Below are 99,794 nucleotides of genomic sequence, written 5' to 3'. Positions count from 1 at the left end.
CGTTCAAGTTCCTGTCAAATTGACCGGACTTGCTCGACTTGCGGAAATTAAGACCCGCCCCGTTTCCGGGACAACCCCTCTAACTTACCAGCCCACAGAACCAGACGCGCACGTCTCGCACCGAAGTGGAAGGGAGGTTGCCCCCGAGTGAGATCGACGATCAAGCGCCGCCCTCGCGGGACTGGTGAACTCTATGTACGCCTCCGGGAACCGTCAAATCGATGGTGCGCGCGCCCGCCAGGGGTACGTACCGTCCGTGCGAGACCAACCGGCGCCAAGGGCGCTCATCATCCTGGTGGGCATCGCGGCCGCCTTGATCGTCCTCTACGGGATCCGCGAGGTCGCGTCGATCGCCGGCCCCATCGTGCTGGCCCTGGTGCTCGTCATCGCCGTCTCCCCGGTGCGTCGCAGGCTCGCCGCCTGGCGCGCGCCCACCTGGCTGCAGGTCGCGGTGCCGTTCCTCATAGTGGTGCTCGTGCTCCTCGGCATGGTCGGCATCCTGGTCATCTCGGCCGCCCAGCTCACCGCGCTGCTGCCCTCGTACACCTCCCAGTTCCAGCACCTTGTCACCGACGCACAGCACTGGGCGACCGCGCACGGCCTCAGCGGCGACGTGCTCAACAAAGGGCTGGCCGCGTTCGACCCTGGCAAGATCGTGGAATTCGCGCAGGCTCTGCTCGGCAGCTTGATCGCCATTCTGTCGTCGATGTTTCTCATCGTGGTTCTGCTGCTGGCGATGTGTCTGGACGCGCCGGTGACCGCGAGAATACTCGCCTCCGGCGCGGGCAACGGGGCGCAGATCGTCCCCGCCCTGTCCACGTTCGCGCACAAAACGCGGCGCTATCTGATTGTCTCGACCGTCTTCGGCATCATTTACGCGGTGCTCGACGTGATCGCGCTGTCGCTGCTGGACGTGCCGCTCCCGCTGCTCTGGGGGGTGCTGGCGCTCATCACCAACTACATCCCCAACATCGGTTTCATCATCGGCCTGCTGCCGCCCGCCATGCTCGCGTTGCTGGAGGGCGGGGTGCAGAAAATGTTGCTCGTCGTCGCCGCGTACACCGTGACCAATGTCGTCACGCAGTCGTTCATTCTCCCCAAATTCCTGGGGGACGCCGTGGGATTGACGACGACGATGACGTTTCTTTCGCTGATCGTGTGGACTTTCGTGCTGGGACCTCTGGGGGCACTTCTCGCCATTCCGCTCAGCCTGCTGGCGCGGGCGCTGTTCATCGACAGCGATCCTGCCGCCGGGTGGGCGCGGACGCTGGTGTCGGGCAAGCTACCCCGCGGGTGAGAGCAGGTGGCGCATGGACACCCCGCTCAGCCGCTTGACGTCGTGTGACAGGTGCGCCTGGTCCGCGTAGCCCGCCGTGACCGCCACCTCCGCCAGCGAGACGCCCGCGCGGGCCAGGGTCAGCGCGCGCTGGAAGCGGACGATGCGCTGGAGGATCTTGGGCGAGTAGCCGAACGTGGCCAGGCTGCGGCGGTGCAGGTGGCGCTCGCTGAACCCCAGGTCCCACGCCACCTCGCCGACCGTACGGCCCTTCCTGAGCGCGCCGGCGATGGCCGCTCCCGCGGGATCGGCGGGGACGCCGTGGGCCAGGCGATCCCTGACCGCCGAGAGCATCGCGTCAAGCCGCCGGGAGGACACCGCGGAAGACACGGCGGAAGGCACGGCGTCCGCGACACGCGGCGATGGGATCCCGGACGCCGGAAGCCCAGACGAGGGGAGGTCTGACGGCGCAAGCTCTGACGACGCGAGCCCAGACAACAGCAGGTCGGGCGGCGCAAGCCCAGACAGCGGAACCCCAGACGACGGGAAGTCGGACGGCGGAAGGTGCTGGTCGCGCAGGGTCGGGAGCGGGAGGTCGGACAGCCGGACGCGCTGGTCGCGCAGCTCCTGGAGGGGGACGCCGAAGAGGTCGCCCACCGCCCCAGGCTTGAAGCGGACGCCGACGAACGTGGCGCCGGAGGCCATCGGGGTCGGCATCGGCCCGGTGTCCGGACCGGCCACGAACAACCCCTCCGGCCCCCAGATCAGGTCGACGCAGGCGTCGGGCACCACGAGCTGCGTGGCGTCGGCCTCGCTGACCTGATGCCACACGCAGGCGAGGCGGCCCGCGAGGTCGGCGGTCGGAGGCCGTTCCACGTACATGCCTCCAACGTACTCCGCCCCACCGACAGCCTCACGGGGAGAAGCCCGGCGGCCTCACAGGGAGAAGCCCGGCAGGCTCACGGGGAGAAGCCCGGCAACCTCCCGTACGCCCGCAGCGTCTTGAGCCGTCCCACGGTGAGGTAGCCGCCCCATTCGTGCTCCACCACCGGCGTCCACATCAGCCAGTTCCCGCTCCAGCCCCCGTCGTCGGACTGCGCGCGGATCAGGGCGTCGAGGTGGGCGTCCAGGACGTCCTGCGTGAACATCGGAAGCCGCAGCGGCGAGGACGCGAAGTCCAGGGGGAAGTGCGCGTCCCCGGGCGCGCCGGGATCGAACGAGACGGTCGCGAGCAGAGCGTCACGCAACCGTGCGAACTCCGCCTCCGCGCGGGAGCGGTCCGGCACCAGGTCCAGGAAGGTCACGACGGCGCGGGCCTCGTACGGGCTGGTCTCGGTGAGGGCGGCGATCCGCGACCAGCAGAAGTCGGTGGCGGCGGCGAGCCAGGGATGCGTGCTGCCGTGCTTGTGCAGCAGCCCCGCGATCGACGCGGTGGGGATGAGGTTCCCCGGCGGGTCGTCGGGAGTCTCCCACCACGGGGCCCGGGGCGTGTCGCGGACGGACGGCAGCACGAACGGCACGCCGCCGTCGGGCGTGCTGACGCCGGTCAGGTAGTCGCAGGCGGCGGCCACCATCGGCGAGTCGAACGCGTCCAGCTCGTCCAGGATCCAGAAGGCCACCTCGACCGGCTCCGGCTGGCTACCCGCGCCGCGCAGGTCGGGTTCGAGCGCGTTGCCGAAGCCGCCGTCGGCGTTCTGGTAGCAGCGCAGCACGTCGAGCACCGGTTCGCGGGGCCCGTCCCGGAACAGCGTCGCGAACCGCAACCTGTCGATCAAACGGCCGTGGAGCTGCAGATATCTCTCTGCGCGGTCGATCACATCCATGACGGCGAAGCTACTCCTTACCCGGGGCAGTCTCTTGTCGAAATCGGACAAGCTCACGGAGTGGCCAGGGCCTCCGTCGGCGACATCCGCGCGGCCCGCACGGCCGGGTAGAAGCCCGCCACGCCCCCGATGACCAGCGTGGCGAGGACGCCGCCGAGCATGGCCCAGACCGGCACGATCGCGGGCCAGCTCTGGAAACCCGCGTACGCCGCCGTGACGCCGATGCCGAGCAGCACGCCGCCCACGCCGCCGACGGCCGACAGCAGCAGCGACTCCGCGAGGAACTGCACCCTGACCTGGCCGCGCGTGGCCCCGAGGGAGCGGCGCAGGCCGATCTCGGCGCGTCGCTCCAGCACCGAGATGACCATGGTGTTGGCCACGCCCACGCCGCCGACCAGCAGGGCGACGCCGCCGAGGCCGAGCAGGAGCGCGTTCAGCGTGGCGTCGGTGGCCTGTTTGGCGGCCAGCACGTCCGACGGCCGCGACACCTCGACCTCGTTGGGCGTCTCCGGGTTCGCGGTGGCGGCCAGCACGTCGCGGACGGCGGCGACGTGCTGCTCCTGCGCCCTGGTGTAGATCGTGGTCGCGTACCCGTCGAAGCCGAGCCGCTCCTCCGCGACCGGCCAGCCGACCAGCGCGGCCGTGTCGAGCTCGGGGGCCAGCGGCGCGGACGCGAGCACGCCCACGACGGTGAACCACCGCCCGCCCAGCCACACCCGCTGGTCGGGACCGGCCTGGGCGACGCCGAGCCGGTCGGCGGCCTTGGCACCGAGCACGGTGGCCGGGTAGCGGTGGGTGGCCTCGTTCAGCCAGGCGCCACTGACGACGGTGGCGCCGACGTCCTCGATGAGGTCGAGCCGGGCGGCGGTGACGGAGACGCTGCCGGTCTGGGCCTCGGGGATGTGGTCGTTGCGGTAGACCTTGGCGGCGGTGGTGCCGGTCGCGGTGACGGCGGTGACCGGGCCGATCTGGCCGATCATGCCCTCCGACTCTGCGGGCAGGTGGGACCTCTCGCCGAACAGGGTCTGGCCGGGCGAGACGGTGAGCAGGTTGGTGCCCAGCGCTTCGAGCTGCCGGTTGAGGTTCTCCTGGCTGGAGGCGGAGATGCCGACGACGCCGAGCATGGCGGCGATGCCGATGGCGATGCCGAGCGCCGACAGGAACACCCGCAGCGGCCTGGCCCGCAGGCCCGCCCCGCCGACCCTGATCACGTCACGCGGCCGCATCCGGGCCGCTACCAGCATGCTCATGTCCGAACTCCATCGACCACTCGACCGTCCAGCATCTCGATCTGCCTGGGCAGCGAGGACGCGATGTCGCGGTCGTGGGTGATGACGACCACGGTGGTGCCGCCCGCGTTCAGCTCGCGCAGCAGCTCCATGACGCCCGCTCCCGAGCGGGAGTCGAGGTTGCCGGTGGGCTCGTCGGCCAGCAGCAGCCGCGGCTCGCCGACCACGGCGCGGGCGATGGCCACGCGCTGGCGTTCGCCGCCGGACAGCTCGTGCGGACGGTGGCCGAGCCGGTGTCCGAGGCCGACGCGTTCGAGGGCGTCGTACGCGCGCACCCGCCGCTCCCGCAGGGACGGGCCCGCGTACAGGAGGCCGTCGGCCACGTTGTCCAGCGCGGGGACCCCGGCGGCCAGGTGGAACTGCTGGAACACGAAGCCGATGACGTTCGCGCGCAGCGCGGAGAGCTGTCTGTCAGTGAGCGAGCCCACGTCGTGTCCCGCGATGCGGACCAGGCCGCCGGACGGGCGGTCGAGGGTGCCGATCATGTTGAGCATGGTCGACTTGCCTGAGCCGGAGGGGCCGACGATGCCGACGAGCTCGCCGTGCCCGATGCCCATCGAGACCCCGCGGAGCGCGGCCACGTCGCCGTAGTCCTTGCTCACGTCGTGCAGTTCGACGATCACTTGGGCACCGCCACGGTCGTGCCCTCCTGGACACCGGTGACCTCGACCTGGCCGTCGGCGAACATGCCGGTCTCGACCGCCGCGTAGCGGGTGGCCGGGCCCTCGACGACCTGTACGCCGTAGCCGCCCTCGGTCAGCGCGAACAGCGCGCCGACGGGGACGGCCAGGACGTTCTCGCGCTGGTCCGAGACGATCGTGACGTCCACGGGGGCGGCGTCGTACGACTTCTTCAGCCCGCGCACCGACACCTCGACCTCGACGGTGGTGGTCGTGTCGTTGCCGGAGCCGGTCTCGGTGGCGACCTTGCCCACCCGGGCGATCCGGCCGCTCACCTCGGTGCCGTCGGGCAGCTCGACGGTGGCCTTCATGTCCTTCCTGACCAGGTGTTCGTCGGCCACGTCGAGGTTGACGAGCACCTGGCGGGTGGTGCCGGTGGCGGTCAGCACGGGGCCGCTCGCGCTGTCGCCGAGCGCCTTCTTCAGGTCGGCGACCCGGATGGGGCCGTCGGCGACCACGACGTCGCCCGGCAGCACCTTGCCGGTGACGTCGAGCCCCAGGTCGTCCTGCCAGTCCTCGACCGCCTCCCTGGTGGCCCAGGTGAACTCGCGGTCGACGTCGAAGCCGGTGTAGCCGAGCTTCTTGAGGTTGCGTTCGAGCAGTTCCACGTCCTTGCCCTCGACGCCGTCCTCCAGGGTGCGGTAGAGGGGCATGGTCCCGTACAGGAGGGGGCGGCGGTCGGCGTCCACGCTGTAGACGCCGTGGCCGCGGGTGATCGTGGTGCCCTCGCCGGGGAGCCAGGTGATCGTGCCCTGGGTCTTGCCGGTGACGGTCAGGGGGGCGCCGTAGCCGAGGGTGCCGTCCACGGTCCTGGTCTCGGTGAGGGTCGTGCGGGTCACCTTGGCGGTGGCCGGGGGCGTACGGGTGGCGGCGGCCGTACCGGCGCCGTCTCCGCCGAAGCCCACGGCGGCCGCGGCGACGGCGGCGGCGAGCAGCGCGGCGCCGCCCGTCCACGCCAGCGCCCGCAGGGGGCGGCGACGGCGCGGCGGCAACGCGCGCGTGGCCGCCGCGGGCTCCTTGACCTGCGTCACTTCCGCTCCCCCAGCTTCGGGAACTTCTTGCCGCAGACCTCGAAGGCCTTCTTGAACGTGGGGTCGTTCCGGTCCAGCTTCTGCGCGGTGCCGCTGGAGAAGCTGCCGTCGGGGTTGGGGTCGGGCCAGTCCACGCCGTTCTCGCGCATGCACCTGGCCAGCTCGCGGAGTTGGTCGACCTGCTGCGGGTCGAGGTTCTTGCGGTCTTTGAAGGGGGCGTACGCCTGGCAGGCCGTGACGGCGTCCATGACCTTCTTCTTGTCGGCGTTCTCGCCGATCGCCTGGAGGCCGCCGCCCCCGTCCGGGTCGGGGTCCTCCATGGGGATCCCGTGGTCGCGCATGCACTGCGCGAACTTCCTGCCCTGCTCCTGCGGGTCCGTCGTGCCCGTCGGGGCGGCGCTCGCGGAGGGCTTCGCGGAGGAGCCCACGGCCACGGAGGCGACTCCCGTGTCACCCTGCCGGCTGCCGCAGCCGACGGCGAACGCGGCCAGCAACGCGGCCGCGATGAGTGTCTTCGTCATGCCTCCGAATGTGCCGAGCTCCGTTCAAAGCGGGCTGGGAGCCGCCTCGGAGCCAGGTAGGAGGACACGGAACGTCGCGCCCTCGCCTGGCGCGGTGTCCACCTCGACGCTGCCCCCGTGGGCGCGGACGATGGCGGAGACGATGGCCAGGCCGAGCCCGGCGCCGCCGTCGGCCCTGGATCTGCCCCGGCCGACGCGGTAGAGGCGGTCGAACAGGTGCGGCACGTGCTCGGGCGGCACGCCGGGCCCGGTGTCGGACACCTCCAGCACGGCCAGGCCGTCCGATCTGCCGACCTTGACGGTGACGGACGCGTCGGGGGGCGTGTGGCAGAGGGCGTTGCCGACGAGGTTGGCGGCCACCTGGCGCAGGCGGGCGTCGTCGCCCGTGATCGTCACGGGTGCGAGGGGGCCGTCGAGGGCGGCGAGCCTGACCTGCCGGTCCGGCGCGCGTACGCGGGCGTCGCGGATCGTGTCGGCGGCCACCTCCAGCAGGTCGACGGGCCGCCGCTCGATCGGGCGTTCCTCGTCGAGCTGGGCCAGCGTGAGCAGGTCGTTGACCAGCACGCCCATCCTGGCGGCCTCGTCCTCGATCCGGTGCATCGCCTCGCCGTCGTCGCCGCCCCTGCGGTGCAGCTCGGCGAAGCCGCGCACGGAGGTGAGCGGGGTGCGCAGCTCGTGGGAGGCGTCGGCGAGGAAGCGGCGCATGCGGGCCTCGGAGTCGGTCCTGGCGGCGATCTCGGACTGGAGGCGGTCGAGCATGACGTTCATGGCGCGGGCCAGGCGGCCGGGCTCGGTGTGCGGGTCGTCGGCGGGCACCCGGCGGTCGAAGTCCCCGCGGGCGATGTGGCCGGCCGTGGCCTCCATCCTGGTCAGCGGGCGCAGGCCGAGGCGTACCAGGGCGCCGGCGGCCAGGCCGATCAGGAGCAGCACGAACGCGCCCACCGCGACGAAGATGGCGATGGCGGAGTTCTGGGTCTGCTCGACCTCGGCGAGCGACTGGGCGAAGACCAGGGTGCTGCCGTCGGACGCCTTCACGGCGCGCACGCGCCAGGATGGCCCCGAGGTGCCCGGCGCGGTGTAGTTCTCGCCGGTCCTGCCCTCGTCGACGACGGGGCCGGGTTGGCCGGAGGCGGCGCCGAACCTGTACTGCAGCGTGCCGTCGGAGCCGAACACCATGATCTGCTGGATGGCGGCGACCCGCTTCGTGAGCACCTCGGAGACGACGTCGTTCATCGGGGAGGCCGTGAGCGTCCGGATCGACCCGAAGAGCTGGCCGTTCTTGATCGTGGCCATCTTGGTGAGCTGTTCGAGCTGCTTGTCCACCCGGTCCGTCAGGCTGCCGCGCAGCAGTACGACGCCCGCCACGGTGGAGAGCACCAGCCCGAGTGTGGCGACCCCGAGCACGGCCATGACCAGGCGGGTACGCAGGGTCCAGGTGGCGGGCCTCACCTCGGGGTCCTCAGCGTGTAGCCGACGCCGCGCACGGTGTGGATGAGCTGCGGCTCCCACTTGTCGATCTTCTTGCGCAGGTAGTAGACGTACGACTCGACGATGCTGGAGTCGCCGTCGAAGTCGTAGTGCCAGACGCTGTCGAGGATCTGTGCCTTGCTCACGACCCTGCCGGCGTTGGTGAGGAGATATTCGAGGAGGTTGAACTCGGTGGGCGACAGGTCCACCGGCACCCCGGCCCGGGACACCTGGTGGGCCGCGGAGTCCAGCTCCAGGTCGGCGTAGCGGAGCACGTCGTTGCGCGGCGTCGAGCGGCTGCGGCGCAGGATGGCCCGGATGCGCAGCACCACCTCCTCCAGACTGAACGGCTTGGCCACGTAGTCGTCGGCGCCCAGCGTGAGGCCCTGGACACGGTCCTCGACCCGGTCGCGGGCGGTCAGGAACAGCACGGGGATGCGCTCCCCCAGCCGCCTGGCGACCTCGAACCCGTCGAAGTCCGCCAGCATCACGTCGAGCACCACGATGTCGGGGTCGAACTCCCTGGCGGCCGTCACCGCCTCCGCCCCCGTCTCCGCGGTCCTGACCTCGAAAGACACCAGCCGCAACGTCTGGGAGAGCAGGGCGCGGATGTTCGGCTCGTCGTCCACGACGAGCACCCTGGCCGGTCGGTCCATGGCTAAAGGTCTACCCGAGCCACTTCAATGCGGGCTCAAAGCGCTCAGGGCGGCCCCGATTTAATTCCGTTGCCCGGACGGCGGGCCGCTGCCTACTCTGGCCGGCATGACAAGCATGTTCTCCTGCCAGGTTTTCATTCGCATCCGCCGCGGCCGGGCTCTGGCCCGCTAGCGGACGCGATCACCTGAGGCTGTAGCGTCCGCACGCGAGCCCAGGGCCCTTCGAGACCTGTCAATCTCGAGGACCCGAAAGGGCGAGTGCTGTGGCGCAGAATTTCGCGCACGGAAACTATTCGCATACTCAGCGTAAAGCCAGGAATGGCGGCGGCGGTCGCACGCCCAAAGACCGGGCGAGGCGTACGCTCTCGCAGAATTTCCTGGCCGACAGGCATGCCCTCGACCTGATGGTGAAGGCCGCCGCGCCCGAAGGGCTCGTGCTGGAGCCCGGCGCCGGGGAGGGCGTGCTCACCTTCGCCCTCGCCGACGCGGGCGCGCGGGTCGTCGGCTACGAGATCGACCCGATGCTCGCCGGGCGGCTGGCCGCCCGTACGCGCAGCGATCCCAGGATCAGCGTGGTCAGGGGCGACTTCACGGCCGCGCGGGCGCCCCGCGAGCCGTTCGCGGTCGTGGGCAACATCCCGTACTCGATCACGTCGAAGATCGTGGACTGGTGCCTGCGGGCACCGGAGCTGACCTCGGCGACGCTGCTCACGCAGCGGGAGTACGCCCGCAAGCGGTCGGGCGACTACGGCCGCTGGAGCCTGGTCACGGTGGAGTCGTGGCCGTGGTTCCACTGGCGGCTCGGCGACACGATCGGCAGGGAGAGCTTCCGGCCCGTCCCGTCCGTCGACTCGGCGATCCTGCGCGTCCAGCGCAGGCCCGAGGCTCTCGTTCACGGGCGCCGCTCCTATCAGGAGCTGGTCGAGCTGGGCTTCGGCGGCGTCGGCGGCTCGGTGCGCGCTTCGCTGAAGACCCGTTACCAGGGGGTGGACGCCGCTCTGGAGGCGGCGGGCGTGGCCCGCGACGCCGTCGTGGCCCACGTCCACCCCGACCAGTGGATCATCCTGTGGGAGCGCCTATGCGGGTGACTTGACCCTGGCCCGGCCCGAAGGGCCGACCAGGGGAGCCAGTCCTGGGGCCGTGGCCGCGACGCGGCGGCCCCAGGGCATGGCCAGCGCCAGGATGGGCAGCAGCACGATCGACGCCCGCGACCAGTCCTGGTGCAGGTACCACCAGCTGTTGACGTCGAACTGGGTCATGTAGAGGTAGCCGTATCCGGACCAGAGCGACACGCCCACGATGGCCGGCCAGGCGAACCTGGTGGGCCGGGCGACCAGGAACGGCATGAACCACATCAGGTATTGAGCCCCGAGCCGGGGCGTCACGACCATGAAGACGAGCAGGACGGCGGTCGTCATGTCGATCGGGTCGGCGCGCCGCCAGTAGAGCACGGCGGCCACGACGCACAGGTAGATCAGGTTCGTGCCGAACGAGGCCAGGTCGGGCCGCAGCGCCCAGTCGCCGCCGGTGTACCAGGGGGTCCAGCCCCACTCGCCGACGATGGGGCGGATGTCGCGGATGGTGTTGATGACCGCGGGGATCTGGTTGAGGGACGTGCCCGCGAAGACCGGCAGCGTGACCAGGAAGAACAGCGGCACGACCCCGGTGGTGAACAGCGCGGCGACCCGGGAGCGCAGGTTGGGCAGGAGCAGCAGCATGCCGGGGATCAGCCAGATCGGCCAGCTCTTCGCGCACAGCGCCAGGCCCATCAGCACCCCGGCCAGCGCGCCCCGCTTGAGGTCGGCCCGGTCGCCGGGGCCCGGCAGCAGGGCGCGGTGCAGCAGGCCGCCCCGGCCGATCACGCGCGGGATCGAGGAGCGCACGCCGTACGCGGCCACGCCGGCGCGCACCCGGGCGACCACGTCCGTCGCGATGCCGGGACGCTCCAGCGAGCCGGAGCCGCGGGCGACCACGAACGCCGCCACGCCGAACACGAGCGCGACCGGCTCGACCTGGCCGTGGATGGCGGCGATCATCAGGGCGAGGGGGTTGAGCGCGTACTGGAGGGCCCGCAGCGACGCCTTGGGGCCGCCGGCCAGCTTGGCCACCAGCGGGATCAGCGCGATGTCGGCGACCACGGTGACCAGGCGCCCGGCGTACTCCCACGGGATGCCGAGCCACAGCAGGATCCCGTACACGTAGGGGATGGTCGGCAGGAAGTGCCAGCCGCCCTCGCTGGCCAGCACCGGGTCCTGGCCGCGCAGCACGGCCTCGCCGGCGGGCTTGAAGCTCTCCATGAAGTCGACGGGTTGCCACGAATCGATGGCCGAGGTGTACATGATGAGCAGGCGTACGGCCACGCCGACGACGATGGCGACGACGAGCGGTGGACGCCAATCCCGCCATTGGGCGACTAGAGCGAGTACGACACCGGCGACGAGGACTATCCCCGTGAGAACTGCGTAATCCATGGCGGCCTCTAGCCTGCCGTAACAGCGGCAGTGGTTGCCACCAGGGCTTCCAATTCTTATCCCCGACATGCCGATACGTATGGCGATAGAGCATCACCCTCTGTGTTGAACTTTTTCCATGGGGGGATCGCAGGTCAACCAGGCACTGGTCAGGCTCTATTTCGAGGTGCGGGACGGGGTCCGTGACCCGGTTGCCGCCTGGGCGAAACTCACAGGGAATTCTCAGCAATATCGGCCGTTCAGAGGGGAGCGGCGAGTGCCGCTCGACGACGCCATGGCGGCCGAGCTGACGGCGGCGGCGATGGTTTACACCGCCGCGTGTCACGGGGCCGATCGGGTGGCGGCGCTGTCCACCTCGCCGCTGGCCGGGCTAGTCGCCGACCTCGGCGGCGCGGTGCTGACCGAGCATCCGTGCGCCCCGGAGCAGGTGCTGGGGCCGGGGTTCGCGGGCCCGGGGGCCGACGACTGGGCGCGGGCGGCGTACGTGCTGCTGTGGGGGGAGAACAACCGGCTGGTACGCACGCCGGACACGCCCTGGGTGATCGCCGGCCGGTACAAGGGGCAGAAGGTGGTGGCGATCGGCACGCATCCGACGCGGTTGTCCGACGAGACGCTGGTCGTGCGCCCCGGCACGGACGGGGCGCTCGCGATGGCCATGGGGCACGTGCTGCTCAAGGAGTTCTTCCTGGACCGGACGCCGTTCGCCGAGCACGCCATGGAGCGCACGGACCTGCCGTTGCTGGTGCGGCTGCGGGAGCGCGAGGACGGCTACGTGCCGGGCGGGCTGCTGGGGCACGGGTGTGACCGGCTGAGCGTGTACGGCGGCGAGGCGGTGGAGGTGCTGCTGCCGCGCTTCGACGACGGGCCGGGCGTGCTGCGGCGGGGTGTGCCGGTCCTGCGGGACGGCGGCGAGTTGGTGACGACGGTGTTCGATCTGCTGCTGGCCGTGTACGGGGTGGTCCGGCCGGGCTTGCCCGGCGTGTGGCCGTCCGGGTACGCGGACCCGGACGAGCCGTACACGCCAGCCTGGCAGGAGGCGTGCACGGGGGTGGCCGCGTCGCGGACGTTGAAGATCGCGCGGGAGCTCGGTGTGACGGCGGAGAAGACCGGCGGGCGCTGCCTGCTCGTGCCGGGGCGGCTCGACACGCCGCACGCCGACACCGCCTACCGGGCGATGCTGGCGCTGCTGGTGCTGACCGGCTGCGGCACCGGGTGGGCGCAGGCGAGCGGGGCCGGGATCCCGCTGGTGCCGTACCTGTGCCTGCACGCCTGCGGCGAGGACCGCGCGGACGTGGGCGCGCTGAGCTGGGCGCTGTCCGAGGGGCTGTTCGCGCGCCGGACCGCGCGCTCGGTGCTGCTGGAGGCGGTGCGCGACGGCTGGCCGATGGCGCCGCCGCCGCGCGTGCTGGCCCTGCCGCGGCCGATCTACCCGCTGCCGCCCGATGTGGATCTGCTCATCGGGCCCGACGACCACTGCGACCTGTCGTCGCCCGACACCGGGCTGGTCGCGCAGGCGGTCGCGCGCCTGGCCGGGCGGGCCGCTCCGGTGCAGGAGGGCGGCCCGCCCGGCGGCGGGCGGATGCGGCTGCTGGTGGACCACGCCTGGATGCACGAGTACGGCGAGGCGCTGCCCACCTACCGGCCGCCCGGCCTCGGCATCCCGCTCAAGCCCACGCAGCTCGTCACGTGAGACCGTTCAGGTACGCCCGGTGGCTCCGGGAGAACTCGAAGCCGTTGAACTTGTCCCAGTTGATCGACCAGGTCATCAGGCCGCGCAGGTTCGGGTAGACGCCACGCGGCCGGTAGGTGCCGCAGTTCGTCCCCTTGGCGAGGCAGTCGAACGCCTTCTGCACCTCCGCCACCGTGGTGAACCCGTTGCCCGCGTTCGGGGAGGCGGGCAGCCCGATGGCCACCTGGTCCTGGCGCAGCGGCGGGAACACGTTGCCCGCGTTGCCCATGATCGGGAAGCCGGCCAGCAGCAGGTCCGTCATGGCCACGTGGAAGTCGTGCCCGCCCATCGTGTGGTACTGGCCGTCGAGGCCCATGATCGGGCCCGAGTTGTAGTCCTGCACGTGGAGCAGGGTCAGGTCGTCGCGCAGGGCGTGGATGACCGGCAGGTACGAGGCGCTCCTGCTGTCGGCCGTGCCGTTCGGCCCCGGGCCGTAGAACTGGTAGCCGAGCTGGACGAAGAACGTCTCCGGCGCCATGGTCAGCACGAATCTGGAGCCGTAGCGGCTCTTGAGCGTCTTCAGCGCCGAGATCAGGTTGACGACGACCGGGGTGGTCGGGGCGGCGAGGTTCGTGTCGCCGGGGTTGAGGTAGAGCGAGTGGCCCTCGAAGTCGACGTCCAGGCCGTCGAGGCCGTACCGGTCGATGATCGCGGCCACCGACTCCACGAACTTGTCGCGGGCCGCCGCGGTCGTGAGCTGGACCTGGCCGTTCTGGCCGCCGATCGAGATCAGCACCTTCTTGCCCTGCGCCTGCTTGGCCCTGATGGCGGCGACGAAGTCGGCCTCGGGCTCGACGTTGGGGCACTCGGCCGCGGGACACTGGCGGAACCTGATGTCGCCCGAGGTGACCGAGGTGGGCTCGCCGAAGGCGAGGTTGATGATGTCCCACTCGTTCGGAACCTCACTCATCCGGATATATCCGGATCCGTTGGCGAATGAGGCGTGCAGGTAGCCCACCATCACCCGCTTCGGCAGCCCGCCGCCGCCCCCGCCGCCGCTCGTCGTGGTGCCGCTCGCCTCCGGGGTGTAGGCCGAGCAGTTGCCCGCGGCGTCGCAGGCGCGGACCTTGAAGCGGTACGTGGTGGCCGCGGCGAGCCCGGTCGCCTGGTGGCTCGTCCCGGTGACGGCGACCGGGGCACCGCCGTCGCGGGAGACCTCGTAACGGGCCACCCCGACGTTGTCCGTGGCCGCCGACCAGCTCACGGTGAGGCTGGAGCTCGTGGCGCCGCCGACGGAGACGTTGCCGGGGACCGTCGGGGCCTGGGTGTCCGGGGTGCCGCCGGGGCCGTCGAGCACCACGTCGTCGGCCAGGTAGGCGCCCTGGCCGTACCAGCCGTTGACGTACACGGTCACGGACGTGGTCGAGGCGCCAGTCGTGAAGGAGGTCTTGAGCTGGCTCCACGCGGCGCCGGGCGTGCCCCACGTCTGCGGGTCGGTGCCGCCGGTGCCGGTGGCGCCGAGGAAGACGTAGTTGCCCTGGACCCAGGCCGAGAGCTGGTAGGCGGTGTTCGGCTTGACGGTGACGGTCTGCTGGCAGCGGGCGTAGTCGCTGCCCTGCGGGGTGGCCTGGAGCGCGCGGGTGCCGCCGTGCACGGGCGACGACACGGCCTGCGCGCCGGACCCGGCGCCGCACGTCCAGCCGCTCAGGCCGGACTCGAAGCCGGGGTTGGCCAGGACGTTGGCGGCCGCCGCCGGAGTGGCGTGCAGCGCGACGAGTGCCAGGGCGAGCGCGACCGGTCCTCGGAGATTCATGCGATACCTCCATGCGGCCCGCCCCGGCGCGGGGGGCGGGCCGCTCAGCGGGTCAGAATCCGGCGGTGATGCGGGTGAACTCCCAGTTGGCCTGCGAGATGCCGCTGCAGTTGGAGACCACGCCGCCGCCCGGGCAGGGGCGGTCACGGTTGACGGCCCAGTAGGCGAGCCTGGTCAGGCCGTGCGAGTTGGCCCAGTCGCGGATCTGCGTCCACGTGGACGGGGAGGTCGTCTCCTGCTGGTCGGACAGGCCGTTCATGCCCGAGATGCCCATGTGCGCGTACGCCTGGGCGTCGGTCCATCCGAACGCGCTCTTCAACGCGTTCTTCAGGCCCTCGGAGGCGTTGACCGTGTCCTGGTACATGTTCGAGCCGCCGAAGTCGAACGGCATGATCGTGTAGTTGTCGATCGGCACGCCGAGCGCCTTGGACTGGTTGATGAGCCGCACGCCGGGCGCGGTGGGGCCGGTCTTGGAGGTGCCGAAGGTGACGACGACCTTGACGTTCGGGTTGTTCTGCTTGACGATCTTGAGGCCGTTCAGGATGCGGTCCTGGACGGTGTAGTTCTCGAACTCGTCGGTGTTCTCGATGTCGAAGTCCACGACGGCGGGGCCGACGGCGTTGATGACCTGCTGCACCGCGCCCGCGAACGCCTGCGGCGTCGAGCAGTTGGGGCCGAGCTTGTTGCCCTGCCAGCCGCCGAAGGAGATCTGGACGCTGCCGCCCTTCGACTTGATCGTGTTGATGGCCTGCTGGTCGGCGCCGCCGGTCAGCGGGCGGTTGCCGTCCCACGCCGGGCTGCAGCCGCCGCCGGACAGGATGAACGCCATCGTGAACGACTTGACGCCGGTCGCGTCCATCACGGTGCCGGGGTTGGGCGGGTCGCCCCAGCCCATGTAGAGGTAGGGGGCGCCGGGCATCTTGGTCCCGCCGCCGCCGGTGCAGCCGGAGGTGGTGGCGGTCGCGTCACGGCCGGCCGACTCTCCCGCCGAGTTGTACGCCTTCACCGTGTACGTGTGCGTCGTGCACGTGCCCAGCCCGGAGACGGTCGCGCTGGTGCCGGTAACCTGGGCGCGCTGGGTCGAGCCCTCGTACACGCGGTAGCCGGTCACGGTGCCGGACGAGGCGCCCCAGCTCAGCGAGATGCTGGAGTTCGTCACGGACGTGCTGACCGAGCCGGGCTGCCCGGGCGCGCCGGGGTTGCCGCCGCCCGAGCCGACCTTCCACAGGGCCGGCACGTTGGGCGGCTCCCAGCCGGGCTGCGAGGTGTGGGCCTGGATGCACACGTAGTCGACGCCGTTGTAGGTGACGACCGCGCCGATGGCGTACGAGGTCCACGGGGCCCAGGCGGCGGCCAGCTGCTGGACGGCCCCGAACGCGGCGGGCGCGGCGGTGAATCCGGCGCCGGTCAGCGCGAGGGCGATTCCGGCGAGTAATGCGATGAGTTTGCTGCGAAATTTCATGGCATTCCCTGGAGGTGGGGCTTGACGGTCTTGGAGAAGGACCAGTTGTTGCTCGCGTCCCAGTTGATGGACCAGGTCATCGCGCCCCTGATGTCCGGGTAGGCGCGCGGTGGCACGAAGGTCCCGCAGCTGGTGCGCTTGGCCAGGCAGTCGAGCGCCTGGTTGACGAGGGAGGGCGCGACGACGCCGCCGCCCGCCGCGCCCGGCCCGGCCGGCAGGCCCAGCGCCACCTGGTCGGGGCGCAGGCCGTTCTCGAGCTGGATGCAGGCGAGGGCGGTCATGAAGTTCACCGAGCCCTGGCCGTACGCCTGCGCCTGGTCGCAGCCGAGCATGGACCCGGAGTTGTAGTACTGCGTGTGGACGACCGTGAGGATGTCCTTGATGCTCAGGGCGAGCTTGAAGTACTCCGCCCCGGTCGACTGCATGTCGATGGTCTGCGGGGCCATCGTGATGATCAGCCCGGAGCCGGCCTTCGCGCGCAGCGCCCGCAGCGCCTGGGCCATGTAGGTGGCGTTGAGGCCGTTCTCCAGGTCGATGTCCACGCCGTCGAAGCCGTAGGACTGCATCAGCGCGTACACCGTGTCGGCGAACTTCGTCGCGGCGGCGGCGCTCGCGACCTGCACCCGCCCGGCCTCGCCGCCCACGGACAGGATGACCTTCTTGCCCCGCTGGTGCAGGGCCTGCACGTCGGCCTTGAACTGGGCGTCGGTGTAGCCGCCGACGGAGGAGGCCAGCCCGGGGTCGACCGCGAAGACGACCTCGCCCGCGGTGGCGGTGGCCTCGCCGAACGCGATGGCGATCAGGTCGTACTCGTTGGGGACGGCCGACAGCTTGAGCTCGGCCGCGGCGTTGGCGAAGTTGTGCCAGTAGCCGGTGAGGAAGTGCTTGGGCAGGGTCCCGCCGCCCCCGGTGCAGCCGGTGGTGGTGGCGGTGACCGGGTCGCCGGCGTCCGACTCCCCGACGGAGTTGTACGCCTTGACGGTGTAGGTGTGGGTCTCGCAGGCGGCAAGCCCGCCGATCGTGGCCGAGGTGCCCGTGACCGTGGCCTTGACAGCGCTGCCCTCGTAGACGCGGTAGCCGGTCACCGTGCCCGAGGACGCCCCCCAGCTGAGGGAGATGGCACTGGCGGTCGCGGTGGCCGAGGCGGCGCCCGGCCGGCCCGGGGCCCCTGCCGTCGAGCCGCCGCACGAGGCCCCGTTCAGCGTGCAGCCGGTGATGCCGGGGAAGTTGCCGGGGCTGCCGTTGAAGCCGAAGCTCGCGCTGGCGCCGGGCGCGAGCGTGCCGGCCCAGCTCGGGTTGGTGAACGTGTAGTGCTGCCCGCTGCGGGACATGACCGCGTCCCACGCGGACGGGATCGAGTAGCCGGCCGGGACGTCGAACTGGACGTTCCAGCCGTTCATGGCCGTGGTGGTGCCGTTGGTGACGGTGACCTTGCCCTCGAATCCGGAGCCCCAGTCGGAGACCTTTGCGAAGGTCGCGGTGGCCGAGGCTGCCTGGGCCGGGAGGGCGTACAGGGTGAGGGCGAGGGTGGAGAGCACCAGGAGGATCGCGCGAGGTCTCACGAGTTCTTCCTTCAGGGGTGACGTGCCGTACGGCTTGCACCGGGGGGTGAGAGCGCAAGCCGTACGGCACGGGCCCGTGGAGGTGGGCACGGGCCCTTGGGGGGGTGTGTGCGCAGACCGGTGATGGAGGCTTACTTTTAGGAAAGTTTCCTAAGAGTTGTCGCGATCGTAGCCTTGACAGCCCGTCCTTACAAGACCCAAACACGACTCCGCCGCACAGGATGGGGTTCCTGTGCGGCGGAGTGGCGGAACGGTCTACGGCTGCTGGGTGATCTTGACGTCGTCCACGCCGGCCTCCACCAGGGAGGCGCCCGAGGCGTCGGCGGCGTCGATGAGGATGCGGACCGTCTGGCCCGCGAACGCGTTCAGGCCGGCCGTCGCGGTGGCCCAGGCGCCGTTGCGGTTCGAGGCGGCGCCCGCCTGGTTCAACACCGTGGTCGTGGTGCTGCCGACCACGCGGACCCGGAAGTAGTCGGCGCTGGAGGCGTTCGAGCCGTGCGCCAGATACCACGAGAACGACAGGTTCAGCGCCCCCGTGGACGGGAGCGTGATCGGCGGCGACTGGATCGAGGAGACGCCGCCGTCGAGGTCGAAGTCACCGGCGGCCGTGCCCGCCAGGCGGCCCGTGACCAGGTCGTTCGTGCCGCTCACCGTGGTGCCGAGCTGCTTGGCGCCGCTGGAGGTGGTGTCCTCGGGATCACCGCGCTCCCACTGGCCGGTGGTGGCGGTGTCGGCGCTCGACGGGTTGGCCGTCCAGCCGGTGGCCGTCTCGAACGTGTCGGAGTAGACGGTCACCGGCGGGGTGCCGGTGCCGCAGTACTGGGACTCCTTGCCGATGATCCGGTAGACGCAGTCCGAGTATTCGAGGAAGCGGAGCACGGCCTCCCTGTTGCGGGTGGTCTGGGGGACGATCTGTTCGTCCGGCGGGTAGAAGCCGGGGTTCGAGCCGGTCGGGTACATCTCGAACGTGAAGCTGAAGATCTTGTAGACGCCCCACATCCAGTCGTCGATGGTCCCGTCCGTGATGTAGAGGTCGCTGGCCTGCTCGGGCGTGTAGTTGTTGGTGGAGGCCATGTTCTGGCCGAGCGTGGCGTGCGCGTCCCGGTCGTCCTGGGTCAGGCCGGGCGCGGTGTCGGAGAAGGTGTAGCCGTAGGGCCACAGGACCAGTTCGCTGTAGGTGTGCCAGTCGAGGTTGGTCTTGATCTGCTGCACGCCTCCGACGACCCGGCTGCGTACCCAGTCGGCCGCCGCCTTGACCTCAGGAGCCGACTCGGCGCTCGCGCCCCGGTACGTCTCGCTGGACGTCGTGCCCGACGAACCGCCGCAGCAGCCCCAGTTGTAGCCCCAGTTGCGGTTCAGGTCGGTGCCGACGGCCGACGAGCCGGAGTTCGGCTGCCGGTTCTTGCGCCAGGAGCGGTAGGAGCCGGTGGCGATGTCGTACTCGCCGCCGTCCGGGTTGAGGTCCGGCATGATCCAGATCTCTCTGGTGTTGACCAGGTTGGTGATCCGGGCGTCGGTGCCGTAGTTGTCGGCCAGCAGGTGCATGATGTACAGCGCCATCTCGACCGTCAGGTGCTCGCGGGCGTGCTGGTGCGCGGTGAAGAGCACCTCGGGCTCGCTCTCGTCCGTGCCCACGTTGTCGCTGATCTTGATCAGGCGCAGCGCCCTGCCCTCGTACGAGGTGCCGAACGTGGTCTGGCTGACGATGTTCGGATGCGCCGCCACCAGGGCGTTGATGTCGGCGGTCATCTCCGCGAAGTTGTGGTAGCCCGAGTCCGCCGGCGGGAAGTCAAGCGCCCCGACGCCGGACGGGGGTGTCGGGCGCGGCGCCTCCGCGACCCGGTAGCCGAGCCGTCTGATGGCGGAGATCTCGGCTTCCGTGGCCGTGACCAGGACCGAGTCCTTGGCCACCTCCTCGATGGCCGCTCCGGTGGCCGCGACGGCGCTGCGCTGGCGCGCGTCCGCCGGGCCCTGCACGCGGTACTGCTTGTTGGCCGGGGGTTCCGCGGATGCGCCCGCCCCTGTCATGCCGGTCAGGCTGATCAGGCTGAGGGCTGCCAGCAGGATGACTAATCGGTGTCGCACCTCGTCCTCCTCGGGCGCTCGGGATCGGATGGTGTCCGGCGCCTGAACCGAGATTGAAGACGTTGCCTCCCGGAGGAAAGGCCCAAAGTTACGGACAGGCACCATCCCCCTGACAGGTCGATGCCAGGTGGATGCCAGCGGGCCCGGACACCCTCGGAGACATGAAGTACGCGATCGAAGCCGAAGGGCTCGTCAAGAGATACGGCGACAAGAGCGCGCTCGACGGCGTCGACCTGGCGGCGAGGACCGGCTCCGTGCTCGGCGTCCTGGGGCCGAACGGCGCGGGCAAGACCACGGCGGTGCGCGTCCTGGCCACCCTGGCCGTCCCCGACGCGGGCCGCGCCCTGGTCGGCGGGTACGACGTCACCCGCCAGGCCGGAAAGGTCCGCGAGCTGATCGGCCTGACCGGCCAGTACGCCTCGGTGGACGAGAAGCTGACCGGCACCCAGAACCTGCTGCTGATGGGCCGCCTGCTCGGCCTGTCACGGCCGGCGGCCAGGGCCAGGGCCAAGGAGCTGCTGGCCCGCTTCGGCCTGGAGGAGGCGGCCGACCGAGCGGCGAGCGGCTATTCGGGCGGCATGCGCCGCCGCCTCGACCTGGCCGTCAGCCTGGTGAGCCGCCCGCGGATCCTGTTCCTCGACGAGCCGACCACCGGCCTGGACCCCCATGCCCGCGGCGAGCTGTGGGACGTGGTCAGGGAGCTGACCGCCGACGGCGTGACCGTGCTGCTGACCACCCAGTATCTGGAGGAGGCCGACCAGCTCGCCGACGACCTGCTGCTCATCGACCGGGGCCGGGTCGCGGCGGCCGGCACGCCCGCGGAGCTCAAGGCGCAGGCGGGCGGGCACCGGCTCGACGTACGGCCGCTGCGCGCCGCCGACCTGGAGAAGGCCGAGACCATCCTCGGCGCGAAGGCCGCCGACGGCCTGATCAGCGTCCCGGTGCCGGAGCTCGACGATCTGGCCGTGCCCCTCTCCCTGCTGCGGGACCTGGACGGCGCGGGCATCGTGCTCGCCGAGCACGCCCTGCGCCTGCCCTCCCTCGACGACGTCTTCCTCACCCTGACCGGAGACCCCCGATGACCACCGCGCTCTCCCAGGGGCTCACGCTGGCCTGGCGCAGCCTGATCCCCCTGAAGAACCAACCCGGCCAGCTTTTCGGCCTGCTGTTCCAGCCCGTTTTCATGATCGTCATCTTCGTGTACCTGTTCGGCGGGGCGGCCGGCGGCGACCGGGCGGGCGCGGTGGCGTACATGCTGCCCGGCGTGCTCGTCCAGGTGGCGCTGATGTCGACGATCACCACCGGCATGAACCTGGCCACCGACATCGGCAACGGCGTGTTCGACCGGTTCAGGACCATGCCGATCGCCAGGTCCGCGCCGCTGGCGGGCCGCATCCTGGCGGACCTGCTCACGCTGGTCATCACCATCGCGATGTCGCTGGCCGTCGGGTACGCCGTCGGCTTCCGCGTCACGACCGGCCCGCTGAGCGCGCTGGCCGGGCTCGGGCTGGTGCTGCTGCTGGCCATGGCGCTGAGCTGGGGCTCGGCCTGGATCGGGCTGGTGGCCAAGTCCGTCACGTCCATGCAGGGGATGGCGACGGCCGTCCTGCTGCCGCTCACGTTCGGCAGCAGCGCCTTCGTCCCCGCCACCGACATGCCCGGCTGGCTGAGCTGGTGGATGGGCGTCAACCCCGTCTCCCACCTGGCCGGCGCGCTGCGCGGGCTGCTGACCGGCGGCCTGCACGCCTCCGACGTGTGGATCACGCTCGGCTGGACCGCCACCCTGCTCGCCCTCTTCGCCCCCCTTGCCCTTCGTAGTTACAACAGGAGAGTCCGATGATCGAGACCACTGAGACCATGACCACCCGTGACGGCGCCGAGCTGGTGGCGACGCTGTGGCGGCCGGCCGAGAGCGGGCGCTTCCCCGTGCTGCTGTCGCGCACCCCGTACGGGCGGAGCGTCCCGGGCCCCGGGTTCCACCTCGACGTGCCCCGCCTGGTGGCGGCCGGGTACGCGGTCGCCCTCCAGGACGTCCGCGGCACCGGCGCCTCGCAGGGCGAGTTCCGGTTCGTCAGCGGCGAGGTGGCCGACGGCTACGACGCGGTCCGATGGGCGGCGACCGCACCCTGGTCCGACGGAAATATCGGGATGTACGGGGACTCGTACCTGGCCATCACCCAGCTCCTCGCCGCCCAGGAACGCCCCGAGGGCCTGAAGGCCATCGCGCCGCACGTCTCCCCCGCCGGCCTGTACGAGTGCGTCTACCAGCCGGGCGGCGTCCCCAACCTCAACATCATCCTCACCGTCAGCGCGATGGTCCTGGCCGTGGACGAGCTGGACCGCAGGATCGCGCTCGGCACGGCCACGGAGGAGGACAAGGCCAGGTACCTGGCGGCCATCGGCCTGCCCCACGGGATCGACGAGCGGCTGAGGGAGCTGGCGGAGCGGCTGCCGCTCAGCGACCAGCCGCTGCTGGCCGACCTGGTGCCCTTCTACTCCGCGTGGATGGACACCCCCGACCCCCTCGACCCGCTCTGGCGAGGCGGGATCGTCCGGCACGCCGACATCGAGGTGCCCGCGCTGGTCAGCACCGGCTGGTACGACTACTTCCGGGACGGCTCCATCGAGCACTACGAGCGACTGGGCGGCGAGTCCCGGCTGATCGTGGGCCCGTGGACGCACTTCACGCACGAGCGGGACATCTGCGGGCGCGACTACGGCGACCAGGCGAGCCAGGAGGCGATCGACTGGACCGGGGTGCACCTGGACTGGTTCGACCACTGGCTGCGCGGGGCGCCGCCGCGCGACCGGGCGAAGGTGAAGATCTTCGTGATGGGTGACGACGCGTGGCGCAAGGAGGACGACTGGCCCATCCGGCGGGCCCGGCGCGTGCCGTACCACCTGGGCTTCGGCGGCGGGCTCGGCACGACGCCCGGGGCGGGCGGGACGGCGGAGTTCGTCAGCGAGCCCGGCGACCCGGTGCCGACGGTCGGCGGCGCGGTCATGACGTTCGAGGCGTTCGGCCCGCTCGACCAGCGGCCGCTCGACGGGCGCGGCGACGTCCTGCGCCACCGGACGGCGCCGCTCACCGAACGGGTGGAGGTGAGCGGCCCGGTCGAGCTGGTCGCACGGGTCTCCTCGACCGCCGCGAGCGCCGACGTGACGGCCAAGCTGATCGACGTCCACCCCGACGGGCGGGCCGAGCTGCTGACCGACGGCATCGCCAGGCTGACGGACCTGGCTCCCGGCGAGGTCCGCGAGGTGACGGTGCAGCTGGGCGCGATCTCGAACGCCTTCCTGCCCGGCCACCGGATCAGGATCGACGTGGCGGGCTCGAACTTCCCCCGATTCGGGCGGAACATGGACAAGGGCACCACCACGCTGCACGGCCCCTCCTACGTCGTGCTGCCGACCATCCCGTAGACCTCCTGCCTGGACATGGCCGCGCCCTTGGCGAAGCGCTCGTCGTAGTGCTCGTCACCGAGCGCGGCCCTGGCCGTGCGCGCGCCGTCCAAGGTCTCTGGCGAGACGTCGTGCGGCTCGACCGCCGCCGACGCCCCGAACAGCACGGACGCCCGCTCCTGGTCGTCCGCGGCCTGCGCGGCCAGCGCGAACCCGGCCAGCACCTGCGACAGCAGCGGCCGGTCCGGGCTGGTCCCGCCGAGCACCTCCAGGGCCAGGCGGTGCTGTTCGAGCCCGGCGTCCAGGTCGCCGCCGCGCACCAGCGCCCGGCCGTACGCGGTCCTGAGCGAGGCGGCCAGCTGCACCATCGGCGGGGCCTCGGCGAGCACGGCGAACAGGCCGCGGTAGATCTCCAGGCCCCGGTCCAGGTCGCCGAGCTGACAGACGTACGCGGCCTCGGCCAGCCCGAGCATCAGCCGGGTGAACGCCGTCGTCTCCCCGTCCATGCTCGCCCTGGCCCTGGCCAGGTCCTCGCGCGCGCCGTCCAGATTGCCGGTGCGCAGGTGCAGCTCCGCCAGCCTGAGCAGCGTCGAGATCGCCTCGTCCGACCCGACCCAGCGGCTGGTCAGCGCCCGGGTCTCGGCGATCAGGTCACCCGTCGGCGCGCCCCTGGCGGCCCGGACCTCGGCCAGGCCCAGCAGCGCCTCGCTCAGCCCCCACCGGTCCCCGAGCTGCCGGAACCCGGCCACCGACCGCTCCAGCAGCTCCTCGCTGCGCATCCGGCCGCCGACCATGAGCGCGGAGCTGGACAGCCAGAGATCGTCGCTCGCGATGTACTCCTCGATCAGCTCGGCGGCGTGGTCGTCGAGTCCCGAGGCGGCTGCCATGACGGCCCTGCTGAGCCTGATCATCGGATGCAGCGGCCCCTCCCGCTCGGCCCGCTCGATCAGCCGGTCCATCAGCCCCGAGAGCTCCAGCATGGCGGGCCGGTCGTTGACGATCGTGCCGAACTTGTCCACGCCGTACGCGAACATGCACGCCGTGTACGCGGCGGCCAGCCCGGGAGGGGGCTCTTCTCCCGTCAGCTCCATCACCTGCGTGGCCCAGGTCGCGCTCTCCTTCCGGTAGCCGGTCATCCACCAGTACCAGTTCAGCGCCGCGCACAGCCGCAGCGCCGACTCCACGTCCCGCTCGTCGATGACGTACCGCAGCGCCGCGGCGAAGTCGTCGCGCTCGGGGGTCAGCCGCTCGATCCAGACGATCTGCGCGGCCGTCCGCAGCCGCGGCACCGCCCGTTCGGCCAGGTCCAGCAGGTACGCCGCGTGCCGGCGCCGGTATTCGCCGACCTCGCCGGCCTCGGCCAGCCGTTCGAGCGCGTAGGCGCGGATGGTGTCCAGCATCGAGTAGCGGCCCTCGGCCGAGACCTGGACCAGCGACTTGTCGGCCAGCGCGCCCAGCACGTCCGCCGCTCCCCCGCAGACCGCCTCGACGGTCTCCAGCGTCGCCCCGCCCGCGAACACGGCCAGCCGCCTGGCCAGCACCCGCTCCTGCTCGCCCAGGAGCTCCCAGCTCCACTCCACCACCGCTCTGAGCGTCTGCTGGCGCGGCAGCGCGGTCCTGCTGCCGCCGGTCAGCAGCTTGAACCGGTCGTCGATGCGGTCGGCGAGCTGCCTCGGCGTCATGGTGCGCAGCCGGGCCGCGGCCAGCTCGATGGCCAGCGGCATGCCGTCCAGCCTGCGGCAGAGCGCCACCACGGCGGCCACGTTCCCGCCGTCGACGGCGAACCCCGGCCGCGCGGCGCCGGCCCGGTCCAGCAGCAGCCGGACCGACGGGTACGTCCCCGCCTGCTCGGCGCTCGCCCCGACGGGCGGCGGCTCCAGCGGCGGGATGGGGGCGAGGTGCTCGCCCGCCACGTTGAGCGGCTCCCTGCTGGTGGCCAGCACCCTCAGGTCCTGGCACTCGGTCAGCAGCCGCTCGGCCAGCTCGGCGGCGGCGTCGACGAGATGCTCGCAGTTGTCCAGGACGAGCAGCGCGGGGCGGCCCGCGAGGGCCTCGGCCACCTGCTCCACCGGATCGTTCCCCTCGGTGGGCACGCGGTAGGGCGGGCGGTCGTCCCGCAGGCCGAGCGCGTCGAGCACGGCTCCTGGAACGTCGGCCGGGTCGCTGACCGGGGCCAGCTCGACCATCCACACCGCCTCGGCCGACCGGAGCGCCACCTCCGTGGCCAGCCTGGTCTTTCCCGCGCCGCCAGGGCCGACGAGCGTGACGATCCTGGCCCGGCCCAGGAGGGTGCCCAGCTGGTCCAGCTCGGCCTCACGGCCGATGAAGCTGGTCCGCGGGGTCCGTACGTTGCCCCGCCGCCTGACCTGGGTCATCGGGGCCGCAGGGCGTGCCGGGACATCTCCCGACAGGACGGCCAGATGGGCGGCGCGCAGTTCGGGCCCGGGATCGACGCCGAGCTCGTCGGCGAGCAGGCGGCGGGTGCGCTCGAACAGCTCCAGCGCCTCGGCCTGCCGCCCCTCGGCGGCGAGCGCCCGCATGGCCAGCGCGCCCAGCCGCTCGCGCAGCGGGTGCGCGGCCACCTCCGACGTCAGATCGACCGGCGCGCCCGCCGCCAGCCCGGCCTCGGCGCGGGCCTCGACGGCGGAGAGCCGGTCCTGCTCCAGGGCGGCGGCCGCGTTCGCCAGGAGCGGCACGGCGGTGAGATCGGCCAGCGCCGGCCCCCGCCAGAGCTCCAGGCCCTCCCATTTTCCGGCCCCGTTCCCGGCCGCCCGCCTGAACCGCAGGGCGTCCACGTCGTCGGGGGCCACGGCCAGCGCGTAACCGCCCGGCCTGCTCTCCACCACCTCGTACGGCCGCAGCGCCACCCGCAGCCGCCTGACCAGCGTCTGGAGGGCGTTGGCCGCGTTGGCGGGCGGGTCGTCCGGCCAGAGGGCGTCGATCAGCCGCTCGGCGGTGACGGTACGGCCGGCTTCGAGCGCCAGGACGGCCAGGAGCGCCCGCAGCCGGAACCCGCCGACCGCGATCGGCCCCCCGTCGCCCTCGACCTCCAGCGGCCCCAGAATGCATATCCGCACAAGTCACATCCTGCCCTGCCCCTCCCACGCACCGCCGCGCGGTGCGGGCGGTGGCCGGGGCGGGAAAGGGACAGCCAGGGTCCGAGGGGGACCCTGGCTGGATCGGGAAAGGGAGCGGGTCAGAAGTCGTCGGCGGTGCGGATGCGGTCGCGGATCCAGACGCCGGCGGGCTTGAGGCGGGAGGTGCCGGTGAAGGTGCCGTTCGGGCAGGTGCCCTCGGTGAAGACGGCCCCCGAGCGGAAGTCGTCCGAGAAGTTCCAGTTCACCCAGCTGATCTTCTTCTGAGCCAGAAGATCCAGGTACTGCTGCGACCGCGTGAAGTTGTTCGACCCGTCACCGGAAGCCGTCTGGGTGCCGAACTCCGTGACGAAGATCGGGATCCGGTCGGCGGCCCTGGACAGGGTGTTGAGGTATTCGGTGCCGTGCGAGGCCGCGTAGAAGTGGAACGTGTACATGATGTTGGTGGCGCTGACCGGGTTGTTGACGATCTCCGACTCGGTCGCCCCGTCGGAGACGCCCAGGGACGACCAGGCGCGGGTGCCGACCAGGATCGGGGTCTCCGGGTCGTACTGCCTGATCACGGGGATGAGCTGGTTGGCGTAGTTCCTGATGGTGGACCAGGAGACGCCGTTGGGCTCGTTGGCGATCTCGTAGAGCAGGTTGTTCTTGCCGTTGTGCCGCTGGGCGATCTCGGTGAAGAACGTCTTGGCCCGCGACAGGTTGTAGTTGGGGTCGCCCGGGTCGAGCATGTGCCAGTCGACGATGGCGTACATGCCGCGGGCGGTGGCCTGCTCGATCAGGTTGTGCACCCGGTCCGTGAACAGCCGCGGGTTGGTCTCGTACCCGTCCTCCTGGATGTACATGGAGATGCGCAGGACGTCGGCCTTCCAGTCGTTGGCCAGCGCGTCCAGGGAGGCGGTGTTGAGGCACTGGGAGTACCACTGCAGGCCGTGGCTGCTCATGCCGCGTAGCTGGATCTGCTTGCCGGCCTGGTTGCAGAGCCTGACCCCGCACACCTGGAGCTGCCCGTTGGCCTGGACCGGCGTGCCGGTGCTGGAGGGCGTGCCGAGGACCAGGCGGTCGAGGTTCGGGCCGCCGTTGGCGGTGGTGGCGGTGGCGCGGACGGTGTTGGTCCCGGCGTTGAGCGTGGTGGTGACCGTGGACTCCTGCCAGGTGGTCCAGGCGCCGGTGCCGGGGAAGTCCTTGGCGGTCGCGGTGCCGTTCACGGCGATGGTCATCGGACGATTCGTGGTGGTGCCGTTGGCGTACCTCAAGGTGAGGGTGGCCGGGCCGGCGGTGGCGGCGTCGACGGCGAACTCGACGTACGAACCGGTGGTGTTGTCGTAGTTGACGAATCCGGTGCCGCTGTAGCCGGCGTGGTTCGACTCGACCACGCCCTGGGAGACGGTGGCGTTCTCGGCCTCGTACGTGGTCGCGGCCTGGGCTGGGGCTGCTTGCAAGGAGGCGGCGACAATCGCGGCGATGGCGGCGAGCCGCACGGATCGATGCATGGGGGTGAGCTCCTCACTCGTTCATTAGGAAACCTTACTAACGAGTATGGGGAGCGTAGATCGGACCTCCACCCGAGGACAAGACCCAAATTGACGTGAACAGTCAAGGGCGCGGTCCGCGCGGCCACCCCTAGCCACACGAACCGCGCCCATCTCGAACGGCGAACCCACCGGACAACAGCACCGCCAGCCCCAGCGCGTCAGCGGGCCCGCCTGTATTCCATGGTAAACGAATAGGTATTGGGGGTAAAGCTCAAAGGTTTACAGAGCCTGCCTTTCGTGATGGATTCGGGAAATGAGCGTGCAGGGCACTTGCGATTCCCGGTTCTCCCAGGTCGCGGAGGAGTTCGAGGGCAATCTCGCCCGCCGCGGCGAGGTGGGCGCGTCGGTGTGCGTGATCGTCGACGGCGAGGTGCTCGTCGACCTGTGGGGCGGCGAGGCCGCGCCGGGCGTGCCGTGGCAGAGCGGCACCATCGGGCACGTCTGGTCCTGCACCAAGGGCGCGACCGCGCTCTGCGCCCACCTCCTGGCCGCGCGCGACGAGCTCGACCTCGACGCCCCGGTCACCCGCTACTGGCCCGAGTACGGCGCCGGCGGCAAGGGCGGCACGCTCGTCCGGCACCTGCTCGCCCACCAGGCCGGGCTGCCCGCGCTGCGCGAGAAGCTGCCACCCGGCGCGTTCTACGACTGGAAGCTGATGGCCGACAGGCTCGCGGGCGAGGAGCCGTTCTGGGAGCCGGGCAGCCGGCACGGGTACCACGCGCTGACGTTCGGCTACCTGGTCGGGGAGGTCGTGCGGCGGGTGAGCGGGCGCTCGCTCGGGACGTTCTTCCGCGAGGAGGTCGCCGAGCCGCTGGGCCTGGAGTTCTGGCTGGGGCTCCCGGAGGAGTACGAGGACAGGGTCGCCCCGACGATCCCCGCCGACCCGCCCGAGGCGCCGCCCTCCTTCTACGTCAAGGCGTTCACAGACCCGAACTCGATGCCCGCGCTGCTGCTGTCGAACGAGGGCGGCTACATGACGCCCGGCGAGTCGGACAGCCGGGCGGCGCACGCGGCCGAGTTCGGGGCCATCGGGGCGATCACGAACGCCCGCGGCCTGGCCGGGATGTACCGGCCGCTGTCACTGGGCGGCGGCGAGTTGGTAACCGGGGAGCACCTGGCCCACATGTCGATCACCGTCTCAGCAGGCACCGACGCGGTGCTGGCGGTGCCGTCGCGGTTCTCGCTCGGCTTCGTGAAGGCGGCCGACAACCGGCATCTTCCGCCCGCCGACAGCGAGGGAGCATTGCTGTCGACGACCGCGTTCGGCCACGTGGGCATGGGCGGATCGGTCGGGTTCTGCGACCCGCCGGCCCGCCTGGCGTTCGGCTACTCGATGAACAAGCAGGGCATCGGACTCGGGATCAACGCGCGCGGCCAGGCGCTGGTGGACGCGACGTACCGGGCGCTCGGCTACAGGCAGGTATACGGGGGGATCTGGTACGCGCCGGGCGAGATATCGTGATGTGCGGTTTGGTCCTCCCCCTGGAGTAAGACGCATGTTCTTCGGCATCAACAATTTCTGGACCTACGTCATCGGCGCCCTGCTGATCATCCTGCTGCCCGGCCCGAACTCCCTGTACGTCCTCAGCTACGCCGCCCAGAACGGCGTCCGCCAGGGCTACCGGGCCGCGGCCGGCGTCTTCATCGGCGACACCGTGCTGATGTTCCTGACCGCCGCCGGCGCCGCGTCCCTGCTCCGCTCCAACCCGCTGCTCTTCACGATCGTCAAGTACGCCGGCGCCGGTTACCTGGCGTGGATCGGCTTCCAGATGATCAGGGGCGCCTGGCGATCGAGGAAGGCGACCGGGGAGGAGAAGCCGCAGGTCAAGATGGAGCGCCAGCCGCGCCCGTTCCGCAAGGCCCTGGTGATCAGCCTGCTGAACCCGAAGGCCATCCTCTTCTTCGTCTCGTTCTTCGTCCAGTTCGTCGACCCGGGCTACGCGACTCCCGCGCTGTCGTTCCTCATCCTGGGCGCGATCATCCAGGTGTTCAGCTTCCTCTACCTGACGGCGCTGATCTTCGGCGGCACTTACCTGGCCGGCCAGTTCAGCCGGCACCGGAAGCTCAGCGCCGGTCTGACGTCCGGAGTGGGCGCTCTGTTCCTCGGATTCGGCGCGAAGCTCGCCACCTCGTCACTCGGTTGAAAGCCTGCCGTAAGACCCCGCTGTTTTCGTGGAAACAGATGGAACGCGTCAAAAGAGGCAGTCGCATCACCTCTCCTCGGGTACGGTAAGCCACCGGCGTGCTTCCCGGGATGCGGGTGATGCCGTACTGGCTACGGCGAGCGGTCCATCTGGAAAGCCTGGTCCTTCGAACCCCGGGTAGACGCTGATCGTCGGCCAATCTGCGGAGCAGCCTTGAACCATCCCCCGGTCCACCTTCCACGCCTCACCGCACTCGCCCGGCAGGCGGCCCCCAGGCTGCTCGAAGGTGTCGTGGCGCCGCTGGCGGTGTTCTACCTGGCCATGATGGTCCTCGGATTCAAGGGGGCGCTCATCGCCACCGTCGCCTGGGTCTACGTCGGGGTGGCGTGGCGGCTGATCAGGCGGGTCAAGGTCCCCGCGACCATGTTCCTGGCCGCGTTCGCGATCACGGTCCGGGCCCTCGTGGCGTTCTGGACGGGCACGTGGATGTGGTTCTTCATCCAGCCGGAGATGGGCACGATCTGCATCAGCATGGCCTTCCTCGCCTCCGTCCGGCTCAACAAGCCGCTCGTGCAGAAGCTCACGCTCGACTACATCCAGCTGCCGTCGGCGGTGCTCAAGCACGAGCGGGTCCGCAGGTTCTTCGCCAGGATCACGCTGCTGTGGGCGTTCGTCCTGCTCATGAACTCGACGCTCAGCATCGCCCTGGCCGTCCACGAGTACGTGGCCGGGTCGCTCGGCGGGTTCATGGTGCTGAGGACGTCAGGCGTGGCCGTGATCAGCGGGCTGGCGATCGCGTTCTCCATCTTCGCCTTCAAGCGGGTGCTCCGCCGGCTGCACGTCGCCCACACCTGACCGTTCGGCCAGGAGAAACGCCCCGCACATCCCCATGACCAGCCCCGTCAGCATGCCGAACAGCTCGGTCAGCTCCGCCCCCGGCGCGCCGATCGGCGCCCGTACGGCACTGATGATCATCACGTAGAGCCCGCCGGCGAACAGGGAGCCGGAGCCGAGCCAGGCCGCCACCAGCGGCGCCCAGAACGGGCCGCGCCCGCGCCGCCGGACCACCAGCACGAGCGCGACGGCCCCGGCGACGGCCAGCAGGCCCTCGAAGCGGTCCTGGAGCCCTCCGGTGAGCTTGACCGCGCCGATCGGCCCGGCCACCAGCAGCGCGCCCCAGGCCACGACCGTCTGGAACGACCGGGTCGGGCCGGCGAAGGCGTGGCCGATCCGGGTGGTGAAGACGGCCGGCCACCGGTCGCGCGAGTAGAGCACGAAGGCCGTCATGAGGCCGACGCCCTGCACGACGAACCCGCCGTAGACCATCATGTAGATCCACGGCTCGATCGCCCCGCCGGTCTCGAAGACCGCCGGCCCGCCGACCAGCACCATGATCGGCGCCGTGACGATCACCACCGCCAGCAGGCCGGTGCCCACCCAGAGCGGGAGCAGCACGAGCCAGGCGGGCAGCCGCCGCCCCCATCGCATGGTGAACGCCAGCGCGAGCACCAGCCCGACGGCTTCCATGCCGAACGTCATCGTGTTGAGCCCGAGCATCGCCGGGTCGGTCATGAAGGCCGGATCGGTGACCCCGACCGGGCTTCCCGTCAGCCAGAGCGTCTTCAGCGTGAGGTACGGCAGCATCGCGGCGATCGCGACGATCGCGGCGGTGACGCGGCCTATCCCAGGTCTGCGTTCAGTCATGCTCCGAGCGTCGCCCGGCGGGCCGTCGATTCCCTCCCGAGCCGCGGGGATCCCGCTCCCCCGCGCGGGGGATGCTCACGTCCAGCTCGAAGCCGTCGCCGACCGGCCCGGCGGTCAAGGTGCCCCCGGCGAGCCGTACGCGCTCGCGCAGGCCCGCCAGCCCCAGCCCGCCGGGCAGCGTGAGGGGCCGGGCGCGCGGTCGGCCGCTGCGCACGGTGACGCGCTCCGGCGAGACCCGCACCGCGACGGGGGCCCCGGGGGCGTGCTTGGCGGCGTTCGTGAGCCCTTCCTGCACCACCGCGTGCGCCAGGGCGGGCACCGGCCCCGGCGCCAGGTCCAGGGTGATCGGCATGCCGGAGTCCCTGGCCCGCCGCACCACCTCGGTCACGTCCTCGTTCACGGGTGACAGCGGCGCCTCGTCGGAGTCCTCGCGCAGCAGCCCGATGATCTGGCGCAGCCGGTCCGTGGCGTCGGCCGCCGCCAACCGCAGCTCCCCCGCCGCCCTGACCTGCGTCTCGGCCAGCCCTGGGGCCATCTCCAGCCCGGCCGCCCGCACCGCGATCAGGGCCAGGTCGTGGCCGAGGGAGTCGTGCATCTGCCGCGCGATCCTGGCCCGCTCGCGCAGCCTCGCCTGCGCCTCGGCCGACAGCCTCGCCTGCGTGCGCCCCTGCAGCAGCCTCCGCCTGAGCAGCCCCAGCAGGTACGGCACCACGTACGTGCCGAGCAGCGCGGTCACCATGGACACCCACAGGGCCAGATCGCCGCCCTTGGCCAGCACCACGCCCACGCCGACGGCCGAGATCAGGCAGAACGCGGCCGGCGCGGGCCAGAGCGCGGCCAGGCGCCGCCCGGTCAGGTAGGCGTACCACATGATGAACGGCGAGGTGCCCAGCAGCGGCAGGATCTTCACATTGCGCCTGGGCAGCAGCCAGCTCAGGTCCACGGTCGCGAACCCCTCGCTGAACTGCCACGGCCCCAGCGGCAACAGCAGCACCAGCGCGGCCAGCGGCCACCGGCGGCCCACCAGCACCGCGACCGTGGCCAGCCCGATCCTGGGCAGGCTCACCATGGCGAAGGCGGCCGGATCCACGAACGGGTCGGGGCCCATGGCTGCCACGAAGATGCCGAGCACGGCCCAGAGCAGCAGGTCGTAGACCACCTGGCGGCGGCTCTCCCGGCGAAGACTTCTCACCGCACCGACGGTAGCCGCCTCCCGAACCCGCGGGTCCCGCCGGAAGTCAGCCGGCGACCCTGACGAAAGTCAGGGTAGGGCGGCTCCCACTCCCGCGGTAGAGCTAGCCCCACCCCGAAAGCGCCTACCTCCACTCCTGTTTCCTCCTGCGGAAACCGGTTTGATCGATGGTGTCACCCGGAGGTCGGAACCTAGCCCCGACGAAAGTAGGGGGTAGTGCGTGCCGATCGTCCGATGTGCCGTGACCTGCGGAGTTTCTACCTTCATGGGGTACCGGCCCTGATCCGAATAAGGGATGGGTCCGCGTTCGACCCGGGGCATCCCCGATGTCCCGGGTCGCCCCGCACAGACACGCTGTGTGGGTGCCCTGACGATCGGAGTAAACGCTCATGTCGCACGCCATTCTCGACCTGGTCCAACAGGTGATGTCGTCACCTTGGTTGTACGCGGCGCTGTTCGGGCTCGCGCTGCTCGACGGGTTCTTCCCGATCGTGCCGGCCGAGACCTCGGTGATCACCGCCGCGGTGTTCGCCGCCTCCGGCGAGACGAACCTGGCCCTGGTCATCGTGGTGGCGGCGCTGGGCGCCTTCGCCGGTGACCACATCTCCTACCTGATCGGCAACAAGTCGGCCGGCAGGCTCCAGGAGAAGAAGGCGTTCGTCTGGGCGCGCAACGCGCTGGCCGAGCGGGGCGGGCTCGTCCTCGTCGTGGCCAGGTACATCCCCGGCGGGCGGACGGCGACCACGCTGACCATGGGCGCCGTACGGCACCCGCTGCGCTCGTTCACGTTCTTCGACGCGATCGCGGCGAGCTCGTGGGCGGTGTACTCGGGGCTGATCGGCTTCTTCGGCGGCATGGCCTTCGAGAACGACCCGATCAAGGGTCTGTTCCTCGGCCTGGGCATCGCGCTGTCCATCACGGGGGTCGTCGAGCTCGTGAGATGGGTCAGGAAACGACGCGCCATCCAGGCTTCCCCAGAACGTCTTCCCGCGGACACGTCCGTTTGACCCTGTCTGGCAACTATCCGTCTGAAAGGAGTGCGCATGACTGTGCTGGCCGCGGTGATCGCCCTGGTCGGTTCGCTGTTCTTCGCGCTCGGAGCCGCTCTGCAGCAGTTCGAAGCAGTCGGATCGACCAAGCCAGGGCTGCTGACCTTGCTGCGCAATCCGCGCTGGCTGATCGGCGGCGCGTCCATTCTGACGGGGGGCGGCCTGCACATCGTCGCACTCGGCCTCGGGCCGCTGACCATCGTGCAGCCGATGGGCGTGGCCAGCCTGCTGTTCGCCCTGCCCATCGCCGCCACGCTGCACGGCCGCAAGCCCTCCCCCAAGGAGCTGGCGGCCGCGGGTGTGGTGGCGGCCGGGCTGGTCGGGATCGTGCTGCTGGTCCCCAATTCCCAAGGTCCCACCTACCTCGGCCCGGACGGGGTGCTCACGCTGCTCGGCGTGGCCGGAGTCGCGGCGGTCCTGCTGTGGGCCGCCTCGAGGGCGGCCTCGCCGGCGGGCCGGGCCGCCCTGCTCGCAACCAGCTCGGGCGTGCTCTACGGCGCCACGGCCACGCTCATGCGCGTGCTGCTGGACGGCACCTGGAACTGGTGGTACGTGCTGGCGCTGCCGGTGCCCCTGCTGCTGGCGCTGGTCATGCTCCAGCGCGCCTACGCCGTCGGGCACTTCGGCGTCTCGTTCGCCTCCCTCCAGATCGCCGACCCGCTGACCGCGGTGGCGTTCGGCGCGCTGCTGCTCAACGAGCCGCTGCCGACCGGCATCGTGCCGGTCGCGGCGGCGCTCCTGACCGCCGCCGGGACCGTCGCGCTGGCCCGCACCAGCCCGCTGGAGTCCCGCAACACTCCCCCGACTCATTCCCCCACCCCTTTGTGAAACCGGAGTCACTTCCATGGCCATGCCCCTGCGCTCTCTCCCCAAGATCACCGAGACCGCCCCCACTCCCGCCCCCGAACGGCCTCGCCGGATCCTGATCTCGACCGACACCTACCCGCCCGACGTGAACGGCGCCGCCTACTTCACCCACCGCCTGGCCACCGGCCTGGCCGCGCGCGGCAACGAGGTGCACGTGGTCTGCCAGTCGGACGTGGGCCCGCCCACCGCCGACGTCGTGGACGACGTGATCGTGCACCGCCTGCGCTCCGCGCCGCTGCTGGTCCACCCCACGATGCGGTTCACGGTGCCGGCCAGGCTCGACCGGCTCTTCGCCGACATCCGTCCCGACGTGCTGCACGCCCAGGGCCACTTCGTGGTCGGCCGGGCAGCCTTCGCCGCCGCCCGGCGCGCGGGCGTGCCCATCGTGGCCACCAACCACTTCATGCCCGACAACCTCTTCCAGTTCTGCCACATCCCTGAGCGGCTCCGGATCAAGGCCGGCCGGCTCGCGTGGCGCGACTTCAGCCGGATCTTCACCCGCGCCGACCGCATCACCACCCCGACCCCGCTGGCCGCCAAGCTGCTGGCCGACCAGGGCTTCGCCCGCGAGGTGGAGCCGGTCTCCTGCGGGATCGACCTGACCAGGTTCCACCCGCGCGCCGAGCCCAAGGCGTGGGCGCGCAAGCTGTTCGACCTGCCCGACAGGCCCACCGTCCTGTTCGTCGGCCGCCTGGACGAGGAGAAGCGCCTGGACGAGATCGTCCGCGCGCTGCCCCTCGTGCTGAACCAGACCGACGCCCAGGCGGTGTTCGTCGGCCGGGGCAACCAGCGGGCCGACCTGGAGCGGCTGGCCGCCCGCATCGGCGTCGGCGAGCGGGTCTCCTTCCTCGGCTTCGTGCCCGACGAGCTCATGCCCCAGACGTTCGCCGCCGCCGACGTGTTCGCCATGCCGGGCGTCGCCGAGCTGCAGAGCATCGCCACGCTGGAGGCCATGGCCATGGGGCTGCCCGTGGTGGCCGCCGACGCGATGGCGCTGCCGCACCTGGTGAGCGAGAACGGATACCTGTTCCAGCCCGGCGACGTGATCTCCCTGGCCAGGCACCTGACGAGCATTCTCACCGACGACGACCTGCGGGTCAGGCTCGGCAAGGCCAGCAGGGAGCTGGCGCTCACCCACGACGACCGGTCATCGCTGGCCCGGTTCGAGCAGATCTACGATGAGGTGGCCCGATGACCCCAATCCAGAGCGCCTGGGGCGCTGTCTGCGGCACCGTGGTGTCCGCGTGCGCCCTGGCGTACGCGCAGGTCGCCCTGCCGACACAGCCGCTGCTCAGCGACTATGCGTTAGTCTCCGGCGGGCTCGTGCCCGTACTCGTGGGGATGCTGGCACTGGCGGGGGCGTGCCTGTGCCTCGCGTACGGGCTCGCGGCGAGCGACCCGGTGCGCACCGCGGCCACCAGGGTACTGCTGCTGGCGGGGGCGGCGGGGCTGATGATGAGCGCGATCTTCCCGACGGACCCCGGCAACTCCCAGATCGGCTCGCTGACCGGCGAGATCCACCGGTGGTCGGCGGCCGTCGTGTTCACCTCGCTGCCCGTCGCCGGCTGGACCCTGGCCAGGGGCCGGGCGGCGGCGCCCCGGTGGAACGCGGTCCGGGCGCTGAGCGTGACCTCCGCCGCCGTGCTGGCCTTCTACCTGGCGGCCCACCCGGCCACCATCACCTCGCCGCTGATCGGCGGCGCCGGCTACTACGGCCCGCTGGAGCGCGGCGTGGTGCTGGCCGAGATGGCCCTGCTCATCGCCATGGCGCTGGCGTCGGTCACCAAGCGGTCCGCCGTGTCCGCCCGGACCGTCCCGGCCGAGCCGGAACGCCCCGAGCAGCCCAAGCGCCTGGCGGCCTGATGCCACCATCCTTCGATCCGCGACGAAATCACCCCGTTCTAGCGTGGAACCATGCTCATCACACGCCACGCGGCGGCCCAGGCGGTGCTCGCCGACCCGAGGTACGTGCCACCTCCCGTACGACAGGACGCCGAGAAGGGCACGCTGGCCTGGCTCCGCGCCCAGGTGTCCCGGTTCAGCACCGGCGAGACGCACGCCGGGCGGCGCCGCCTGCTGGAGGAGCGGTTGGCCGCCGTTGACCCCGCCGAGCTGAGACCGGCGGCCAGAGCCATGACGCTGGAGCGGGGCGGCCAGTGGCGGGGCGTCCCCACGGCCGTGCTCGGCGCCGCGCTGGGCGTGCAGGACACGAGCGCCGTTGCCGCCGCCGCGACCGGCTACCTGTCCGGCGAGGAGAGCCCGCAGGCCGACGCCGCCGTCGCCGAACTGCTCGAACAGACCACCATCCCCGAGATCACCCTGCTGCTGCAGGGGCACGCCGCCACGGAGGCGCTCATCGAGAACGCCCTCGGGCACACTCTTGGGCACGCCGTGCCCGGTGCCGACCCCGAGGCGCTGCTGCACGAGACGCTCAGGCAGGACCCGCCGCTCAAGGCCAGCCGCAGGCTCGACCCGCGGACCGGCGACGAGGTGACCATCGACCTCGTGTCGGCCAACCGCGACCCTGAGGTGTTCGCCGATCCCGACCGGTTCGACCTCTCCCGCGGCCGTACTCCCCATCTGACCTTCGGCCACGGCGTGCGCCCCTGCCCCGGGCCCGCCCACGCGCTCGCGCTGGCCGCAGGCGTGCTCGACGCCCTTCTCGACGAGAGCCGCTCTTGACTTCCTCCCCACGGCTGAAGCCGGGGGATTCCAACCCTCGCGGGTTGATCTTCCTGCTTCACCGCCAGTTGCCCGCCCAGCTTGCGCTGCTTGGGTCTTACACCAGCTCCACAGGCGTTTCAGCTCTCCGCCAGCCCGGCGGCGAGCACGTTCTTGGCTGCGTTCACGTCTCGGTCATGGACCGCGCCGCAGGCGCACTCCCAGGTCCGGACGTTCAACGGCATCTTCTCTTGCAACGCCCCGCACGCCGAGCACAGCTTGGACGAGGGGAACCAGCGATCCACCACCACAAGGTTGCGCCCGTACCACTGGGCTTTGTACTCCAGCATGCAGCGGAGTTCTCGCCAGGCCGCGTCGCTGATGGCGCGCGCCAGGCTGTGGTTCTTGACCATGTTGCTGACGGTCAGGTCTTCCACGGCAATCACTTGGTTCTCGCGAACAAGCCGTGTGGTGACCTTGTGCAGGTGGTCCCGCCTACGGTCGGCGATGCGCGCGTAGACGCGGGCCACGGCGAGTTTTGCCTTGGCCCGGTTCGCCGACCCCTTCTCCTTGCGTGCGAGGGTGCGCTGAGCCTTGGCCAGCTTGCGCCGGTCGGCCCGCTCGTGCTTAGGGTTGACGATCTTCTCGCCGGTGGACAGCGCGGCCAGCGCGGTGATGCCCGCATCCACGCCGACCGACTGGGCGACCCGATCGAGCGGGCGGATGGAGTCCTCACACAAGATGGACACGAACCAGCGCCCCGCCGCGTCCTTCGACACCGTCACCGTGGACGGCTCCGTGCCCTCCGGCAACGGACGCGACCACACGATCGCCAGCGGAGTGTCCATCTTCGCCAGCCACAGCTCGCCGTCCCGCCAGCGAAACGCCGACCGGGTGTACTCGGCGCTCAGTCTCGACTTCTTGCGGGACTTGAACGTCGGGTACCTGGCGCGCTTGGCGAAGAAGTTCGCGAACGCCGTCTGCAAGTGGCGGAGCGCCTGCTGCAGCGGGACCGACGACACCTCGGACAGGAAGTCGTACTCGCCGCCGCGCTTCCACTGCGTCAGCCGGGCGGACGACTCCACGTAGGAGACGCGGCGCCCTTCCAACGTGTAGGCGCGGGTGCGCTCCTCCAGGGCTTTGTTGTAGACGAGGCGGACGCAGCCGAACGTCCGGGCGAGCTCTTGAGTCTGCTCGGGGGTCGGGTAGAAGCGGTACTTGCAGGCCCGCTTCACGATCTGCGCCACGTCTCACATTCTCTCGCACGATCAGCCAAAATTCGCACGTGTGTTCGATTTGCGGCACCTTGCCGCGTTTCCTCCCCAGGGCTAAAGCCCGGGGTCTCCACGCTTGGGAGATTTCGATGAACTTCCACGCCCTGCACCGCCCCGGCGACCCCCTCCTGCTCCCGAACGCCTGGGACTACGGCTCCGCCGCCCTCCTGGCCAGAGAGGGCTTCCCCGCGATCGGCACGACCAGCCTCGGCGTGGCCGCCGCGTACGGCAGACCGGACGCGGCCGGCGCCACCCGGGCGGAGACCATCGAGCTGGCCGACTCGATCAAGGACCTGGGCGTCATGGTCACCGTGGACATCGAGGGCGGGTTCAGCGACGACCCCGCCGAGGTGTCCGACCTGGTCGCGGGCCTGGCCGCGCTCGGAGTCGCAGGCGTCAACCTGGAGGACGGCCGCCCCGACGGCACGCTGCGCCCGATCGAGCTGCACCAGCGGATCATCGAGGCGGCCAAGGGCCACGGCGTGTTCGTCAACGCCCGTACGGACACGTACTGGCTGAAGACCGGCGACACGCGGGAACGGGTGGCCGCCTACGGCCACGCCGACGGGATCTTCGTGCCCGGTATGAGCGATCTACGCGAGATCGCCGAGGTGGCCGCGAGCACGCCGCTCCCCCTCAACGTCCTCCACCAGCCGGACGGCCCCACCCTCGCCCAGCTCGCCGGGGCCGGCGTGGCCAGGGTGAGCACCGGGTCGCTGCTGTACCGGGCCGCGCTGCAGGGGGCGGTCGCGGCGGTGTTCGCCGCACAGGGCAGGCGGGCCCCTCAGGTGCCGACCTACGCGGAGATCAGCGCGCTGCTGCCGCAGCCGCGATAATCGACGCATGCGCTTCCAGATCCTCGGGCCCACCACCGTGCTGGGCGAGGACGGCGAGCCGGTCGCGCTCGGCGGTCCCCGGGTGCGCGCGCTGCTGACGCTGCTCGCCCTGCACGCCGGCCGCATCGTCGGAGGCGAGCAGCTCGTGGACGGCATGTACGGCCAGCGACCGCCCGAGGGCGTGGCCAACGCGCTGCAGTCGCAGGTGTCCAGGCTGCGCCGGGCGCTGGGCAGGGATCTGGTGGAGTTCCATCCGGCGGGATACCGGCTGGTGACCGACCCGCAGGACGTGGACGCGCGGAGGTTCGAGCTGCTGGCGCAGCAGGGCAGGCAGGCCCTCGCCGGCGGCGACCCCGGCCGGGCGGCCGCGCTCCTGCGCGAGGCGCTGGAGCTGTGGCGGGGCGCGCCGCTCGCCGACGCCCCGCACGCAGAGGCCGCCGCGGCGGCACTGGCCGAGCTGCGGCTGGCCGCCGTCGAAGACCGCGTGCAGGCCGACCTCGACCTCGGCCGGCGTCGCGAGCTGGTCCCCGAGCTGAGCCAGCTCACCGCCGCCCACCCGCTGCGCGAGCGGCTGCGCGCCCAGCTCATGCGCGCCCTCTACGGCAGCGGCCGGCAGGCGGAGGCGCTGACCGTCTACGACGCGGCCAGGAAGATCCTGGACGAGGAGCTGGGCATCGAGCCGGGAGCCGAGCTGGCCGCCGCCCACCTGGCCGTGCTCAGGGCCGACCCCTCGCTCGACGCACCCGTCCCTTCCGTGGCCCGGCAGCGGCAGGGCCTGCGCGCCCAGCTCACCACCTTCGTCGGCAGGGTCGAGGAGATCGAGCAGGTGGCCGCCAGGCTGCGGACCGACCGGCTCGTCACGCTGATCGGCCCCGGCGGCGCGGGCAAGACGCGCCTGGCGACCGAGGCGGCCGAACGGGAGCCCGGCGACGTGTGCTTCGTGGGGCTCGCGCCGGTCACCGAGGCCGCCGCCGTGCCCGGGGCAGTCCTGTCCACCCTGGACATCCGCGCCGCCCCGCCCACCCCCGACCGGCTCACCGTGGACCCGGCCACCAGGCTCGTCACCGCGCTGGCCGACCGCCGGCTGCTCCTGGTCCTCGACAACTGCGAACACGTCGTCGCGGCCACCGCCGAGCTGGCCGACCTGTTACTGGCCTCCTGCCCCGAGCTGCGCGTGCTGGTGACCGGGCGGGAGGCGCTCGGCATCACCGGCGAGTCGATCCTGCCCGTGTCGCCGCTGCGGCTGCCGCCGCCCGAGGCCGGCGATCCCCTGGACTATCCTGCGGTCCGGCTGTTCGCCGACCGCGCCGCCGCCGTCCGGCCGGGCTTCGCCGTCGACGCGGGCAACGCCGCGGCGGTCGTACGCATCTGCCGGGCGCTCGACGGGCTGCCGCTGGCCATCGAGCTGGCCGCCGCCCGGCTGCGCACCCTGACGGTGTCCGACGTGGCGGCGCGGCTCGACGACCGGTTCGGGCTGCTGACCAGGGGCAGCCGTACGGCGCTGCCCAGGCACCAGACGCTGCACGCGGTCGTCGCGTGGAGCTGGGACCTGCTCGACGACAGCGAGCAGCGGCTGGCCAGGCGGCTGAGCGTGTTCGTGGGCGGCGCCCGGCCGGAGGCGGCCGAGCAGGTGTGCGGGCTGCCGGAGGACGTGCTCTTCTCGCTGGCGGAGAAGTCGCTGGTGGAGTTCGTCGACGGCCGCTTCCGGATGCTGGAGACGATCAGGGCGTTCTGCGCGGAGCGGCTGGCGGAGTCGGGCGAGGCCGAGTCGATCTCCGAGGCGCACGCCCGCTACTGCCTCGACCTGATCATGACGGCCGACCGGTGGCTGCGCACCGACGAGCAGCTGGAGTGGCTGGTCCGGCTCGACGGGGAGAGCGACGAGCTCGACGCCGCGATCCGCTGGGCGACCGCGTCCGGGCGGCCGGAGCTGGGGCTGCGGCTGCTGGCCCACTGCGCCTGCTACTGGTGGATGCGCGGCAACCGCGTCACCAGCGCCCACCTGGCCGCCGACCTCCTGGCCGCGCTCGGCTTCCGGCATCCGCCGGGCATGGAGGAGGAGTACGTCATGTGCGTGCTCATCAGGGCGTGGACGGGCGGCATCGACGAGGAGCTGCGGGCGCGGCTCGCGGAGGCGCGGCAACTGCTGCCGCCGTACAACCTGCCGATGCGGCTGGAGTTCCTCACGATGCTGCTCTCGGCCTACACGGGGCCGCCCGGCGAGTACGACGAGGTCTACACCGTGCTCACCGAACGCGTCGAGGAGCTCCAGCCGTGGCAGGAAGCGCTGTCGTTCAGCGGTGTCGGGTTCCTGCTGCAGTCGGCCGGCCGGCTCGACGAGGCGGTGGACGTCTTCGAGCGGAGCCTGGCCTCGTTCAAGGCCATCGGGGAGCGGTGGGGCATGGTGATGACGCTGTCCGGCCTCGGCTCCCTGTACCAGGAGCAGGGCGACTTCACGACCGCGTGCGCGCTGGCCGACGAGGCGCTGGCGGTGGCCACGGAGCTGGGCGCGGAGACGGAGGTCGCCGAGGCCCTGTGCCGCCGGGGCGACGCCCGCCTCCGCCTGGCCGACGCGACGGGCGCGCGGGCCGACTACCTGCGCGCGGCCGAGATGTCGCGCCGGAACGGCTCGACGGAGACGATGGCGTGGGCGCATCTCGGGCTGGGGCAGGTCGCGCTGTTCCAGGGGGACCTGGAGGAGGCCCGTACGCTGCTCGTCCAGGCGCGGGACGAGGTCCCGGCCGACTGGTACAGCACGGAGGACACCCGCGCCCGCATCGCCGCCGCCCTCGACGAGGTGAACGCGCAGTCAGCCGGGCCTGCCGGCGGGGCGGTCAGCGAGCGGTAGGCCGGCCGTCAGCCCGACTCCCGACAGTGGGCAGCATGAAGAACAAATGGTCCTGCCTGGCCATCGCCTGCCTGGCCACCCTCCTCCTCTCGCTCGACCTCACAGTCCTGCACCTGGCCCTGCCCAGGCTGGTGACCGACCTCGGCGCGAACTCCACCCAGTTGCTCTGGATAGGCGACATGTACGGCTTCGCCCTGGCCGGCCTCCTCGTCACCATGGGCAACCTCGGCGACCGCATCGGCCGCAAGCGCCTGCTGCTGATCGGCGCGGCCGCGTTCGGCGCCGCCTCGGTGGTGACGGCGTACGCGCCCAACCCCGAGCTGCTGATCGCGGCCAGGGCCCTGCTCGGCGTGGCGGGCGCGACGATCATGCCGTCCACCCTGTCGATCGTCCGGAACGTGTTCACCGACCCGGGCGAGCGCACCGCGGCCATCGGCATCTGGAGCGGGATGAGCGCCGCCGGGTTCGCCATCGGCCCGGTCGTGGGCGGGCTCCTGCTCGATCATTTCTGGTGGGGCTCGGTCTTCCTGATCAACGTACCGATCATGGTGCTGGTGCTGGTCGGCGGGATCCTGGTGCTGCCGGAGTCCAGCAACCCCCACGCGGGCCGGCTCGACCTGGTCAGCGCCGCCCTCTCGTTCGCCGGCGTGGTGACGGCCGTCTACGCGATCAAGGAGGCGGCGCACAAGGGCCTGGAGCACGCCGACGTGCTGGCGGCGGGCACGGCCGGGGCCGTGCTGCTGGGCCTGTTCGTGTGGCGGCAGATACGGCTGCCCGAGCCGCTGATCGACGTTCGGCTCTTCGGGCGGCGGGCGTTCAGCGCCTCCATCGTCACGAACCTGCTGGCGATCTTCACGATGTCGGCCATGATGCTGCTGTTCGGCTGGTACCTGCAGCTCGTGCTGGGCTGGTCACCGCTCCAGTCGGGGCTCGCGCAGCTGCCGGGCGGCCTGAGCGGCGCGGTGGGCGGCATCCTGGCCGCCAAGCTGATCCACCGCCTCGGCAGGAACGGCGTGGTCGCCCTGGGCCTGGCCCTGAACGCCGGCGCGTTCCTCTACTACAGCACGCTCGGCCCCTCCCTCGACTACCTCGTACTGCTCCCCGTCATGATCATCGGCGGCATCGGCATCGGCTTCACCTTCACCGTCAACAACGACAACGTCCTCGCCACCGCCCCCAGGGAGCGCGCCGGGGCAGCCGCCGCGGTGTCGGAGACGGCCTTCGAACTGGGCGGAGCACTCGGCATCGCGATCCTGGGCACAGTCCTCAACACCGCGTACCGAACCAACCTGGACCTCCCCGCCGGCTTCCCCACCGCCGAGTCCGCGCGAGAGTCGATCGCAGGCGCGGTGAACGCGGCCACGACCCTGCCTCCAGAGCAGGCGGGCCAGCTCATGAGAGCAGCACAGACGGCCTTCATCGAGGGCCTGCACCTGACCGCACTGGTCACCTCGGCCCTCCTGGTCATAGTGGCCCTGCTGGCCCTGATCGGCCTGCGCGGCGTACCCAAGGTCATCCCGGAGGAGGCCCTGACCCACGCCTGACCCGAAATCCTCACAATGGGGGCGCTCCGCGCCGTACACCAGCTCAGGCAGCGCCCCCCAACTGCTCGGTCCTCGCAGTGGGGCGCGCTACGCGCGATGGAGCGCTCGGGCAGCGCCCTGTGGGGGCAAGCCCCCACACCCCCGGCGGGGACCTGCCGGTCCCCGCACCCCTCGGACGCGACCCCGATTACCGCACGCTCATCAACGTTGACCTGCTGGCGCTTTGACAGAAACGATCATCCACGGGAAGGACATCGGTGGCTATCGAGGGCGGGTTCCCACTTGCTGAGAGATCCGCAGCAGGTAGCCGTCCGGGTCCTGCACCGCGAACTGGCGCACGCCCACGGCGTCGACGCTGCGCTCGTACCAGCGCTCTTCCAGCGGCAGCCACATCTCATAGATCAGTTCAGGAACAAGTCGAGACATCTCATCACCCTGGCGGTTCCCGACCACTCCAGCAAACCTACGCCCTTTCGACAGCCGGCAGGAGAAGGCCGTTCACGAGGGCGCGCACGCCCTTGGCGTAGGTGTCGCGGGCGGTCAGGTCTTCCCATCGCCTCGCCACCGTGCTCAGTCGGGGGAACTCCTCGGCGTCCAGTTCGGCGAAGACCCGCTCCCGGTAGGTGGGCCTGCCCTCCTCTCGCCGCCCGCGAGCCGCCGCCCGGCCGCCGATCTCGCCGGCGGTGTAGCGCCAGATGATCCGGTACGCGTCCACGGCCTCCTCGATCGTCAGCCCCGCGCGTACGGCGGCGTCGACGATCTGCTCCGGGTACCACAGTGCGCCCACCGACATCAGGTCGTCGGCTTTGAGGACGTCCACGGCCCACGGGCATCCGGACACGGCTTCGTGCATGGCCATGGCGGCGGCCACCATGCGCTCGCGTGGCTCGTCCGGCAGTTCGGGGCGGGGGATTCCGGCCGCGTAGTCGTCGAGGAGCAACAGGAGGAGCTCCTCCTTGTCGCGTACGTGGTGGTAGAGCGCCATGGCCGTGCTGCCGACCTCTCTCGCCAGCCTGCGCATGGTGAGCGCGCCTGTCCCGTCTTCCTCGATCACTCGCAGCGCGGCGGCGACGATCTCCGGCCGGGAGATCTTGGGCGGTCGTCCTGTACGCGTCGGCATCCTGCCATGCTACTTTCTATACATGTATAGAAAGTTATGGGTCGTCGCGGTGCTCGCATTCGCGGTAGCCGTGGGGACCCTTCAGATGACCGTCGCCGTCCCCTTGCTGCCGGGCCTCCAGCAGCGGTTCCAGGTCCCGGCCACCACCGTCTCGTGGACGCTCACGGCGGGGCTGCTGTCGGGAGCTGTCTCGATCCCGCTGCTGTCGCGGTTCGGCGACATGTACGGCAGACGCACGACATCGCTGGTCGCACTCGGCCTGCTCGCCGCCGGGTCCACGCTCAGCGCCATGGCAGACACGCTGCCCCTGCTCATCGTCGGCCGGGTGCTGCAGGGAACAGCCGCGCCGCTGCTCCCGCTGGCCATGGGCCTGGTCAGGCAGGTGGTACCCGCTCACCGGCTGCCCAGCGCGATCGGGGTGCTCAGCGCCACCATCGGGGTGGGCAGCGGCGGCGGCATGATCCTCGCCGGAGTGCTGGACGGGAACCACCGGGCGGTGTTCTGGGTGCTGGCCGGGCTGGCCGCGCTGAGTTTCGTCCTGGTGGCGGTCATGGTGCGGGAGGCGCCGGCGCGCGGATCCGGACGGCCGGACCTGGCCGGGGCGGCGCTGGTCGCGGTATGGCTCGTCTGCCTGCTGCTGGCCATCAGCAAGGGCGCGGCTTGGGGCTGGACCTCGCCGCTGACGCTGGGCCTGTTCGCCGTGGCGGTGGCGGTGGCCGCGGCGTGGGTCGCGACCGCCCGCCGCACCGCGTCGCCGCTGATCGAGATCCCCATGCTGCTCCACCGGGGGACGGTGGGGGCGACCGTGGCGTCGTTCCTGCTGGGGTTCGCGCTGTTCGCCGCCATCACCACCGTGTCCGCGGTGGCCCAGGGCACGCTCGGGGCCTCGGTGCTGCAGGTCGGGATCTACCTGCTGCCGACAACGGTACTGATGCTCGTGGTCTCCGTGCTCGCGGGTCCCCTGATGCGCCGTTTCACCGCTTCCGCGCTCGTGGCGGGCGGCTCGGCGCTGGTGACGGCCGCCACCTTGTGGCTGGCGATGTCCAGGTCCTCGGGCGCGGACCTGTACGGGGCCGCGACGCTGCTGGGGCTGGGCATCGGACTCGGCTACGCGGCGCTCGGAACGATGGCGGTCGAGCACGTGGAGCCTGCCAAAACCGCGGCGGCCGGCGGGGTGAACGCGCTGGTCAGGGTCGTGGGCAGCAGCGTGGCCGGGGCGATGGGGGCGGCGGTGCTCTCCAGCGGGGGCGCCGGGTGGACCTTCGGCGTCGCGGCCGGCGCGGCCCTGCTGGCGGCCCTGTTCGCCGCCGTCCACGGAAACCTCTCGCGAAGGGAACTGGCATGACGGACGAACAGCGCATCGTCGCATGGGGCGACGAGCTGATCAAACTGCACGACGGCTTCCGCAGGGACCTGGCGGACCTGCGGTCATCGCGAGCGGGCGCGGTGGACTTGCGTACACACTGCCTGGCGTTCTGCGACGCTCTCCACGCCCACCACGAAGGCGAGGACGGCGCGCTCTTCCCCCATCTCGGTACCGAGCACCCGGAACTGGCCGAGACCCTGACCCGGCTCCGCTCGGAGCACCGGGTGGTGGCCCGGCTCATGGAACGGATCAGGCGGCTTCTCGACCACGACGGCACGGAGATCGGCGAGGAGCTCGACCGGCTCGCCACCGAACTGGAGGCTCACCTGGACTACGAGGAAGAGCAGTTGGTCCCGATCCTCAACAAGATGCTCACTCTCCCCGAGGAGGTTTAGGCTCGGCGCAGGACGTCGGGAATGAGGTGGCCGGCGCCAGGCGGCTTTCTGTGTCAGGCCGGTAGGTACCAGCTTGGCCCATCGGGATCGCCGGGGGCAGCTGGCGAGCGGAGCGAGCGGGGGTTGCGGCGCCAGGCGCCCGAACAAGAAACGCCTGAGTCCCTCGGCGCGAAGCGCCTCCCCGAGAAGACCTTCAGAGGGTGACGGCTGGTCAGGCGGTGGGGTTGCCGGTGCAGGGGCGGGTGATGTTCGGGGCGAGGGAGTCGAGGCGGTTGCCGATCCGGCGGGACACGCGCTCGATGGTCTCGATGCCCATGTCCGGCCCCGGCTGGTTGTCTGTCTGCACCGACAGCAGCAGGTCGCGGTCTGGTCCCTCGATGCGGCCGTAGCTCGTCATGGCCCACGTGCCCGAGATGAACGGACGTGGGGTCCAGCCGTTCTTCAGGGCTACCCGGTCGCCGGGGCGGGCGGCGGCGCTGACGCCCCACGACTGGTCCTTCTGGACGCGGGACATCAGGCGCAGCACGAACCGGCGGTCGGCCGCGGTCAGGTCGCTTTTGCCGCTCTTGTCGCCCCTGACCAGTAGTTTCAGGAGGCGGATGCGGTCGGTGGGGCTGGTGAGGGTGCCGCCCCAGTAAATGTCGGGTCCCGGCGTGGTCTCCGTCAGGCCCACGCTCTCGTAGAAGGCGCTCATCGCGGAGGAGGCGCCGACGCGGGACCACAGGGCGTCCGCCGCGAGGTTGTCGCTCTCCGTGATCATGAGGATGGCGAGGTCGCGTTCCTCCTCGGTCAGATCTTGGGTGCGTTGGTGCAGGAGTGCGGTGAGGATGTCCACCTTGGCGCCGCTGGCGGTGATGATGTCGTGGTCGTGCGCTCCCTGCCCGAATTGGACTCCGGTGACCAGGTCCATGGCGCCGTAGACGATGCGGCCCGGGCGCGTGGCGATGTATGCGGCGAGGTCGCGTACGAGCTGGGCGCGGGCCTCGGCTCCGGCGCGCGGGGACGGGATCTTCAGGACGCAGCGGGCCACCTTGGACGGGGGCTTCGCCGCCGCGGGGATGACGGCTGCCTGCTCGGCGCCGCATCCCGCCGTCAGCGACAGCAGCAGCATGGGCCCGGCCATCATCCGCCTCGTACGCATGCGCATACCCCCGAGTGATCGTCGGGGGTCTTCAGGAGGATGCCATGCCGGGTCGATCAGGCGAATGCGCTGGGTGCGTATCTGGTCAAGTCTTCAGCTTCACCTTGCCGATCTCGGCCGGGCTCGCTTCTCCCTCCGACGCCTTCCCCCTCCCCTCAGCACGACCTCGCCGAGCAGAGGAGGCCGTAGTGGTGGGGGGAGGCAGGCGCGGCTCAAGGCCGGGTGTGTCAGAGGTGGTCGGTGAGGAAGGTGGTGGTGGCGTCGATGGCCTGGGTGACGTACGGTTCGCGGTCGTACAGGTCGATGTGCTGCTTGGCGTCCACCCAGACCAGCTTCTTCGGCTGGTCGAGGCGCCGGAAGGCCTCCTCGGCCCCCTCCGGGGAGCAGAACCGGTCGACGACCCCGTGCACGATCAGCGCCGGCTTGGGTGACAGGAAGTCCGCGCCCATCATGTTGTCCATCGTGACCAGCTCCCGCACGCTCGCCCTGGTCACCGAGTTGGACCAGTGCGGCGAGGCGCCGCGGGAGGTGCCGTAGTACGCGTACGGCTCGTCGCCCGGCATGGCGGCCTCCCCCTCCTCCGGGGGCAGGGCGGAGACGGCCGGGATGTACTCCACGGCGCCGCCCTGGTCCTGGCGTTCGAGGGTGTCCGTGAGGCCCGCCAGGGCGGACTGGTAGTCCATGCCGGAGCGCATGGAGTACGGGTTGTTGTACGCGCCCGCTATACCGACAAATATCCGGACTCGGGGATCGAAGGCGGCGAACTTGAGCGCGTAACCGCCACCCAAGCACACCCCCACCGCCCCGATCCGATCAGGGTCCACCTCGGCCCGCGACCGCAGGAACGACACGGCCCCCCGCAGGTCGCGCAGCTTGCCCTGCGGATCCTCCTCCCGGCGCGGAAGCCCTTCGGACTCCCCCCAGTTCCGGTGGTCGAAGGCCAGCGTCACGTACCCCCGCTCGGCCAGCCGCTCCGCGTACAGGCCCGTGACCTGGGAGCGCACCCCGGTGAACGGGCCCGTGAACACCAGCCCGGGGCGCGGCCCCGCGCCGCCGGGGACCCGCAGGTCCCCGACGAGCGTGAGGCCGTCCACCACGAACTCGACGCGCGTGGTCAGGATCACGAATCGAACCCCAGCCCCATCCGGTCGAGCGCGCGCAGCCAGAGGTTGCGCTTGCCCTGGTGCTGGTCGGCCTGCGCGATCGACCAGCGGGTGAGCTGGATGACCCCCGACCGCACCGGCTCCGGCGGGAACGGCCTCGGCTTCTCCCTGACCATCCGCAGCTCGGTCCGCTCGGTGCTCTCGCCCGACAGCAGGTCGAGCATGACGTTGGCGCCGAAGCGGGTGGCGCCCACGCCCATCCCGGTGTAGCCGGTGGCGTAGGCCAGCCGCCCGCCGTGCGCCTGCCCGTAGAAGGCGCTGAACCGGCTGCAGGTGTCGATCACCCCGCCCCACCGATGGGTGAAACGAACCCCGTCGAGCTGCGGGAACGTGTCGTAGAAGTGCTCGGCGAGCTTGACGAACGTCTCGTCGCGCTGCTCGTACTCGGGTTTGACCAGACCCCCGTTGTAGTAGACGGCGTCGTAGCCGCCCCACAGGATCCGGTTGTCGTCGGTCAGCCGGTAGTAGTGGAACTGGTTGCCCGAGTCGCCCACGCCCTGCCGGTTGCGCCAGCCCACCTCGGCAAGCTGGACGTCGGTCAGGGGCTCGGTCATCAGCGCGTAGTCGTACACGGGGACCACGAAGTGCTTGAGCCGCCGCAGCAGCGGCGGGAACACCCCCGTCCCCAGCGCCACCTGCCGCGCCTCGACCGCGCCGTACGGCGTGCGCAGCGTGATCGTCGTGCCGTCGTCGCGCAGCGAGCGGACCGGGGTGCGTTCGTGGACGCGCACCCCCAGCCGCAGGCACGCCTCCCGCAGCCCCCAGGCCAGCCGCGCCGGGTCGAGCATGGCGCACCCGCTGCGCTCCCAGAGCCCGCCCAGGTAGGTGGGCGAGTTCACCTCGGCGCGCACCTGCTCCTGGTCGAGCGGTACGTAGTCGAGCCCCAGCTCGGAGATCAGCTCCAGGTGCTCGCGCAGCCCGTCGAGCTGCCACGGCTCGGTGGCCACGTGCAGCTCCCCGGTGCGTTCGAAGGAGCAGTCGATGCCGTAGCGCTCCAGGGTCTGCCCGATCTCGTCGAGGTTGGCCACCCCCATGCGCTCCAGGCGGCCGATCTCGTCCGGCCACCGCTCCATCCCGTTGGCCAGGCCGTGGGTGAGGGTCGCCATGCAGAACCCGCCGTTGCGGCCGGTGGCCGCCCAGCCGATCCTGCGTCCTTCGAGGAGAACGACGTCCAGGGACGGATCGCGTTCCTTGGCCATCAGGGCCGTCCACAGCCCCGAAAATCCTCCGCCGACGACGACCAGGTCGGCGCTCGTTGTCTGATCGAGCCGCGGTCGCGGCTCGGGTCTGGCCAGACTGTCCAGCCAGTACGGCTTGCGCTCCGCGTCAGCAAGCGCCTTCAGCGGATCCACAAATCCCACTTCCCTACGAAGTTCGTGGAGGTTTATTTAGGTACGGCGCCGCGCCGCCACCGCGTTTCCGATCGCGATCAGCACCCCGACACCGAAGATCAGCGTACCCATGACGTTGACCTGCGGTGGGATCCCGGTCTTGACCGCACCGACGATCCACAGGGGGAAGGTGACGGTAGAGCCGTTGACGAAGCTGGTGACCACGTAGTCGTCGATGGACAGCGCGAACGACAACATGGCGCCCGCCATCACGCCGGGCATGATCGACGGCAGCGTGACCTGCCGGAACGTCCCCCAGGCCGTGGCCCCGAGGTCCCTGGCCGCCTCCTCCAGCGACGGGTCCAGCGTGACGATCCGTGCGCGTACCGTCACCACCACGAAGGACAGCGAGAACAGCACGTGGGAGACGATGATCGTGTTCGCGTCGCGCGGCACGTTCCCCGAGACGAACAGCGACAGCAGCGACGCGCCCATGACCAGCTCCGGCGTGGAGATGGCGGCGAAGACGAGGAAGTTCGTGACTCCCTTGCCGCGGAAGCGGTGCCGCCCGATCGCCAGCCCCAGCATGGTGCCGATCACGACCGTGATGACGGTGCTGACCGCGGCGATCACCAGCGAGTTGCGCAGCGCCACGGTCAGGTCGGAGATGTCGAACAGCTCGGCGTACCAGCGGAGCGTGAAGCCCTGCCAGGAGGTGTTCGACTTGCTCTGCTTGTCGTTGAAGCCGAAGAGGATCATCACGGCGATCGGCGAGGACAGCCAGAGGATGATGATCCAGGTGTAGATGTGGAGAAGCCGGTCGCCGAGCCTGGTCCCTCTCATCGGGCCGCCGCCTCCAGCACGTTCTCCGTCCCGAGCGCCCGGGCGTAGACGAAGATGCCCACCAGCAGCACCGCCATCAGCGTGAACGACAGGGCGGAGGCGGTCGGGTAGTCGAGGTTCGTCAGATACTCGGTCTGGATGATGTTGCCGATCATCGTGTTGGACGTGCCGCCGAGGATCTGGGCGTTGATCGGGTCGGCCGTGGCCGGCACGAACGTCATCAGCACCCCCGCGAACACCCCAGGCAGCGACAGCGGCAGCACCACCCGCCGGAAGGCCGCCGCCCGCGTCGCGTACAGATCCTGGGCCGCCTCGATCACCCGCGGGTCCACCCGCTCCAGCGACACGTAGATCGGCAGGATCATGAACGGCAGGAAGTTGTACGTCAGCCCGCCCACCACGGCGAACGTCGTGGCCAGCACGTGGAAGTCCTCGGGCAGCAGCCCCCAGCCCTTCAGCGTGCCGAACAGGATGCCGTTGTCCGACAGCAGGAAGTTCCACGAGATCGTACGCAGCACGAACGACACGAAGAACGGCAGCAACAGCAGGAACAGGTACACCGACTTGCGCGTGCCGCCCTTGAACGCGATCCAGTACGCCACCGGGTAGCCGATCACCAGCATGGCCACGGTGGCCAGGCCGCCGTAGAGCAGCGAACGCAGCAGCTGGGTGCTGTACCTGCCGAGCGCGTCGCTGTAGTTGGAGAAGCTGAAGGTCATGGCGAAACCGTCGATGGCGTTGCCGGTCTGCAGGGAGACCGAGGCCATCGCGGCCATGGGGACGACCAGGAAGATCGCCAGCCACATCCAGCTCGGCAGCGCCAGCAGGTAGGGGGTGAGCCGCCTCATGCGCTAGGCCTGGGTGATGGACTGGAAGATCGGGTTGAAGACCTGCTCCTGCTGGGTGGTCAGCGGGGTGTAGTTGTGCAGCTTGGCGTAGTCGGCCTCGGTGGGGAACATGAGCGGGCTGTCGATCATTTCCTCGAGGGACTTCTTGTCCTTGCCCTTGGCCGTCTTGGCCTTCTCCCTGAGCAGGTCCTGCACGGCCGGGACCGGTGTGACGTACTGGATGAACTCGTCCAGCTCGGCGGCCACGGCCGGCTGGTAGAGGTAGTCCATGAGCATGAGCGCGTCCACCGGGTTGGCCGCGTTCTTGGGGATGAGCATGTTGTCGGTCCAGATCGTGCCGCCCTCCTCGGGCACCACGAACTTGACGGGCTCGCCGGCGAGCTGGCGCTGGAAGACGTCGCCCGACCAGGCCATGCTGAGCCAGACGTCGCCCTTGGACACAGCGTCGATGTAACTTTGATCGTAATATTTCCGGACAATTCCGGCGTCGCGCTGCGCCTTGAGCTTCTCCCCGGCCTTCTTCCAGTCCGCCTCGGTCGACTTCTCGGGGGCGATGCCCAGCGCGAACATGCCGAAGTTCGCGATCTCCTGGGCGTCGGCCATCATGCCGACCCGGCCCTTGTACTTGGGGTCGAACAGCGACTCGATGCTGGTGATGTCCTCGTTGACGTACTTGGTGTTGTACGCGATCCCGGTCACCCCCGACGTGTACGGCACCGTGTACTTGTTGCCGGGGTCGTAGGCCCGCTCCTTGTACTTCTGACCGGCGTTGGCCTCGAAGTTCGGCAGCTGGGAGTGGTCGAGCGGCGTCACGTAGCCCAGCTCGATCATGTGCTGGAGCTGGACGCCGTTGGTCATGACGACGATGTCGTAGCCCAGCGACTGCCCCGCCCGCAGCACGGGGTCGGCCTTGCCGAAGAACTCGGCGTTCTCCTGGATGACCTCTTTGTACTCGTACGAGATGCCGGTGGCCTGCTGGAACTTCTTCAGCGGGGCCTGGTCCTCCGGCATGTACTCGGGCCAGTTGGCGAAGACGACCTTGCCGTGCTTGGTCTGCTTGGCCCAGTAGTCCTTGACCGCGTCGGCCTTCGGCGGCGCGGCCTTCTGTCCTTGAACGCCGCACGCGGCCAGCGCGAGCCCTGTGGCGGAGAACCCGGCGACCCGGAAGAAATCGCGACGGGAGCGGAGCATGGGGTGGTTCATGAGCTGCTATCGACTTCCAATCACATATGAGTGCTGCGCCTGCCACGACAGCCACACGGAGTCCCCCCGCTCCGCCGTGGCCGAAGCGTCAAGAGCGTTCTGCTGGAACACCGTGATCTCGGCCCCGTCGGCGAGACTCACCGCGTAACTGTTGTACGTGCCCAGGTAGACCACCTCGGCGACGGTGCCGCGCACGGCGCTCAGGCCCTCGCCTGGCTCCTCCGTGTCGATGGTGATCTTCTCGGGCCGCACGGTCACCGTGACTTCGCCGTCGCGCCCGGGCACCAGCACCCGGCCGCCGCCGATCTTCAGCACGCCGCCGTTCGCGGTGCCCGCGAGCAGGTTGGAGGTGCCGATGAAGCCGGCCACGAACGCGGTCGCGGGCCGCTCGTAGATCTCCCGCGGCCCGGCGAGCTGCTCGACCAGGCCGTCGTTCATGACGGCGATCCGGTCGCTCATGGTCAGCGCCTCGTTCTGGTCGTGGGTCACGTACACGAACGTGATGCCGACCTCGCGCTGGATGCGCTTGAGCTCGATCTGCATGGCCTGGCGCAGCTTGAGGTCGAGCGCGCCGAGCGGCTCGTCGAGCAGGAGCGCCCGCGGCCGGTTGACCAGCGCGCGGGCCAGCGCCACGCGCTGCTGCTGGCCGCCGGACATCTCGCGCGGCCGGCGCTTCTCCCTGCCGGTCAGGTCGACGATCTCCAGCATCTCTCCGACCCGCCGCCTGATCTCCTCCTGCGGCGTCTTGCGCTGCTTCAGCCCGAACGCCACGTTGTCCCAGACGCTCATGTGCGGGAACAGCGCGTAGGACTGGAAGACCATGTTGACGTCGCGCTTGTTGGGCGGGACGTCGGTGACGTCCTTGCCGTGCAGCCGCACCAGCCCCTTGGAGGGCGGCTCGAAGCCGGCGATCATCCTCATGGTCGTGGTCTTGCCGCACCCGGACGGGCCGAGGAGGGAGAAGAACTCCCCCTCGGCGATGCCCAGCGTGACACCCTTGACCGCCTGGACGACCTCGCCATGCGAGAGGTACTCCTTGACGACGTCCTCAAGCTCTATCGCATTCAGCTCAGTCATCCCAGCAGTTGTCCTATTCGCCGATGTAGTGCATGACGTGCTTGACCCTGGTGTAGTCGTGCAGGCCGAACACCGACAGGTCCTTGCCGTACCCGGAGTGCTTGAAGCCGCCGTGCGGCATCTCCGAGACGAACGGGATGTGCGTGTTGACCCAGACCACCCCGAAGTCGAGCCGGTTGGACATGCGCATGGCACGGCCGTGGTCGGAGGTCCAGACCGAGCCGCTCAGGCCGTACTTCACGTCGTTGGCCTTGGCCAGCGCGTCGGCCTCGTCGGTGAACGTCTGGACGGTGATCACGGGGCCGAAGACCTCGTTCTGCACCATCTCGTCGTCCTGCTTGAGACCGTCGACGATCGTCGGCGCGAAGAAGTAGCCCTTCTCGCCGACGCGGTGGCCGCCGGTGAGGACCTTGGCGTGCGCCGGGACCCGGTCGATGAAGCCCTGGACCCTGGTGAGCTGGTTCTCGTTGTTGAGCGGCCCGTAGAGGGCGTCCTCGTTGCCCAGGTCGCCGGTCACGGTGCCGGCGGCGGCCTCGGTGAGCGCGGCCACGAACTCGTCGTGCACGCTCTCGTGCACCAGCACCCGGCAGGCGGCGGTGCAGTCCTGGCCGGCGTTGTAGAGGCCGGCGGTGGCGATGTCCGCGGCGGCCCTGCCCAGGTCCTTGACGTCCTCGAACACCACGACCGGGGCCTTGCCGCCCAGCTCCAGGTGCACGCGCTTGAGGTCGTCGGCGGCGCTCTTGGCGACCGACATGCCCGCACCGACCGAGCCGGTGATGGCGACCATGGACGCGGTGGGGTGGCTCACCACGAGGGCGCCGGTCTCGCGGTCGCCGGTGACGACGTTGAAGACGCCCGCGGGCAGCACCGAGCCGAGGATCTCGGCCAGCTTGAGCGTGGAGGCCGGAGTGGTGTCGGACGGCTTGAGCACGACCGTGTTGCCGGCCGCCAGGGCCGGGGCGATCTTCCAGACCGCCATCATCATCGGGTAGTTCCACGGCGTGACCTGGCCGATCACTCCGATCGGCTCGTGCCGGATGACGCTGGTGTGCTCGGCGAGGAACTCGCCGGCCGTGGGACCCTCCAGGGTGCGCGCCGCGCCCGCGAAGAAGCGGAAGTGGTCGGCGGCGACCGGGGTCTCGTCCTCGGCCATCCGGGCCCGCGGCTTGCCGGTGTTGAGGCACTCGGCCTCGTTGATCTCATCGGCCCGCGCGTCGATCGCGTCGGCGACCTTGAGCAGGAGGTTGGCCCGCTCACCCGGCGTGGTCCTGCCCCACGACTCGAACGCGGCGGCAGCGGCGGCGAAGGCGGCGTCGACGTCCTCGGCTCCGGAGACGGGGGCCTGCAGGTAGGCCTCACCCGTGCACGGGTCGACGATGTCGGAGAAGTTGCCGCTCTTGGCGTCCACGAACTCACCATTGATGAAGTTCTGCAGACGGATCATGCGCCCTCCAAGTGGGTGGCTGAGATGCCGCGACTCTTACAGAGTGGATGCATCTCGACAAGGGATTTCGTGGTGAAGATATCAAATTGCTACGAATTCGCTTGACAGACCGCCAGGAACTGACAACATGTCGCACCAGGACGGCAACCAAGCGGGAACGCACCCGTAACGCCGGACCAGTAGGAGGATTCCGTCGATGACGACGCCGCCCCGCGTACGCCGCAACAACGCCAATGCCGGGACGGTGGTGCTCGACGATCTCTCGAAGCAGATCATCGAGCAGCTCCAGAACGACGGGCGCATGCCGTACGCGGCGATCGGTAAGGCGGTGGGCCTGTCGGAGGCCGCCGTGCGCCAGCGTGTCCAGCGCCTGCAGGACGCGGGCGTCATGCAGATCGTCGCGGTCACCGACCCGCTGACGCTCGGATTCCCGCGGCAGGCCATGATCGGCATCAACTGCGAGGGCGACCTGGAGGCGGTGGCCGACGAGCTGGCGGCCATCGACGAGATCGACTACGTGGTGCTCACGGCGGGCTCCTTCGACGTGATCGTCGAGGTGGTCTGCGAGGGCGACGGGCACCTGCTGGAGATCCTCAGCAAGATCCGCGCGATCCCCGCCGTGCGGGCCACGGAGTCGTTCGTGTACCTGAAACTGCGTAAGCAGACCTACTCCTGGGGCACTCGCTAGCCCACCGTCTCCACGATGGGCAGGATCGGGGTGTCCGCCGTGCGCACGAGACGCGGCCCCGCGGGCCCGTACACCTCGCGTGGCTCCGGGAACGCCGTCAGCAGCGCCAGGTAGAGCACGCCTGCGACGGCCAGGCCCACCGGCAGCGAGATGTCCACTCCCCCGGCCAGGTTACCCAGCGGGCCGACGAACTGGCCCGGCAGGTTCACGAACAGCAGCGCGAGGCCCGCGGAGACGAGCCAGGCGGACAGCCCGCGCCAGTTCCAGCCGTGGGTGAACCAGTAGCGGCCGCCGCGCTGGCGCCGGTTGAAGACCTGGAGCGCCTCGGGGTCGTACCAGCCCCTGCGGGTCACGTAGCCGAGCATCATGATCACCATCCACGGCGCCGTGCAGGTGATGATCAGCGTGGCGAACGTGGAGATGCTCTGGGTGAGGTTCGCGGCGAAGCGGCCGACGAAGATGAACACGATCGACAGCGTGCCGATGAACACCGTCGCCTGCACCCGGGAGAAGCGGGTGAAGACGCTGGAGAAGTCGAGCCCGGTGCCGTAGAGGGAGGTCGTGCCGGTGGACATGCCGCCGATCAGGGCGATCAGGCAGACCGGTACGAAGTACCAGCCGGGCGAGACGGCCAGCAGCCCGCCGACGTAGTTGGGGGCGGCCGGGTCCATGTAGGCGGCGGCCCTGGTCGCGATGATCGAGGCCGTGGCCAGGCCGAAGAAGAACGGCAGGATGGTGGCGAGCTGCGCCAGGAAGGCCGCGGCCATCACCCGGGACTTCGGCGTCGTGGCCGGGATGTACCTGGACCAGTCGCCCAGGAAGGCGCCGAACGACACGGGGTTCGACAGCACGATCAGCGCCGCACCGATGAACGACGGCCAGAACAGCGGGTCCCCCACCGGGAGCGTGCCGGGATAGGACGGGTCGAACTCGCCGGCGAAGGCGAAGGCGCCCAGGACGAACAGCAGCGACGCCGCCGCGACCGCGATCTTGTTGACGAACAGCATGAAGCGGAAGCCGTACACGCAGACGATCAGCACGAGGACGGCGAAGAGCGCGTACGCGACGCCGTACGACAGGTCGGAGTCGGGCAGCCCGGCCAGCCGGTGGGCGCCGCCGACCAGCGCGTCGCCCGACGACCACACCGAGATCGAGAAGAACGCGATCGCGGTCAGCAGCGACAGGAACGAGCCCACGACCCGGCCGTGCACGCCCAGGTGGGCGGAGGAGGAGACGGCGTTGTTGGTGCCGTTGAGCGGCCCGAACAGCGACAGCGGCGCCAGGATCAGCGCGCCCACCACGAGCCCGAGCACGGTCGCGGCCAGCCCCTGCCAGAACGACAGGCCGAACAGGATGGGGAAGGCGCCGAGCACGCAGGTGGCGAACGTGTTCGCGCCCCCGAACGCCAGCCGGAACAGGTCGACCGGGCGCGCGTTGCGGTCCGCGTCGGGGATGCGCTCGACCCCGTACGTCTCGATCTCGGTGAGGCTCATGGTTTCTCCTGCAACGCCAGCAGGCTGACGAGGTCGTAGGCCACGTGTGAGGCGGCGATCGAGGTGATCTCCGCATGGTCGTACGCCGGGGCCACTTCGACGACGTCGGCCCCGACCAGGTTGCACCCGGCCAGGCCGCGCAGGATCTCCAGCAGCTCCCGGCTGGTGAGCCCGCCCGCCTCCGGCGTCCCCGTGCCCGGGGCGTGGGCCGGGTCCAGCACGTCGATGTCGACGGACACGTACAGGGGCCGGTCCCCGATGCGTTGCCGCAGGGCGTCGATCACCTCGTCGAGGCCGCGCCGCAGCACGTCGGCCGCCGTCAGGATGCCGAACCCGAGCCGCCGGTCGTCCTCCAGGTCCTTCTTGCCGTACAGCGGGCCCCTGATCCCGACGTGGCTGAGGGCCTCGGTGTCCAGCAGCCCCTCCTCCACCGCCCGCCGGAACGGGGTTCCGTGCGTGTACTCGGCGCCGAAATAGGTGTCCCAGGTGTCGAGATGGGCGTCGAAGTGCAGCAGCGCCACCGGCCCGTGCTTCCTGGCCACGGACCGCAGCAGCGGCAGCGCGATCGTGTGGTCGCCGCCGATCGTGACGAGCCTGGCGTCGATCGAGTCCGCCGCGCCCTCGATGCTCTCGATGGCCGCGCCGATGTCGAACGGGTTCGCCGCGATGTCACCGGCGTCGGCCACCTGCACCCGCTCGAACGGGGAGACGTCCAGCCCCGGATGGTACGGCCGCAGCAGCCGGGAGGCCTCCCTGACCGCGGCGGGCCCGAACCTGGCGCCCGGCCGGTAGGACACCCCGGCGTCGAACGGCACGCCGACCACGGCCACGTCGGCCCGCTCGACCTGGTCGAGCCTGGGCAGGCGGGCGAAGGTGGCGAAGCCGGCGAAACGGGGGACCTGGGAGGAGTCGACAGGGCCAAGGTTCATGCGGCCCAGTGTTCGTCATGCCTCCGACCTGCGGCAATTGTAGAGACCACGAAGTCGCCCGGTGTTTGTTGTGGCTGCCCACAAGCACGTCTCGACAAGCGGCGTAACCCCCGAGTTTTGGCACCGGCCGGGACCAGGTCCGGATCGCGCTCCGCGACTTCCGCGGCGCGCCGGCGGACCTGGACCGGGCGCTGTCGCTCGGCCTGCCCCGGGCGGAGGAGTACCTCGCCGGGGAGGCGCGCGAGCAGGCGCTGGGGCGGCTAGCCGGAGAGCTGGACCGTCGCGATCTCCCACGGCTTCAGCGCCAGACGGAGCACGCCGTCGGCGACCGGGAGCCGATCGCCGGGCCGGCCGCGCAGGTCGGCGTGGCGGGCCTGGGTGAAGGCGCCCTCGATCACGGCCTCCGTGGCGGCCGGGGTGAGGGCCACGACCCTGAGCTCCCGCCGGTCGTCACGCATCCGCAGCGAGGTCATCACCACGCCGTCGCCCGTCACCGACAACCCTGGCGCGGGAGCGGGCAGCGGCAGGGCGCGCTCGCCCTGGCCCGGCACCACGAGCAGGTCGTGGCGGAAGGTCTCGGCCTGCGGCACGACCTCCTGCCAGGACTCCCCGTACGGCATCAGCGCCAGGCTCACCGAGCGGATCCCGCGCGACTGGGCGGCGGGGGTCGGGAGCTGGGGGCCGGCCGGTTCGGGGCGCAGGGCGTTGCGGTTGCGGGACAGGTAGCCGACCGAGCGCAGGAGCGTCAGGGCCAGCTCGCCGTCCGCCACCTCGTACTCCGTCACGTGCTCCAGCAGCGCCGCGACGCCTCCGGCCGCCACCCACGAGGAGGCGGGGAAGGTGGGCAGCGGGGTCTCGCCGCAGCCGCCCTCCGCGGTCAGCCCGCGGGTGACGACCGCGAACTGGCCCTCGGCGTGCGACTCCGTCGCCGGGGCGGGCAGCGGCACGTGCAGCCGGACCCGATGGTCCGCGCACCGGTTGTCGAACTCGACGCGCAGGCGCGCGTACGGCTCGCCGGCCCGCAGCTCGACGCGGGTCGTGACGACGATCTCCTCGGTCCTGGAGGACCGCGAGGGGGCGGGCAACTCGGGCGTGCCGTCGATCCCGTCCCCTGATGCCGGCCACCGGTACGTACGCCGCACGTCCACCGCCGCCACCAGCGGACCCGAGCAGATCAGCTCCGTCTCGACGGACGACGGCTCGGACACGACCAGATCGTCGGCCGGGGGCGCGTGGTTGTAGGTGTCGCCGACGTCGCCGCCGTCCACGATGCGACCGGCTCCCGTGACCGTCGTGCCGTCCGCGCCCACCAGCGTCAGCGTGCCGTCGCCGGCGATCGTGACCCGCAGCAGGCCGTTGTCCAGCACCTCCTCGTCGCCGCGCACCGGCGTCAGGGCCGCAGGGTGCTCCCCCGTGGACGGCCCGTGGGGCGCCGGCCGGATGCTCGTGTGGCCCAGCGGCGGCACCTCCACCAGGGCGGCGACCGTGCGCCGGGGCTCGGCGAGTATGCGCACCCGCCGCACGCCGGCGGTGGCCGCGCGCAGGTCGTCGAGGTCGAACGCGGCCGACGTCTCCCGCGCCACCGTGAACGTCAGCGTCCCGTCCTCCACCGACCAGGCCGTGATGTGCTGCCCGTAGAGCTCGGTGCCGTGGACGAAGGTCAGCGCCGTGGCGGCGTCCATCTCCTCGTCCAGGAGCAGCGTGGGCGCGTACTCCAGCGGCTGCGTGGGCACCGGCGCGCCCGAGGGGCCGGTCAGCGGGTCGATGCCGGCCACGTCCACGACCACGACGCCCCTGCGCGCGGCGGGCGTCGGGTTGACGACGAGCACCCCGTCGGAGGGCACAGAACCGGCCAGCCGGGCGGTCACCATGTCGCGTACGGCCTGGCCGAGGTGCTCGGCCTCCGCGATGCGCGCGGCCACCTGCTGGGCGGTGTCGTCGACGCCGCAGCCGGTCACCGAGTCGTGGCCGCTGGCGTCCACCAGCCGCCACCAGGCCATGTCGAGGAAGCGGCCCGGCCACTCGCCGCCCCAGAGCGTGGCCAGCGGCTCGGCGTAGCGCTCGACCATCCGCTCGGCGCGGCCCATGGCCTGCTTGACGTGAGCCCGGACCGAGATGACGCCGGGCAGGATGTTGGCGCGGGCGTGGGAGCGCAGCTCGCCGGCGACGCGCGGCAGCCCGTCCACCTCACCGGAATATTTACCGATATATCCGGACAGGGTGTCCATCCGGGCGCCGATCTCCGCCACCATCTCCGGCAGCCCGCGCACCGGCGCCGAATGGTCCGTGCCGTACATGGCCAGCAGCGCCCCCTCGGGCCCGTGCCACTCCCGCATGGTCTTGACGAAGCCCGCCGCCCGCTCGGCCAGCCCGGCGGAGTCCGAGAACAAGTAGGCCCCGTTCCCGTAGCCGCCCGCGGGCAGGAACTGGGTACGCAGCGCCGTCCCGTCCGGCGCCACCCAGGCGAAGGCGTCGGTGGTCACCGAGAACGGCACCCCGCGGTAGACGCAGGCGTGCAGCAGCCCGGCCTTGCGCAGGATCTGCGGCATCTGCGCCGTGTGCCCGAACATGTCGGGCAGGTAGCCCACCGGCATCGCCCCGCCGAGCTTGTCGGACCGGCTCATGCCCAGTTCGAGGTTGCGGATGATGTTCTCGCCCGAGCACAGGAACTCGTCGAGCAGGATCTGCCACGGCCCCACCGCCAGCCGCCCCGACTCGACGAGCGCGGCGATGCGGTCGCGGTTCTCGGGGCGCACCTCAAGGTAGTCGTCCACGCAGGCCAGCTGCCCGTCGAGGGTGAAGTGGTAGGCGGGCTCGCGCTCCATGGTGTCGAGCACCTCGTCCAGCAGCGCGACCAGCCGCAGCCGGAAGCGCTGGAACGGCTCGTACCACTCCCGGTCCCAGTGCGTGTGCGGGACCACGACGATCTCGGCGCTCATACGGCCTCCCCTCCAATGGGCAGATCGTGCTGTACGGCATAACGGGCGGCGATCCGCTGGGCGGTCACGATGTCCTCCAGCCCGCCGCCGGTGTCGGTGAGAGGCGGCTTGCCATCGTTCACGAAAGCATGGAAGGCGGCCAGCTGCACCTCGAACGCCTCGGTCACGTCGCGGTACACCGTGCGGCTCTCGGCGCCGGAGACCACGGTGAGCGTGGTGGGCGCGTTCATCAGGTAGGGCGAGGGGAAGACCAGCTCCAGCGAGCCCTGGTCGTGGTGGATGGCCACGGTCTCGCGGTAGGCCGGGTAGTCCTCCAGGTAGTGCCAGCGGATCGAGAACCGCCCGCGGGCGGGCAGGGGCCCGGTGATCTCGATGGACCCGGGCGCGGGTCCCCACGTCTCAACGTACGAAATTTCGACAGGCGACCCGGTAAAGCGCCTCAAGAGCGACAAATCGTGGCATATCGAGCCCAGGGCCACCCCGTACAGCGCCCGTACCCGCTCCGGCGCCGACTCCCCCAGCGCCCGCGAGACCAGGTCGCGCTCGGCGGCGCGCAGCGAGCCGAGCAGCCCCGGGTCCACGTCCCGCGCCTGCGTCAGGTTCGCGAACGCCAGCTGCGACTCCCCGCTCGGATGCAGCACGGTCACCTCGACCGACCTGATCGCCTCCGGGCCGCCCAGCTCGGCCAGCAGTTCCTCGGCCCGGCGCACGGCCGGGTCGTACTGCTTCATGTAGCCCACCATCAGCCGCCCCTCGGGCAGGGCGGCCACCTCGGCCCTGGTGAGCGCGAGCGGCTTCTCGCACAGCACGGCGTACCCGCCGGCCAGCGCCTGCCCGACCGTCTCCCCGTGCGAGCCCGAGGCCAGGACGAGCACGGCCTCGAAGCCCCCGGCCGAGAGCAGCTCCGCCACCGACGTGAAGCGCCCGGCGGCGCCCAGCCGCTCGCCCACGTCGTCGGCGAGCGTGCGCGACAGATCGCAGACCGCGACCACCTCGAACAGGTCGCGCCGTCTCGACAGCAGCGGCACGTACACCGCCTGCGTGACGGCGCCGCATCCCACCAGCGCGATTTTCACAGTCCCAAATCCTCCAGCCTGCGGCGGTTGGCCGCCTGGTCGGCGATGTTCTGGGCGACGGTGCGGCGGCCGGGCAGGGTGTCCTGTTCGATGATCACCCAGCCGGCGTAGTCGATCTCGCCGAGGACGCGCACCACGGCGGGCAGGTCCAGCTCACCGTCCCCCAGGGGGGCGAACCCGCCGCGGCCCATGAGCTCGCGCAGGTCCACGCCGTCGGCCAGGGCCTGGGCGAGGATCTTCGTGTCGCCGTCCTTGATGTGCACGTGCTCGACCCGGTCCGACCAGTCGCGCAGCGCCGTCACCGGGTCGCCCCCGGCCAGCAGCAGGTGGCCGGTGTCGAGGCAGAGCCGCGTGTCGGTCAGCTCCAGCAGTCGCTCGACGTCGTCGGGGGTCTCGACGTAGGTGCCGAGGTGGTGGTGGAACGCGGGCTCGAACCCGCGCTCGCGGCACCGGTCGGTCGCCTCCTGCACGCGGGCCGCGTACCCCGCCCATTCGGAGGCGGGCAATCCTGGAACGCTCCCACCGGGGCGCGCGAACCGCTCCGGCGACCCCGAGCAGGCCAGCGTGGGCCGCGGCCCGAACCCCTCGGGCGCCGGCGGCGCGGCGGCGAACACGTCGAGCGCGGCCTCCAGCGTGGGCCGTGCGGCCTCGTACGCCCCCGCGTCGGCGTACGGCAGGTCGACCCAGCCGCCCGCGAGCAGCAACCCGTTCGAGGCCAGCCGGTCGGCGAGCTCGGACCCGGTGCCCAGGTAACCCATCGGCCCGGTGTCGATGCCCTCATAGCCGGCCTCGGACAGCGCGCGGACCATCTCGTCGGCGCTCAACGGCGGCGCCTCGGTGGCCAGCTCGAAAACACCGAAACTCACTGGCGCGTTCGCGACTTTCACTCGCACAGCGCGATCACCTCATTCTCATAGCTTTCCAACCGGTGCGGCCCGTCCATGGCCGCCAGCGACACGCGCTCACCGCGCACGACCTGCCGCCCGCCGTCGGGGCGCACCAGGACCAGGCCGTCGGCGTCCAGGGCGAGCAGCTCGTCGCCGAGCCTGACCAGCAGCGGCCCGTCCGGCCCGGTGGAGACGGCGGTGCGCCCGGCGCGCAGGCCGTCCAGCACCGTGCTGGTGTCCTCGGCCAGCACCCACGTCGTCGGCGCGCCGGGCAGGCCGTCGGAGCCGTGGCGGTGGAAGTCGCTGCCGCCGATCGCGATCACGTCGTCGCGCCAGGCGTCCGCCCAGGCCAGCGGCGCGCCCCAGCGGCGGTCCCACCAGCCGGAGCTCCACACCTCCGCGATCCGGGGCCGCCGGGTGATGGGCAGCAGCCAGGCGCAGTCGCCGCCGAGCGGGTGATTGATCGAGATCAGCCCGCCCGCGCGCTCGGCGTGCTCGACCCAGGAGTCGGCCGGCTGCCGGAAGTCCACCCAGCCGACCTCGCCGAACACGTTCGCGTGGCCCCGGTCGGTGGTGACCTCCTGCCCGGGGATGAGCGTGATCTCGCGGTCGATCTTGTCCAGCCAGGGGTGGTGGCTGACGGTGTTGTGGTCGGTGACCGCCAGGAAGTCGAGCCCGCGCCCGTGGGCCAGCTCGGCCAGCTCGGCGATGGTCAGGCTGCCGTCGCTGTGCAGGGTGTGGGCGTGGAAGTCCCCGGCGAACCAGCGCAGGCCGTCGACGGCGGGGATGTCCCGCCGGGGCGGGCGCTCCCCGTGCGGCGGCTCCGGGGCCACCGGCTCGGCGGGGACGACGTCGGAGGTGGTGATCTCCAGCGTGTAGTCGAGGCCCTGCGGCGGGATGCGGTGCAGCCGCAGCCACACGTGCCACGTGCCCGCCTCCGGCTCGCCGGGCAGGTAGCCGGGCGTCGCCCAGTCCGCGGTGATCGTGTACTCGTCACGCGCGCCGCCCGACCAGCCGCGGAAGCCGCCGGGCGAGCCGCACCCGAGGTCGATCACGCCCTGCGACCGGTCGTACGCCAGCCGCACGGTCACGGCGGCGACCCCCGCGGGCACCTCGAAGGGCACCTCGCGCAGGATCCGCTCCAACCGGTCGTCCAGACTCCAGTGACCTCTCACACCAGCTCTCCGTCCCGGTAGACGAGGGCGCGGTCGCGCCGGGGCACCGCGTAGCCGTCGTCGCCGATCTCGGGCTCGCTGCCCTCGGGCACGACGGCCTGCACGGTCACGTCGTTGACGTCGAGGGTCACCAGGTGGGCCGCGCCGAGGTTCTCCACGATGGCCACCTTGCCGCCCAGCGCGCCCTCCGCGGGCTCGGGCGAGTAGGCCAGGTATTCGGGTCGCACGCCGTACACGATCTTCTCCCCGTCGGACAGCCGCCCCTCGGCCGAGGCCGGGACCGCCACCTTGCACCCTGCCACGTCCAGCGTGTCACCTCGTACGGCGCCGTCCAGCAGGTTCATGGGTGTCGAGCCGATGAATCCGGCCACGAACGTGTTCGCGGGCCGCTGGAAGACCTCGGCCGGCGTGCCGATCTGCCGGATGTGCCCGGCTTCCATGACGGCCATCCGGTCGGCCATGGCCAGCGCCTCCGCCTGGTCGTGGGTGACGAAGACGGTGGTGACGCCCAGCTCGCGCTGGAGCTTCTTCAGGAACGTACGCGCCTCCAGCCGCAGCCGCGCGTCCAGGTTGGACAGCGGCTCGTCGAACAGGAACGCCTGCGCCTGCGTGGCCATCACCCTGGCCAGCGCCACGCGCTGCTGCTGCCCGCCCGAGAGCTGGCCCGGCCGCCGGTCCATGAGCTGTTCGAGCCCGAGCCGCGCCCCCACCTCGGCGGCCTTGTCGCGGCGGGCGCCCTTGGCGACCTTCTTGATGCGCAGCGGGTAGGAGATGTTGTCCGTGACGTCCATGTGCGGGAAGAGCGCGTAGTCCTGGAAGACCATGGCGACGTCCCGGCCGCCGGGCTGCACGCCGGTCACGTCCCGGTCGCCGATGACCACGGCCCCGCCGGTGGCGGTCTCCAGCCCGGCGATCGTGCGCAGCAGCGTGGTCTTGCCGCAGCCGGAGGGGCCGAGCAGGGCGAAGAACTCGCCGTCGGGGACGACCAGATCGAGCGAGTCCAGCGCCTTGACCCCGCCGGGATAGACCTTGGTCAGCCCGCGTAGTTCGATTCCGGCCATTAGCGCTTGATCCCTCCGTGGAAGCGGAAGCCGTACTTCTTGCTGACGAACAGGTACATGAGCACCACGGGGATCGAGTACAGCAGTCCGAACGTGGACAACATGCTGAGGTTGGCCTGGCCGCCCTCGGTGTAGAGGGTGTACGTGATCACCGCCGCCGGCTGCTTCTCGACGTCGCTCAGCAGCAGGTACGGCATGAGGAAGTTCCCCCACACGTTGGCCACCGCCCACACCCCGACCGTCGCCAGGCCGGGCCGCACCAGGGGCACGACCACGTGCCGCACGATCTGCAGCGGCGTGGCCCCGAAGACCCGCGCCGACTCCTCGTACGACTTCGGCGTGGAGTCCATGAAGTCCTTGAGCATGAAGATCGCCGCCGGCAGCAGCCCGCCGGTCAGGATGAGGATCAGCCCGAGCTGCGAGTCGATGAGGTTGAGCTCCACCGCGAGCTGGAACAGCGGCACCATGGCCGCCGTCCCCGTGATGATCGACGACAGCAGCAGCAACGCGTACAGCAGCGCGTCCCGGCCGGGCAGCCGCACCCGGCTCAGCGCGTACGCGGCCAGCGCCGCCAGGATCACCACCAGCACGGCCGTGCCGACGGACAGCACCAGGGAGTTGTAGAGGGACGGCAGCGCGTACGGATGCTCGGCCACCGCCCTGAAGTTGTCCAGGGTGAAGTCGGGGACCTTGACCTCGTAGGTCGGGTCGGAGGTGAAGGGCGCCGTCACGAGCCACAGCAGCGGGATCGTGAAGAAGGCGAGCAGCACCGCGATCAGCGTGTAGAAGCCGATCCGGCCCAGCACGAAACGCGTCATTTCCTACTCCGGAGCAGCCGCAGGTAGAACACGGCCACGACCAGGTTGATCAGCAGAATGATCGCGGAGACCGCGGCGCCGTAACCCAGCTCGCCGCTCTGCAGCGCGACCTTGTACACGTGCACGGCCAGCACCTCGGACTTGCCGTCGGGGCCGCCCGCGGTCAGCAGGAACGGGGTGAAGTCGTTGAACGTCCACAGGCTGATCAGCAGCAGGTTGGTCAGGACGTGCCCTCTGATGTGCGGGAAGACCACGTCTCTGAGCTGCTGCCAGCCGGAGGCGCCGGCCAGGCGGGCGCTCTCCAGGTGCGAGGGCGGCACGTTCCCGAGCGCGGCGCCGTACAGCATCATCGAGAACGCGGTGCCGCGCCACGTGTTGAACACGATGATCGAGAGCATGGGGTGGTCGAGCAGCCAGGCGAAGCCCTGGATGCCGAGCAGCGCGTTGAGCGTGCCGCCGTCGCGGTCGAGCAGCGCCACCCACAGGAACGACACGATCGCGCCGGGCAGGATCCAGGCCAGGATGACCAGGCCCTCGACCAGCCGCTTCAGCGGACCGCGCCGGTCGCGCAGCAGCCAGGCGATGGTGAAGCCGAGCCCGACCTGCCCGATGACCGCCGAGCCCAGCACGAACTCGACGGTCAGCCAGGTAGAGCTCCAGAACTCCGGGTTGGCGGCCGCGTCGATGAGGTTGGCGAGCCCCACGAACTGCGGCTCGGCGGCGGCGGCGCCGGTCAGGCGGTAGTTCGTGAGGGCGAGATAGAGGACCCAGAGCGCGGGGAAGACGAGGAAGGCGGCGACGAGCAGCAGGGCGGGGGCCATGAAGACCCCTGCCCGCAGCCTGCCCAGGCCCGCCGCGTCCGAGCTGTAGCGGCTCGGCGCGGCGGCCTCGGTGACCTCAGGAGGCGATGTTGCCAGGGCCACCGACGATTCCTTCGAGCTTCTTCTGGTAGTCGGCCGCCGCCTGGTCGGGCGCCGTGCCGCCCACCACCGCGGCCGACGCCTCCTGCAGCGCCACCGACACCTGCGGGTAGACGGCCACCGGCGGCCGGTACGCGGTCAGCGGCAGCACCTTCTCCGAGATGTAGGTCAGCAGCGGCTCACCGGCGAGGATCTCCTTGTTGACGTCGGTGCGGGGAGTGATGCGGACGTTGCCGTCCTTGGTCTCCTCCTTCAGCCCCTCCGGCGAGAGCGTGAAGGCCGCCAGTTCGAAGGCCTCCTTCGGGTGCTTGCTGTTGGGGTTCACCGCACGCAGCGCGCCGCCCGACATGCTGACGAAGTCCTGGCCCCGGATGCCCTTGCCGGGCTCCATCGCGGGGATCATGGCGTACCCGACGACCTGGTCGCGGTCGGCCATCTTGGCCACGCCGGTCGTGGGGTTGACGACGCCGCGCCAGAAGTAGTCGCCCTCCATCAGGATGCCGATCTTGCCCGCGGCGAACTGCTGGAACGACTTGTCGCGGCCCTTGGCCTCCTGCTGGAGCTTGGGGTCGCCGAGGCCGCCGCCGTAGATCTTCTGGTAGAGGCCCAGCGCGTCCTTCAGCGGCTGCGCGGCGCCCGTCCACTTGCCGTCCTTCTGCACCTCGCCGCCCGCGCCCGCGAGCAGCGGCAGCACGCCCTGCATCGAGGTGGCCTCGCCCATCGCGGTGCCGGCGTTGATCTGGATCGGCACGGGCACGCCGGAGGACTTCAGCTTCGTGCCGGCGTCGAGGATCTCCTGCCAGCTCTTCGGCTGCCAGTCGGCCGGCAGCCCGGCCTTCTGGAAGAGCGTCTTGTTGAAGTAGAGCACCCGGCCGTCGGTGCCGACGGGCAGCGCGTACTTCTTGCCGTTGAACGTGGCCAGGCCCTGGACGGCCTGCGGGATCTGCGCCCAGCCGTCCCAGTTGTCGGCCTCCGCGCCGACCAGGTCCGCCAGCGGCTTGATGTAGCCGGCCTCGGCGAACTCGCCGGCCCAGATGCCGTCGATGTCGATCACGTCGGCGCCCTTGCCTGACTTGAGGTCGAGGGAGAGCTTGGTCTTGTACTGCTCGTCGTCGACGCCGCTGGGGACGAACTTGACCTTGACGTTCTTGCCCTTCGCCTTCTGCGCCGCCTCGAACTTGGGGATCACCCAGTTCGTGATGAAGTTGGCTCCGGCCGCGTTCTTGCCGCCGGCGATGGCGTTCTGGGTGATCGTCAGCTCTATGGCGTCACCGCCCCCGCCTTCAGACGACTGGCCACAGGCGGCGAGCCCCAGCCCGGCCGCGGTGATGACCGCGACCACACCGATCGAGCGTTTCCGTAATGCCATGCAAACCCTCCGGCATGTCCGTAAGGAGGTGACGCCATGGGCCAATATGTCATGACATCCATATGACGTAAAGGCTTGGCCAAAATTCAGGAAGAGGCCCTCATGCTGTGATTTTGCTCGCCCGGCCGGGAGCTAACCGTCCGAGAAGGCGAGATGTGAGCCGCGAGGGTTTGAGTCGAGGGACATTAGGTTACATAGCGGACATCCGAATGTCATGACAATATGCCAAGGTGTCGAAGGTAAGCTCCGTCCTGGAGGTGCTTTGTACGACCTGATCACGTTCGGGCGCTCCGGCGTCGACGTCTACCCGCTGCAGACCGGCGTCGGCCTGGCCGACGTCGAGTCCTTCGGCAAGTTCCTCGGCGGCAGCCCGACCAACGTCGCCGTCGCCGCGGCGCGCCACGGGCTGCGCTCCGCCGTGATCACCGGCGTGGGAGCCGACCCCTTCGGGGACTTCGTCCGCAGGGCGATCCGCGGGTTCGGCGTGGACGACGCCTTCGTACACACCGTCGAGGGCCCGCCCACCCCCGTGACGTTCTGCGAGATCTTCCCGCCCGACCACTTCCCCATCTACTTCTACCGTGGCGAGCATCCACCGGACCTGCGGATCTCCCCTTCCCAGCTCGACCTCGCCGCCATCGCGGAGACGAGCCTGTTCTGGTTCTCGCTGACCGGGCTGAGCCAGGAGCCGAGCGCCGCCGCCCACGCCGCCGCCCTGTCGGCGCGCCCGTCGGGCTGGACCGTGTTCGACCTCGACTGGCGGCCGTCGCTCTGGACGTCGCGGGAGGCGGCCCAGGAGGCCGTGCGGCGGACGCTCCCGTACGCGAACGTCGCGGTCGGCAACCTGGACGAGGTCGAGAACGCGGTCGGCGTGCGCGACCCGGAGGCCGCCGCGCAGGCGCTCCTGGACGCGGGGGTGAAGGTCGCGATCGTGAAAATGGGCCCTGAAGGGGTTCTCGCGCGTACCTCTGAGGAGAGCGTGGTGGCGGAGCCGGTGGAGGTGAAGGTGGTCAACGGCATCGGAGCGGGAGACGCGTTCGGCGGGGCGGTCTGCCTCGGGCTGGTGCGCGGCTGGCCGCTGGAGCGGACGGTGCGCTTCGCCAACGCGGCGGGCGCGTTCGTGGCCGCCCGGCTGGCCTGCGCCGACGCCATGCCGTCCACCGCCGAGGTGGAAGATCTGCTGAACGGAGCGGGCTCTTGAGCGGCCTCACCCTGCCCCTGCTGAACGGAGCAAGCACTTGAGCGACCTCACCCTGCCCAGGACCTCCGGCTACGAGCGGCTCACCCAGATCCGGGCCACCCGGCCCGAGGAGATCGCCGAGGCCGCGGCCAGGCGGCAGCGGCGCGGCCTGCCCGGCGCGGGCGAGCGGCTGATGATCATCGCCGCCGACCACGCGGCCCGCGGCGCCCTGGCCGTGCGCGAGCGGCCGCTGGCCATGGCCAGCCGCGCCGACCTGCTCGACCGCCTCCAGGTGGCGCTCTCCCGGCCCGGCGTGGACGGCATCCTGGCCTCCCCCGACGTCATGGAGGACCTGCTGCTGCTCGGCGCCCTGGAGGGCAAGCTGGCCTTCGGCTCCATGAACCGGGGCGGCCTGCTGGGCTCGGTCTTCGAGGTGGACGACCGCTTCACCGGCTTCGACGCGGCCACGATCGACGCGATGCGCCTGGACGGCGGCAAGATGCTCCTCCGCATCGACCCGGCCGACCCCGCCACGGTGTCCACCCTGGAGTCCTGCGCCCGGGCCGTCACCGACCTGGCCCGCCACCGCCTGCCGGCCATGGTGGAGCCGTTCTGGGCGCGGCGCACCGAGTCGGGGGCACTGCGCAACGACCTGTCGCCCGAAGCCGTGATCCGCGCGATCAGCGTCGCCCAGGCGCTCGGCACCACCTCCGCCTACACCTGGCTCAAGATCCCGGCGGTGGCGGAGATGGAGCGCGTGATGGCCGCCACCACGCTGCCCGCGCTGCTGCTCGGGGGCGACCCGCCGGACATCGACGCCGCCTACGCCGGCTGGGACCGCGCCCTGAGCCTGCCCGGGGTCCGCGGCCTGGTCGTGGGCCGCGCCCTGCTCTACCCTCCGGGCGACGACGTCGCGGCCGCGGTGGACGGCGCCGCGGCACTGGTGCGGAAGGACCGCGCATGACCTACGTCCCGTTCGGCAAGGCCGCCGACGGCCCCTGGTCCGTCGAGATCACCCCGGCCCTGGCCGGCTGGACGTACTCGGGCCTGCGCGTCGTGGACCTGGCGGACGCTCCGGTCTCGTTCGACACGGGCGAGGAGGAGATGCTGGTCCTGCCGCTGTCGGGATCCTGCACGGTCGCCACCTCCGCCGCGACGTTCGAGCTGGCGGGGCGGCAGTCGGTCTTCAGCGGGCCGAGCGACTTCGCCTACGTGCCGATCGGCACCCACGTCACCCTCCGGGGCGCCGGGCGCATCGCCCTGCCCTCCGCCCGCGCCACCCGCGCCCTCGAACCCCGCCACGTGCCCGCCGACCAGGTCGCGGTCGAGATCCGCGGCGCGGGCCAGGCCACCCGCCAGGTGAACAACTTCTGCGCCCCCGGCGCCTTCGACTGCCACAAGCTCATGGCCGTGGAGGTCATCACCCCGGGCGGCAACTGGTCGTCGTACCCGCCGCACAAGCACGACACCGACAACCCCGGCGAGGCGGTCCTGGAGGAGATCTACTACTTCGAGGTGGCCGGCCAGGGCAACGGCTACCAGCGCGTCTACTCCTCCGAACGCGGCCACATCGACACCCTGGCCGAGGTCTCCTCGGGCGACGTCGTCCTGGTCCCGTACGGCTACCACGGCCCCTCCATGGCCACCCCCGGCTACGACCTGTACTACCTGAACGTCCTGGCGGGCCCGGCGGAGACCCGTTCGATGGCCTTCTGCGACGATCCTCGCCACGCCTGGATCCGCTCCTCCTGGGAAACCCAGCCCACAGACCCAAGACTGCCGTTCGGGAGGACCTCATGATGCGCTTGACCGTCGCCCAGGCCGTCGTCCGCTTCCTGGCCCGGCAGTGGAGCGAGCGCGACGGCGTGGAGCGCAGGTTCTTCGGCGGCTGCTCGGGCATCTTCGGCCACGGCAACGTGGCCGGGCTCGGTCAGGCGCTGGCCACCTCCACCGAGGACCTCCCCTACCACCTGAGCCGCAACGAGCAGGCCATGGTCCACACGGCCGCCGCCTACGCGCGGGCCAGCAACCGCCTGGCCACCCTGGCCTGCACCACCTCCATCGGCCCCGGCGCGACCAACATGATCACGGGCGCGGCGGGCGCGACGATCAACCGGCTGCCCGTGCTGCTGCTGCCCGGCGACATCTTCTCCACCCGCGTGGCGGGCCCGGTGCTGCAGGAGCTGGAGGACCAGCGCTCCTACGACATCTCGGTCAACGACTGCTTCAAGCCGGTCTCCCGCTACTGGGACCGGATCAACCGCCCGGAGCAGCTCCCGTCGGCGCTGCTGGCCGCCATGCGCGTGCTCACCGACCCGGCCGAGACCGGCGCGGTCACGCTCGCGCTGCCCCAGGACGTGCAGGCGGAGGCCCACGACTGGCCGGACGAGCTGTTCGCGCGCCGCGTCTGGCACGTCCCCAGGCCGCGCCCCGAGTCGGCCGCCGTCTACCGCGCGGCCCAGCTGGTCAGGTCGGCCGCGCGCCCGCTGATCGTCGCGGGCGGCGGGACGATCTACAGCGAGGCCACGGAGGAGCTGCGGGCCTTCGCCGAGACCTACGGCATCCCGGTGGCCGAGACGCAGGCCGGCAAGGGCGCGCTCCCCTACGGGCACCCGCTCGCCATGGGCGCGATCGGCTCCACCGGCACCACGGCGGCCAACGCGCTGGCCCGCGAGGCCGACCTGATCATCGGCGTGGGCACCCGCTACAGCGACTTCACCACCGCCTCCCGGACGATCTTCGCCCCCGACGCCGGTTTCCTGAACCTCAACATCACCGCCTTCGACGCCGCCAAGCTGTCGGGCCTGCAACTGGTCGGCGACGCCAGAGAAGGGCTGGCGGACCTGGTCGAGGCGTTCGCGGGCTGGAGGGGCACGCCGGACGACTACCGCTCCCGGGCCGCCGGGCTGACCAGGGAGTGGGACGCGGCCGTGGACCGGGCGTACTCGCTGGAGGGTTCGCCGCTGCCGCAGTCCGCGGTGATCGGCGCGGTCAACGCGGCGGCGGCCGAGGACGGCGTGGTGGTGTGCGCGGCCGGCTCGATGCCCGGCGACCTGCACAAGCTCTGGCGGCCGAGCGGGCCAGGCAACTACCACGTCGAGTACGGCTACTCCTGCATGGGCTACGAGATCGCCGGCGGCCTGGGCGTCAAGATGGCGGTGCCGGAACGCGAGGTGTTCGTCCTGGTGGGCGATGGCTCGTACCTGATGATGGCCCAGGAGCTGGTCACCGCGATCTCCGAGGGGATCAAGCTGGTGGTCGTTCTGGTGGACAACTCCGGCTTCGCCTCCATCGGCCGCCTGTCGGAGAGCGTGGGCGCGGAGCGGCTCGGCACGTCGTACCGGCATCGCGACGGCGGGCCGCTGCCCGTCGACCTGGCCGCCAACGCCGCCAGCCTGGGCGCCACGGTGCTGCGCCCCGAGTCGGTCGCCGACCTGCGCAAGGCGCTGGAGGAGGCCCGCTCGGGGACCGGGACCACGGTGATCTACGTGCGCACCGACCCGATGGTGGACGACGCGCCGTCCTCGGAGGCGTGGTGGGACGTGCCGGTCGCGGAGGTCGGCGGCACGGCCGGCGCGGCGCGGGAGACGTACGAGGAGAACAAGCGCTCCCAGCGCCTCCACCTGACGCCGCCCGCCTGACCGGGGTGGCCGCCTCCACCTGACGCGGCCCGCCTGATCAGGGTTGCCCGCCGCCGCCCTGGGGAAGGCCTCTGACCAGGCACGATAGGGGGCAGGGGATGGGGCCGTGGCGGCTGCTCGGTTGGATCGCGCTGATCGCGGTGGCCGGCTTCGTCGTCAACCAGGTCAGCACCGTGGCCATCTCGATCATCGTCGGCCTGTTCATCACGGCGCTGCTGCTGCCCCCGACCCGCTGGCTCAGGTCGCGCGGGCTGAACCGCGCCCTGGCCACGGCGATCGTCTTCGTCGGCGGGCTCGTGCTGGCCGGTGGGCTGATCGCGCTGCTGGTGCCGCCCACCATCGAGAGCGTCTCGCAACTGCGGGTCAGCGTCGGCAAGGTGCTCGACAACCTGTACGAGCTGACCTCCAGGTTCGGGATCGACCCGCGTAAGCTCGCCGCGCAGGCCAAGGAGTACCTGTCCGCCCAGGGCCGCCAGATCACCACGGGCGCGCTGGCCGGGGTCAGGACGGCGGGTGAGATCGTCGTGGGGGCGGCGGTGGCGTTCGTCCTGTCGGTGTACTTCGTGCACGGCGGCGACCGGCTCTTCCACTGGTTCGTGGGCCTGACGCCCGCTGCCGCCAGGCCGCGCGTCACCGAGACCGGCCACCTGATCTTCTCCGTGATCGGCCGATACATCCGCGGGATCGCGATCGTGGGCGCGGTGGACGGGTTCTTCATCGGCATGGCGCTGTGGATCCTGGGCGTGCCCATCGCGCTGCCGCTGGCGGTGCTGACGTTCGTGGGGGCGTTCCTGCCGGTGGTGGGGGCGTTCGTGGCGGGGCTGCTGGCCGCGGTGGTCGCGCTCGTGGCCAAGGGCTGGCTGGTGGCGCTGATCGTGGTCGGGGTGACCGTGGCGGTGCAGCAGCTTGAGGGACACGTGCTGGCGCCGCAGATCTACGGCAAGGCCCTCGAACTGCCCGGCCCGGTCATCCTGGTGGCGATCGCGGTGGGCAGCCTGATCTGGGGGGTCATCGGCGCGTTCCTGGCCGCCCCGGTGACCGCGGTGATCGTGGCCCTGCTGCGGCGGCCGCGGGCCGAGGCCGGCCCGGTCACTCTCGCTCCCCCGCCGGCTCCCGCGACCACGTGAAGCGCCCGGCCCGCCGGTCGTTGCCTGTATCGGCGACTCAAGGCGTCAGAGGGGGAGCTCCAGCTCGTGCCGGATCGGGATGCCGTCGGACTCGGCGGGGATGCCCGGCTTGAGCTTCCGCGCACGGTCCACGCCGTGGCGGTGCAGGGCGATCAGGTCGAAGCCGTACCGCTGGTAGAACCGCAGAGCGTGCGTGTTGTCGTTGGTCGTGACCAGCCGGAGCCGGGCCGCCCCGTCCTCGGCCGCGACGGCGCGGACCGCGTCCAGCAGCGCAACCCCCACCCCCTTGCCCGGGATCACGGCGTCGATCGTGATGATCTCCACGGAGTCCCCACGCCGGGCATAGGTGACGATCCCGGCCGTCTCGCCGCCGATCTCGGCGATGAAGCCCGGCTGGGCGGCGGCGTCGACCAGTTCGCCGCGGCCCAGGGCCACCACGGTCGAGCCGCCCCAGCTCCCGGTCAGCACCCGGGTCACGTTCTCGAGATCTTGCGGCTGAATGGGACGCACAGATATCGACATGGCCCTCATTATGAGAGTTATGCGATGGGTAACGTTCGACTGCTTCGGAACACTTGTCGACTGGCGGCACGGCATCCGCACCAGCGCCGAGCTGGTCGCGCCGGGCCAGGGCGCGCGACTGCTGGAGGCGTACAACCGACACGAGCACGCCGTGCAGGCCGAGTCCCCGACGCTCCGCTACCGCCACGTGCTGGCCGAGGCGCTCCGCAGGGCCTGCGCCGACGAGAAGGTGGAGCTCAACGGGGACGACGCCGCGGTGCTGGCCACGACGCTCCCGTACTGGCCGGTGTTCCCCGACGTGGGCGCCGAGCTGTCGAAGCTGCGCGGCGCGGGCTGGCGCCTGGCGCTGCTCACCAACTGCGACCGCGACCTCGTCGCCGAGACGCGGCGGCGGCTGCCCGTGCCGTTCGACGCGGTGCTGACGTCGGAGGACGTGGGCGCGTACAAGCCGGCCGACGCGCACTTCGAGACGTTCAGGCGCTCGTACGAGCCGGCCCGGTGGGTGCATGTGGCGCAGAGCTACTTCCACGACATGGTCCCCGCGCACCGTCTCGGCATCCCACGCGTGTGGATCAACCGCCAGGGTGAGCCACCCGCCGACGAGAAGATCATCCAGCAGCGCCTGCCCGACCTCGGCGGGCTGCTCTCCGTGGTCGAGAACGCCTAGCGGCGCTGCTCCAGCACGTCCGCGATGCCGGCCAGGAAGGAGTCCACGTCCGCGATGAGGTAGCCGGACCGGAACAGCACCGTCGAGAACCTCGCCTCCCGCACCTCCTTGGCCGTCACCGCGAAATCGGTCGTCCCGCGCAGGGTGGCCACGATGCGGTCCAGGAAGGCGTCGATCTCGTCCTCGTTGTAGCCGGTGCCCATGCGGCCCGGGCGGAAGGCCACCCGTTCGACGCGGGTCGCCTGGGTCTCGAACCACTCCTCGCGCAGCATCTCGCCGGTCGGCTCGGCCATGGCCAGCCGTACCGGCCGCTTGGCCTGGGTCTCCAGCGCCACCACGAACGCCTCCAGGGCGAAGTCGACCGCGGTCTCGACATAGCCGCCACGCTTGGCGCGGAACGTGGCCCGCCGCACGTCGTCCGCGGTGACGGGCTCCAAAGTGTGCATGCCCCTGCCCAGGGTCGACTCGATCCGCCCGATCAGGGCGTCGACTTCGGCGGGGTCATAGCCTGAACGCATACCCATGACGCGTGGAAAGCGATTCAAGCCCACTCCTCTTGAGAACGTGCTGGGGTGCCTCCATTGTGAGGCTCTTTATCATGACGAAGCCACCCGACATATAGCGTTACAGCACCATGCGTCTGTCCAAGGTCTCTTTCCGCTACCGAAGACGTGATCCTTTCGTCATCGAAGACGTCGACGCCCAGCTCGCCCCCGGCGACGTGATCGAGCTGACCGGCGTGAACGGAGCAGGCAAGTCGACCCTGCTCCGCCTCCTGGCGGGCCTCACCCGGCCCACGACCGGCTCGGTCGCCGGCCGTCCCGCGGTGGTCGGCTTCGCCCCCGACCGCTTCCCCACCGCCCAGCCGTTCACGGTGACGGCCTATCTGCGCCACATGTCCCGGGTACGCGGGGGCGCCCGCTGGGAGCCATGGGCCGAGCGCCTGAACATGGGCCACCTCCTCACCGTCGCCCTGGGCGAGCTGTCCAAGGGCAGCGCGCACAAGGTCGGGCTGGTCCAGGCGCTGATGTCCGAGCCGGGGCTGCTGATCCTGGACGAGCCGTTCGCCGGTCTCGACGCGGACACCCGGGAGGCGCTGCCTTCGATCGCCGGCGAGGTGGCGGGTCGCGGCGGCATCGTCATCGTCAGCGACCACCAGGGCGGCCTGCGGTCCCTGCCCGGGATGCGCCATTGGTCGATGGTGGACGGCCGTCTCAAGGAGGGCACGACGGCCCCTGAGCTCTTGGAGGACGGGGAGGCGGTCGTGGCCGTCACGGTGCCCGCATCCGAGCTCCACGACTTCCTCGCCAGGATGCGCGGCGAGGGTTACCAGGCCCGCGAGATCGAGGAGTCCGGATGATCGCCCTGGCCGCGTTCCGGGTGGCCGCCTACGTCCGTTCGCACCGTGTGTTCCAGGCGCTCCTCCTGGCCCTGGCCATGCTGGCGATCCTCCACGGCAGCCGGGCCCCGCGCGGCGCGGAGGCCTCGGTCTTCACGGACGGCGCCGTACTGATCATCCCCATCCTGGCCTGGGCGGCCAGGAGTCTCCTCGACACCGAGCCCGACCAGCAGCGCGAGCTGTCAGCGGTCCAGGTGGGCGGTTGGGGCAGGGAGGTGGCGGCGGGGCTGGCGGCGGCGTTAGGGACGTGTGCGGCGTTCGCGGCGCTCAGCATGGGCGCGGCGCTCCTGCTCGGCGTGAGCGAGACACCCTCGCCCGGCGTGCTGGCCGCCGGTCTCGCCCTGTACGGCCTGGCCGCGCTGACCGGCACCGCGCTGGGCGCTCTCACCAGCCGCGCGGTCATCCGCTCCCCCGCCGTCTCGATCATGGTGCTGCTGCTCGGGTTCCTGGCGATGCTGATGCTCAGCATCTCGCCCGTGCACTGGCTCGGCGTCCCGCTCATCGCCTGGATGAAGGCGGCGAACTCGGGTCACCTCCTCGACCAGTTCCCCGAACTCGCCGCGATCTCCCTGGTCTGGTGCCTGATCGGCCTCGGGGCGTACGTGTGGCTCCGTCGTAGGGTAGGTTAGTGAACACTCACTCACCCTAGAGGAGGCAACGGTGAAGATGATCTGCCTGGGTGACAGCATCACCCGCGCGCAGGTGAGCGCCGACTACGTGGCCATGCTGCGCTCGCGACTGCCTGAGGCGACCGTGATCAGCTCCGGAGTCAATTACGAGCTGTCGTCGGAGACGGTCAAGCGGCTCGGCGACGTCGTGGGCCAGGATCCCGACGTGGTGACCGTACTGATCGGTACGAACGACGCGAACTTCACGCTCAGCGGGAAGCTGGCCAAGACGCTGCGCAAGCGCTGGAAGCTCTCCGCGGACCCCACCGCGGAGGGCTACGCCGCCAACCTCACCACCATCGCCCGGCGCCTCCAGGACGAGACGATGGCCCGCGTGGCGCTGCTCTCCCTGCCCGTCATCGGCGAGGACCTCGGCTCGGCGTCGGTGCTGCGGGCCGCCGAATACAGCGAGATCGTCCGGCGGGTCGCGGCGGCCGAGGGCGTCACGTACCTGCCGCTCAACGAGCGGATGACCGCGTACCTGGAGGAGCAGGGCCGGGCTCCCGGCACTCACTACCAGGCGGAGGGCCGGCTGGCGCAGACGGCGGCGATGCAGCACTTCATGCTCGGCCGCAGCCTGGACGCCATCTCCAGGAGCCGCGGCCTCCAGCTCACCACGGACACCGTCCACCTGAACGGCCGGGGCGCGGCCATGATCGCCGACCTGATCGAGGGCTTCGTCACCCGCTCGATCGCCCCGCACTGACCGGTTTCCCAGGAAGGCGCACTGCGGCGGGTGGTTATTCGGCCGCCGCGAGCTGGCCGCAGGCGCCGTCGATCTCGCGGCCGCGCGTGTCGCGCACCGTCACCGGCACGCCGTGGAACTCCAGCCGCCGCACGAACGCCCGCTCGTCCTCGGGCCGGGAAGCCGTCCACTTCGACCCGGGCGTCGGGTTGAGCGGGATCAGGTTGACGTGCACCAGCTTGCCCCGGACCAGCTTGCCCAGCAGGTCGGCCCGCCACTCGTGGTCGTTGATGTCCTTGATCAGCGCGTACTCGATCGAGACCCGCCGCTTCGTCTTCGCCGCGTACGCCCACGCCGCGTCGAGGACCTCCGCCACCTTCCACCGCGTGTTGATCGGCACCAGCGTGTCGCGCAGCTCGTCGTCGGGCGCGTGCAGCGACAGCGCCAGCGTGACGGGCAGCCCCTCGTCGGCGAGCTTGCCGATGGCGGGCACCAGCCCGACGGTGGAGACGGTGACGCCCCGGGCCGAGATGCCCAGCCCGTGCGGCGCGGGCTCCACCAGCCGCCGAACCGCCCCGATGACCTGCTTGTAGTTGGCCAGCGGCTCGCCCATGCCCATGAACACGACGTTGTTCACCCGGCCGGGCCCGCCGGGCACCTCGCCGGCCGCCAGCGCCCGGGCTCCGGCGACGACCTGCTCGACGATCTCGGCGGTGGACATGTTGCGGGTGAGGCCGGCCTGGCCCGTGGCGCAGAAGGGGCAGTTCATGCCGCAGCCGGCCTGCGAGGACACGCACATCGTGACCCGGTCGGGATAGCGCATGAGCACCGACTCGACCAGCGCCCCGTCGAACAGCCGCCACAGCGTCTTACGCGTGGTGCCCCCGTCGGTCGTCAGCTCCCTGACCGAGGTCAGCAGGTCGGGCAGGAGCGCGGCGAGCTTCTCGCGGGAGGCCGCCGGCAGGTCGGTCATCGCGCCGACGTCGGTGGTCAGGCGCTCGAAGTAGTGGCGCGAGAGCTGGTCGGCACGGAACGCCTTCTCGCCCAGCTCGGTGACCGCGGCCCGCCGGTCGGCCATCGACAGGTCCGCCAGGTGCCGTGCGGGCTTGGCCCGCCGGGGCGCGACGAAGGTGAGCTGGCCTGGGGGCTGGGACACGTTCCTGCCTTTGCTTTGAGTGGCTGTCAATCAGGGTAATGAACGTTCGGATCGGAGGTGGCATTCCTCGCGTCATGGATACCCCGGATCTACAGTCATCTCGTATGGCGATTTTTCGGTCGGCATCTGGCGAGGGTGGCGCCGAGGTCGTTCTCGCCGTCGGTAACCCGTACGGCAGCCGGACGCTCGTGGTCGAGCGCGACGAGGACTCCTCGGTAGCTTACCTGTGCTCGCCGGAGGGCGCGGTGCACGGCGCCGTCTGGCTGGCCAACCATCGCCCCGCCCCGGCCCTGGTCGACCTGACCCGGCTCAACGCCGGCCTGCCGCCGCTGATGCCCAGGGCCAACACCGTCCACCCGGACGGCCGCAGGCCGCTCGGGCAGCTGACCGCGCTGTGGTTCGAGGAGGGCGACGGCGTCGCCCTGTACGAGGACGAGGAGCTGCTGGCGGTCATCCCCGGCTGGGCCGACATGAGCAGGGGAATGCCCGGCTACGCCCGCGACGCGGTGGGCGAGTCGCCGTTCGCGTGGGCGCTGTCGGAGGCGCTCGACGGGTTGCGGCCCCGCATCTCCAACGCCAGGTCCTATTGGGGCTGGCGGCACAGCGAGGGGTCGTGGCCGTCGTTCCAGCAGTTCGTGATGGGCCACCTGGACCGGGTGCTCGGTCCGGCGGGACGCTACTGGGACGCCGGCGGCGAGCGGCTGCCGACGGTCGGGATCACCGAACGGCCGCCATATGAGGGCCGCGCCTACACCGTGCTGTCCACGGTGGGGATGAGCTGCCAGCGCATGCCCACGGTCGAGCAGTGGATCGACAAGCCGGGCGCGTACGCCAGGATCGAGCTGGCTGTGGCCACCCGCGAGGACCCGCGCGACGCGGCGCTGCTCCTGGTGTGGCTGTCGCAGTATCCGTGGCACTCGGTCACCTGGCTCGGCCACGGGCACACGGCGAAGTGGTATCACGAGCCTTCGACGTTCCCGTTGGGGCCGCGGTATTCGGGTGTCCTGATGCTGGCCAACGCACCCCACATGCCAGACATGTCGGGATTCGCGTTCGGGGGTGAGGCCGTACGGTGGCTCTGGCTCTCGCCGGTCACCATCGAGACGCTTGAGGCGCAGCAGCAGTGACCAGAGGAACCGAGACGCTGGAGGCGCAGCAGCACTGACTAGAAGAACAGCGACATCAGCAGCCAGACCGGCACCAGCGTCGTCACCAGCGAGTCGAGCCGGTCCATCAGACCGCCGTGGCCGGGCAGGATCGTGCCCAGGTCCTTGATGCCGAGATCCCGCTTGATCATCGACTCGATCAGGTCGCCCACGGTGGCCAGCAGCGCCGCCAGCCCGCCGATCAGCGCGCCCTGCCAGATGGCGCCGTGCATCAGCCAGACCACCAGCCACGCCCCGACGGCCGTGCACGCGATCACCGACCCGGCGAGCCCCTCCCAGGTCTTCTTCGGGCTGATCACCGTCAACTTGTGCCGGCCGAACAGCACACCCGCGAAGTAGCCGCCGATGTCACTGGCCACGGTCACCGCGATGAAGATCAGCACCCGGTGGTCGCCGTCGGGGAGCCGCAGCAGGATGGGCACGAACGCCGCGAGCATCGCGGGATAGAACAGCGTGAACAGCGAGGCCGACGCGTCCCGTACGTAACCGTCGGTCCCGGCGCTGAACATACGCCAGACCAGCAGCACCAGCGCGAACACCGCGAACGTGGCCAGCAGCCACGTCGGCCCGCCCCAGTACGCGCCCGCATGCATCGCCACCAGGCCCGCGAGCACCGGCACGGCGGGCACCTTGATGTCGCGGGTGGCGAAGGCCTTGATCAGCTCCAGCACGCCGACGCCCACGGCCCCCACGACCACCGGGAGGAACAGCTCCTTGATCGTGTAGAGCGAGCCGATGACCAGCGCGCCCAGCACCACGCCGACCGCTATCGCGGCGGGCAGGTTCCTTCCGGTACGGCTGTCGCCGCTCGAGCTGCTGCCAGCCGTACGTTCTTCCACAGAGTTTCTCCAAGAGCCACGGCCCTCGCCACTCGGGGCGAGGGCCGTTCAAGACCCACTGCCTGCGGCAACCCGCTGGACAACCCGCCACACGCGAGGGCCATTCAAGACCCGCCACCTGCGGCGACCCGCCGGACGGCCCGTCGCACGTGAAGGCCATTCAAGACCCGCCACCTGCGGCCCGCCAGACGACCCGCTGCCTGCGCGGCCCGCCGAACGGCCCGCCACAGGCGCGGACCACTGGACGCGGGCCGCCGTCGGTGTGAGCCGCTGAGCGCGGTCCGCCGTGCGGCGCGCCGCTCAGACTTCGAGCAGCTCGGCTTCCTTGTGCTTGAGCAGCTCGTCGATCTTCGCGACGTGCTTCTGGGTGAGGTCGTCGAGCTCCTTCTCGGCCCGCCTGACCTCGTCCTCCCCCGCCTCGCCATCCTTGATCATCTTGTCGAGGACTTCCTTGGCGGAGCGGCGGATGTTGCGCACCGACACCTTGGCGTGCTCGCCCTTGTTCCTGGCGACCTTGATGTACTCCTTGCGCCGCTCCTCGGAGAGCTCCGGGAACGTCACGCGGATCACCTGGCCGTCGTCGGTGGGGTTGACGCCGAGGTCGGAGTCGCGGATGGCCTTCTCGATGGCGCCCATCGAGCTCTTGTCGAAAGGCTGGATGAGAACCATGCGCGCCTCCGGCACATGGAACGACGCCAGCTGCTGGATCGGCGTCGGCGTGCCGTAGTACTCGGCGTTAATCTTGTTGAACATCGCGGGGGTGACGCGGCCCGTACGGATGGTCGCGAAGTCCTCCTTCGCGACCGAGACGGCCTTGTCCATTTTTTCCTCGGCTTCGAGGAGGGTTTCGTCGATCACAGCGGCTCCCTGTCTTCTAGCTGGCGGTGTCGGGCTCGCTCCCTCATTTGCCTGCGGGACTCACCAGCGTGCCGATTTTCTCACCGCGTACCGCTCGCAGGATGTTGCCCTCGCCCATGAGGTCGAAGACCACGATCGGCAGGTCGTTGTCCTTGCACAGGCTGATCGCGGTGGCGTCCATGACCGCGAGGTCGCGGAGCAGCACCTCGCCGTAGTCAAGGTGGTCGAACCTGACCGCATCCGGATTTTTACGTGGATCGGAGTCGTAGATCCCGTCCACCTGCGTTCCCTTGAGCAGCGCCTCCGCGCCGATCTCCAGGGCCCGCTGGGACGCCGCGGTGTCGGTGGAGAAGTACGGCGAGCCGAGCCCCGCGCCGAAGATGACCACGCGCCCCTTCTCAAGGTGCCTGATCGCGCGGCGCGGCAGGAACGGCTCGGCCACCTGCTGCATGGTGATGGCGGTCTGGACGCGCGTCTCGACGCCCCGCCGCTCAAGGAAGTCCTGCAGGGCCAGGCAGTTGATGACCGTGCCGAGCATGCCCATGTAGTCGGCTCTGGCGCGGTCGATGCCTCCTTGTGACAGGGTGGCGCCGCGGAACATGTTGCCGCCGCCGACCACGACCGCGACCTGTACGCCTTCCTTGACGGCCTCGGCGATCGAATCGGCCAGATGATCGACGATCACCGGATCGATGCCCAGCGGCTCGCTACCGGCGAACGCCTCTCCTGACAGCTTCAGCATCACCCGCTTCCATCTGAGCGGGCTGTGCGGATTTTGAGATGAGGAAGCCGCCGTCCGTGTGGATTCGTGGGCTGGCTCCCGGTGGTCCTGCACGGCGGCGGCCTCCTTCGTTCGGTGGGGCAGTCTGGGCTGTCGGCTTGTCATTTGCCTTGGCCGGCGGGCTCGCCTTGGCTGGTGGGCCCGCCTGACCGGTGGCTTGCCTAAGCCTAAGCCTGACCGACCTTGAAGCGGACAAAGGCCTGGACCTCGACGCCGTTCTCCTCGGCGTACTTGCCCACGCTCTTCTTGTTGTCCTTGACGAAGGCCTGCTGGAGGAGCGTGAAGTCCTTGTACCAGCCGTTCACGCGACCCTCGACGATCTTGCCGATGGCAGCCTCGGGCTTGCCCTCCTCGCGGGTCATCTCCTCGAAGAGCTTGCGCTCCTTGTCGACCACGTCGGCGGGGACGGAGGCGGGCTTGAGGTACTGCGGGGCCATCGCGGCGGCGTGCTGCGCGATGTCCCTGGCGACCTCGGCGTTCGGCTTGTCGAGCTGGACCAGCACGCCGACGGCCGGCGGCAGCGCCGGGTCGGTCTTGTGCATGTAAGCGCCGATGTAGCCGCCCTCGAGCACCTCGAAGCGGCGGATCTCGATCTTCTCGCCGAGCGCGGCGTTGGCGGTGTCGAGGTGCTCCTTGACGGTCTTGCCGTCGAAGGACGACTCGAGCAGCGACGCCACGTCGGCGGGCTTGGTCTCGAGGATGTGCGCCACGACCTGGGCGGCCAGTTCCTGGAAGCGCTCGCCCTTGGCCACGAAGTCGGTCTCGCAGTTGAGCTCGAGCAGCGCGGCGGCGGAGTCGCCGGCCTGCTGGAGCGCGACCAGACCGTTGGAGGCGGTACGAGCCTCGCGCTTGCCGACGTCCTTGGCACCCTTGAGGCGCAGGAGCTCGATCGCGCGGTCGAAGTCGCCCTCGGACTCCTCGAGCGCCTTCTTGCAGTCCATCATGCCGGCAGCGGTGATTTCGCGAAGCCGCTTGACATCGGCCATGTTCACGGAAGCCATTGCTCTTATTCCTTGTGGGATTTCGTCGTCGTCGTGGATCAGGTGAGCAACGGCACGCCTGCTCACCCTTGGTTCGTACGGCGGGCGCTTGCCGTACGGAAGCCTTTGTCTTGCGTCAGCCTCTGTCTTGCGTTCGGGGCCCGGCTCGCCTGGCATACTGCCCAGCCTCGCCCTGGCTTACCATCCTGGACCATCACCGGCCAGCACCAACGCCACCCGGCCCGCCCACCGCGCCCGGTTCGGGCAAACTCACCCTCCCCGGCCCGGCCGACCACCCAGGCCCGCCCTGCTACCCCGGCCTCAGCCTCAGCCTCGGTTCTGCCTCAGCCTCAGCCCGGTCACCCGCCCCAGTCTCCCGGAACGGCCCGGCTCACCACCGGCCCGGCCTGCAACCCAACCCTGGATCACAGCCCCGACCTCGGCTCACCACCTCAGCCCAACCTCGGCCTCGGCCCGCAACCTCAGTCCGGCCCCAGACCCCAACCCGGACCTCGGACCGCAACCCGGACCTCGACCTCGGACCGCAACCCGGACCTCGGCCTACAGCCTCAGCCCGCGGCCCAAAACCTCAACCAGGCCCCAGACCGCGACCAGCCAGCCTGGCTCGTGACCTAGGCCTGGCCCGGCGACCCGAACCCGGCTATCGGCCCTTACCTGGCTGGGCAGCGTCCCCGCCCGGTGATCACTCACCCGGTGAGGCGGCCGCGGCCCCTCGCTCAACCGTTCACTTCACTTGTCTGTGGCCCGTCCTTGCCCGATCACGGCAGGACCAGGAACATCCCTCGTCCTGCCGTTCACCGGAGCAAGGCGCGCACCCTACCCGGTGGACTCTTCACCCACCCGGCCGGAACGGGCCCGTACCCGGGGAACCCCGGGTACCTGAGCGCTGACGTCAGGCCTGCGGCTCGGCGTCGCCCTCGGCGGCGGCCTCAGCCTCAGGAGCAGCCTCGGCCACAGGAGCGGCCTCGGCCACGGGAGCAGCCTCGGCCGCAGGGGCGGGCGCCTCCTCAGCCACGGGGGCGGGCGCCTCGGCCTCAGCCTGCGCCTCGACCCCAGCCTCGCCGGTGCCCTGCTCGATGAGCTCGCGCTCCCACTCGGCCAGCGGCTCGGCGGCGGCCGGCTTCTCGTCACCACGGGCGGCACCGGAGCGAGCCATCAGACCGGCCGCGACACCGTCGGCGACGACCCTGGTCAGCAGGCCGACGGCGCGAATGGCGTCGTCGTTGCCCGGGATCGGGTAGTCGACCTCGTCGGGGTCGCAGTTGGTGTCGAGGATCGCGACCACAGGGATGCCAAGCTTCTTGGCCTCGCTGATCGCGATGTGCTCCTTCTTGGTGTCGACGACCCACACCGCGCTGGGCACGCGGCCCATGTCACGGATACCGCCGAGCGTGCGCTCGAGCTTGTCCTTCTCGCGACGGCGCATGAGGAGCTCCTTCTTGGTGAGCCCCGAGCCCGCAACGTTGTCGAAGTCGAGCTCCTCGAGCTCCTTCAGCCGCTGGAGCCTCTTGTGCACGGTGGAGAAGTTGGTGAGCATGCCACCCAGCCAGCGCTGGTTGACGTACGGCATCCCGACCCGGGCAGCCTGCTCGGAGATGGCCTCCTGAGCCTGCTTCTTGGTGCCGATGAACAGGATGGTGCCGCCGTGGGCCACGGTCTCCTTGACGAAGTCGTAAGCACGGTCGATGTACGAGAGCGACTTCTGCAGGTCGATGATGTAGATGCCGTTGCGCTCGGTGAAGATGAATCGCTTCATCTTCGGGTTCCAGCGCCGGGTCTGGTGACCGAAGTGAACGCCGCTCTCAAGCAGCTGTCGCATGGTGACGACGGGGGCCATGTGCTGGTCCTCCAGGTCTTGGCGCCCTGTGGAAGGGCGCGGTTCTCGGTTGTGCCGCAGCAGCGCGTCGTCTGCCGCCCTGATGCCCCGAAACCCCGCCAGCCGGGCACATGGCCCGGACCGATGGCGCGGTCCGCAGTGGGGCATGCGAAGTCGGCCTGTGGTCACAGGCCACCGAAAAGTCTACCTCCCACGCCAGCCCAGCCTGACCGTCAGCCGTCAATCAGACGTCCAGCCCGCTGCCATGAAACCCCCACCACCATGACCATCCAGGCAATCCCGCACTAAACACACCCTCCCCACCACCCCCAATCACCAACACCTGGCACGCACCACCCATCAGCTTCGACAGCCGCCACAACTCGACGCACCTCAACCATCAGCGACCGATCCCACCGCCGACCACCCCCCGCCCGCCGGGCTCGACGGCGTCGTACGCACGATGCGCCGACACTTCAGCGAGATCCGCCATGGCGCGGGAACGGCACCGCGTCGCGGCCAGGCACGGCGAGAGTACGGCGCCACCGTCACGGCCAGGCACGGCAAGAGCTTCCGGGCCCCCATCCCCACGACAGCTCAAACCGAGAGCTCTTGGGACCCCCTCCCCACGGCAGCTCAAACCGAGAGCTTCCGGGACCCCGTCCCCACGACAGCCCTGACACAGAAGGCCGCTACCACAACCACAGACCAGAGCACAGCCACACACCGGCGGCCATCACCTCAGCCAGGCTCTCCGCCCACCCCGGAAGACACCACCCACAGTTCCACGTCACCCTGCCGCATCGTGATCCTCCGTCGGCAGCCCGGGCGTCGGCCTCTGCGCGACGGGGAAGAGGTTCACCTGCACTTCGGAGACCCTGGCCCCGCTCGGCGCGGCCTTCTCATCGCGACCGGGGATGAGGTACGGCTCGACCAACTTCTCGATCGACTCGTTGAGCCGGGCCATCTCCTCGGGATCCACCCTGATCCGCATCCGACTGAACCGGGTGACATCCCGCCACTCGTCAGGCTCCCTCTCTGTGGCGGCCAGCGCGCGATCCGCCTCTTCGTTCGCCTCCCGGCGAAAGGCCAGCATCAACGTCACCTTGGCATCCCGTACGTCCGGCTGATCACCCGGCTTGACTCCGACGCTGATCCGCTTGTTCGCGCTCTTCCACAGGCGTTCCCTGCCATCACCCCGCGGCGGCGCGTCCTCCACGAACCCGTACTTGGCCAGCATGCGCAGGTGATAGCTCGCGGCACTGGGCGTAATCCCCGCGATCTCCGCCACTTCAGTGGCAGTGGCACTGCCCTCGAGACCCAGCCGATTGAGGATCATCAGGCGCGCCGGGTGGGCCAGCGCACGCATCGCCCTGGGATCACTGAGCCCCTCAGTCATGCCGCCAAGATTACCCACCCCGAGATCTGAAGCATTGCTTTCACAACTATGAAGGGATACCTTCACAGTTGTGAAGCATTCCCTTCATAACTCCATCCTGCCCCCACCAGCCAGGACACCCACCAACCACCCCAGGCCACCCCACTCGCGCCCGCAGGAGCCGCCAAGCCACCCCATGCCCGTTCGTAGGAGCCGCCGAGTCACCCAACTCCCGCTGCAGGAGCCGCGCCGCCAGGTCACCCACTCCCGCTAGAGGAGCCGCCAAGCCCCCACTCCCGCCACCAAAAGCCAACCGCCGCCTCCATGAACCACCCCCAACCCACCGCGCCCAACCCACCCACAACCACACCCCTAACCCGCGCTCCACCCCCACCCACCTCGAACGCAAGTCCCCCGTGGCACCCAGTCGATAACGCGAGCCCCACCGCCACCTCCGCACCCACCCCAATAGGAGCCCCACGTTCACCCACACCCACTGGCCCAACGTGACTCACTGCCACCCCACACCCACGCCCACCGCAGGCCCTACTTCCACCCCCTGCACCCATGTCCACCGCAGGCCCGCCCTATCACTAACCCCCGCGCACCCACGCCCGCCACGAGCCCACTCCGCACCCACCCCGAATGCCCACCCAGCCCACGCACGACGGCGACCCCGATCAACATCCCCGCCCCGGAGGCCCGGCGCCCCAGCCGACCCCACTCAGCCCGACCCCATCAGCCAGCCACCACCAAGACCCGCAGCACCATGACCGAGGATCGAATGCCTGACCACAACCTCACCCACAAGAACCGCGCACCCGACCACGCCCTCATCCCCAGCGCCAACCACATCCCCACGCACCAAACCCCCACCCACGATCACGCACCCCATGACGGCACCTCCAACGACACCGGCCCCGATCCCAGCTCCAACTCCAGCTCCGGCCCCGATCCCGGCTCCGGCTCTGGCTCCGGCTCCGGCTCCGGCCATCACACGCCCCATGACCGCAGCCCATCAGACGCCCCCACCCCACTCAGAAGGCAGCGCGACTACCGCTTCCTCTGGGCTGCCCGGACGATCTCGGTCACCGGCTCGGAGGTGTCCAAGCTGGCCATCCCCCTGACCGCGGTAACCCTGCTGACAGCCTCCCCCTCCCAGATGGGGCTGCTGACGGCCGCCGCCTCGGTGCCCGCCCTCGTGTTCGGCCTCCAGTCAGGTGCCATCGCGGACCGGCTCACCCGACACCGACCGCTCATGATCGCCTGCGAACTCGTATCGTGCGCAGCCGCCGCCACAGTCCCCGTGGCCTGGCTCCTCGGCCTCCTCAACGTCACTTGGCTGATCACCGTGGCCCTGGTGATCGGCACAGCCGGAGTGGTCTTCAAGGCAGCGAACTTCCCCTATGTGGCAGCAGTCGTCGCGCCATCCCAGCGAACCGAAGCGATGGCCGGCTTCCACGCCTCCTACTCGGTGGCCTCAGTCAGCGGCCCCAGCCTGGCCGGTCTCTTGGTTCAACTTCTTACGGCCCCGCTGGCCATACTGGCGGAAGCACTGTCGTTCCTGACCTCAGCCCTCTTGCTCCGCGCCATCCGCACCCCGGAGAAGAACGAGCCGGCGACTTCCCGAGGCATGTGGAACGACGTCGTCGAAGGCCTGCGTACCAGCGTCACCCATCCCGTACTCCGCGCCCTCCTGGGCGCGGGCGTCACGATCAACTTCTTCGCCATGGCGTACACGGCCATCTACATGCTCTACATGGTGAACACGCTCAACATCCCCAAGCCCCTGATAGGCGCCCTAATCGCCCTGAGCGGCATCGGCGGCCTGCTGGGCGCCTGGGCCACCGCCCGCCTGTCCAAGCGCTACGGCGAGAACCGCATCCTGCTCATCTCGGTGCTCTTCTTCCCCATCGAAATCCTCGCGGTAGGCCTGCTGACCGGCCCTCTGTGGTGGAAACTCTCGCTGCTCGCACTGACCGGAACGATCACAGGCGGCATCGTCGTAGCCTTCGCCACCTGCATGGGCGCCATCACCCTGCGCGAAACCACCCCCGAGCTCCGCGGCCGCGTGAATGCCACCATGACTTTCGCAGTACAGGGCGTCCTGGCCCTCGGCGGCGTGACCGGAGGCATCCTCGCCGAATTCGTAGGCCTACGCCCGGTCATCCTCATTTGCGCAGCAGGCATAGCTCTGAGCGCCATCTGGATCTGGACCTCCCCACTACGCCCACGCCTCGCGCCCCCGGCAAGCTCCAGCAGCGACCCGCCCCCATCTCAAACCATAGATTCCTTGATCACGTTCAAGCGCCACTCCCCTCGCTAACCCACTCAGCCCCTCAGACGAAGCCCCGTACGATCCCAGCCAACAAGCCCCAACAACGTCCTCAAAGGTTGGTGCACGGCAACCATCAAGCCGACGGCACCCGCGAGCGGCGCCCGACCGCCGAAGTGCCCACACCGCTGCCATTCCGAACAGCCGCGACTGGCCACCCAAGTGCCAGCCTTACGCCGCCGCAGCTCTCTGGACAACTGCCGCCTGGCCGCCCAAGCCGCAAACCACGCCGCACCCGTCCCGGACAGCCTGCGCAGGCTACGCAAGCAGCAGATCACCGAGCAGATCTCCGGCACGCTGCTTCTGCAACGCCAGGCTGGCGCTCTTCCACGAGGCGCTACGGATGTCCCCCCACCCAAGCGCCCGGCCAAGGCCGCCCCGCACATGTCCGTCATCGCTGACCTGCACGAGCTGACCAACGCTGGCCTCATCATCGCAGCTCTTCATCCCGGCCCAAGCCACCGTCCGGCCAGTTATCCACAGCCCACAAGCTCCTGACCCACCTCATCCCCAGAATCCCGTTCGCCTCCTCGCCGCCACGGCGCGTTCAACCAAACTCGCGCCCATGAACCCTCGCCCTCCCACCCCGGCAACTCGCCCACCAGCGCCAACAGCCACCGTCACACCTTCAAAGCCCCAAGGACGCCCCACCTCCTCCACCCGCCGTCCCTTCGGCATCTCCACCCTGGGCAACCTCGACCAAACCCCCCACCCCCACAGAACGCCCCACTCCCACGAGACAAGACAGAGCACCCCACCGCTCGCCCATCACTCCCCCAGGCCGGCCCAAGGCACCACCTCATCTCCAGCCCATCACCTCCTCGATCCACCCCGAGCAACCACACCACCCCGCACTCGTCAGCCCCTCACACCCCCGCAAGAACCCGGACCCCCACCCCGCACTCGCCATGCCTTCACGACCGCCCAAAGCGCCCTGATAACACTGCTCTTCACAGCCGCGATCCTTCTTCTCCCCGCTTCCCCGGCAAGAGCATCTCCGCCCACATGGCGCTGGCCGCTGGACGGACATCCCCGCATACTGCGCCGCTTCACCCCACCCCCCGAACCATGGCTCGCCGGACACCGCGGCATCGACCTGGCCGCTCCCGCATCCACCCCAGTCCTGGCGGCCGGCCCCGGCACAGTCCGCTTCGCCGGCCCCGTGGCAGGAAAGGGTGTGGTCACCATCGAGCACGAGGGCGGCCTCCGCACGACGTACCTCCCCGTCAAAGCGTCCGTACGGCGAGGCCAACCCGTCACCCCCGGATCCAGTCTCGGCGTCATAGAAGCCTCCCCAGGTCACTGTCAGGAGTCTTGCCTGCACTGGGGCCTCCGACGCGGCACGCATTACCTCAACCCCCTCCTGCTCCTGGGCCAGGCCCCCATCCGCCTCCTCCCGTTCTGGCTCGAAGACGGGACCCCGCTCTCACCTGTGGATGAGCACTCTCAGCGGAATGCGAACAAGCACCCACTCCAACCACCAGGCACCAAGATCACCAGACCGCTCATCACCCAGCCGCGAAGATCACCGACCACACTCATCCCGACACCACCACCAGCAGCGCCAAAGGTCCTGGCCACCACCCCAGTAACGCCTACCTTGATCACGCGCGCCGCCCACAGCCTGCCCTCCGACGCCACCCACAACACCTCATCGCCAACCCGTCACGATGGCACCCCAAGCCGGCGCCATCCCGCGGCAGCCACGGAATCCATCACTCCCGCCACCTCACGCCGGACGCTCCACCCCACTCCCCCCACCGCGACGGTCGACTTCCTGCCCCGCTCAGCCTCGACCACCACAACGTCCGCCATCGGCCTCGGCGCACTGCTCGGGATGGGCCTCCTGATCACAGCCCTACGCAGCCACAGACGTGCTCGAACAACGCCCCATCGCCCCCGAAGAAGAGGCCAACACCGCGCAACCACAGAAGACGAGCAACAGCCCGAGAACACCAGCACCCGGCATCGCGGTGAGAAGGACCCACAGACCAGCAGCACCACGACCACCAACGCGAAGCCCGGCCGCCACCGCAAAACCACGACCGACAGAAGTTAGAAGATCACCCAGCAACGCGTCCCACTCACCGACATACGCGCAGCCCTGTTGCCGCCACCCGCCGATCAACCATCGACGCACTCGAGTCCTCGATCTCCAACATCCCCATCAGGCCCTCGGATGCGCCTGCCGATAAGCCGCCCTGAGCCGCTCGATCGAGACATGCGTATAGATCTGCGTGGTGTTCAGAGACGCATGCCCGAGCAACTCCTGGACACTCCGTAGATCCGCACCGCCCTCAAGCAAGTGGGTCGCCGCACTGTGCCGCAGCCCATGCGGCCCCATGTCCGGAGCCCCGTCCACCTGAGCCAGCCGCTCATGTACGACCCGCCGAACGGTCCCCGAATCGATGCGACCGCCCCGTACCCCGAGAAAGAGCGCAGGCCCTGACCGTGCCCGAACCCACAGCGGCCGCCCATGAATGCACCACCTGTCCACCGCCCGCAGAGCAGGCAGCCCAAACGGCACCGCTCGTTCCTTACGCCCTTTGCCCAGAACCCGGATGACATGCCGGTCCCGATCCACGTCATCGACGTCGAGCGCACACAACTCACTCACTCGCACCCCGGTGGCGTACAGCAACTCAAGAAGAGCCTGATCTCGAAGTTCCTTGGGCTCTCCAGCCGTGGGCACCTCCAGGACGGCCTGCGCCTGCTCCTGATCGAGAACAGCAGGCAACGGCCGAGCCGCCTTCGCGCTGCCCAGCAACAACCCCGGATCGCCGGTAAGCCAGCCACGGCGGTAGCAGTAGGCGGTAAAGGTACGAACACAAGCAGTCCGCCGCGCCAGCGTGGCCCGAGCCTTCCCCGCCCGATGCTGCTCTGCCAGCCACTCCCGAAGCACCCCGATATCGAGTCCTTCCAGCCGCCCATCCACATGATCGAGCAAGGAGTTCACGTCAGTCAGATAGGCCCGCACCGTGTGCTGCGAAAGATCCCGCTCAAACCGCAAATGCCGCCCGAACTCCGCCACCACTTCTTCACGATCAACACCCCCACTCATCCCAGAACCTCCATCTCCAGAACCCTCCAACTCACTACATGCCACACACGCAGGAATACTTCGCTGCCCCACTCAAGCCCAACAACATTCCAGGAACAACCCAAACCGACCGGAGTAAGAACCTCACCGCAGCTCTCAAGCACAGGCCAAGCATCGATCTCACCAACCAACACGCCCATCCGCCACGGCCGTGAACCCACCACATCACTCCACATACGCCGAGGCGCCCTGCACGCACCACACCGCCACAGAGCACATGGCCTGCCGACGACGCAGGCAGCCCCGAAGGCCTGGCAACCGCAGAGCCCCATCGCGTCGACGTCGTCCAACGTGCGCTGACCGGAGCTTCCATACCCGACATCCCTGCCCACTGACGGCCGAGCACCGCTACCACACCCAGAATCGCCCCAGGTCAACCCATCCTGGCGCGCCGCACCATGGCACACCCGCCTGGAGCCCACTAAAGACCGCTCCACCCCCGCGCCGGGTCACCACACCCCGATCCACCCACCTTGAGCTTCCTCCGCTGGCGGCACTTGCCCTGAAGACCATCCTTGATGATCCTCAGAAAGAATGACCTCCTGGCGTTACCCACCGGCCGAGGCGAGCTTGGACGGGCCCGCTCACCAGCGGTGGGAGAAGTTCAAGGCCAAGGAGCTGGGAAATGGTGACGGCCATCGCTTGATCCCTCGAGGGCCTAAGGCGAGACCGAAGGAGAGCACAGCGATGGCCGCAGACATCAGTCTGCCGCCCGAGCAGGGATTCGCGAAGGGGATCTGGAATCGGTGACTCCGACTTTGCTGCGGTCGGCGATCAATGCCCTGACCTGCAGAGACGAATCTGCCCACGTCAGGATTTCTCAGACATCTTCGGCGTTCCGCTGACATTCATCAGTTGAAGCGTCTGCCATTCGCCCACCCGTTGAGAAACCTACCCTTCGGCCTCTGCTGTGCTCACCGACTCTCGGACGTTCGTGCGTCTCCTCCAGCGGGCCGCTGGAACGCCCAGCATGGTCGTGGTTGAGTTCGCGAGAGACGGCCAGCAGGGGTGGCGATGAGGCGGGGGCGGTTCCAGAAAGCGGTGGGTTCTGCGGCGCCCATACGCTCGCCATCGCCCGGCTGCAGGGGCATGTTCGTCTGCGTCTGCGTCTCGGCGGCTGTTGCCTGAGGTGTGGACCGAATGGATACTCGCCGCATCGGCCCCAACAGTCCTGCCCGGGCAGACAGCGGTCCTGCACACGACCACCGCCGCCCAAGCTTGGCTAGCTATCCTTGACGCTTGGATGGACCGGCGCCCAGATCCTAAGACTGTCGTATTGGGTGTTCCTTTTGAACGTCACAGCAGGCTGTCGGCGCGCTGCTGGCCGGCGTGGCGGGTCCTTCTCCGACGCCGAGGGCTCTGTGCCGATCGGGCTGCAGCTTCTCAGTCATGGCGGCCGTTGCGTTGATTCGGCCCCAGGTTGCGGGGGCGGGCGGCACCCGAGGCCCCGCCCCTTCAGCCCCGATCATCTTCAGACGTGGATTGTTGGTGCCTTAATGCCAGCCGTGCTGCTCGGGCTCGGGGAAGTCGTCGGGGAACGGGGGGTCGTCGGACGGATCGGGTTCGGGGGTGACTGGGGGTTCAAGAGCGGCGGAATCGGGAGCTTTGGGGTAGGAAGCGGTCTGTTTGCGGAGGCGCCAGCCGTTCGTGGTTCGTTCGATGTAGCCCGCGGCGGCCAGGCCGCCCAAGGCGCTCAATGTGGCATCCAGGCTTAGTCCTGCGGCGACCGCAATGGACGCAGGGCCTGCGCCGCCTCGGTTGGGGATCGCGTCGAGGACCTTTCGGGTGGGTTCGTTGAGCCTGTCTCTGGGGACTGCGGGAACTCGGGGCTGAGAGGCCAGATCCTCGCCTATGACACCGACGAGGTCGATCATCTCCTCTGGGGAGGCTACGCAGACGGCCTTGCGGTCGCGGAGGAGTTTGTGGCAGCCGGCCGACATTCCGGAAGTGACTGGGCCGGGGACTGCCGCCAGGTGTCTGTTGAGGGAGAGAGCGTGCGTGGCTGTGTTGAGGGCACCGCTGCGTAGGGCGGCCTCCACCACTACCGTTCCTCTCGACAGGGCGGCTATCAGGCGGTTTCTGATGAGGAAGCGGGCTCGGGTGGGGTGGACGCCGGGCGGGCATTCGCTGATCACGACGCCTCGATCTCTGACGGCGGCGAACAGGGCGTCGTGGCTCGCCGGGTAGCAGATGTCCACGCCGCAGGCCAGAACGACCACCGTGGGTGCGTCGGCGGCCAGGGCTCCTCGATGGGCCGCGCCGTCCACACCGTGGGCCCCGCCTGACACGACGGTCCAGCCTGACTCGCCGAGACCGACGCCGAACTCGGCTGCGATGTGAGTGCCGTACGACGTGGCGGCTCGTGCTCCCACTACCGCCACTGATTTGAGACAGGAGAAGCGCAGGTCGGCCTTGCCATGGAGCCATAGACCGAGAGGGCGGCCGGGGCCGAGCTGGTCCAGTTGGGTGGGCCATTCCGGGCTGCCGGGAATGATCAGTCGGGCTCCGGATTGTTCTCCGGTTTCGAGGTCTGCTGCTGGGTTTGCTGCTGCCAGGCGGGCGTACCAGGCGTTGAGACGAGCGGTCAGGCCGGGGGGACGATCTTGTTGGGATTCCTGGGCTCGCTTGGCTTCCTGGGCCACGAACTCTGGCGGCAGAGTGCGGGCGCGGATCGCTTCCACTGCCGATGAGGCCCCGTACTGCATCACTAGACGGCCCATGACGGGGTCGCCGACGTCGGCGGCTCTCATGAGTGCGGCTCTGGCCTCAGTTTCGCTCCCGGATGAGGTCGACGTGATGGGCGTGGTGATCGTGGTCAAGGTCGAGGTGGTGGCCAAGGTCGGGGTCGAGGTGGGGGTCGGGGTCGAGGTGGGGGTCGAGGTCGGGGTTGAGCTGCGGGCCGGGGTCGAGGTTGTCGGGGCGGTCGAGGGCGAGGTTGCGGGCGCGTCTGAGGGCGCGTGGCTTGTGCGGGTGCTAGCGCTGGGGGCGGTGCCGACGGTCCGGGCGATCGTGGTGGCTGTGGCGGGTGTGCTGGTAGAGGCCGTTTCTGTAGGTGCAGGGGCCATGTCGTCTGGAGGCGGGAATGGTGGGGCGTCTGCATGGCTTAGGTCGGGGGTGGAGGCTGGTGGTGGCGTGAGGGGCGTGTCAGCTTCTGGGGTTGAGCTGGGCATGAGGGCTCCTGGAGGGATGTGGGGTTTGGAGTGGTGGTGCAGAGCTGGGCGGGATGAGGACCTGGTCGCGGTGCGGACCCGGATGTGGTTCCGAGCTGGGCCGTGTGGAGTCGGTGCGGTGCGGGACCAGGTTGCGACGCAGGACGAGGTTGCGCTGGGGGACAGGTAAGGGCGCGGTCAGAGGGTGGATCGGAACTCGGTAAGGCGTGAGCTGGGTGCGCTACGGATGCGGCGGAGAGTCGGGGAAGTAGTGGGAGTGAGGCGGCGGCTGATGGGGATGGGGTCGACGGGCCAATGGGGCTAATGGGGAAGCGGCCCATGGTGGCGATGGGGGACCTGGTGGGAGTGCGCCCGTGGCGGCAAGGGCCAAGGGGTGGAAGCGGGCCGACGGCGGCCACGGGGGTGCGGGGCCCATGATGGCCATGTGGGACGCGGTGGAAGCGCGCTCGTAGCGGCAAGGGCCAGGCGGTGGAAGCAGGCCGACGGCGGCCACGGGGGTGCGGGGCCCATGATGGCCGTGAGGGATGTGGTGGAAGTGCGCTCGTGGCGGCAAAGGACAGACGGCGAAGCGCGCCCATGGTGGCAATGGGCAGGTGGTGGAAGTGCGCCCTTGGTGAGAATGGGGCGGGTGATGGGGGTGGGGTGCAGGTAGGGGTCTCTTTTCTTGTGGGCGTTAGGACTTCACGCCCAGCCAGAAGCTGAGGGCGGCGTTCGTTTCGTCCTGCTCTGGGGTGTCCTTGTTGGCCAGGTCGGCGAGGGTCCATGCGACGCGTACGACGCGGTCCAGGCCGCGGGCGGTGAGGGTGCCGGAGTCGAGGCAGGACGTCATGGGCTTCATGGCGTCGTTGGATGGGCGGTAGTCGGAGTGGAGCAGGGATGAGGGGATCTCGGCGTTCGTGCGCCAGGGGGTGCCGGCTAGGCGTTTGGCGGCGCGTTCGCGGGCTATGAGGACGCGTTCGGCCACCGTTTTGCTCGTTTCGACGAATTGGCGATCGGCCAGGAGTTCGCGTCTGGACGAGCGGACCACGGTGACCTTCATGTCTATGCGGTCGAGGAGTGGGCCGGAGAGTCTGCCCAGGTAACGACGCCTGATCGTGGGAGTGCATTTGCAGGTCTCCCCCTGGTCTTCGGTTTGGGCGCATGGGCAGGGGTTGGCGGCCAGGATGAGCATGAATCTGGCAGGGAAGGTGACCGAGCCTGCGGATCTCGACACCGTCACGCGGCCGGACTCCAGAGGCTGCCGGAGGGCGTCGAGCACGTGGCGGGGGAACTCCGGGGCCTCGTCCAGGAAGAGAACGCCTCTGTGGGCGAGGGAGACGGCCCCTGGGCGTACGACCGCGCTGCCACCGCCGATGATCGCGGCGGACGTCGCCGTGTGGTGAGGGCTGACGAACGGGGGTCTGCTCATCATGGGAGCGTTCGGCGGCAGAGCGCCCGCGACGGAGTGGATTGCCGTGACCTCCAGGGCGTGGTCGAGCTCCAGGTCCGGCAGGAGGGTGGGGAGGCGCTCGGCCAGCATGGTCTTGCCGGTGCCCGGCGGGCCGAGCATCCAGAGATTGTGGCCGCCTGCCGCGCACACCTCCAGGGCTCGGCGGGCGACCGGCTGGCCGACGACGTCCGCCAGGTCCACCGCCGGGTGGTCGGTGAACTTGGGTAGCTCGGCAGGCTCCTCGATCTGGGGCTCAGGTTCGTCGTCTCCCCTGCGCAGCCACTCCACGAGCTGGCGGAGGTGTGACACCGGGATCACCTTGACGTTGGGCACCAGGGCGGCCTCGGCTGAGTTCGCGGCGGGGACGACCACGGTGACGTCGCCGTGTTTGGCCGCGCCGAGGATGGAGGGCAGCACGCCGCGTACGGGTCTGATGCGGCCGTCGAGGCCCAGCTCGCCCAGGAAGAACAGCTCCGCGATGCGGTCGACCGGGATCACGCCCGCGGCGCTCAGAATGGCCACGGCTATGGCGAGGTCGAACTGGGAGCCGCGTTTGGGGAGGCTGGCCGGGAAGAGGCTGACGATGATGCGGGCGTCGGGCCAGGGGTAGCTGCTGTTGACCATGGCTGACCTGACCCGGTCTCGGGCCTCGCTGAGCGCCGTGTCGGGGAGGCCGATGAGGTGGATGCCGGCCAGGCCGTTGCCCACGTCGGCCTCGACCTCGACGGTGCGGCCTGCGACGCCGATCACGGCCACGCTGCGCGTGCGGGCCACGGCCATCTAGATCGCCCCCCGTACGTGGCTCAGGGCGAAGTCACCGGCGAAGCGTTCGAGGGCGATCACGTCCACCCGTACGGCGCCGAACGTGCGCGGCTGCGCGGCCAGCCATTTGGCCGCGAGCATCCTCAGCCTGGCCAGCTTGACCGGGCTCACGGACTCCAGGGCTGTGCCGTGGGATCTGCCCGATCGGGTTTTGACCTCGACGACGACCAGGGTGGGGCCGTCTTCGGCGATGATGTCGATCTCGCCGTGGCGGCAGCGCCAGTTGCGGTCGATTATCTTCATCCCCTTGGCCTCCAGGTAGGTCGCCGCTACCTGTTCGCCTTGTTTGCCGAGGTCTTGGTCGTGTTTCGCGGCCATGTGCCACCTCCGTCGTCGTCGGCCTGGTGTTGGTCCGGGCACCGACTTTTGCGGATGAGGGGTGGTGGGGTTGGACCGAACGGGGTTCTGGGGATGATGGGGCAGGCTGGTGTTGAGTTGTGGATAACGCGGTTGTTGATGGCGCAGTCGCAGTTGTGGATCCGGGGCTGGGCTGGGGCTCGGCCCTACCGGTCTGTGGGCGAGTGGCCCGGCCCGTGGGATGCGGGGCGGTGGCGGGAGCGCCGGGGCTGCGGGCGGGCGACTCGGCCTGTGGGGTCATGGACGCGGGGCTGCGGGCAGGCGGCCCGGTCAGTGGAGTCATGGGCGCGGGCTTGCGGGCAGGCGGGCCGGCCCATGGGGTCATGGGGCGCGGGTCTGCGGGCGGCTCGGCTCGTGGAGTCGTGGAGTCGTGGAGTCGTGGAGTCGTGGAGTCGTGGAGTCGTGGAGTCGTGGAGTCGTGGAGTCGTGGAGTCGTGGAGTCGTGGAGTCGTGGA

General features: G+C 70.4%; 83 protein-coding genes and 1 pseudogene. 33 read left to right on the top strand and 51 right to left on the bottom strand.

Annotated features, from left to right (window positions below):
- Positions 1–295: 295 nt before the first annotated feature.
- Positions 296–1,297 carry an AI-2E family transporter gene (locus ABZS69_RS33110; protein WP_355379264.1) on the top strand — a complete coding sequence of 334 codons (1,002 nt, stop codon included), beginning with the start codon at positions 296–298 and terminating at the stop codon, positions 1,295–1,297.
- Here the strand turns inward: ABZS69_RS33110 and ABZS69_RS33105 are convergent.
- The 8 genes from ABZS69_RS33105 to ABZS69_RS33070 form a co-directional block, all read right to left on the bottom strand.
- The gene (locus tag ABZS69_RS33105; RefSeq protein WP_355379263.1) at positions 1,283–2,158 is read right to left on the bottom strand and encodes a helix-turn-helix transcriptional regulator; all 876 of its coding nucleotides are present in this window, start codon (positions 2,156–2,158) and stop codon (positions 1,283–1,285) included. The genes ABZS69_RS33110 and ABZS69_RS33105 overlap by 15 nt on opposite strands.
- 77 nt (positions 2,159–2,235) lie before the next feature.
- Positions 2,236–3,099, bottom strand: coding sequence for a hypothetical protein (locus ABZS69_RS33100; protein ID WP_355379262.1), 864 nt, complete (start codon positions 3,097–3,099; stop codon positions 2,236–2,238).
- 53 nt (positions 3,100–3,152) lie between these two features.
- On the bottom strand, positions 3,153–4,349 hold the full coding sequence (locus tag ABZS69_RS33095; protein WP_355379261.1) for an ABC transporter permease: 1,197 nt from the start codon (positions 4,347–4,349) through the stop codon (positions 3,153–3,155).
- Positions 4,346–5,008 carry an ABC transporter ATP-binding protein gene (locus tag ABZS69_RS33090; RefSeq protein WP_355379275.1) on the bottom strand — a complete coding sequence of 221 codons (663 nt, stop codon included), beginning with the start codon at positions 5,006–5,008 and terminating at the stop codon, positions 4,346–4,348. The genes ABZS69_RS33095 and ABZS69_RS33090 overlap by 4 nt, the downstream gene beginning before the upstream one ends.
- Entirely contained in the window at positions 5,008–6,099 is a 1,092-nt protein-coding gene (locus ABZS69_RS33085; protein ID WP_355379260.1) for a peptidoglycan-binding protein, read from the bottom strand. The genes ABZS69_RS33090 and ABZS69_RS33085 overlap by 1 nt, the downstream gene beginning before the upstream one ends.
- Positions 6,096–6,620: a hypothetical protein gene (locus ABZS69_RS33080; RefSeq protein ID WP_355379259.1), complete on the bottom strand. Its 525-nt coding sequence runs from the start codon at positions 6,618–6,620 to the stop codon at positions 6,096–6,098. The genes ABZS69_RS33085 and ABZS69_RS33080 overlap by 4 nt, the downstream gene beginning before the upstream one ends.
- Before the next feature lie 24 nt (positions 6,621–6,644).
- The gene (locus tag ABZS69_RS33075; protein WP_355379258.1) at positions 6,645–8,069 is read right to left on the bottom strand and encodes a HAMP domain-containing sensor histidine kinase; all 1,425 of its coding nucleotides are present in this window, start codon (positions 8,067–8,069) and stop codon (positions 6,645–6,647) included.
- Entirely contained in the window at positions 8,066–8,743 is a 678-nt protein-coding gene (locus ABZS69_RS33070) for a response regulator transcription factor (RefSeq protein ID WP_355379257.1), read from the bottom strand. Before ABZS69_RS33070 ends, ABZS69_RS33075 begins: the two co-directional genes overlap by 4 nt.
- 263 nt (positions 8,744–9,006) lie before the next feature.
- On the opposite strand from ABZS69_RS33070, the gene erm reads away from it, so the two are divergent.
- The gene (gene erm, locus ABZS69_RS33065) at positions 9,007–9,831 is read left to right on the top strand and encodes an ErmE/ErmH/ErmO/ErmR family 23S rRNA (adenine(2058)-N(6))-methyltransferase (protein WP_355379256.1); all 825 of its coding nucleotides are present in this window, start codon (positions 9,007–9,009) and stop codon (positions 9,829–9,831) included.
- On the opposite strand, the gene ABZS69_RS33060 is transcribed toward erm, so the two are convergent.
- Complete coding sequence (locus ABZS69_RS33060) at positions 9,820–11,214, bottom strand: hypothetical protein (RefSeq protein WP_355379255.1); 1,395 nt, start codon at positions 11,212–11,214, stop codon at positions 9,820–9,822. The genes erm and ABZS69_RS33060 overlap by 12 nt on opposite strands.
- A gap of 256 nt (positions 11,215–11,470) precedes the next feature.
- Here ABZS69_RS33060 and ABZS69_RS33055 point away from each other — a divergent pair, with 256 nt between their 5' ends.
- Entirely contained in the window at positions 11,471–12,904 is a 1,434-nt protein-coding gene (locus ABZS69_RS33055) for a molybdopterin-dependent oxidoreductase (RefSeq protein WP_355379254.1), read from the top strand.
- Here the strand turns inward: ABZS69_RS33055 and ABZS69_RS33050 are convergent.
- The 4 genes from ABZS69_RS33050 to ABZS69_RS33035 all read right to left on the bottom strand — a co-directional run bounded on the left by ABZS69_RS33050 (position 12,897) and on the right by ABZS69_RS33035 (position 19,805).
- Complete coding sequence (locus ABZS69_RS33050; RefSeq protein WP_355379253.1) at positions 12,897–14,696, bottom strand: glycoside hydrolase family 18 protein; 1,800 nt, start codon at positions 14,694–14,696, stop codon at positions 12,897–12,899. The two genes, ABZS69_RS33055 and ABZS69_RS33050, sit on opposite strands and share 8 nt — an antisense overlap.
- Positions 14,697–14,748: 52 nt before the next feature.
- Positions 14,749–16,158 carry a carbohydrate-binding protein gene (locus ABZS69_RS33045; protein ID WP_355379252.1) on the bottom strand — a complete coding sequence of 470 codons (1,410 nt, stop codon included), beginning with the start codon at positions 16,156–16,158 and terminating at the stop codon, positions 14,749–14,751.
- Positions 16,155–17,720: a cellulose binding domain-containing protein gene (locus tag ABZS69_RS33040; protein WP_355379251.1), complete on the bottom strand. Its 1,566-nt coding sequence runs from the start codon at positions 17,718–17,720 to the stop codon at positions 16,155–16,157. Before ABZS69_RS33040 ends, ABZS69_RS33045 begins: the two co-directional genes overlap by 4 nt.
- A gap of 255 nt (positions 17,721–17,975) precedes the next feature.
- Positions 17,976–19,805, bottom strand: a complete 1,830-nt coding sequence (locus ABZS69_RS33035; protein ID WP_355379250.1) for a M14 family zinc carboxypeptidase — start codon at positions 19,803–19,805, stop codon at positions 17,976–17,978.
- Between the two features lie 161 nt (positions 19,806–19,966).
- On the opposite strand from ABZS69_RS33035, the gene ABZS69_RS33030 reads away from it, so the two are divergent.
- Genes ABZS69_RS33030 through ABZS69_RS33020 form a run of 3 tightly spaced genes read left to right on the top strand, consistent with a single transcriptional unit; the run spans position 19,967 to position 23,228 of the window.
- On the top strand, positions 19,967–20,887 hold the full coding sequence (locus ABZS69_RS33030; protein WP_355379249.1) for an ATP-binding cassette domain-containing protein: 921 nt from the start codon (positions 19,967–19,969) through the stop codon (positions 20,885–20,887).
- Positions 20,884–21,645 (top strand): ABC transporter permease, encoded by a 762-nt coding sequence (locus ABZS69_RS33025; RefSeq protein ID WP_355379248.1) that lies wholly within the window; start codon positions 20,884–20,886, stop codon positions 21,643–21,645. The genes ABZS69_RS33030 and ABZS69_RS33025 overlap by 4 nt, the downstream gene beginning before the upstream one ends.
- Complete coding sequence (locus tag ABZS69_RS33020) at positions 21,642–23,228, top strand: CocE/NonD family hydrolase (protein ID WP_355379247.1); 1,587 nt, start codon at positions 21,642–21,644, stop codon at positions 23,226–23,228. Before ABZS69_RS33025 ends, ABZS69_RS33020 begins: the two co-directional genes overlap by 4 nt.
- Here ABZS69_RS33020 and ABZS69_RS33015 read toward each other — a convergent pair.
- Positions 23,201–26,284 carry a BTAD domain-containing putative transcriptional regulator gene (locus ABZS69_RS33015; RefSeq protein ID WP_355379246.1) on the bottom strand — a complete coding sequence of 1,028 codons (3,084 nt, stop codon included), beginning with the start codon at positions 26,282–26,284 and terminating at the stop codon, positions 23,201–23,203. The genes ABZS69_RS33020 and ABZS69_RS33015 overlap by 28 nt on opposite strands.
- 119 nt (positions 26,285–26,403) lie before the next feature.
- Entirely contained in the window at positions 26,404–27,795 is a 1,392-nt protein-coding gene (locus tag ABZS69_RS33010; RefSeq protein ID WP_355379244.1) for a cellulase family glycosylhydrolase, read from the bottom strand.
- 295 nt (positions 27,796–28,090) lie between these two features.
- On the opposite strand from ABZS69_RS33010, the gene ABZS69_RS33005 reads away from it, so the two are divergent.
- The 3 genes from ABZS69_RS33005 (at position 28,091) to ABZS69_RS32995 (ending at position 30,836) form a co-directional block, all read left to right on the top strand.
- On the top strand, positions 28,091–29,299 hold the full coding sequence (locus tag ABZS69_RS33005; RefSeq protein ID WP_355379243.1) for a serine hydrolase domain-containing protein: 1,209 nt from the start codon (positions 28,091–28,093) through the stop codon (positions 29,297–29,299).
- Between the two features lie 34 nt (positions 29,300–29,333).
- A complete protein-coding gene (leuE, locus tag ABZS69_RS33000; RefSeq protein ID WP_355379242.1) occupies positions 29,334–29,981 on the top strand; it encodes a leucine efflux protein LeuE in 648 nt (215 codons plus the stop codon).
- A gap of 213 nt (positions 29,982–30,194) precedes the next feature.
- The gene (locus tag ABZS69_RS32995; RefSeq protein WP_355379241.1) at positions 30,195–30,836 is read left to right on the top strand and encodes a VC0807 family protein; all 642 of its coding nucleotides are present in this window, start codon (positions 30,195–30,197) and stop codon (positions 30,834–30,836) included.
- Here ABZS69_RS32995 and ABZS69_RS32990 read toward each other — a convergent pair.
- Together ABZS69_RS32990 and ABZS69_RS32985 are read right to left on the bottom strand one after the other, a co-directional pair.
- Positions 30,744–31,685 carry a hypothetical protein gene (locus ABZS69_RS32990; protein ID WP_355379240.1) on the bottom strand — a complete coding sequence of 314 codons (942 nt, stop codon included), beginning with the start codon at positions 31,683–31,685 and terminating at the stop codon, positions 30,744–30,746. The two genes, ABZS69_RS32995 and ABZS69_RS32990, sit on opposite strands and share 93 nt — an antisense overlap.
- On the bottom strand, positions 31,678–32,877 hold the full coding sequence (locus ABZS69_RS32985) for a histidine kinase (RefSeq protein WP_355379239.1): 1,200 nt from the start codon (positions 32,875–32,877) through the stop codon (positions 31,678–31,680). Before ABZS69_RS32985 ends, ABZS69_RS32990 begins: the two co-directional genes overlap by 8 nt.
- A 389-nt stretch (positions 32,878–33,266) precedes the next feature.
- On the opposite strand from ABZS69_RS32985, the gene ABZS69_RS32980 reads away from it, so the two are divergent.
- From ABZS69_RS32980 to ABZS69_RS32960, 5 genes are read left to right on the top strand one after another with little or no spacing between them, the layout of a single operon-like run.
- Entirely contained in the window at positions 33,267–33,884 is a 618-nt protein-coding gene (locus ABZS69_RS32980; RefSeq protein ID WP_355379238.1) for a DedA family protein, read from the top strand.
- Positions 33,885–33,920: 36 nt separating this feature from the next.
- Positions 33,921–34,754: a DMT family transporter gene (locus ABZS69_RS32975; RefSeq protein WP_355379237.1), complete on the top strand. Its 834-nt coding sequence runs from the start codon at positions 33,921–33,923 to the stop codon at positions 34,752–34,754.
- 16 nt (positions 34,755–34,770) lie between these two features.
- On the top strand, positions 34,771–35,988 hold the full coding sequence (locus ABZS69_RS32970) for a glycosyltransferase (protein ID WP_355379236.1): 1,218 nt from the start codon (positions 34,771–34,773) through the stop codon (positions 35,986–35,988).
- Entirely contained in the window at positions 35,985–36,656 is a 672-nt protein-coding gene (locus ABZS69_RS32965) for a DUF998 domain-containing protein (RefSeq protein ID WP_355379235.1), read from the top strand. Before ABZS69_RS32970 ends, ABZS69_RS32965 begins: the two co-directional genes overlap by 4 nt.
- A 51-nt stretch (positions 36,657–36,707) precedes the next feature.
- Entirely contained in the window at positions 36,708–37,475 is a 768-nt protein-coding gene (locus tag ABZS69_RS32960) for a cytochrome P450 (protein ID WP_355379234.1), read from the top strand.
- A gap of 50 nt (positions 37,476–37,525) precedes the next feature.
- On the opposite strand, the pseudogene ABZS69_RS32955 reads toward ABZS69_RS32960, so the two are convergent.
- Positions 37,526–38,701: pseudogene (locus tag ABZS69_RS32955) on the bottom strand (RNA-guided endonuclease TnpB family protein); the annotation flags it as partial.
- 116 nt (positions 38,702–38,817) lie between these two features.
- Here ABZS69_RS32955 and ABZS69_RS32950 point away from each other — a divergent pair.
- Genes ABZS69_RS32950 through ABZS69_RS32940 form a run of 3 tightly spaced genes read left to right on the top strand, consistent with a single transcriptional unit; the run spans position 38,818 to position 43,956 of the window.
- Positions 38,818–39,564, top strand: a complete 747-nt coding sequence (locus ABZS69_RS32950) for an isocitrate lyase/phosphoenolpyruvate mutase family protein (RefSeq protein ID WP_355379233.1) — start codon at positions 38,818–38,820, stop codon at positions 39,562–39,564.
- Positions 39,565–39,571: 7 nt separating this feature from the next.
- On the top strand, positions 39,572–42,412 hold the full coding sequence (locus ABZS69_RS32945; protein WP_355379232.1) for a BTAD domain-containing putative transcriptional regulator: 2,841 nt from the start codon (positions 39,572–39,574) through the stop codon (positions 42,410–42,412).
- 35 nt (positions 42,413–42,447) lie between these two features.
- Entirely contained in the window at positions 42,448–43,956 is a 1,509-nt protein-coding gene (locus ABZS69_RS32940) for a DHA2 family efflux MFS transporter permease subunit (protein WP_355379231.1), read from the top strand.
- Between the two features lie 261 nt (positions 43,957–44,217).
- Here the strand turns inward: ABZS69_RS32940 and ABZS69_RS32935 are convergent, their stop codons facing one another.
- Entirely contained in the window at positions 44,218–44,382 is a 165-nt protein-coding gene (locus ABZS69_RS32935; RefSeq protein ID WP_355379230.1) for a hypothetical protein, read from the bottom strand.
- Positions 44,383–44,419: 37 nt separating this feature from the next.
- Entirely contained in the window at positions 44,420–45,076 is a 657-nt protein-coding gene (locus ABZS69_RS32930) for a helix-turn-helix domain-containing protein (protein WP_355379229.1), read from the bottom strand.
- 22 nt (positions 45,077–45,098) lie between these two features.
- On the opposite strand from ABZS69_RS32930, the gene ABZS69_RS32925 reads away from it, so the two are divergent.
- Both ABZS69_RS32925 and ABZS69_RS32920 read left to right on the top strand, forming a co-directional pair.
- Complete coding sequence (locus ABZS69_RS32925; RefSeq protein ID WP_355379228.1) at positions 45,099–46,421, top strand: MFS transporter; 1,323 nt, start codon at positions 45,099–45,101, stop codon at positions 46,419–46,421.
- Positions 46,418–46,837, top strand: coding sequence for a hemerythrin domain-containing protein (locus tag ABZS69_RS32920; protein WP_355379227.1), 420 nt, complete (start codon positions 46,418–46,420; stop codon positions 46,835–46,837). Before ABZS69_RS32925 ends, ABZS69_RS32920 begins: the two co-directional genes overlap by 4 nt.
- 211 nt (positions 46,838–47,048) lie before the next feature.
- On the opposite strand, the gene ABZS69_RS32915 is transcribed toward ABZS69_RS32920, so the two are convergent.
- The 8 genes from ABZS69_RS32915 to ABZS69_RS32880 form a co-directional block, all read right to left on the bottom strand.
- On the bottom strand, positions 47,049–47,978 hold the full coding sequence (locus ABZS69_RS32915; protein ID WP_355379226.1) for a serine hydrolase: 930 nt from the start codon (positions 47,976–47,978) through the stop codon (positions 47,049–47,051).
- A gap of 227 nt (positions 47,979–48,205) precedes the next feature.
- On the bottom strand, positions 48,206–49,102 hold the full coding sequence (locus ABZS69_RS32910) for an alpha/beta hydrolase (protein ID WP_355379225.1): 897 nt from the start codon (positions 49,100–49,102) through the stop codon (positions 48,206–48,208).
- The gene (locus ABZS69_RS32905; RefSeq protein WP_355379224.1) at positions 49,099–50,493 is read right to left on the bottom strand and encodes an FAD-dependent oxidoreductase; all 1,395 of its coding nucleotides are present in this window, start codon (positions 50,491–50,493) and stop codon (positions 49,099–49,101) included. The genes ABZS69_RS32910 and ABZS69_RS32905 overlap by 4 nt, the downstream gene beginning before the upstream one ends.
- 36 nt (positions 50,494–50,529) lie before the next feature.
- A complete protein-coding gene (locus ABZS69_RS32900) occupies positions 50,530–51,315 on the bottom strand; it encodes an ABC transporter permease (protein WP_355379222.1) in 786 nt (261 codons plus the stop codon).
- On the bottom strand, positions 51,312–52,163 hold the full coding sequence (locus ABZS69_RS32895; RefSeq protein ID WP_355379221.1) for an ABC transporter permease: 852 nt from the start codon (positions 52,161–52,163) through the stop codon (positions 51,312–51,314). Before ABZS69_RS32895 ends, ABZS69_RS32900 begins: the two co-directional genes overlap by 4 nt.
- Before the next feature lie 3 nt (positions 52,164–52,166).
- On the bottom strand, positions 52,167–53,354 hold the full coding sequence (locus ABZS69_RS32890) for a spermidine/putrescine ABC transporter substrate-binding protein (protein ID WP_355379220.1): 1,188 nt from the start codon (positions 53,352–53,354) through the stop codon (positions 52,167–52,169).
- A gap of 18 nt (positions 53,355–53,372) precedes the next feature.
- Positions 53,373–54,443: an ABC transporter ATP-binding protein gene (locus ABZS69_RS32885; RefSeq protein WP_355379219.1), complete on the bottom strand. Its 1,071-nt coding sequence runs from the start codon at positions 54,441–54,443 to the stop codon at positions 53,373–53,375.
- 13 nt (positions 54,444–54,456) lie between these two features.
- Positions 54,457–55,887 (bottom strand): gamma-aminobutyraldehyde dehydrogenase, encoded by a 1,431-nt coding sequence (locus tag ABZS69_RS32880; protein WP_355379218.1) that lies wholly within the window; start codon positions 55,885–55,887, stop codon positions 54,457–54,459.
- Positions 55,888–56,083: 196 nt separating this feature from the next.
- On the opposite strand from ABZS69_RS32880, the gene ABZS69_RS32875 reads away from it, so the two are divergent.
- Complete coding sequence (locus tag ABZS69_RS32875) at positions 56,084–56,575, top strand: Lrp/AsnC family transcriptional regulator (RefSeq protein ID WP_355379217.1); 492 nt, start codon at positions 56,084–56,086, stop codon at positions 56,573–56,575.
- On the opposite strand, the gene ABZS69_RS32870 is transcribed toward ABZS69_RS32875, so the two are convergent.
- The 10 genes from ABZS69_RS32870 to ABZS69_RS32825 form a co-directional block, all read right to left on the bottom strand.
- Positions 56,572–58,068: a cytosine permease gene (locus ABZS69_RS32870; RefSeq protein ID WP_355379216.1), complete on the bottom strand. Its 1,497-nt coding sequence runs from the start codon at positions 58,066–58,068 to the stop codon at positions 56,572–56,574. The genes ABZS69_RS32875 and ABZS69_RS32870 overlap by 4 nt on opposite strands.
- On the bottom strand, positions 58,065–58,997 hold the full coding sequence (gene speB, locus ABZS69_RS32865; protein ID WP_355379215.1) for an agmatinase: 933 nt from the start codon (positions 58,995–58,997) through the stop codon (positions 58,065–58,067). Before speB ends, ABZS69_RS32870 begins: the two co-directional genes overlap by 4 nt.
- Before the next feature lie 260 nt (positions 58,998–59,257).
- Positions 59,258–61,936, bottom strand: coding sequence for a glycoside hydrolase family 38 C-terminal domain-containing protein (locus tag ABZS69_RS32860; RefSeq protein WP_355379214.1), 2,679 nt, complete (start codon positions 61,934–61,936; stop codon positions 59,258–59,260).
- Positions 61,933–63,012: a Gfo/Idh/MocA family oxidoreductase gene (locus ABZS69_RS32855; protein WP_355379213.1), complete on the bottom strand. Its 1,080-nt coding sequence runs from the start codon at positions 63,010–63,012 to the stop codon at positions 61,933–61,935. Before ABZS69_RS32855 ends, ABZS69_RS32860 begins: the two co-directional genes overlap by 4 nt.
- On the bottom strand, positions 63,009–63,878 hold the full coding sequence (locus ABZS69_RS32850; RefSeq protein WP_355379212.1) for a TIM barrel protein: 870 nt from the start codon (positions 63,876–63,878) through the stop codon (positions 63,009–63,011). The genes ABZS69_RS32855 and ABZS69_RS32850 overlap by 4 nt, the downstream gene beginning before the upstream one ends.
- A 17-nt stretch (positions 63,879–63,895) precedes the next feature.
- Complete coding sequence (locus ABZS69_RS32845; protein ID WP_355379211.1) at positions 63,896–65,074, bottom strand: CehA/McbA family metallohydrolase; 1,179 nt, start codon at positions 65,072–65,074, stop codon at positions 63,896–63,898.
- Positions 65,071–66,135 carry an ABC transporter ATP-binding protein gene (locus ABZS69_RS32840; protein ID WP_355379210.1) on the bottom strand — a complete coding sequence of 355 codons (1,065 nt, stop codon included), beginning with the start codon at positions 66,133–66,135 and terminating at the stop codon, positions 65,071–65,073. The genes ABZS69_RS32845 and ABZS69_RS32840 overlap by 4 nt, the downstream gene beginning before the upstream one ends.
- A complete protein-coding gene (locus tag ABZS69_RS32835; protein WP_355379209.1) occupies positions 66,135–66,953 on the bottom strand; it encodes a carbohydrate ABC transporter permease in 819 nt (272 codons plus the stop codon). Before ABZS69_RS32835 ends, ABZS69_RS32840 begins: the two co-directional genes overlap by 1 nt.
- The gene (locus tag ABZS69_RS32830; RefSeq protein WP_355379208.1) at positions 66,950–67,876 is read right to left on the bottom strand and encodes a sugar ABC transporter permease; all 927 of its coding nucleotides are present in this window, start codon (positions 67,874–67,876) and stop codon (positions 66,950–66,952) included. Before ABZS69_RS32830 ends, ABZS69_RS32835 begins: the two co-directional genes overlap by 4 nt.
- On the bottom strand, positions 67,851–69,242 hold the full coding sequence (locus tag ABZS69_RS32825; protein WP_355379207.1) for an extracellular solute-binding protein: 1,392 nt from the start codon (positions 69,240–69,242) through the stop codon (positions 67,851–67,853). The genes ABZS69_RS32830 and ABZS69_RS32825 overlap by 26 nt, the downstream gene beginning before the upstream one ends.
- 262 nt (positions 69,243–69,504) lie before the next feature.
- Between ABZS69_RS32825 and iolC the strand changes: the two genes are divergently transcribed.
- From iolC to ABZS69_RS32800, 5 genes are all read left to right on the top strand, one after another.
- Positions 69,505–70,443: a 5-dehydro-2-deoxygluconokinase gene (gene iolC / locus ABZS69_RS32820; RefSeq protein WP_355379206.1), complete on the top strand. Its 939-nt coding sequence runs from the start codon at positions 69,505–69,507 to the stop codon at positions 70,441–70,443.
- A gap of 37 nt (positions 70,444–70,480) precedes the next feature.
- On the top strand, positions 70,481–71,386 hold the full coding sequence (locus ABZS69_RS32815) for a deoxyribose-phosphate aldolase (RefSeq protein WP_355379205.1): 906 nt from the start codon (positions 70,481–70,483) through the stop codon (positions 71,384–71,386).
- Positions 71,383–72,222 carry a 5-deoxy-glucuronate isomerase gene (gene iolB, locus ABZS69_RS32810; protein WP_355379204.1) on the top strand — a complete coding sequence of 280 codons (840 nt, stop codon included), beginning with the start codon at positions 71,383–71,385 and terminating at the stop codon, positions 72,220–72,222. Before ABZS69_RS32815 ends, iolB begins: the two co-directional genes overlap by 4 nt.
- On the top strand, positions 72,222–74,063 hold the full coding sequence (gene iolD, locus ABZS69_RS32805) for a 3D-(3,5/4)-trihydroxycyclohexane-1,2-dione acylhydrolase (decyclizing) (RefSeq protein WP_355379274.1): 1,842 nt from the start codon (positions 72,222–72,224) through the stop codon (positions 74,061–74,063). Before iolB ends, iolD begins: the two co-directional genes overlap by 1 nt.
- A gap of 98 nt (positions 74,064–74,161) precedes the next feature.
- Positions 74,162–75,190, top strand: coding sequence for an AI-2E family transporter (locus tag ABZS69_RS32800; RefSeq protein WP_355379203.1), 1,029 nt, complete (start codon positions 74,162–74,164; stop codon positions 75,188–75,190).
- 45 nt (positions 75,191–75,235) lie between these two features.
- On the opposite strand, the gene ABZS69_RS32795 is transcribed toward ABZS69_RS32800, so the two are convergent.
- Positions 75,236–75,712 carry a GNAT family N-acetyltransferase gene (locus ABZS69_RS32795; RefSeq protein ID WP_355379202.1) on the bottom strand — a complete coding sequence of 159 codons (477 nt, stop codon included), beginning with the start codon at positions 75,710–75,712 and terminating at the stop codon, positions 75,236–75,238.
- Between the two features lie 19 nt (positions 75,713–75,731).
- On the opposite strand from ABZS69_RS32795, the gene ABZS69_RS32790 reads away from it, so the two are divergent.
- Complete coding sequence (locus ABZS69_RS32790) at positions 75,732–76,379, top strand: HAD-IA family hydrolase (protein WP_355379201.1); 648 nt, start codon at positions 75,732–75,734, stop codon at positions 76,377–76,379.
- Here the strand turns inward: ABZS69_RS32790 and ABZS69_RS32785 are convergent.
- Positions 76,376–76,930, bottom strand: coding sequence for a DivIVA domain-containing protein (locus tag ABZS69_RS32785; RefSeq protein WP_355379199.1), 555 nt, complete (start codon positions 76,928–76,930; stop codon positions 76,376–76,378). The two genes, ABZS69_RS32790 and ABZS69_RS32785, sit on opposite strands and share 4 nt — an antisense overlap.
- A gap of 83 nt (positions 76,931–77,013) precedes the next feature.
- Between ABZS69_RS32785 and ABZS69_RS32780 the strand changes: the two genes are divergently transcribed.
- Genes ABZS69_RS32780 through ABZS69_RS32770 form a run of 3 tightly spaced genes read left to right on the top strand, consistent with a single transcriptional unit; the run spans position 77,014 to position 79,152 of the window.
- Positions 77,014–77,739 (top strand): ATP-binding cassette domain-containing protein, encoded by a 726-nt coding sequence (locus ABZS69_RS32780; protein WP_355379198.1) that lies wholly within the window; start codon positions 77,014–77,016, stop codon positions 77,737–77,739.
- Positions 77,736–78,407 carry a hypothetical protein gene (locus tag ABZS69_RS32775; protein ID WP_355379197.1) on the top strand — a complete coding sequence of 224 codons (672 nt, stop codon included), beginning with the start codon at positions 77,736–77,738 and terminating at the stop codon, positions 78,405–78,407. The genes ABZS69_RS32780 and ABZS69_RS32775 overlap by 4 nt, the downstream gene beginning before the upstream one ends.
- A gap of 37 nt (positions 78,408–78,444) precedes the next feature.
- Entirely contained in the window at positions 78,445–79,152 is a 708-nt protein-coding gene (locus tag ABZS69_RS32770; protein ID WP_355379273.1) for an SGNH/GDSL hydrolase family protein, read from the top strand.
- A 34-nt stretch (positions 79,153–79,186) separates the two neighbouring features.
- On the opposite strand, the gene rlmN is transcribed toward ABZS69_RS32770, so the two are convergent.
- Positions 79,187–80,287 (bottom strand): 23S rRNA (adenine(2503)-C(2))-methyltransferase RlmN, encoded by a 1,101-nt coding sequence (rlmN, locus tag ABZS69_RS32765; protein ID WP_355379196.1) that lies wholly within the window; start codon positions 80,285–80,287, stop codon positions 79,187–79,189.
- A gap of 104 nt (positions 80,288–80,391) precedes the next feature.
- Here rlmN and ABZS69_RS32760 point away from each other — a divergent pair, with 104 nt between their 5' ends.
- Positions 80,392–81,414 (top strand): suppressor of fused domain protein, encoded by a 1,023-nt coding sequence (locus tag ABZS69_RS32760; protein ID WP_355379195.1) that lies wholly within the window; start codon positions 80,392–80,394, stop codon positions 81,412–81,414.
- A gap of 38 nt (positions 81,415–81,452) precedes the next feature.
- Here the strand turns inward: ABZS69_RS32760 and ABZS69_RS32755 are convergent, their stop codons facing one another.
- The 6 genes from ABZS69_RS32755 to ABZS69_RS32730 all read right to left on the bottom strand — a co-directional run bounded on the left by ABZS69_RS32755 (position 81,453) and on the right by ABZS69_RS32730 (position 88,147).
- On the bottom strand, positions 81,453–82,292 hold the full coding sequence (locus tag ABZS69_RS32755) for a phosphatidate cytidylyltransferase (RefSeq protein WP_355379194.1): 840 nt from the start codon (positions 82,290–82,292) through the stop codon (positions 81,453–81,455).
- Positions 82,293–82,592: 300 nt separating this feature from the next.
- Positions 82,593–83,150 carry a ribosome recycling factor gene (gene frr / locus ABZS69_RS32750; protein WP_355379193.1) on the bottom strand — a complete coding sequence of 186 codons (558 nt, stop codon included), beginning with the start codon at positions 83,148–83,150 and terminating at the stop codon, positions 82,593–82,595.
- Between the two features lie 43 nt (positions 83,151–83,193).
- Positions 83,194–83,892: a UMP kinase gene (gene pyrH, locus ABZS69_RS32745; RefSeq protein ID WP_219912434.1), complete on the bottom strand. Its 699-nt coding sequence runs from the start codon at positions 83,890–83,892 to the stop codon at positions 83,194–83,196.
- Positions 83,893–84,098: 206 nt separating this feature from the next.
- On the bottom strand, positions 84,099–84,932 hold the full coding sequence (tsf, locus tag ABZS69_RS32740; RefSeq protein WP_355379192.1) for a translation elongation factor Ts: 834 nt from the start codon (positions 84,930–84,932) through the stop codon (positions 84,099–84,101).
- An 892-nt stretch (positions 84,933–85,824) separates the two neighbouring features.
- Entirely contained in the window at positions 85,825–86,769 is a 945-nt protein-coding gene (rpsB, locus tag ABZS69_RS32735) for a 30S ribosomal protein S2 (protein WP_355379191.1), read from the bottom strand.
- Positions 86,770–87,538: 769 nt separating this feature from the next.
- Positions 87,539–88,147 carry a winged helix-turn-helix domain-containing protein gene (locus ABZS69_RS32730; protein WP_355379189.1) on the bottom strand — a complete coding sequence of 203 codons (609 nt, stop codon included), beginning with the start codon at positions 88,145–88,147 and terminating at the stop codon, positions 87,539–87,541.
- 763 nt (positions 88,148–88,910) lie between these two features.
- Between ABZS69_RS32730 and ABZS69_RS32725 the strand changes: the two genes are divergently transcribed.
- Both ABZS69_RS32725 and ABZS69_RS32720 read left to right on the top strand, forming a co-directional pair.
- Complete coding sequence (locus ABZS69_RS32725) at positions 88,911–90,452, top strand: MFS transporter (protein WP_355379188.1); 1,542 nt, start codon at positions 88,911–88,913, stop codon at positions 90,450–90,452.
- A 574-nt stretch (positions 90,453–91,026) separates the two neighbouring features.
- On the top strand, positions 91,027–92,520 hold the full coding sequence (locus tag ABZS69_RS32720) for a peptidoglycan DD-metalloendopeptidase family protein (RefSeq protein ID WP_355379186.1): 1,494 nt from the start codon (positions 91,027–91,029) through the stop codon (positions 92,518–92,520).
- 108 nt (positions 92,521–92,628) lie between these two features.
- On the opposite strand, the gene ABZS69_RS32715 is transcribed toward ABZS69_RS32720, so the two are convergent.
- Both ABZS69_RS32715 and dprA read right to left on the bottom strand, forming a co-directional pair.
- Complete coding sequence (locus tag ABZS69_RS32715) at positions 92,629–93,522, bottom strand: tyrosine recombinase XerC (protein WP_355379185.1); 894 nt, start codon at positions 93,520–93,522, stop codon at positions 92,629–92,631.
- A gap of 1,532 nt (positions 93,523–95,054) precedes the next feature.
- Positions 95,055–96,311: a DNA-processing protein DprA gene (dprA, locus tag ABZS69_RS32710; protein WP_355379184.1), complete on the bottom strand. Its 1,257-nt coding sequence runs from the start codon at positions 96,309–96,311 to the stop codon at positions 95,055–95,057.
- Between dprA and ABZS69_RS32705 the strand changes: the two genes are divergently transcribed.
- Positions 96,310–96,900: a hypothetical protein gene (locus ABZS69_RS32705; protein ID WP_355379183.1), complete on the top strand. Its 591-nt coding sequence runs from the start codon at positions 96,310–96,312 to the stop codon at positions 96,898–96,900. The two genes, dprA and ABZS69_RS32705, sit on opposite strands and share 2 nt — an antisense overlap.
- Positions 96,901–97,404: 504 nt before the next feature.
- Here the strand turns inward: ABZS69_RS32705 and ABZS69_RS32700 are convergent.
- The gene (locus tag ABZS69_RS32700; protein ID WP_355379182.1) at positions 97,405–98,940 is read right to left on the bottom strand and encodes a YifB family Mg chelatase-like AAA ATPase; all 1,536 of its coding nucleotides are present in this window, start codon (positions 98,938–98,940) and stop codon (positions 97,405–97,407) included.
- Positions 98,941–99,300, bottom strand: a complete 360-nt coding sequence (locus ABZS69_RS32695) for a YraN family protein (RefSeq protein ID WP_355379181.1) — start codon at positions 99,298–99,300, stop codon at positions 98,941–98,943. It abuts the gene before it with no gap.
- Positions 99,301–99,794: the final 494 nt, after the last annotated feature.

It is taken from the genome of Nonomuraea sp. NPDC005650 (assembly GCF_040605375.1).
GTDB lineage: Bacteria > Actinomycetota > Actinomycetes > Streptosporangiales > Streptosporangiaceae > Nonomuraea.
This window is presented reverse-complemented; position numbering and strand designations above follow the sequence as displayed.

What these genes read in the sequence shown, in the direction of transcription:
- ABZS69_RS32900 (WP_355379222.1), bottom strand. Translation starts at nt 51,315, where the DNA reads ATGAGAGGGACCAGGCTCGGCGACCGGCTTCTCCACATCTACACCTGG.
- ABZS69_RS33010 (WP_355379244.1), bottom strand. Translation starts at nt 27,795, where the DNA reads ATGCATCGATCCGTGCGGCTCGCCGCCATCGCCGCGATTGTCGCCGCC.
- ABZS69_RS32915 (WP_355379226.1), bottom strand. Translation starts at nt 47,978, where the DNA reads ATGCGTACGAGGCGGATGATGGCCGGGCCCATGCTGCTGCTGTCGCTG.
- ABZS69_RS32800 (WP_355379203.1), top strand. Translation starts at nt 74,162, where the DNA reads ATGGGGCCGTGGCGGCTGCTCGGTTGGATCGCGCTGATCGCGGTGGCC.
- ABZS69_RS32790 (WP_355379201.1), top strand. Translation starts at nt 75,732, where the DNA reads ATGCGATGGGTAACGTTCGACTGCTTCGGAACACTTGTCGACTGGCGG.
- ABZS69_RS33100 (WP_355379262.1), bottom strand. Translation starts at nt 3,099, where the DNA reads ATGGATGTGATCGACCGCGCAGAGAGATATCTGCAGCTCCACGGCCGT.
- ABZS69_RS32960 (WP_355379234.1), top strand. Translation starts at nt 36,708, where the DNA reads ATGCTCATCACACGCCACGCGGCGGCCCAGGCGGTGCTCGCCGACCCG.
- ABZS69_RS33080 (WP_355379259.1), bottom strand. Translation starts at nt 6,620, where the DNA reads ATGACGAAGACACTCATCGCGGCCGCGTTGCTGGCCGCGTTCGCCGTC.
- pyrH (WP_219912434.1), bottom strand. Translation starts at nt 83,892, where the DNA reads ATGCTGAAGCTGTCAGGAGAGGCGTTCGCCGGTAGCGAGCCGCTGGGC.
- ABZS69_RS32760 (WP_355379195.1), top strand. Translation starts at nt 80,392, where the DNA reads ATGGCGATTTTTCGGTCGGCATCTGGCGAGGGTGGCGCCGAGGTCGTT.
- ABZS69_RS32950 (WP_355379233.1), top strand. Translation starts at nt 38,818, where the DNA reads ATGAACTTCCACGCCCTGCACCGCCCCGGCGACCCCCTCCTGCTCCCG.
- ABZS69_RS32700 (WP_355379182.1), bottom strand. Translation starts at nt 98,940, where the DNA reads ATGGCCGTGGCCCGCACGCGCAGCGTGGCCGTGATCGGCGTCGCAGGC.
- ABZS69_RS32895 (WP_355379221.1), bottom strand. Translation starts at nt 52,163, where the DNA reads ATGAGGCGGCTCACCCCCTACCTGCTGGCGCTGCCGAGCTGGATGTGG.
- ABZS69_RS32980 (WP_355379238.1), top strand. Translation starts at nt 33,267, where the DNA reads ATGTCGCACGCCATTCTCGACCTGGTCCAACAGGTGATGTCGTCACCT.
- ABZS69_RS32935 (WP_355379230.1), bottom strand. Translation starts at nt 44,382, where the DNA reads ATGTCTCGACTTGTTCCTGAACTGATCTATGAGATGTGGCTGCCGCTG.
- iolD (WP_355379274.1), top strand. Translation starts at nt 72,222, where the DNA reads ATGCGCTTGACCGTCGCCCAGGCCGTCGTCCGCTTCCTGGCCCGGCAG.
- ABZS69_RS32705 (WP_355379183.1), top strand. Translation starts at nt 96,310, where the DNA reads ATGAGTGCGGCTCTGGCCTCAGTTTCGCTCCCGGATGAGGTCGACGTG.
- ABZS69_RS32875 (WP_355379217.1), top strand. Translation starts at nt 56,084, where the DNA reads ATGACGACGCCGCCCCGCGTACGCCGCAACAACGCCAATGCCGGGACG.
- ABZS69_RS32835 (WP_355379209.1), bottom strand. Translation starts at nt 66,953, where the DNA reads ATGACGCGTTTCGTGCTGGGCCGGATCGGCTTCTACACGCTGATCGCG.
- ABZS69_RS32975 (WP_355379237.1), top strand. Translation starts at nt 33,921, where the DNA reads ATGACTGTGCTGGCCGCGGTGATCGCCCTGGTCGGTTCGCTGTTCTTC.
- ABZS69_RS32840 (WP_355379210.1), bottom strand. Translation starts at nt 66,135, where the DNA reads ATGGCCGGAATCGAACTACGCGGGCTGACCAAGGTCTATCCCGGCGGG.
- ABZS69_RS32970 (WP_355379236.1), top strand. Translation starts at nt 34,771, where the DNA reads ATGGCCATGCCCCTGCGCTCTCTCCCCAAGATCACCGAGACCGCCCCC.
- ABZS69_RS32715 (WP_355379185.1), bottom strand. Translation starts at nt 93,522, where the DNA reads ATGAGTGGGGGTGTTGATCGTGAAGAAGTGGTGGCGGAGTTCGGGCGG.
- ABZS69_RS33030 (WP_355379249.1), top strand. Translation starts at nt 19,967, where the DNA reads ATGAAGTACGCGATCGAAGCCGAAGGGCTCGTCAAGAGATACGGCGAC.
- ABZS69_RS32770 (WP_355379273.1), top strand. Translation starts at nt 78,445, where the DNA reads ATGATCTGCCTGGGTGACAGCATCACCCGCGCGCAGGTGAGCGCCGAC.
- ABZS69_RS32870 (WP_355379216.1), bottom strand. Translation starts at nt 58,068, where the DNA reads ATGAGCCTCACCGAGATCGAGACGTACGGGGTCGAGCGCATCCCCGAC.
- ABZS69_RS33095 (WP_355379261.1), bottom strand. Translation starts at nt 4,349, where the DNA reads ATGAGCATGCTGGTAGCGGCCCGGATGCGGCCGCGTGACGTGATCAGG.
- ABZS69_RS32720 (WP_355379186.1), top strand. Translation starts at nt 91,027, where the DNA reads ATGAACCCTCGCCCTCCCACCCCGGCAACTCGCCCACCAGCGCCAACA.
- ABZS69_RS32725 (WP_355379188.1), top strand. Translation starts at nt 88,911, where the DNA reads ATGCCTGACCACAACCTCACCCACAAGAACCGCGCACCCGACCACGCC.
- ABZS69_RS32920 (WP_355379227.1), top strand. Translation starts at nt 46,418, where the DNA reads ATGACGGACGAACAGCGCATCGTCGCATGGGGCGACGAGCTGATCAAA.
- ABZS69_RS32860 (WP_355379214.1), bottom strand. Translation starts at nt 61,936, where the DNA reads ATGAGCGCCGAGATCGTCGTGGTCCCGCACACGCACTGGGACCGGGAG.
- leuE (WP_355379242.1), top strand. Translation starts at nt 29,334, where the DNA reads ATGTTCTTCGGCATCAACAATTTCTGGACCTACGTCATCGGCGCCCTG.
- ABZS69_RS32930 (WP_355379229.1), bottom strand. Translation starts at nt 45,076, where the DNA reads ATGCCGACGCGTACAGGACGACCGCCCAAGATCTCCCGGCCGGAGATC.
- ABZS69_RS32775 (WP_355379197.1), top strand. Translation starts at nt 77,736, where the DNA reads ATGATCGCCCTGGCCGCGTTCCGGGTGGCCGCCTACGTCCGTTCGCAC.
- ABZS69_RS33050 (WP_355379253.1), bottom strand. Translation starts at nt 14,696, where the DNA reads ATGAATCTCCGAGGACCGGTCGCGCTCGCCCTGGCACTCGTCGCGCTG.
- ABZS69_RS32885 (WP_355379219.1), bottom strand. Translation starts at nt 54,443, where the DNA reads ATGACTGAGCTGAATGCGATAGAGCTTGAGGACGTCGTCAAGGAGTAC.
- speB (WP_355379215.1), bottom strand. Translation starts at nt 58,997, where the DNA reads ATGAACCTTGGCCCTGTCGACTCCTCCCAGGTCCCCCGTTTCGCCGGC.
- ABZS69_RS32890 (WP_355379220.1), bottom strand. Translation starts at nt 53,354, where the DNA reads ATGCTCCGCTCCCGTCGCGATTTCTTCCGGGTCGCCGGGTTCTCCGCC.
- ABZS69_RS32940 (WP_355379231.1), top strand. Translation starts at nt 42,448, where the DNA reads ATGAAGAACAAATGGTCCTGCCTGGCCATCGCCTGCCTGGCCACCCTC.
- iolB (WP_355379204.1), top strand. Translation starts at nt 71,383, where the DNA reads ATGACCTACGTCCCGTTCGGCAAGGCCGCCGACGGCCCCTGGTCCGTC.
- ABZS69_RS33060 (WP_355379255.1), bottom strand. Translation starts at nt 11,214, where the DNA reads ATGGATTACGCAGTTCTCACGGGGATAGTCCTCGTCGCCGGTGTCGTA.
- ABZS69_RS32795 (WP_355379202.1), bottom strand. Translation starts at nt 75,712, where the DNA reads ATGTCGATATCTGTGCGTCCCATTCAGCCGCAAGATCTCGAGAACGTG.
- rpsB (WP_355379191.1), bottom strand. Translation starts at nt 86,769, where the DNA reads ATGGCCCCCGTCGTCACCATGCGACAGCTGCTTGAGAGCGGCGTTCAC.
- ABZS69_RS32825 (WP_355379207.1), bottom strand. Translation starts at nt 69,242, where the DNA reads ATGGCATTACGGAAACGCTCGATCGGTGTGGTCGCGGTCATCACCGCG.
- ABZS69_RS33025 (WP_355379248.1), top strand. Translation starts at nt 20,884, where the DNA reads ATGACCACCGCGCTCTCCCAGGGGCTCACGCTGGCCTGGCGCAGCCTG.
- ABZS69_RS32880 (WP_355379218.1), bottom strand. Translation starts at nt 55,887, where the DNA reads ATGATCCGTCTGCAGAACTTCATCAATGGTGAGTTCGTGGACGCCAAG.
- ABZS69_RS32695 (WP_355379181.1), bottom strand. Translation starts at nt 99,300, where the DNA reads ATGGCCGCGAAACACGACCAAGACCTCGGCAAACAAGGCGAACAGGTA.
- ABZS69_RS33045 (WP_355379252.1), bottom strand. Translation starts at nt 16,158, where the DNA reads ATGAAATTTCGCAGCAAACTCATCGCATTACTCGCCGGAATCGCCCTC.
- ABZS69_RS32945 (WP_355379232.1), top strand. Translation starts at nt 39,572, where the DNA reads ATGCGCTTCCAGATCCTCGGGCCCACCACCGTGCTGGGCGAGGACGGC.
- ABZS69_RS33105 (WP_355379263.1), bottom strand. Translation starts at nt 2,158, where the DNA reads ATGTACGTGGAACGGCCTCCGACCGCCGACCTCGCGGGCCGCCTCGCC.
- ABZS69_RS33020 (WP_355379247.1), top strand. Translation starts at nt 21,642, where the DNA reads ATGATCGAGACCACTGAGACCATGACCACCCGTGACGGCGCCGAGCTG.
- ABZS69_RS32925 (WP_355379228.1), top strand. Translation starts at nt 45,099, where the DNA reads ATGTATAGAAAGTTATGGGTCGTCGCGGTGCTCGCATTCGCGGTAGCC.
- ABZS69_RS32990 (WP_355379240.1), bottom strand. Translation starts at nt 31,685, where the DNA reads ATGACTGAACGCAGACCTGGGATAGGCCGCGTCACCGCCGCGATCGTC.
- ABZS69_RS33005 (WP_355379243.1), top strand. Translation starts at nt 28,091, where the DNA reads ATGAGCGTGCAGGGCACTTGCGATTCCCGGTTCTCCCAGGTCGCGGAG.
- ABZS69_RS32730 (WP_355379189.1), bottom strand. Translation starts at nt 88,147, where the DNA reads ATGACTGAGGGGCTCAGTGATCCCAGGGCGATGCGTGCGCTGGCCCAC.
- ABZS69_RS32780 (WP_355379198.1), top strand. Translation starts at nt 77,014, where the DNA reads ATGCGTCTGTCCAAGGTCTCTTTCCGCTACCGAAGACGTGATCCTTTC.
- tsf (WP_355379192.1), bottom strand. Translation starts at nt 84,932, where the DNA reads ATGGCTTCCGTGAACATGGCCGATGTCAAGCGGCTTCGCGAAATCACC.
- ABZS69_RS33070 (WP_355379257.1), bottom strand. Translation starts at nt 8,743, where the DNA reads ATGGACCGACCGGCCAGGGTGCTCGTCGTGGACGACGAGCCGAACATC.
- dprA (WP_355379184.1), bottom strand. Translation starts at nt 96,311, where the DNA reads ATGAGAGCCGCCGACGTCGGCGACCCCGTCATGGGCCGTCTAGTGATG.
- ABZS69_RS32965 (WP_355379235.1), top strand. Translation starts at nt 35,985, where the DNA reads ATGACCCCAATCCAGAGCGCCTGGGGCGCTGTCTGCGGCACCGTGGTG.